This is a genomic window from Bacillus sp. EB V-12, assembly GCF_056158125.1.
Genome location: NZ_JBUXJL010000001.1, coordinates 976,287 through 1,091,629 on the forward strand (window position 1 = coordinate 976,287; position 115,343 = coordinate 1,091,629).

Sequence of the window (115,343 nt, forward strand, 5' to 3'; positions counted from 1 at the left end):
AAAGTCGTTTACGGTATTACAACTGGATTTGGAAAGTTTAGTGATGTGCTTATCCAAAAAGATGATGTAAAGGCACTTCAACATAATTTAATTCAGTCACATGCATGTGGAATTGGTGATCCATTCCCGGAAGAAGTATCGCGCGGAATGTTAATTTTACGAGCGAACACGATGCTTAAAGGAGTATCAGGCGTAAGGCCGCTCGTTGTAAATATGCTTCTTGAGTTTGTAAATCGTAAAATTCATCCAGTCGTTCCGCAACAAGGTTCACTTGGTGCAAGTGGAGATTTAGCACCTTTATCTCATCTTGCGCTCGTATTATTAGGCGAAGGTGAAGTGTTCTATAAAGGGAAACGCGTTCATGCAATGGTTGCTCTTACAGAAGAAGGGCTTGAGCCAATTGAACTTGAAGCGAAAGAAGGTCTTGCGTTAATTAATGGTACGCAGGCGATGACAGCACAAGGAGTTCTTTCTTATATAGAAGCAGAAGCAACGGCGTATCAAGCTGAACTAATTGCTTCGATGACAATTGAAGGGTTACAAGGCATTATTGATGCATTTGATGAAAATGTTCATAAAGCACGTGGTTATAAAGAGCAAGTGGATGTAGCAAGCAGAATTCGTGACATTCTTCATGATAGTAAGTTAACAACAAAACAAGGAGAACTACGTGTACAGGATGCCTATTCACTTCGTTGTATCCCGCAAGTACACGGTGCTTCTTGGCAAGTTTTGAATTATGTGAAAGAAAAATTAGAAATTGAAATGAACGCCGCAACAGATAATCCGCTAATCTTTGATGGCGGGGAAAAAGTAATTTCAGGTGGTAATTTCCATGGTCAACCGATTGCGTTTGCGATGGACTTCTTAAAAGTAGGAATGGCGGAACTTGCAAACATTTCAGAGCGTCGTATTGAGCGTTTAGTAAATCCGCAGTTAAACGATTTACCACCATTTTTAAGTCCAGAACCAGGACTTCAGTCTGGTGCAATGATTATGCAATATGCTGCAGCGTCGCTAGTTTCTGAAAATAAAACGTTAGCACATCCGGCGAGTGTTGATTCAATTCCGTCATCAGCTAACCAAGAAGATCACGTAAGTATGGGAACAATCGCTTCACGTCATGCACACCAAATTATTCAAAATGTAAGACGTGTTCTTTCAATTGAAATGATTTGTGCGATGCAAGCGGCAGAATATCGCGGAATTGAAAACATGAGTACAGTGACGAAGAGCTTCTACCATCAAGGTCGTCAGCAGGTGCCATCTATTAAAAATGACCGTATATTCTCAACGGATATTGAAAATATTGCGCACTGGTTAAAAACGAATTATTCAATAAAAGAAAGATTAGACGTAAACGCAGCACTATAAAATGAGAAAAGGGAGAGATTGAAATGGAAAAAGTACAACAAACAATTCGCGCACCAAGAGGTACAGAGTTACAAACGAAAGGGTGGGTGCAAGAAGCTGCACTTCGTATGTTAATGAACAATTTAGATCCGGAAGTTGCTGAAAAACCAGAAGAATTAGTTGTGTATGGCGGAATTGGCCGTGCAGCTCGTAACTGGGAAAGCTATCAGGCGATTGTAGATTCATTAAAAACGTTAGAAAGCGATGAAACGTTACTTGTTCAATCAGGAAAACCAGTTGCCATTTTTAAATCACATGAAGATGCACCTCGCGTTCTGTTAGCGAACTCAAACTTAGTACCAAAATGGGCAAACTGGGATCACTTCCGAGAACTAGAGAAAAAAGGTCTTATGATGTACGGACAAATGACAGCTGGTAGCTGGATTTACATTGGAACACAAGGGATTCTACAAGGAACATATGAAACATTTGGTGAAGCAGCTCGTCAACATTTCGACGGTTCATTAAAAGGTACATTAACACTTACTGCTGGTTTAGGTGGTATGGGTGGTGCACAACCTCTTGCTGTAACGATGAACGGCGGTGTTGTCATTGCTATTGATGTTGATAAGCGTAGCATCGATCGTCGTATTGAAAAGAGATATTGTGACATATATACAGAATCATTAGAAGAAGCATTAACTGTTGCGAACGAGTATAAAGAGAAGAAAGAACCAATTTCAATTGGCTTGCTAGGAAATGCGGCAGAGATTTTACCAGAACTAGTGAAGCGTGATATTACGCCAGATTTAGTTACAGATCAAACATCTGCTCATGATCCATTAAACGGTTATATTCCAGTAGGTTACACATTAGAAGAAGCAGCGAAACTTCGTGAAAAAGATCCAGAACGTTACGTACAATTATCAAAAGAAAGTATGACAAAACATGTGGAAGCGATGCTTGTGATGCAAGAAAAAGGTGCAATTACATTTGATTATGGAAATAACATTCGCCAAGTTGCTTTCGATGAAGGTTTGAAAAATGCTTTCGATTTCCCAGGATTCGTTCCAGCATTTATTCGTCCATTATTCTGTGAAGGAAAAGGCCCATTCCGCTGGGTAGCACTTTCTGGTGATCCAGAAGATATTTATAAAACAGACGAAGTAATTTTACGTGAGTTCGCTGATAATGAACATTTATGTAACTGGATTCGTATGGCACGTCAACAAGTTGAGTTCCAAGGACTTCCATCACGTATTTGTTGGTTAGGTTACGGTGAGCGTGCGAAATTTGGTCGCATCATTAATGAAATGGTTGCAAATGGTGAATTATCAGCACCGATTGTTATTGGTCGTGACCATTTAGATTGCGGATCAGTAGCATCTCCAAACCGTGAAACAGAAGCGATGAAAGACGGTAGTGATGCAGTAGCTGACTGGCCAATTTTAAATGCATTAATTAATAGTGTAAACGGTGCGAGCTGGGTATCTGTTCACCACGGTGGTGGCGTTGGTATGGGTTATTCACTTCATGCGGGAATGGTTATCGTTGCAGATGGAACAGAAGCAGCAGCAAAACGTATTGAGCGCGTATTAACTTCTGACCCTGGTATGGGTGTTGTTCGTCACGTGGATGCAGGGTATGACTTAGCTGTGGAAACTGCGAAAGAAAAAGGCGTTAATATTCCAATGATGAAATAAGGAGGAGAAAAACATGCTGGACACTTTACTAATAAATATCGGTCAATTGCTAACCATGGATCAAGAAGATGGCTTGTTAAGACGGGAAGCGATGGATACGCTTCCTGTTATCGAAAACGGTGCGGTTGGAATTGAAAATGGTGTAATCACTTTCGTTGGAACAGCAGAAGAAGCAAAAGGACTTCAGGCGAAAGAAGTTATTGATTGTGGCGGGAAAATGGTTTCTCCTGGTCTTGTTGACCCGCATACTCACCTTGTATTTGGTGGATCTCGTGAAAATGAAATTGCACTAAAACTACAAGGAGTTCCGTACTTAGAAATTTTAGAACAAGGCGGAGGTATTCTTTCAACTGTAAATGCAACGAAACAGGCGTCGAAAGAAGAACTTGTTCAAAAAGCGAAATTCCATTTAGACCGTATGCTATCTTTCGGAGTTACAACTGTAGAAGCGAAGAGTGGTTACGGATTAGATGATGAGACAGAATGGAAACAATTAGAGGCAACTGCACAATTACAAAAAGAGCATCCCATCGATTTAGTTTCTACATTTTTAGGTGCTCATGCAGTTCCGAAAGAATATAAAGGTAGATCGAAAGAATTTTTACAATGGATGTTAGACCTACTACCAGAAATGAAGGAGAAGCAATTAGCTGAATTCGTTGATATTTTCTGTGAAACAGGTGTGTTCTCTGTTGAAGAGTCGAAAGAGTTTTTATTAAAAGCGAAAGAGCTTGGCTTTGACGTGAAAATTCATGCAGATGAAATTGATCCTCTTGGTGGTGCGGAAGCAGCGGCTGAAATTGGTGCAGCATCAGCCGACCATTTAGTTGGTGCTTCTGATAAAGGAATTGAAATGCTTGCAAACTCTAATACAGTAGCCACTTTATTACCAGGAACAACTTTCTATTTAAATAAAGAAAGCTTTGCCCGCGGTCGTAAAATGATCGATGAAGGTGTTGCAGTTGCGTTAGCTACAGACTTTAACCCAGGTAGCTGTCCAACTGAAAACATTCAGCTTATTATGAGCATCGCAATGTTGAAGCTGAAAATGACACCAGAAGAAGTTTGGAACGCGGTAACAGTTAACTCTTCTTATGCTATTAACCGAGGCGATGTAGCTGGGAAAATTAGAGTTGGTCGTAAGGCAGATTTAGTTTTATGGGATGCTTACAATTATGCTTACGTACCGTATCATTACGGCGTAAGTCATGTAAATACAGTATGGAAGAATGGTAATATCGCATATACAAGAGGTGAACAATCGTGGAGCACGGCCACTATTTAAAGAAGAATGCAAAGTTTATCGATCGTGAAGTGACGAAATGGAGTGAAATGATTAAAGATTGGGAGGAAGGCGTGGAAATCTTCGGTGCTGCCTTAATTGGAGCACCCCTTTCTAAACCATCTATTAGTCATTCAGGAGCAAGTTTTGCGCCAAAAACGATTCGTGCGATGTTGGATGCATATAGCACATACGCAATTACAGAAGAACATGATATGAAAGAAAGTGTCTTATATGATTGCGGCGATATTACGATGCATGTGACGGATATAAAAGAAAGTCATAACCGAATTGCGAAAACAGTTGGTCATGTAACGAAAGTAAATCCGAACATGATACCAATCGTTCTTGGCGGGGATCACTCAATTAGTTTTCCGAGTATAACAGGATTTGCAAACAGTAAAGGAAAGGTCGGGATTATTCAATTTGATGCCCATCATGATTTACGTAATTTAGATGATGGTGGTCCGTCAAATGGTACTCCGTTCCGTAGTTTACTAGAAAATGATATTATTACAGGAAAACAACTCGTTCAAATCGGAATTCGTAATTTTTCAAATGCACGAGCGTACCATGAATATGCAAAAGAACACGGTGTGACAGTTTATACAATGAAAGATGTACGAGAGCGAGAAATCAAAGATATTATTATAGAAAGTATTGAAGTATTAAGAAAGCAAGGCGTGACCTCTATTTACATTTCTCTTGATATGGATGTACTAGATCAAGCATTCGCACCAGGTTGTCCAGCAATCGGTCCTGGTGGAATGGACAGTGCGACTTTACTGGATGCGATTGAATTTCTTGGTAAAGAACCTCTCGTTCAAGGGATGGATATTGTAGAAATTGATCCAACCCTTGATTTCAGAGATATGACGAGCCGAGTAGCTGCGCAAGTGATTATGAGTTTTCTTTTGGCGAGGGAAACGGTTAGTAAGCAAGTTAGTATATAGACGGAAAAGTAGATCTTTATTTATGCCTTAACAAAAACACATCACTACTTAAATGTAGTGATGTGTTTTTGTATTAAAAGAGAATGAATGTGTGTGGAACCGTTAATGGAATTGCGATTTTTATAGTGTATTGTATAAATTTAATTTCTTGCTTCTGAAGTGTTGACGTGTAAAATAATTTTATGATAAAATAAAAATTTTGCTAAAAAACTAAAAGTATGTTAAGCTTGAGAAGGTTACCATATATGGAGGTGGATTATTTGTTTCAAATTGGCGATAACATTGTTTATCCAATGCAGGGAGCAGGTATAATTAAAGCCATAGAAGAGAAGGAAATCTCAGGAGAAAAACAACAGTATTATGTTATAAAAATGTCGGCTAGTAATATGGAACTAATGATTCCAGCAGGGAGAATATTGAATTCGAATATACGTCCAGTTACGGATATAACCGCATTAGCACACATAATGGATATTTTTCAACATGGGGAATCAGATAGATTACTTACATGGAAACAAAGGTATAAATTGAACACTGATAAAATAAAGACGGGTAAAATGCAAGAAGGTGCTGAAGTTGTGCGTGATTTAATGCGTATACAGAAAGAAAAAGCACTTAATGCAAGCGAAAAGAAGATGTTAGATAACGCATATGAATTTTTGATTAGTGAACTGGGATTAATTGAAGGTATCACAGAAAATCAGATAAAAAGCTTTTGTTAAGGTTCATTACAAATAATGTATTATATCCCAAAAAAGATCTTGAATTTTTTGGGAACATAATTATAGAAAATTTAGCATTTCAAAGACATTCAACTCTTTCAAACCACTTTTAGAGCATTACCTCTATTGTTATTACTACAATCAAATCCATTTTTATTTTTTAATTTCATTTATGAATGTTCGAAGTTTAATTGAATACTTCGATAAAATAGTTACTTGATTTTTGCAATCCTGATTCACACTGGCACGGACGAGGAGCCGTAAGGATGAAAGAGAGGTAGGGCTTTCATTGTTTTAGGTATATAAGTTATTATTTTTAGAAGAATACTGAACCATTTTCACTTCTATTGATAAGGTGTTTTTTTATTAAAGAGATAAACGAATTGACAGCCATATATGGTCAACAAAAAAGGTTTCCTCCTAAGGAAACCTTTTTAATATTATTTATAGCATTTTATTTTTTGGATATTCGAATTTTTTATTGTAAAGTCGTAAAAATTGACGTTACTATCTAAAAGTAAGTATGATGCGATTATAGTAAGATTTTTTAGGGGGAAGAAAAATGACAAGTTCAAGTAATAAAGCAGCGAGTATTTATGAAGGAACAAATGTAAATGCTGGGGGATTTTTTGAAAACGTTGAAGAAACAAAGTTGTTTGATCCAATTCAAGTTGGAGCTTGGTCTCTTCGTAATCGTATAGCGATGGCACCGATGACAAGATGCTTTGCAGATAATGAGACTGGAGTAGTTGGTGCGGATGTAGTGGAGTACTACAGAAAACGTGCTGCAGATGGAATTGGACTAATTATTACAGAAGGAATTGTCATTAGTCCGAGAGCAAAAGGAAACCCAGGAGTACCAGGTATTTATACACAAGAACAAATCGATTCTTGGAAACCTGTTACAGAGGCGGTACATAAAGAAGGCGGGACGATTATTGCTCAAATATGGCATGTTGGGCGTATGAGTCATCATGAAATAATTGGTGGTCAAATGCCACAAGCGCCGTCGGCTATCGCTGCAGAGGGAAATGTTCCACGCTTTCGTAAACCGTTTGATACGCCAGAAGCAATGACGTTAGAAGAAATACAAGAAGTGATCGGGCAATACGCACAAGCTGCGAAAAAAGCGATCGAAGCTGGATTTGATGGAGTAGAAATTCACGGTGCACACGGATATTTAATCGATCAATTTACGTATGAGTTTGCGAATAAGCGAACAGATAAATATGGCGGTGATTTAAAACAAAGGTTAACGTTTATGAAAGAAGTAACGGCGGCTGTAATAGAAGCTGTTGGAGCTAATAAAACACTTCTTCGTTTCTCTGCTTTCAAAGGTGATAATCCTACTTATATGTGGGAAAACCCTGAGTTTGCAATTGAAACGTTCATAAATATGTTTAAAGAGGTTGGGTTAACGATGATCCATCCTTCAACGATGAATTATACCCAAGAGATTGCTGACGGAAAGAATTTTCATCAACTAGTAAGAAAATATTGGGATGGTACGATTGTTGGGGTTGGTAATTTAAATCCGAAAGAGGCCGAAGAAGCGTTGCAAGAAGGAACGATTGATGTAGCGGCATTCGGAAGACCGTTAATTGCTAATCCAGACTTTGTTCATCGAATTAAACACGCTGAAAGTTTAGTTGAATATGACGCGAAAGAGCATCTTGCTACGTTAGTATGAATAAAGATAAAAGGAGAGCACATCTAGTGTTCTCCTTTTATTATGGAATTTCATAGGGGGAAGCGGGATGAGTGAAACGCTACTCGTTATTATTAGTATATTACTATTTTTAATGTTGCTTTTAATCGTCTTTTTTATCATTACATTTTTTATAAAAAAACGAACACACCATTCTATTTTAAAATTACATCCGTACTTAGGAAGAATGCGCTACTTACTGGAAAAGATAGGGCCTGAATTTCGACAATATTGGTTTGATCATGATACGGATGGAAAGCCTTTCTCACGTTATGATTTTCAAAGTGTTATGTTTTTAGCGAAATATCGCTCTGAAATACTTGGTTTTGGATCAAAACGAGATTTTGAAGCTTCTGGATATTATATTGCTAATACATTATTTCCGATATTAACTGAGGAATTAAGTGTGAATCTCACGCAAGAGCGGGAAGGTAAAAAGTACGTGATTCATAAAGAAGGGTTATTTTCAAGAAGAGAAAAATTGACAGCGGATACAACGAATCTTTGGCTGTACGAAGAAGATGATGCAATTATAGTCGGTGAGAACCGTAAATATCCGTGGAAGCTACATGGCATGTTTGGTGCATCTGCGACTTCTTACGGTGCGATTGGAGAAAATTATATTTTAGCGAGTGGTTTTGGAGCAAAAATGGCAGGCGGATCGTGGATTAATACGGGTGAAGGTGGCGTTATTCCAGAACATTTACATACAGGAGCGAATATCGTTGCGCAAATTGGTCCAGGGTTATTTGGATACCGTGATGAAGACGGTAATTTTTCAATGGGAAAATTCATGGAGAAAGCGAAAGAAAGTAATATTAGAGCATTCGAATTGAAATTTGGGCAAGGTGCTAAAATACGTGGTGGTCATTTAGAGGGGCAAAAAGTAAATGAGAAAATTGCTTCTGTTCGCAACGTCCGAAAGGGAGAGACGATTAATTCACCGAATCGATTTTCATTTTTAAAGAATGCAGCGGATACACTTTGTTTTATTCAACAGTTGCAAGAAAACAGCGGTAAACCAGTTGGAATGAAAATTGTAATTGGTCAGCAGGAGCCTTTGGAAGATTTAATAAAAACAATGAAAGAACTAAACATTTACCCAGATTTTATTACAATCGACGGTTCAGAAGGCGGGTCAGGGGCAACGTATAAATCGATGGCAGATTATATGGGACTGCCGCTTATTCCAGCATTACTTACATTTATTGATACAGCAAACCATTATGGTGTTCGTAACAAGTTTAAAGTATTTGCATCGGGTAAATTAATCACACCAGATAAAGTGGCGATTGCTTTAGCGATTGGGGCGGATGCTGTAAGTTCAGCCCGCGGATTTATGATGGCAAGCGGCTGTATTATGGCCCTTCAATGTAATTCTGGCCAATGTCCATCTGGTGTAGCCACGACGAATCCGCATTATCAAAAAGCGTTAGATCCGTATGAGAAGAAGTGGCGAGTCATGAATTATATTATTAGTATGAGATATAGTTTATTTTCATTAGCGGCAGCGGCGGGAGTGAAGAGCCCGCGCCATTTAACTAGAGAGCATATTGTTTTTAAAGACGAGGTGGGGAGAGTAGTTCCTCTTTCGGAATTGTTTCCTATAGTAAATCAAACCTAAAAGTATATTTGATATGTAAGATTTTTTTAAGGAATAATCATATTTTTGGAAAAATTAGGAGTATAATAGGGAAGTATTTTTAAAAATGACTATTTTTAGGGAGAGATTCACTTGCAGCAAGGTTCGTACAGTATTACAATTTTTTTACTCGTCATAGGGCTCGTTATATTTAGACGCATGCGCTCTATGAATCGACCAATTAATAATAAAGGAAGACGACTACTATTGCCATTATTCTTCTTATTACCAGGTTTTTCTTTATACGCAGCACCGATACAACTTGCTGGTTGGCAAATTGGTATAGCTGCTGGGATCGGACTGTTATTGTCAATTCCACTTATTATTTTAAGTGGGTATGAAGTCAGAGAAGATGGTCAAATTTATGCAAAAAAAAGTATCGCTTTTATTGCTACATTTTTAGTTATCGTTCTTTTACGTGCTTATTTTAGAAGACATTTACAAGGTCTAGATCCAAAGTCAATCGGCATTCTTTTCTACACTCTTGCGGTTTGTTATATAGTACCTTGGCGTATTGGATGCTATATGAAATTTCGTAAAGTATATGTAGAGAAAGCAAAATTTGAGACGTCAATAAGCTAAAAGTCATACATTTGTATGGCTTTTAGTTTTTAAAATTTATCGGGTAAAGGAATGAAAATAAGGTGTGAAAAAACACCCTTTAATTTTCAGAATATTATTACTTTAATCTCTTGAAAAATCATTGTAATCCACTGGGATAAAGGCGTTTATAAAGGTTTTCACATGTAATGAAAAGTGCTCGTTCACTTGAAAGAACAAAAAATGTTTGTTAAGGTAGGGAACCATAAGCGAAAACAAGAAAATAGAAAAAGTCATTTTTCGAAATTTTGAATGGCTTATGGACTAAGGGAGAGATTTGGTGAAGATTGAAATTATGGTTTCGCTTGCTATTTATATGGCAGGTATGTTGTATATCGGATATTGGTCTTATAAGAAGACATCCGATTTATCAGATTATATGTTAGGCGGGAGGGGACTCGGCCCAGCAGTTACAGCTTTATCAGCTGGTGCTTCTGACATGAGTGGTTGGATGCTAATGGGATTACCTGGTGCGATGTATGCAACAGGATTATCAAGTGTATGGATTGCGATAGGTTTATTAATAGGTGCGTATGCAAACTATTTAATCATTGCCCCGCGTTTACGAACGTATACAGAAGTGGCAAATGATTCAATTACGATTCCAGACTTTTTAGAGAATCGGTTTAAAGATCGTACGAAAATACTTCGTTTTGTCTCCGCTATCGTCATTTTAGTATTTTTCACATTTTATGCATAGGCTGGTTTAGTTTCAGGTGGACGTTTGTTTGAAAATTCTTTTAACCTTGATTATAAAATTGGTTTATTTGTAACAGTAGGTGTCGTTGTTGCGTATACACTATTTGGTGGCTTTCTAGCCGTAAGTTGGACGGACTTTGTGCAAGGTTGTATTATGTTTATTGCGCTTGTACTAGTGCCAATTGTTGCTTTTACGGATGTCGGTGGTGTAACAGAAACATTTAATACGATTAAGCAAGTCGATGCATCGCATTTAGATATGTTTAAAGGGACCACAATACTTGGTATTATTTCATTTTTAGCATGGGGCCTTGGATATTTTGGTCAACCACATATTATTGTCCGCTTTATGGCAATTACCTCTATTAAAGATTTAAAAACTTCTCGTAGAATCGGTATCGGTTGGATGACGATTTCAATTATAGGTGCAATGCTTACTGGTCTAATTGGTATCGCCTATTATGCTAAAAATAATGCGACATTACAAGACCCAGAAATGGTCTTTGTAACATTCTCAAATATTTTATTCCATCCGTATATTACAGGATTTTTATTATCAGCTATTTTGGCTTCGATTATGAGTAGTATTTCCTCACAATTACTTGTTATTTCAAGTGCAGTAACGGAAGATTTCTATAAAACATTTTTCCATCGTAACGCAAGTGATAAAGAACTTGTATTTATCGGTAGGCTGTCAGTATTAGTTGTAGCGATGATTGCAGTTGTTTTAGCGTATCATCCGAGTGATACAATTTTAACGCTTGTTGGATATGCTTGGGCAGGATTTGGATCAGCATTTGGACCAGCAATTTTATTAAGTTTATATTGGAAGAGAACGAACAAATGGGGCGTTCTTGCTGGGATGATTGTCGGTGCATTAGTTGTTATCACTTGGGTACAAATTCCAAGTTTAAAAGCGACTATGTATGAAATGGTACCGGGATTCTTCTGTAGTTTATTAACTGTTATCGTTGTAAGTTTATTAACGAAAGAACCCGTTAAGGCAGTTCATCGTGAATTTAATGAGATGGAAGCAGTACTGGAAGAAGAAAAGAAATGATTTGCAAAAAGAGTAAACGGTGAATAGCGTTTACTCTTTTTACATGTAAAATGAAAGTAAGGACTTATTGACAATAAAAAATAAGTAACTTATAATAAATCTTAAGTTCGAGATAAATAATGTTCATAATGAAAATTTATTATGGTTATAAATCGAACAAATATTTTTTGTGAATTATCTTGAATTCGAGATAATTCGATAGGTTAGACGCCGATACGTAATTTTGTGATTAATATCTCGAATTCGAGATAAAATTATAATGACGGATTTTACTTTGTAGCATGGACAAAATGAATAATGAATTTAAATGTAAAAGAATTTTTATAATGAAATAAAAAAGGAGTGGAAGAAATGGAAAAGAAAACAACGGGAATCCATCATATTACAGCGATTGTAGGGCATCCACAAGAAAATGTAGACTTTTATGCTGGTGTATTGGGGTTACGTTTAGTGAAACAAACAGTGAATTTTGATGATCCAGGTACGTACCATCTTTATTTTGGAAATGAAGGAGGAAGGCCTGGAACAATTATTACGTTTTTCCCATGGGCAGGTGCTCGTCAAGGTATTATTGGAGATGGTCAAGTAGGAATTACATCTTACGTTGTACCAAAAGGTGCAATGGAGTTTTGGGAAAATAGATTAGAAAAATTCGATGTTTCGTATACAAAAATGACTCGTTTTGGAGAGCAGTATTTAGAATTTGATGATCCGCATGGTTTGCATATAGAATTAGTTGAAAGAGAAAAAGGCGAATTAAATAATTGGAGTTTTGGAGAAGTTACACCAGAAGTAGCAATTAAAGGGTTTGGAGGTGCTGTTCTTTTATCTACACAGCCTCAAAAAACTGCTGAATTGTTAGAACATATTATGGGTCTTGAGAAAATTGGAGAAGAGGGTGAATTTGTTCGATTCCGTTCTTCTGCTGACATTGGAAATATTATTGATTTGAAATTATCAACAATCGGTCGTGGCCAAATGGGCGTTGGCACAGTTCATCATATTGCCTGGAGAGCGAGTGACGATGCTGATCAGCTAGACTGGAAAGAGCATGTGTCGCGTTTTGGATATCACGTAACTCCTGTACAAGATCGAAATTATTTTAATGCGATTTATTTTAGAGAACATGGTGAAATCTTATTTGAAATTGCAACAGATCCTCCTGGTTTCGCTCATGATGAATCGTTAGAGACGATGGGTGAGGAATTAAAGTTACCGGAACAATATGAACAACATAGAAAACAGATTGAACAAACGCTTTTACCATTTGAAGTGAGAAATTTAGATTAAAGTGATTGAAGGGGGAAAAGGATTATGATGAAACATGTTTTTCAAAAAGGAAAAGATACGTCAAAACCAGTGTTGTTATTACTTCATGGCACAGGTGGTAATGAATTAGATTTACTACCACTTGCAGAAATAGTTGATCCGGAAGCGTCGGTATTAAGCGTTAGGGGAAATGTGTTAGAGAATGGGATGCCGCGTTTCTTCCGCCGATTAGCAGAGGGCATTTTTGATGAAGAGGATTTAATTTTCCGTACGAAGGAATTAAATGAATTTTTAGATGAAGCGGCTAAAGAATATAAATTCGATAGAAATAACATTGTAGCTATCGGTTATTCGAATGGGGCAAATATCGCAGCAAGCTTATTATTCCATTACGAAAATGCATTGAAAGGTGCTGTGCTTCATCACCCAATGGTACCAAGAAGAGGAATGCAATTAGCAAATTTAGCAGGGAAATCTGTATTTATTGCTGCTGGGACAAATGACCCAATTTGTTCATCAGCAGAGTCAGAGGAATTGAAGGTACTATTAGAAAATGCAAATGCGAATGTAACAATGCATTGGGAAAATCGAGGGCATCAATTAACGATGGGTGAAGTAGAAAAAGCAAAAGAGTGGTATGACAAAGCATTTTAAAAAAGAAGCATCTGCTAACGATTAGCAGATGCTTCTTTTTTATTTAAGACTGGATTGCAAGGTGAGATGAAGAAAGTGGTAGCTCAATATCAACAATTGTACCTTTATTTAATTCGCTTGAAATGTGTAATTTACCATGATGTTCTTCAATTATTTTGTAACACATCATTAATCCTAGTCCTGTGCCTTTTTCTTTTAAACTATAAAAAGGTTCGCCTAGACGGGAGATACGATCTTCTGGAATGCCACAACCTTCATCGATAATTCGTATTAAGATGAAATTATTCTCTAATGGTTTTGTTTGGATGAAAATATTTCCGCCATTTGGCATTGCTTCTATCGCATTTTTTAATATGTTTATAAACACTTGTTTTAATTGGTTACCGTCACATTGAATATCATATACGTAATCAAAATGATCCATGATGATATGAACGCTATGCATAATTGCAGTCGGTAAAATAAATGTAACTACCTCTTCAATTAAAGTTTGTATGTTACAAGTTTGGATAGATAATACTTGTGGCTTAGACATCGCCATAAATTGACTCGTGATGGATTCCATTTGTGAAATCTCACTTAACATAACATCGATATACCATTTCTGCTCTTCACTTATTTCAGGGAGGAGCAACGTTAGAAAACCTTTTAGAGAAGTGAGTGGATTTCGAATTTCATGGGCAATTCCAGCTGTCAGTTGTCCGACTACTGCGAGCTTCTCTGATTTTCGTAGTAACTTTTCAGTTTCTTTTAGCTCAGTAACATCTCTCCCCATCACGATAAGACCTTTGCGAGAACCATCAGGATGATAAAGCGGAACTTTTGATATACTTAAGATTAGATCGAAATCATCTCTATGTATAATAAATTCCTCACCATGAAGAATTTGTCTTTGTTGCCATGCTAGTTCATCGATTTCTTCACAATGTAAAAAAGCTTCTCGGTATGCTTCATTATATTGAATGAGTTCGCTATCTTTTTTCCCGTGGTAAGGTACATGATGGAAATTGAAGCAAGAAAGTGCGTAGTCATTTGCCTCAAGCCAGCGCCCTTCATGATCTTTAAATATAACAAACGCAGGCATGGAGTTTACTAATGTACGTAATCTCTTCTCACTTTCTTTTAGCATATTCTCAATTCTTTCTGATTTTTCAAGCGGCTTCATAATAGCATATACGCCAGTAAGACGATTTTGAACAAAAATAGGAACTAGTTTTGTCACAACATCTAATAAGAATCCATTTTTATGATAAATAGATAAGATATACTCTTGTTGATTATCCGCTTCAGTATTCTTTATATTTTGTAATACTTGCTCAGAAATATGGGCTTCTAAAATAGAGGTAATATTTTTCTGTTCTAATTCTAAAGAAGTGTAACCTAATATTCTTTCGGCAGAAGGATTTATATGTAGAATAACTCCTTCTAAATTTAATGAAATAATACTATCAGGATTGTGTTCGAACAGAGATGCGTACATTTCTGTTAATGAACGATCTTGTATATGGTTTCGCAAACGTCTAGAAATGTTCGGATGACGTTTTTTTTGAGTTGGTGAATATTTTTTACGACTCATAATAGTTCCTCCGTACAAATAGCATCTAAAAAGATTTGTCTATTCATAACTATAATATAGATGTAATGTGTATTTCTATAAAAAATGGAAGTTATAGAATAAATTTTGTTTTTTTTATTTTTTGCAAGGTGAATGCAGGATGGTAATAAGGGGAGCTTATATTGTTTTATAAACCTTTTGTAAGTTACAGACGGCTGTTTTCCGTATAACATTAGGGTAGAGGAGGGGGAGAGAAAATGAAAAATTATATTCAAGGGATTGATCACGTGCAAGTAGCTGCACCTGTAGGGTGTGAAGAAGAGGCGCGTGATTTTTATGGGAATACGATTGGTATGGAAGAAATTCCAAAGCCAGAAGAGTTGAAAAAACGAGGTGGATGTTGGTTTAAATGCGGAAATCAAGAAATCCATATTGGTGTCGAGCGGAACTTTATACCAGCTAAAAAGGCTCATCCAGCTTTTTATGTGAATGAAATTAATGAATTTAAGCAAACACTTATAGAGCAAGGTGTTAAAGTGATTGATGATTATGCACGGCCAGATGTAATTCGATTTTACGTGTCAGATCCATTTGGAAACCGAATTGAATTTATGCAAAATAAAGACTAGGTGGATTCCCACCTAGTCTTTAACTTCTTCTGAAAAGTCCTAACACTTCTACAGTTTCTGTAATATTAACGAAAGCATTCGGGTCGATTTCAGAAATTGTTAGTTTCATACTTGCTAATTCTTCACGAGAAACGACGGTCATAAGTACACGCTTTTTCTCGCTTGAATAAGCACCTTCGCCATCAAGTAACGTTATTCCACGTACAACAGTTGAAAGAAGTTGTTTTTTCATTTTTTCTGCTTCATTTGTTACAATCATAAGTGTAACTTTACGATGTTTTGTATGAACAGCATCAATTACTTTACCAGTTACATAAATTGAAAGTAAGCTTGTAAGTGCAACATCCCAAGTGAAGAAGAATCCTGCGATTATTACAACGACTGCATTTAAAATAATAAGGAATCCGCCAAGTTTAATGTCTCGCTTGCGGGATAAAAGCATACCGATAATATCAAATCCACCAGTGGATCCATTACAGTTAAAAACAAGACCAATACCAGCTCCGGCGATGACACCCCCGAAGATAGAAGATAACAATGGATCTGTTGCTACGACTTTTACTGGAACGTAGTATAATGCAACAGATAATACAACTACAGAGACAACTGTGTTAAAAATTACTTTTTTTCCAAGACCTATGTACCCTAAAATAAGGATAGGTAAGTTTAATACAAAGTTAATAATGCCTGTGTTTACAGGGGTTACAATCCCTAAAATAATAGCAATTCCGCCAATTCCACTACTTAAAATTTTGTGGGGGATAAGGAAAAGATTAAAGGCAACTGCAATAATAATAGAACCGATAATAACACCAAGGAATCTGACCATTTCTTTCCCGTCCTTCACTGAAAAATTCATATTATTTCAAGATTATATATGATATTGAAAGTTTTGGGTAAAAACAGTTTATTTCGGTAAATTAGATTAATCAAAAGAATTTGAGTATTTTATCATTTGAAAGGGGATACAGTTGTGAAGATAAAAACATATCAACAGAAAAGCCCGTTGAAGCAAGAATGTGAGGATTCTTATTTTTGTAATAAAGAAAAAAAGATTTATGGTGTATGTGACGGTGCAACACCACTTGTCCCGTTTCGTGATGAAAAGGGACATAATGGAGCATACATCGCTTCGCATTTATTTGCAAGTTATTTTACTGCATTACGAGAGAATCATAGTTTACAATTTGCAGTTGCCAAAGCAAATGAAGCATTGCAAAGCAAAATGTTAGAATATGAAGTAGACACGAGAAAAAAAGAGCATTTGTGGTGCACATGTATCGCGGCAGTCCAAATAGTTGGTGAGAAAATTGAATATGCGCAGCTTGGGGACTGTATGATTGTCGCAACTTTTCAAAATGGAACGATGCAAGTATTAACGAAAGACACAGTTGAAGGAATTAGTAAAAGAGCAAAAAAGAAGAGGGAAGAAGATCGTAAAAAAGGGTTATCTGTACCAGAAGAATATGTTTTTCAAGATGTTCGAGAACAGTTAAAATACAATCGTTATCTTGCAAATATGCCAAATGGTTATTCAGTTGCAAATGGAATGAAAGAAGCGATACATTATTTACAACATGGTGAATTACATACAGATGAAGTGAGTGGGATTTTTATTTGTTCAGACGGGTTATTTCACCCAGATTGGTCATTAGAACAAACTGTTGCATATATAAGAAAGAATAGTATAAACGAATATATAGCAATTATTGAAGAGCTAGAAGCGGAAAAGAGAATAAGGCCAGATGATAAAACGATTATTATGATTGATTTTTAAGAGGAGGCAGTTCAAATGGAAATTAAACGTGTCAATCTAACATTTCAAGATGAATTAGTTCCTTTAGAAAAAGTAAATAAACTGATTATTCACCATACAGCTGAAGATGGATGGGACGTGTATAAAACGCATGAATTTCATCAAACTGTAAGGGGGTGGAGCGGAATTGGTTACAACTATTTTATCGAAAAGGATGGAACTGTAGTGGAAGGACGAGGTTTACATATTGGAGCGCACGCGAAAGACCATAACCGCCATACAATTGGAATATGTATGACGGGAAATTTCGATAAATACGATCCAACTCCTGCACAAGTGAATGCATTATATTCTTTATGTAAACTGTTTATGAAGCAATTTGCTATAAAGAAAGAAAATATACTAGGTCATAGGGAGTTAGAAGGAGTTACAAAAAGCTGTCCTGGTAATCGTTTTTCTATGGTAGAGTTAAGGAAGATATTATCTTAAATATAGAGGAGTAACAACGATGATGAATATAAAAATACCAAATGATAAAAAAGAAGAGCTTGTAGCGCAAATTCAGCAATTTTTCATGGAAGAAGATCTAGATGAAATTGGACGTTTCCAAGCAGAGCGTTTAATAGAAGAAATGATTAAATTAGTTGGACCATTTGCATACAATCAAGCAATTGGAGATGCAAGAAAGCTTGTAAGTGAGAAATTAACGAATATGAAAGAAGATTTATACGTGTTAGAGAAGAATGAAGCGAAATAAAAAAAGAGCCGATGGGCTCTTTTTTATTTTTCTTTCTTATGTTCCTTATATTCATGTACTTTTTCTTTCACATTACCAACTGTATCTTTAGCAGTGCCTTTCACCTTATCCCATTTTCCTTCAGCTTGTAATTTCTTATTGTCAGTTACTTTCCCAACAACTTCTTTTACTTCACCTTTTACCTTATCAATGGCACCTTCTACTTTTTCTTTTAAACCATGATCATGTTTAGTCATACATTTCTCCTCCTTGTAGTTTGATTAGAATTCTCTTTTCATATTGCAAGTTGAATGATGTATCTAGTAATATCGTAACAAATCTAGTTTGAATATTCAAATGATTAATAGGCTAGAAAAGGATTTGTCATAAAATGTTTAAAAATGTAACGGAAGGAGAAATAAAGTAAATTATATGTCTTTTGCGGTCCATATTGATTTTGTATAAGCAATTTTCATGTGGGCACGTTCCATGTTATTTTGACTGCCGCTACCGAACCTTGCTTGTCCAACTATTAAAGTACAATTGGATTCAATAGCTGTCTTAATTCGTTTTTGAATTAATGCAGTGTGACAGCCTTTACGCTGAAATTCTGGTAAAGTAGCAGAAGCAGCTAATGATGCGACACCTTTATTTATATACAGGACACCAATACCAGCAGGGATATTTTGAACTTCAGCTATGAAAAAATGCCATCCTGGTTCATTGTAAAGAATTTCATTATTTTGGCGTACGCTATCTTTTGTAAAGGATGGCATATTAAATCCACGTACATATATGTCTGCAAAAATATCAAATTCATTTTCTTTCAGTTTTCGTAATGTAATATTAGAAGGAAGAAGTGATGAACTCTCTCTCGGTATACTATACAAAGCAGTATGGAAGCTAGATTGGTAAAAACCTTTTTGAGATAAGTATTGAAATAGTTCAGTTGTGCCTTGCGCTGGTGTAATTTCAAAACGGCAAGGAATTTGTAGTGATTCATAATAAGAAATAATTGCATCAATCGCATCTGCATTTGTAATACCTTTTACCGTATTAAAAGCAGGACCGGCAATTATTTTTGATGAAAAGGCAGTGGCACTACCGAAATTTTTCATTTGCACTTGCATTGGGTTTCCGCTCATTGTTTGTAGTCTCTCTAATCTAGAAGAGAGCATATCAATTTCTGCATTTTCAATTTCTGTTGCTATATCGAGTGTCATAACAGTAGTCATAAAATTCCTCCGTTAATAAATATATTTCATAGTACATATACGATTTTTGTTTTGAGATTCCTGTTGAAATGTGAGAGAATAAGAGGTTTTTTGGAAGGGAAATGGAAGTGAGCTGTCGAAGGGAGTGGAAACAGATTAAAGGTGGTGCTCTCATGAAACAAAAAACCGTGCAGACATGCTCTAATTGTGGTTCTCAAAACATAGGAGAAGGTGAGTTTGTCGGATATGCACAAATACGGAAAAAGGAAACGATGTTCACATCTTCACCGGTGGATGCTTATATTTGTACAGATTGCGGGAATATCCTTCTATTAAAAGTACGACATTATGAAAAGTTTAAGCAGAAGCCGTTATGATCATTGAGAAATGGTCATATCCAACGTTGTATACGAAACGACTTATGTTAAGGAAAATGAATATGAGTGATAGTTTACATATATATGAGTATGCTACAGATAAAGAGATGATAACTTTTACTGTATGGGATGCTCATCAATCGTTATGTGACACATATAACGATGTAGAAGAAATTGTGGGGCAATATAATGAAGGGCAAGTAGCACCTCTTGGAATTGTATTAAAAGAGGAGAAAAAACTTATAGGCACGTGTGGATTTATAAAATATGATTTGGTCACACATACAGCAGAAATTGCATACGCCTTATCTCGAAAATATTGGGGAAGAGGATTAGCCACGGAGGCTGCATTAGCTTTTTTCTACTATGGTTTTCATGAGTTGCATCTTAATAGTATTGAAGCGGGATGTGATTCAGAAAATGAAGCATCTGAAAAATTAATGAAACGTTTGAATATGGAGTACAAATATACAATTCAGAAGGATATGTTTATTAAAGGTAAGAATCGCGATACAAAAAGATATTGTATATCTAGAGAAGGATATATGAATCAATGAAATATCTTACATTGAAAACTCCTTTAAATGAATCAAGGAGTTTTTTTATTTTGATAACAACAAATCGGAGTTTATCTTTTTGTTCGTGTGTTAGGAGTATGGGAGATATATCGAATTTTAGTAGAAAATAAGGAATACAGTAATCGTTTTATTTTTAAACTGAAAAAGAAAGTAAGAAAAAAGATAGATAGTTTATCGTTCTGAATTATTTCCAAAGAAATAATTCAGAAAATACAGAAAAATGTCGTAATCATTTGCGGAAGTCTGTTATAATAAACGAAAAAATGAAAACGCTTTAAAGGGGGATATAACCAATATGATGATGAATGTACCGCTAACAATTAGTTCTATGATGGAAAGAGCAGAGAAACTGTTTTCGAAGAAAGAAATTGTTTCACGGACGCATGATACAGTTACAACGTTAACGTATAAGCAGTTAGGGGAAAGGACGAGAAGATTCTCCAGTGCGTTGAAAAAGCTTGGAATTAAAGAAGGTGAACGTGTAGGAACATTAGCGTGGAACCATCATCGGCATGTGGAAGCGTATTTTGCTATTCCAGGTATTGCTTCTGTTTTGCACACAATTAACATTCGTTTATCTCCTCAACATATTTCATATATTATTCAGCACGCAGAAGACCGAATTCTACTTATAGATGAAGATCTCGTACCGCTTGTTGAAAATATTCAATCACAATTATCAACTGTACAAGCTTACATTATTATGACTGATAAAGATGAACTCCCAAACACTACGCTGAAGCCTGTATATCATTATGAAAAGCTATTAGAAGAAGGCGATCCAAATTTCCAATTTGTAAAAGATATTGATGAAAATACACCAGCTGGTATGTGTTATACGTCAGCGACTACAGGAAATCCGAAAGGTGTTGTATATACGCATCGTAGTACTGTATTACACTGTATGGCACTCGGTTTAGCGGATACAGCTGCTTTATCGGAAAGTGATGCTGCAATGGCGATTGTACCGATGTTCCATGTGAACGCTTGGGGACTTCCTTTCGCTGCTACTTGGTTTGGGTCAAAACAAGTTCTTCCAGGACCGATGTTTACTTCGAAAATTTTATTAGAGATGATTCAATCAGAAAAAGTGACGTTAGCTGCGGGTGTGCCGACAATTTGGCTCGGCGTATTACAAGAGTTAGAAAATAATAGTTACGATTTATCTAGTATGACGAGAATACTATGCGGAGGTGCAGCTGCGCCGAAAAGTGTTATTAAAGCATTTGAACAGAAACATAATGTTCCGTTCATACATGCATATGGTATGACTGAAACGAGTCCACTCGTAACACTTGCGCGTTTAAAAAGTTATGAAACGGAAGTATCGTATGAAGAGCAACTAGAAATTCGCTCTAAACAAGGATATCTTGTACCTGGTGTCGAGATGAAAGTAGTCGGTACAAATGGTGACGTGAAGTGGGATGGTACTGAGATGGGAGAATTATGTTTACGAGCACCTTGGATCGCTGAAAGCTATTATAACGATGATCGTACTGTCGAAGGTTTTCGCGATGGATGGTTATATACTGGTGATGTTGTCACAGTGGATGAGGAAGGTTGCGTGAAAATTGTTGACCGTACGAAGGATGTTATTAAAAGCGGGGGAGAATGGATTTCTTCGGTCGATCTTGAAAATGCTTTAATGGCACATGATGCTATATTTGAAGCGGCTGTCGTTGCAGTTCCTCACCCTCAGTGGCAAGAGCGACCAATTGCCTGCGTTGTTCAAAAGAAAAATAGTACGGTTACAAAAGAAGAAATATATGAGTTTTTAAAACCACAGTTTGCGAAGTGGTGGTTGCCAGACGATATTGTCTTTATGGAAGAAATACCGAAAACATCTGTTGGGAAGTTTTTAAAACAGGCGCTTCGGAAAGAACTGGAGCATTTGCATAGAGAGAAATAAGTGAACTTCTATTTGTAAACTATAATACATTAACGGTTGACAAAAGAGGGGTGGAAAGATAATATAATTTTTGTGATATGTTATCTAAAAACAATTTTAAGTTTACAAATAGGAGAAGCAAATATGAATACAAAAAATTTAGTTTTCGTCGCTTTATTTAGTTCTATTATGGGAGTGTTAGGGTTAATACCTCCGATTGCTCTTTCTATTACACCAGTTCCAATTACATTGCAATCACTCGGTGTTATGCTTGCGGGTGGGTTGTTAGGATCACGTCTAGGTGCGTTAAGTCAGCTTATTTTCTTACTTATTGTAGGAGTTGGAGCACCATTGCTTGCTGGTGGACGTGGTGGCCTTGGTGTATTTGTTGGACCAAGTGCAGGATATTTACTTGGTTACATCATTGGGGCGTTTGTTATTGGTTATTTAATTGAGCGTTTACGTGAAGTTTCTATTATAAAAGTATTATGTATTAATATAATTGGTGGTATTTTCGTAGTTTATGTATTTGGTATTACTGTACAAGCGTTCTTAATGGATGTTTCTGTATGGGAGATAATGAAAGTGAGTGCTGTGTTTTTACCAGGGGATTGTATAAAAGCAATTATTGCGGCAGTTCTCGTAACAAAATTACATCGTTCATTGAAACATATTATTACGCCCGCTTTAAAGAATGGAAAATATACAAATGCGGGATGATAAAGGGAAGAAACACGTTAATTGCGTGTTTCTTTTTATTATTATTGTAAAGAAAGGACGTCTCATATGGGGATTACAAAAGAATATAAAAAGCATGCCTCTTTACAACCAAATAAAATAGCGATAAAGGAAAATGATAGAGTTTTAACATATAAAGAGTGGTTTGAATCAGTTTGTAAAGTAGCAAGCTGGTTAAATGAAAAAAAATCGAAGAATAAAACGATAGCAATCCTATTAGAAAATCGTATAGAGTTTTTACAACTATTTTCTGGTGCCGCTATAGCCGGGTGGGTTTGTGTTCCGTTAGATATAAAGTGGAAACAAGATGAGCTCAGAGAAAGAATTGAAATTAGTAATCCGGATATGATTGTGACAGAACGATATAAGGTGAATGATCTATTGGATGAAGAAGGAAGAGTAATTGAAATTGATGAGTGGAAAAGAATGATAGAGAAATATCTTCCTACATATTCCACTGTAGAAAGTGTACAACATGCTCCTTTTTATATGGGATTTACATCAGGATCAACAGGAACAGCAAAAGCATTTTTACGTGCACAGCAATCGTGGGTTCATAGTTTTGATTGTAATGTACATGACTTTCATATGAAAAGGGAGGATTCAATTTTAATAGCTGGGACGCTCGTTCATTCTCTTTTCTTATACGGGGCAATAAGTGCATTATATGTAGGACAAACAGTGCACATTATGAGAAAGTTCATTCCGAATCAAGTATTAGATAAGTTAGAAACTGAAAATATATCGGTTATGTATACAGTTCCGACAATGCTTGAATCTTTATATAAAGAAAATAGATTAATAGAAAATAAAATGAAAATTATTTCATCAGGAGCGAAATGGGAAGCTGAAGCGAAAGAAAAAATAAAGAATATATTTCCTTATGCGAAAAGATATGAATTTTATGGTGCATCAGAGTTAAGTTTTGTAACAGCACTAGTCGATGCAGAAAGCGAAAGAAGGCCAAATTCAGTAGGAAAACCTTGTCATAATGTGCAAGTTCGAATATGTAATGAAGTAGGCGAAGAAGTACAAAAAGGTGAAATAGGAACTGTTTATGTGAAAAGTGATCAGTTTTTTATGGGATACATAATAGATGGGGTTTTAACACGGGAGTTGAATGCAGAAGGCTGGATGACAGTGCGAGATGTAGGCTATGAAGATGAAGAAGGCTTCATATATATTGTTGGTAGAGAGAAGAATATGATTTTATTTGGAGGAATCAATATTTATCCAGAAGAAATAGAAAGTGTATTACATGAACACCCAGCTGTTGATGAAATAGTTGTAATTGGTGTGAAAGATAGTTACTGGGGTGAAAAGCCGGTCGCGATCGTAAAAGGAAGTGCTACAAAACAACAATTAAAGAGTTTTTGCTTACAACGATTATCCTCGTTTAAAATACCGAAAGAATGGCATTTTGTAGATGGAATACCTTATACAAATAGTGGGAAAATCGCTCGTATGGAAGCAAAAAGTATGATTGAAAACCGGGAGAAAATATATGAATAGAGCAGTTATTGTAGAGGCGAAAAGAACACCTATTGGTAAGAAGAATGGGATGTTAAAAGAGTATGAAGTTCAGCAATTAACAACGCCGCTTCTTACGTTTTTAAGTAAAGGGATTGAGAGGGAAATAGATGATGTCATATTAGGTAATGTTGTTGGGCCAGGAGGGAATGTTGCGAGACTATCTGCTTTAGAGGCGGGACTTGGCTATCATATTCCTGGTGTAACGATTGATCGGCAATGTGGTGCTGGTTTAGAAGCAATTCGAACTGCGTGTCATCTCATTCAAGGCGGGGCAGGTAAGTGTTATATCGCCGGGGGAGTAGAGAGTACAAGTACGTCACCTTTTCAAAAAAGAGCACGATTTTCACCTGAAACAATTGGTAATCCTGACATGGGAGTAGCGGCTGAATATGTTGCGGAGCGTTATAATATAACGAGAGAAATGCAAGACGAGTATGCTTGTCTTAGTTATAAGCGGACACTGCAAGCGTTAGAAAAAGGATATATACATGATGAAATATTTTCTTTTAATGGATTATTAGATGAATCTATAAAGCCAGAAATGAATTATGAACGAATCATTAAAAGAACAAAGCCCGCATTTTTACAAAATGGAACAGTGACGGCAGGTAATTCATGTGGTGTAAATGATGGGGCATGTGCTGTTCTTGTAATGGAAGAGGGACAAGCCCGAAAGTTAGGGTATAAACCTGTCCTTCGTTTCGTTCGTAGTGCTGTAGTGGGAGTGGATCCTAATCTTCCAGGGACTGGTCCGATATTTGCGGTGAACAAATTATTAAACGAAATGAATGTAAAAGTAGAGGACATCGATTATTTTGAAATAAATGAAGCATTCGCCTCAAAAGTTGTTGCTTGCGCAAAAGAGTTACAAATTCCGTACGAAAAAGTAAATGTAAATGGTGGAGCAATTGCGCTCGGTCATCCGTACGGCGCATCTGGTGCTATGCTTGTAACACGTTTGTTTTATCAGGCACAAAGAGAGTCTATGAAATATGGAATTGCTACATTAGGAATTGGAGGCGGGATAGGGATTGCGCTATTATTTGAGAAAGTAGAAGACTAGCGAGGTAACTAGTTTTCTACTTTTTGAGGAACATAAACATTACTACCAGGTTTCGCTTTCATTTCGTTCCAAGCAGCAATCGCATCAGCTTTTGCTTTCCCTTTATTATTTGGATCTTCGAAAAAGTCACGAGTAAAGCGATTGTATTCAAATTGTGCACCGATAGTTGTTTTGTATGCAGGGTCTTTTTTTCGTTTGTTTTCTTCATGCCAAAAAGCTACCGCGTCTTCATATGTTTTTCCAACATTGTCTTTAAAAAACTTTTGAAGAGCTACTGTAAAGCGGAAGTTTGCTCCGATTTTTTCTTTGAAAAAAGCACGAACCTCTTCGCTACAGCGGTGATTGTTAGTAATAATCGTTTGAAGAGAAAGGTCTTTATAGGATAGGGAAGCTTTACTCACCTTTTGAACAGAGCTGTTTTTTAATATTTTACCAGTAGTTAAATAATGTGAGATACGCTCGGTTATTTCGATCTTAGAGCCACTAGCTGGCAACCTATTCTCACGACAAAATGTTTGGAGTTCTGCTTTTAACCAATAATAGTTTTGGAAATCTTCAAGTTGTATAGACTTTGTTAAAGGTGGACGCATGAATGTAACAACTACTTTCTTCCATAATTTTCTTTAATTATAAAACGTATGTTCTTTTTATGGAAGGGTTAATTTGTAAATATAATGGGAAGAGGAGATTACATATGGAAAATGTAATGCAAGTTCGTGTTACGGGAATTTTAATTGAAGGTGAAAAATTATTGCTAGTAAAGCAAAAAGTTGCTAATAGGAATTGGTCTTTACCTGGAGGAAGAGTGGAGAATGGCGAAACGTTAGAGGAAGCAATGATTCGAGAAATGAGAGAAGAGACAGGGTTAGAAGTTAACATTCAGAAGCTACTCTATGTTTGTGATAAACCAGATGCTCGCCCGTCTTTATTACATATAACGTTTTTGCTTAAAAGGATTGAAGGTGAAATTATGCTACCTTCTAACGAGTTTGATCATAATCCAATTCATGATGTGCAAATGGTGCCGATTAAAGATTTAAGTCATTATGGTTTTTCGGAAACTTTTATCAATCTTATAAGTGAAGGTTTTGTAAATGCAGGGAGTTATCAAGGTTTGAAACAAAATATAGGTCTGTAAATATAGGGGAAGGATAGCCTTTCGCTATCCTTCATAACATGTTTTAAACTGCTGACTGTAAAGAAGAAACAAGCTGATTTAAAAATTCATCTCCACTCATAATTGCTTTCCCGCCACCGCGGGCACTCTTTTTATTTCCGCCACCTTTTCCTTCGATTGTAGGAAGAGCATCTTTTAAAAGAGCATTCATATCGAGCGATACTGATTTTCCGCAAGCGAGAATACATTGTAGTTTGTCATCATTTTCGATGACGAAATACGTAATTGCATGCTCTTGTTGTTCTGTAATAATAGCGGAAAGCTTTGCGATTTCTTGCATAGAACGATTTGTAAATACTTTAGAAATAAGTATGCCGGCATGAATTTTTATAGGTTGTAGAAGTAGTTCATTTGCCTCTGCAAATAATAATTTTTCATTCATTGTTTGTATTGCTTTTTCGTTTTCTTTTTGAGAAGTAAGCAGTTGCGCCACTTTTGCTAGAATATCAGTTTCGCTACTGTTTAATTGTTTAGAAACATTTTTCATAATTTGTTGCTGTTGTCCCATTAATTTAAGTGTACGCCAACCAGCGATAAACGTTAAGCGTATACCACCTTTATTGCGCTCCCATCCTAGTACTTGAATAGGACCAACTTCACCAGTTCGTTTCGGATGCGTTCCACCACAGCCGTTGTAGTCAAAGTTTTCGATCATAACAACGCGTATATTTTCTGTCATAGTCGGTTCTTTACGAAGGGGCAACCTTTTCGCTTCTTCTAAGTTCATCCACTGGATGCGGATTGGATGGTTTTCAAAAACAATTTTGTTTGCAATTTGTATTGCTTTTTCAACCGTTTCTGCATGAAGATTTTCTGTTTCTAAATCAATTGTTACTGTTTCTTTACCAAGATGGAATCCAATTGTAGGCATGTTAAAATGGTCCCAAAAAGCAGCAGATAAAATGTGCTGAGCTGCATGTTGTTGCATATGATCAAAACGGCGCTCCCAATTGATTTTACCTTCTACGTCTTCTGTATGTAATTGTTCTGCAATGTAGTGACGAATTTCTCCGTTTATCTCTTCTACATTGATTACATTGATATCATTTAATGTACCAGTATCATATGGTTGTCCGCCACCTGTCGGATAAAATGCTGTTTCATTCAAAACAACGTATAAGTTACCGTCTTTATCATAATCTTGCTTTATAATTTTAGTAGTAAAGTCTTGCTTATAAGCGTCAGTGTAATATAATTTGTGCTCCAATTTTCTTTCTCCTCTCGCATTAACTAGTTTCATTGTAAAGCAATTGAAATTAGTTTCCTAATATTTCAGAAGAAAGAAACTATTTTTAGAATTTTCTTGCTATAATAAGAAAAAGAAAATGCGGGGGTGGAATGAATATGTTATATGAAAACGGCGTAGATAAACTGCTTAGTTTAAGCAGAAATATTTCTGAATTATATCGAGAATTAAATGAAATGACCCGGATTTTAACGGATTGTAATCGAGAAAGCGTGAAGTTTGATCGGTTATATGTAAAAGAGTTACTTTGGAAGAAAGAAGATGTAATAGAGAAATATGACCAGCTACTTGTACAACTTTGTATTAACGAATGCTTTGATCTAAAAAGTGTCATTACAGGGGAATATAAGTATACATATGAAGAAGTAGAAAACATAGTTTTACAATTTAATGAAAAGTATAATGTCGCAATCTTAATTAAAGATGTGTGTAAAGAATTACAGTTCACATATGGAATTGATATGGACATAACGAGAACAACTCGGGTATCAACAGCTCAAGTATAGAAAAAGGAAAAGAAAGCAGATCCTTTGCTTTCTTTTTTTTTGTGAAAATAGAGAGAGTAGGTTTAACGATGAAGGGGAAGCTACAGCATATTCATCCGCTTGGAATGAGTATTATTTTAGGGACATTGTTTGCTAGGTTTGCAACTTCAATGAGTATCCCTTTTTTAGCGATTTATTTAACGACTGTTAAAGGTGTATCAGCTGGAATGACTGGTGCTATTATCGGAACGAGTGCACTTGTTGGTGTTTTTGCTAGTTTTATCGGAGGGAATTTATCAGATCGATTTGGCCGGAAAACAATTATGCTCTGGTCCATGATCGTTTGGATTTTTGTGTTTATAGGTTTTTCACTTGCGGATCATGTTTTAAGTTTCTTTTTATTAAACGCTTTAAATGGATTATGTAGGTCGTTTTTTGAGCCAACATCAAGAGCATTATTATCAGATTTAACAAAGCCTGAGTATCGGTTACTCGTCTATAACTTACGATACGGTGCAATAAATGTTGGAGTTGCTATTGGACCAATTGTTGGATTACAGATTGGAAGTGCAAAATCAACAATTCCTTTTTTAGTAGCAGCTGGGGTATATATTCTATATACAGCTATATTAGCGTTCCAATTTAAGAAGTATCCAATGGAAAAAAAGAAAGTGAGTACAGAAAAACCTGTTACAATGTTAAATGCAATGCGTATATTGCGAAAAGATATAGTATTTTTAGTTGCTTTAGTCGGTATTATTTTGAGTAATTGCGGTTTTTCACATTTAACGACGACAGTATCTCAATATTTTGCAAATGCACATATATTTGAGGATGGGGTGAAGCTATTCTCATATATGCTCGCTTTAAATGCAATTGTTGTAGTGATTATCCAATACCCTGTTATTCAAATGTGCAAAAAGTATACACCGTTAACATCAATTATGGTTGGGACTTTATTTGTGAGCGGGGGATTATTTGGCTTTGGAATAGTAGAATCTATGCTAGGTGCTGCCGTTTGTACAATTATTTTTACAATTGGAGAAGTCTTAATGTTTTCGATGACGGATGTATTTATTGATGATATTGCTGTTGCGCATCTAAAAGGAACATACTTCGGTGCGATGGGTTTTTCGGGAATTGGAGCAGTAATAGGTCCGTGGTTTGGAGGAGTACTTCTCGATTACTACGGGTACCAAAATGGGTTTGCAGTATTTTCAGCATTAGCTATATTTTCAACTGTGGCATTTCCTGTGCTTTTAGTTACAAAAGGTTTATCGAAAAAAAGATATGATAGAAATTCTAATATAGAAATGCATGCGAAATAACATAAGCCCCAGTAACCAACTGGGGCTTAGTGTGTATTATATTAACTCTTAATTTGAAAAAAGAACTTTCTTTTCATGCTTATCAGCAACTTCATTTTTGGAAATATGAATGGCTAAATATCCATTTTCTAAGCAGGCTAGCATCTTCTTATAAATAATATTATCGGGTAAAGGAATGATCCGCTGTAAAGAAATATTATTATGAAGTATGCAAATGGTTAGGCCTGTCTTCATCTTTTTAATGACTACATTTTGTTCAGTTACATTTGGTACATCTGTTTCCAAAATGTATTCTTGTTCCGTTTCGCAAAGGTCAATATGAATTTGATTTGGGAAACTAAAGTTACTACAAGAGTCAGAACAAAATTGATCCATCCATTCTTCGAAACCATCAACATGAAAAAGACAATCCTTCTTTTTCTTGCCCATGTAAGACACCCTCCGTAAAATCTCAATTCATACTATGTTATGCATGAATGAATTAGGGGTGAAGAATAAATGGAAAAATATAAACATTGTATGTGGAAAAGATAGCTAGTGTGCACTTTTTGTTTTACATATCATGATGCGCATGATGTTTTTGGCGTGAATGGTTACGGTTTTTTACTTTATGAGATCCGCTTAATGGTTCAGGTTGTCCTTTTTTTTCTTTCGCTTCACGATTGTTTTTTCCCATTGTATGTGACACCTCCTCTTCCTCTTTAGAATGAGAGAAGTTTGCAAATTTATACGAGAATGTTTTTAGAAAAAAAGGTAAAGATAATTGGGACTAACTATTACAGAAAGGGGATTATATAATGCCATATCATAAAGATAAACAACAAGCGTTTCAAGCAGCGCAGCAAGGCGTTACACAAGCAGAAAATGCATTTAACAACATTGTGAAAAATGATCCAAACTACGGTCATGATTTAAAAGAATTACGCCAAGAGGTTCAGGAAGCATATGAACAAATTCAAAATGCACTAGAGGTAGCTTCAGAAACACAACGTCCACAACTTGAGCAATATGAAAATAATCTCCAAAATATAATGCGAAATGTAGATCAATTAGAAAAGTAAATGAGGTTGTTGTTTATTCGACAACCTTGCTGCTTTAGTAAACGTTATGCTAAAACAGAAAATTTTTCTATTAGTTTTTTCTTTGCTATGTGCAGTACATATATTTCAAGTGGAAAAAGTGGAAGCGAAAATGTTGCTCAGAAAAGAGTTAGAACCAACTGGTTATGTAACATGGGAAGTACCTAATAATGAAAAAATTATTGCAATTACATTTGATGATGGACCAGATCCAACGTATACACCACAAGTTTTAGATTTATTACGTCAATATAAGGCTGAAGCGACATTTTTTATGATTGGATTTCGAGTTCAGCGCAATCCATATTTAGTGAAACAAGTGTTAAAAGAGGGACATGAAATTGGAAATCATACGATGAATCATTTGTATGCGAGTAATTCATCAGATGAAAAATTAGAAAATGATATTTTAGATGGAAAGAAATTTTTTGAAAAATGGGTGAAAGAACCTTTGTTATTCCGTCCTCCTGGCGGATATATTAACGACGCTGTATTTAAAACAGCGAAAGAAGCTGGTTATCAAACTGTTCTATGGTCGTGGCATCAAGATCCACGTGATTGGGCAAATCCAGGGGTTGAATCCATTGTAAATCATGTAGTGAAAAATGCTAAAAGTGGCGATATTGTATTGTTACATGATGGAGGAAATGATCGTAGTCAAACGGTAGCGGCACTAGCAAAAATTTTACCTGAACTGAAAAAGCAGGGCTATCGATTTGTAACGGTTTCGGAATTACTACGTTATAAACATTAGAAAAAATCCCAAAAGGAAAATAGACCTTTTGGGATTTTTCTTTACTGGTTCTTTTTACGTTTCTTATTATTTTGTCGCTCTGCTGGAGTTAAAGGCTCGTTTGCAAATTCTTCATTGTAACCAGTTCCTTGTCCTTGTGCAGATGCAGCATTCATTCCTGAAATAGTATGATTTGCTTTTCTTTTACCCATTTTATTTCACCTCTATAACATTTTTTGTATGTTGAATGATGAGCAGTTCATAGTATGTACGAACTGTAAGTAAACCGCGGATAGAGCACTTTACTTTATGATAATAGTATTCATAAGGAGCATGAAAGCTATTCAAATTTAGAAACATAAAGAAAACTTATGATAATCTATAAGTTTCTTATTATTTACTTATTTAGAAAGTTGTAATAAGATATTATCGTAAGGTATTGAAAAGTTTGTCTACATTTTATATTCAGACAACTTAGTCACGTTTAACAGGGGGGAAACATAATGGTAAAACATAATCCATTTCAATCACGTGCAACTTTTGAAGTAGATGGAAAAACGTATCATTATTATGATTTGAAAGCGCTTGAAAATGCAGGGGTTGGCAACGTATCTCAATTACCATATTCCGTGAAAGTTTTACTTGAATCAGTACTTCGTCAAGTAGACGGACGTGTAATCACAGAAGAGCATGTTACAAATTTAGCGAAATGGGGAACGAAAGATGTTCAAGATATCGATGTTCCATTTAAACCATCTCGTGTAATTTTACAAGATTTCACTGGTGTTCCAGCTGTTGTTGATTTGGCTTCGCTTCGTAAAGCAATGGCAGACATGGGCGGAGATCCTGACAAAATTAATCCTGAAATTACTGTAGACCTTGTAATTGACCACTCTGTACAGGTTGATAGAGCGGGTACGGCAGACGCGCTTGCATTCAACATGGACTTAGAGTTTAAACGTAATGAAGAACGTTATAAATTTTTAAGCTGGGCACAGAAATCATTTGATAACTACCGTGCGGTTCCACCAGCTACAGGTATTGTACACCAAGTAAACCTTGAATATTTAGCACCAGTTGTTCATGCTGTGAAAAATGCTGAAGGTGACTTAGTTGCATACCCAGATTCATTAGTTGGAACAGACTCACATACAACAATGATTAACGGTATCGGCGTTCTTGGATGGGGCGTTGGTGGTATTGAAGCAGAAGCAGGAATGCTTGGACAGCCTTCATACTTCCCAGTACCTGAAGTAATCGGTGTGAAATTAACTGGTACACTTCCAAGTGGTACTACAGCGACAGACGTTGCATTAAAAGTAACACAAGTATTACGTCAAAAAGGTGTAGTTGGTAAATTTGTTGAGTTCTTCGGTAATGGACTAAAGAGCATGCCTTTAGCTGACCGTGCAACAATTTCAAATATGGCACCAGAATACGGCGCAACTTGTGGATTCTTCCCAATCGATGATATTTCATTAGAATACTTACGTTTAACAGGTAGAGATGAAGAACAAATTCGCGTTGTTGAAGAATACTGTAAAGCGAACGGTTTATTCTATACAGCAGACAGTAAAGATCCAATCTATACTGATCTTGTTGAAATTGATTTAAATACAATTGAATCTAACCTTTCTGGACCGAAACGCCCACAAGATTTAATTCCACTTTCAGATATGAAAGATGCGTTCCATAAAGCTGTTGTAGCACCAGTTGGAACACAAGGACTTGGATTTAATGAGCAAGAGTTCGATAAAGAAGTGAAGGTTACATTAGAAGATAAAGAAGTAACGATGAAAACAGGTGCAATTGCAATCGCAGCAATTACAAGCTGTACAAATACATCAAACCCATACGTATTAATTGGAGCAGGTCTAGTTGCGAAGAAAGCAATTGAAAAAGGACTTGTAGTACCTGAGTATGTAAAAACATCATTAGCACCAGGATCTAAAGTTGTTACAGAGTACTTAGATAAGTCTGGTTTAACAACATATTTAGATCAATTAGGTTTCCAAACAGTTGGTTACGGCTGTACGACTTGTATCGGTAACTCTGGTCCATTAGCGCCAGAATTAGAAGAAGCAATCGCAGCAAACGACTTACTAGTAACATCTGTTTTATCTGGTAACCGTAACTTTGAAGGTCGTATTCATCCACTTGTAAAAGCAAACTACTTAGCATCACCACCACTTGTTGTGGCATATGCACTTGCAGGTACTGTTGATATTGACCTGAAAAATGATGAAATCGGTAAAGATGCAAATGGCAATGCTGTTTACTTCAACGATATTTGGCCATCAGCTAAAGAAATTGAAGATGTAGTTCAAAGCGTTGTTACATCTGAACTGTTCAAGAAAGAATATGCACAAGTATTTAACAGCAATGAGCGTTGGAATGAAATCCAAACTTCAAACGAAGCTTTATATACTTGGGATAATGATTCAACATACATTCAAAACCCACCATTCTTTGAAGGTTTATCTAAAGAACCAGGTGAAGTTGAAACGTTATCAGGCTTACGTGTAGTTGGTAAATTTGGTGACTCTGTAACGACAGACCACATTTCACCAGCAGGTTCAATCGGTAAGCACACACCAGCTGGACGCTACTTATTAGAAAACGGCGTACAACCAGTTGACTTTAACTCTTACGGTTCTCGTCGTGGTAACCATGAAGTTATGATGCGTGGTACATTCGCGAACATCCGTATTAAAAACCAAATTGCACCAGGAACAGAAGGCGGATATACAACATACTGGCCGACTGGTGAAGTAACATCAATCTATGATGCTGCTATGAAATATAAAGAAGATGGCACAGGTCTTCTAGTTGTTGCTGGTAAAGATTATGGTATGGGAAGTTCTCGTGACTGGGCTGCGAAAGGTACTAACTTATTAGGTATTAAAGCAGTAATCGCAGAAAGCTTCGAACGTATTCACCGCAGTAACTTAGTGTTAATGGGTGTATTACCACTTCAATTTAAAGATGGCGAAAGTGCTGAAACGTTAGGTCTTGTTGGTAACGAGTCATTTGAAATTCAAATCGACAAATCAGTTAGACCACGTGATCTTGTAAAAGTAGTTGCAACTGATTTAGATGGCAACGAAAAACAATTTGAAGTAGTAGCTCGTTTCGATAGTGAAGTTGAAATTGATTACTACCGTCACGGTGGTATTCTGCAAATGGTTCTTCGTGAGAAAATTGAAGAATCAAAAGTGTCGAACTAAATAATTGAAATGAACAATAAGGAAGCTAACAATAGTTAGCTTCCTTATTTTATGGAAAGGGATGAAACCATTTGGTTTCATCCCTTTCTTTTTACTATAAAAATGGAGGAAACGTCATGACAGAGTATAAAAGAATATTGTTGCCGTTACGACAAGAGAAAATATTAGTAATAGCAGCTGTATGTAGTGGGATAATTGCTGCCATTTTAAATTTATCACGCCCAATTTTCATGGGATTAATTGTAGACAATCTTATTCAAAGAGAGCTAAAAGGTGCGTATTTATATATAGCTTTGTTTGCGGGTAGTCGCTTTTTAATGTGGGCGAACAATCTTTTATTTGATTATATAAGTTCAAAAGCGAGTCAACGTATATTACAAACGAAACGTATAGAATTATTGCGTCACTATTTCTCATTACCGTTTGAAGAGAGTGAGAAGATTAAGCAAGGAGAGTTAGAAACTTTGGTCGTGTCTGATATTCCGAACTGGGTCAGATTATATGGCTCTATATTAATAGAATATATACACGCTATTGCCCAATTTATTGGAGCTTTCATAGCACTACAACATATAGATATACAGTTTATATTGTGGGTAACTCCGTTTTTATTTTTAAGTACAATTGTTCCAATACTGATGGGAGAAAAGGTAAGAGATATTGCAAGCGTTGCTCAAAAAAATCACTCAAGTGTTGTAGAGATGGTGTCACAGTTTGTAAAGGGGATACAAGATTTGCGGAGTTTACAAAAAGAAAAATGGGCAATTCGCTTATTTAAAAGAGTAACGGCACAATCGTATAAATCGGAAGTAAAGAAGACGATGATGCAACATTGTATTGGAGTAGTTGGAACGGTGATTGAAACAGGAGCATATATCCTTGTTCTCATTATAGGTGCACAAAAAATAATGAGGGGAGAAATAGAAGTTGGTTCACTCATTGCAGTGTTAGCGACAATTGAGATGCTCTTTTTCCCTGTCCGTTATGTGGGCGATTTATTAATAATGACACAAGTTGCAGTCGCTTCGGCAAATAGAACTTTTTGCTTTTTAAATAAACGAGCAGCAGATAACAATGTAGAAAGAGCGATGGGTATCAGGATAACAAATGTTTCATTTCAGGAGAATGACGAAGAGAAATGCAGAATTCGTAATATTGATTTGCAAATTCGTCCTGGTGAACTCGTTATTATTGTGGGAGAAAGCGGTGCAGGAAAAACAACGCTTTTAAAGTTAATAACGGGCTTGTATAAACCATCTAACGGTAGCATTGCTTATTATGGTAATGAAGCTCGTATGACTACAGTTTGGCAAGAACCACGTTTTTTCCGAACGACGGTAACAGAGAATATGTATTTCGGGGAAGAGTGTTTAGAAAATCAGTTAGAAAAAAATAGTGAACTTATAAATGTAACGCCGATTATTAGAGGGTTACCTGAAGGGAGTCAAACTGTGCTACATAAAAGCGGTGAAGAGCTTTCAGGAGGCGAAAGAAAACGTCTCGCATTATTGCGAGCGATTGTATCAAATCCAACTCTTATTATTTTAGATGAACCGACGGCTGGGTTAGATCCAGGCAATCAAGAACTGGTTTGGAATATAATTGAAGGGATAGGGAGAAATGTAACGAGAATTGTGGCAACACATGATGTAGAGAGAGCGATGATAGCAGATTGTGTTGTTGTCATAAAGAATGGGACTATTGTGGAATGTGGGAATCCTAGAGAATTATTAAATTGCAACTCATTGTACAAAGAGTTGCAAACAAAAAGATAAGAGATATGTAATGCCCTTATCTTTATTCCGCTATTTGCCGGGCAGCCCGATTGGTGAGGGCTGATTAAAGTTTCACTTTATTCGTTCTCATTAAGTTGATAAGTATAAGAATTCGGATCACTAGAATTAACTTCTTTGACGAGAGTAAGTTGATTTGTATCTGGATTATATTTGAAAATCTTAATTGTATGTTCGCTACTTAGTAATGGATTATATTCTTGAATAGCGAATGTATTTTCCGCAATTTGTGTCATATTACTGGTGGGAACATTTTCTATGGAATCATGATTTGTAGAAATTTCAACGACTTTTTCACTGTTGAAAAATAAAAGAACGATTACTAAAATAACTAAGCATATTCGTATATAGCGTAGCTCTTTGGTGATAGGGTGTTCTCCCAAAATAATCATCCTTTCTATAACTATTCTATAGTAGTAATGGTAGTCATCGTGAAAAAAGTAATAATGCCGAGGCCTGCCCAAAGGATAAATGAGATTAATGCGATATAGAGACAAATACGTCCAACTTGTTTTTTTTCAGGATCTTTACTAAATAGTGAGATAATCCATGTGATAATTCCGATTGGGGAAAATATAAAACTAAGAATATATAGAAGTATTTTTTCAAATAAATTCATGAGAGCTCCTTTCATTGTAAAATATTATATTTATTTCTAATTATATGATGGAAAGGTAAATATTTCATAATAGTTATAAAAATTCTGATTATTTAGAATGTGAATATTTCCAAGCTTGTCCGTATAAGCTAAAATAAGCTATATAGTATTTTGATGAATGTGTTAAAAGAAGATAATACGTTAGGGTGATATAAAATGTGGCGGAAGCTTACGATTATTGTAGTGTTACTTTGTTTAGCGGGATATGCAGCTTATGAACAGTTTGGTAATAAAGAGCAGGCGGTAAAAGTGAAGCAAGAAAAAAGTGAAGCTGCGATGAAAGAGATTATCGCAAGGAATGGTATTGAAATAGGGAAGAGTGCGCCAGACTTCGAATTAACGAAGTTAGATGGAACGAATGTAAAGCTATCAGATTTAAAAGGAAAGAAAGTGATTTTAAACTTTTGGGCAACGTGGTGTGGACCTTGCCAACAAGAAATGCCTGATATGGAGGCTTTCTATAAAGAACATAAAGAGAACGTAGAAATTTTAGCGGTCAATTATACGCCTTCAGAAAAAGGTGGGGGGGAAGAGAAGGTAAGCAATTTTATTAAAGAAAAAGGAATTACTTTTCCTGTTTTATTGGACAAGAACATTGATGTGACAACAGCGTATAAAGTAATTACGATTCCAACTTCGTATTTTATAGATACAAAAGGTGTCATTCAAGATAAGTTTATTGGGCCGATGACACAAAAAGAGATGGAGAAAAGAGTTGCTAAATTAAAATAATGGTGAAAAGGTAGAGGTGGAGAGTTCCCATTTCTGCCTTTTCTTTTTCAAGTAGTAATCACTTCATGATATGATGTAAGAAATATAACCGTTTATAGATAAAGGAGTGTATGGAGTGGGGAATGTATCCTTACCGTTAGATTATGTTGTAATTGATTTTGAAACAACAGGATTTAACCCTTATAATGATAAAATTATTCAAGTTGCAGCAGTGAAATATCGTAATCATGAATTAGTAGATCAATTTGTTTCATACGTGAATCCAGAGCGGCCAATTCCGGACCGAATAACGAGTTTAACAGGTATTACCAATTATCGCGTTTCAGATGCACCGACGATTGAAGAAGTGTTACCTTTATTTTTAGCATTTTTACATACAAATGTTATTGTGGCTCATAATGCTTCTTTTGATATGCGCTTTTTGAAAAGTAATGTAAATATGCTTGGGTTGCCTGAACCTAAAAATAAAGTAATTGATACTGTATTTTTAGCGAAGAAATACATGAAGCATGCGCCTAATCATAAACTTGAAACGTTAAAACGAATGCTTGGCATTCGTTTAAGCTCTCATAATGCATTTGACGATTGCATTACGTGTGCTGCTGTTTATCAAAAGTGTGCAGCTATTGAAGAAGAAGGGAAACGAAAAGTAAATAAGGTTATGCTTGATGAAACTGCGGTATATGAAGCGGTGAAAGAAATACTTGCATGTAATAAACGGAATGTAGAATGGCTACGTTGTATGAACGTAGGAAGTTATTTAGATATAAAAGCTTTTTATCCAGTTATGAGAGTAAAGGTAAAAGGGCGAAAGAAATATGTATTAACAGAGATATTAGAAGAAGATGTGAAAGAAATATGTACAAGCTTAAAATGTGAACCAGCGTTAAAAAGTGAAGTTGGTAATACGAGAATTATGCTTAATAGCTTAGAGGATGTTATGAGATTAGAAAGTTATATTTTAGAACAGTATGATTTTGTATTACAGGCGCTTCATGATTATAAAGAAAATGAAATGAATGCAGATGAAAAGTTGAAAGAGTATTTAAATATTATGGTATGAAAAACTCCGTGTGCAATATATTGTACACGGAGTTTTTTTAGGAGTACTAAAACATAAAATTTTCTTACAAATCTGATTAAAGAGTTTTTCGTTTGCTTATACTATGTAATAAGAAAGCGAAGGAGAGAGGGTGAACAACATGAGAAGAAGTCGCCGTAAATCGTTTGAAGAACTGGTAAATGAAAATAAACAACAATTATTAAGCGATCGTGATGCAATTGATCGCATTGAAGAGCGCATTGAAAAACGTTATGAAATGAAACTTTTTAAGCAAGCTGAATAATTCTTAACACTAGTACGATACTAGTGTTAAGGAGGCGATAGTAATGGGTAATCCGAAAAAAAATTCAAAAGACTTTGCGCCAAATCATATTGGAACACAATCGAAAAAAGCTGGTGGAAATAAAGGAAAGCAAATGCAAGACCAAACGGGAAAACAACCGATTGTTGATAACGGTTAAAAAGGAGAATGTTATCATTCTTCTTTTTTATGTATAAATTTGAGGAAAGATAGGTAATTTAAGATGGTGTGTATATACAATATTAGGAGGGAAGTACATGCCAAATCCAGATAATCGAAGTGACAACGCTGAAAAGTTACAAGAAATGGTGCAAAATACAGTTGATAACTTTAATGAAGCAAAAGAAACAGCGGAACTTTCTAATGAAAAAGATCGTGCTGCTATTGAAGCAAAAAATCAAAGACGTTTAGAAAGTATTGACTCATTAAAAAGTGAAATCAAAGATGAATCTTAACAAAATGTACAAAAAGGGCTGACTTTTGTCAGCCCTTTTTCGTAATCGTAAAGTTTTCAACAAGTAAACGCCAATTTTGTGGGAATGGTAAACCGATTTTCCAGTAACTAATACCACCTATACCTTGTTCTTTCATTAAATTGAATTTACTTTGAACAGACCGTGAATCTTCAAACCAAACTTCGTGTTGCACGCCGTTTTCATCAAAATAATTAAAATGAGGAGCTTGGGCTGTGAAATCATAACGAATAGGGACATTATATTTACGAGCTAGTGCAACAGCTGCGACAGAGCTAATTGCTTTTGCGGGTGGATTTCCTTGTTTAAATGGAAGCTTCCAATCAAACCCGTATAAATTTTGCCCCATCATAATTTTTTGGGGAGGCATTTGAGATTTTGCATATTGAAGTACTTCTTTCACCGGACCGATAGGAGAAATCGCCATCGGTGGCCCGCCCTGCCATCCCCAGTCATATGTCATAATGACGACGAAATCAACAATTTGCCCTTGCGCTTTATAATCGTGAGCTTCGAAAAATTTTCCCTTTTGATTTGAACTTGTTTTCGGTACGAGAGTTGTGCTCAATGTGTACCCGCTAGGTAAGCGTGTTTTTACATTTCGTAAAAAGCGATTATACGCCTCGCGGTCTTCAGGTGCTACACTCTCGAAATCGAAATGAATGTCTCGCATGCCATATTTTTGAGCTGTTTGCAAAATGTTAGTAATAAATTTGTTTTGAATCGTTGCGTCGCGTAAAATAACCGATGTTAGATCGGCACTGAAATTACCATTTTCAATATTTGTAATAACGAGCATAGGGATTGTTTTACCCTGCGTTGCAATATTAGCGATTTTAGCTGTTTCAGTAGGTTCTTTTAATGTGCCATCTCTTTTTGCCTCAAAACTAAAATAAGCTAAGTATGTTAAAAATGGATTGATGGCACGTGTAGCATTAACTAAACTCTCTTTAATCGGTATAGTGGAAGGCTGTAAATAAGCGATGGATTCTACAGCTCGTTTTGTACCTTTTGGTACGTATAATTGTTGTCCGACATGGAGAATAGATTTTAAAGATAAATTATTAACTTTAGCTAAACTAGCGAGGGGGACATTATATGTTTGAGAGATTCGATATAGGCTGTCACCAGGCTGTACATAATAATTATTCCCTTTCGTATTAACGATAAGTGCCTGACCAACAACGAGCGTTTCAGCTGGATTTAATCCATTGTCTTTTACTATTTCGTCAGGTGTTGATCCATATTTTGATGCCAAGCTATATACGCTATCACCACTACGAACCGTTACAATTTGAATCATATGCTTGCTCCTTTCGGGAAAAGATTCACTATTTTTATTTTATTTTTGATGTCACTGTATTATGATTAAATGTATGCAAGGTAGCAGAAGTGAAAGAAGGCGAATACATATGTTTGTAGCAGAACATGAAGTTGAAATCCGTTATGCGGAAACAGATCAAATGGGTGTTGTTTACCATTCAAACTACTTAGTGTGGCTTGAGTTAGGTCGCACGAAACTTATACAAGATTTAGGTTTTTCATATGTTGAAATGGAGAAAGAAGGAATTATTTCTCCTGTGTTAGATTTACAAATTTCATACCGTAAAGCGATGCGTTACGGAGAAAAAGCAAGCGTAAAAACATGGGTAGATACTGTGAGCCCACTTCGCGTTGTATATGGATATGAAATATATAATGGTGATGGTGAACTGTGTATTACTGCAAGCACAACGAATATTTGTGCGAAAAAAGAAGGGTTCCGCCCTGTATCATTTAAAAAGTTATATCCTGAGTGGTATGCGAAATATGAGGAAATTAAGAAAAAATAAAAAAGCGTGGCAGAAGCCACGTTTTTTTATTTTTCATAATTAAATTGTGGGAAGTCGTCACCTTCGTTAAGTGTAACAGATAAATTATGTCCATCGAAGAACCATTCATCATCGCCTTCAATAAAGAAATTAATACCTTCTTCTTGAATTTGAACAGCAGGATGTGCAGGATCATCTTTACGAATACCTAAAGAAAGTCCTTTTTGCACAGTACTGCAACCACCGTATTGTACGAAAAAGCGTAGTGTTTCATTTGATTGTAAGTTTAATTCAGTTTTATACCATTGTGCTGCTTCTTTTGTTACGGAAAGATTCATGTATAGTTCCTCCAAATTATGTTGCTTTTTCTTTAGTATAAAAAATAACGCAAAAAGACGCTATTAATATGCTTCACGTTTTCTTTTTGCGTTATGTGGGTTACGATCTTATTTTTGCTTTTTTGAAAAGTTTGCTTTTGGTTCAGTTTTATTTATAATTCGTCCGATATTTGCACGGTGTTTATAAATAACCATACCTGCTAATAAACACATCGCAATAATGAAGATTTTATCCCCGCTAACAATGGATGCAATAACAGCAACAACTGCTGTTACCATAGAAGAAAGTGATACGTATCTTGTTGTAAATAAAAGGGTGAAAAATACAACAGCCAATATTGCAAAAACAACTGGTGAATAGCATAATAGCACCCCAGCAGAAGTTGCAACTGCTTTACCACCGCGGAATTTCGCGAAGATTGGATAGACATGTCCAAGAACAGCCGCTAACCCGAACCATAGTGGATGAATATCTAATCCGAAAATCATTGGTAGACTTGTTGCTAATGTCCCTTTTAAAATGTCAGCAATTGTAACGGTAAAACCTGCTTTTTTCCCTAATGTGCGGAATGTGTTTGTTCCGCCTAGATTACCGCTCCCGTGCTCACGAATATCGATTCCGTAGCCGATTTTTCCAACAACTAGTGCAAATGGAATCGAGCCAAGTAAGTAGGCAACGATAAATAAAAGATATGTAGTAACCATAAGTTCAGTCTCCTTTATTCAAATGTGTTGATAAAGGGTAAAAAGAGTTTTTCCCGTATATTGTACCATACATTTGTAAAGAGCACATTTCTTTTTTGTAAATGAAAAATTCATTATTTCGTGAAAAAAATTTCACAGTAATGTTACATTTCTCACAGAAACAGTAAGACTATATGTAGTAACATTTTAATCAAAAGATAACAACATATTGGTGGAGGGTTATAAATGTTACAAAATAATACACGTGGAGAAGAAGAATTAATGAAAGTGTTTGAGACAATAGTCCACGGCAATGAACAAGATTTGATGCAAGAAAATGCAAATGTAGACGGCCGCTCTCCAATGGGCGTAATGGGAACGTTCGCATCTGAGAGTGCAAAATATTATGCTGTTGAGAATTTATTGTCAGATCAAGTGAAAAAAGCGATAAATGAAAATATATTATATCCACATGATTTAGATTTTTATGCAACAGGAACGACGACTTGTTCACAAATTCCGTTAGCGCAAATGCTTGCTAATGGTTTTCATACTGGACATGGACATATGAGACAACCGCAAGACATTAAAAGTGCATTGGCTCTTTCGTCTATTATTTTTCAAGCGAATCAAAATATGCAGCATGGTGGTCAATCGTTTGCACTCTTTGATATTGATTTAGCACCTTATGTACGAAAAACAATTGAGAGACATAAAAAACGATTACAATCATATCCGCTTACGAAAGAACAAATAGAAGAATTTTCATGGAAAGAAACGGAAAATGATACGTATCAAGCGTGTGAGGCTTTCGTTCATAATTCGAATAGTATGCATAGTAGGGGCGGAGGACAAGTACCGTTTATTTCTATTAATTATGGAACAGATACATCGAAAGAAGGAAGAATGTTAATTAAACAACTTTTAAAAGCGACACAAGCTGGACTTGGTAAAGGAGAGACACCGATTTTTCCGATTCAAATTTTCAAGATGAAAAAAGGTGTGAATTTTGAAGAAAGTGATCCGAACTACGATTTATTTGAATTAGCATTAGAGACAACCGCAGAGCGATTATTCCCTAACTTTTCATTTTTAGATGCTCCGTTTAATGCAGTGCATTATGATGGAAGACCAGAAAGTGAAGTATGTTACATGGGATGTCGTACTCGTGTTATGTCTAATATACATGGAGAAGAAACAGCGATTGGTAGAGGGAATTTATCATTTACGTCTATTAATTTAGTGAAATTAGCGTTAATTAGTGGTTCAAAAGAAGCGTTTTTTGAAGCGCTAAACTATTATTTAGATTTAGGAATTAAGCAGTTATTAGAAAGATTTGCGTATCAATGTACGAAGCGAGCAAGAGATTTTCAGTTTTTATATTCACAAGGTGTATGGCGTGGTGGAGAAACGTTGCAGCCTGAAGACTCCGTAGCCTCGATTTTAAAACAAGGGACGTTAAGTATTGGTTTTATCGGTCTTGCGGAATGTTTAGTAGCTTTAACAGGAAAGCATCATGGGGAAGATGAAGAATCATGGAAACTTGGGTATGAAATTATTTCCTTTATGAGAGATAGAATGGATAAAGCGACAGAAGAACATCAACTGAATTTCTCAGTAATTGCAACTCCAGCAGAAGGATTATCAGGGAAGTTTGTGAAAAAAGATAGAAAAGAATTTGGCGTGATTAGCGGTATAACGAACCATAATTACTATACGAATTCATTCCATATTCCAGTTTATTATAACATTCAAGCGATAAATAAAATCCGTTTAGAAGGCCCGTTTCATGCTCTATGTAACGGGGGACATATTACTTATATTGAACTAGACGGAGCAGCAATGCATAACAAAAAGGCATTAAAACAAATTGTACAAGCCATGGCAGAACATGGCGTTGGATACGGTTCAATTAATCATCCTGTTGACCGTTGTAAGTGCTGTAGTTATCACGGGGTTATTGGGAATGAATGTCCAAGTTGCGGGAATGAAGATGAGGCTAATATAGAAAGAATTCGCCGTATAACAGGCTATCTTGTAGGAGATATGTCAAAGTGGAATAGTGCGAAACGTAGTGAAGAGATAGATCGGGTGAAACATAAATGAAAGTGATGAATATTATTCATGATAGTGTAGTAGATGGAGAAGGATTGCGGACAGTCGTGTTTTTTGCGGGCTGTCCGCATCGTTGCGTTGGTTGCCACAATCCGAAATCGTGGAATATTTGCAACGGAACGGAAATGACAGTAGAAGAAATTGTGAAAGAGATTGCAAGTAATCCATTAACTGATGTAACATTTTCAGGTGGAGATCCATTTTTTCAAGCTGCTGAAGTGAAAATGGTAGCAAAAATCGTGAAAGATTTGAAAAAAAACCTATGGATGTATACAGGTTATACGTTAGAAGAGATACAGAGTTCTCAAAATAATGATATGATAGAGTTGTTACATTATGGGGATGTTTTAGTCGATGGAAGGTTTGAAATTGAGGAAAAAGATTTAACACTTCCATTTCGCGGAAGCTCCAATCAACGTATTATTCGATTGAAAGAGTAAAAAGGCGGGATAGATTATATGAACAAAACGGTATTGCTTGTTGAAGATGAAAGAAGATTACGTGAAATTGTTAGTGATTATTTTCGTAATGAAGGCTTTGAAGTAATCGAAGCAGAAGATGGAAAAAAAGCGTTAGAGTTATTTGCAGAGCATGAAATTGATTTAATTATGTTAGATATTATGTTACCGGAAATAGATGGATGGTCTGTTTGTAGAAGAATTAGAAAAGAATCAGCAGTACCAATTATTATGTTGACAGCGCGTTCGGATGAGGATGATACATTGCTAGGTTTCGAATTAGGTGCAGACGAGTATGTAACGAAACCATTTAGCCCGAAAGTATTAGTAGCTCGTGCAAAGACGTTATTGAAACGTGCGGATGGTGCGGTAGGAGTAGCGGAAGAAAATGCTATGTCTTTAGCTGGAATAGAAGTGAATCGTCTATCTAGAACTGTTTTAGTAGATGGAGAAGAAATTATATTGACACATAAAGAATTTGAACTTCTTGTGTATTTAATGGAGAACAAAGGAATTGTGTTATCACGTCAACATTTATTAGACCAGTTATGGGGATATGACTATTACGGTGATGACCGAACGGTTGATACCCATATTAAAAAACTTCGAAATAAGCTAGGAGATAAAGCGAAGCATATCGGTACTGTTATTCGAGTTGGTTATAAATTTGAAGAATAATCTAGAACGATTTGTGTAATTTAGCCTAGGGAAATGGTAATTTTATACTCTCTTTTGAAGGTAAAATGTACAAAAAATACTTTTTTATCTACAATGTTAGATAAGTGTATTTTTTTAATTGGATTTCACGATGAGTTCACAAGAAGGACACAAAACGTGACTATACTGAAAATACGAATTCACCAGAGAGGGGAAATAAAACATGGGATATTACGACGGACCAAATTTAAATGAAGAGCATAGTGAAACGAGAGAAGTGAGAAAATCAGGTAGTAAAAAAGGCTATTTCTTCACAGGTTTAGTGGGAGCTGTAGTCGGAGCGGTTTCGATTAGTTTTGCAGCACCATATATGCCATGGGCTCAAAATAATGGAGCGCCAGTATCATCATTTAGTTCGGATTCAAAAGTAGAAGGTACTGTAGTTCCTGTTGTAAATAAAGCGAAAAATGAAACTGATTTACCTGGTATGATTGAAGGGGCGAAAGATGTTGTTGTAGGTGTTATTAATATGCAACAAAGTGTTGATCCATTTGCAATGCAACCGACAGGTCAAGAACAACAAGCCGGTTCAGGATCAGGTGTTATTTATAAAAAAGCAGGAAATAAAGCATATATTGTAACAAACAACCACGTAGTAGATGGAGCAAATAAACTTGCTGTGAAGCTGAGCGACGGAAAGCAAGTTGATGCGAAATTAGTTGGTAAGGACCCTTGGTTAGACTTAGCGGTTGTTGAAATTGATGGATCTAATGTAAATAAAGTTGCCACTTTAGGTGATTCAAGTAAACTTCGTGCGGGTGAAAAAGCCATTGCAATCGGTAATCCACTTGGATTTGATGGAAGTGTAACGGAAGGTATAATCAGTAGTAAAGAACGCGAAATTCCGGTTGATATTGATGGGGATAAACGACCAGATTGGCAAGCACAAGTTATTCAAACGGATGCAGCGATTAATCCAGGTAATAGTGGTGGTGCATTATTTAACCAAAATGGTGAAATAATTGGGATTAATTCAAGTAAAATTGCACAACAAGAAGTTGAAGGAATTGGATTTGCTATTCCAATTAACATCGCAAAACCAGTTATTGAATCTCTTGAAAAAGATGGAGTAGTAAAACGTCCAGCTCTTGGAGTAGGTGTTGTTTCACTAGAAGATGTGCAAGCTTATGCAGTCAATCAATTGAAAGTACCGAAAGAAGTAACAAACGGCGTTGTATTAGGTAAAATTTACCCAATATCACCAGCTGAAAAAGCTGGTTTAGAGCAATATGATATTGTAGTAGCATTAGATAACCAAAAAGTAGAGAATGCTCTTCAATTCCGTAAATATTTATATGAAAAGAAAAAAGTAGGCGAGAAAGTAGAAGTTACATTCTACCGTAACGGTCAAAAAATGACGAAATCGGCTACTTTAGCAGATAATTCAGCTACAAAGAATCAATAATCGAAATAAAAGAAAGTCTCTTTCATATTGAAAGAGACTTTCTTTATCGGCTATACTAAAGGAATAGGAGGGATTAATTATGACAATTGAAAACCCAACTCGTACGGAAATTGGTGAAGTGTTAAAGAAAAGCAAAACAATTGCGGTTGTTGGATTATCAGATAAGCCAGAACGTACATCGTATATGGTTTCAAAAGCAATGCAAGATGCTGGATACCGCATTATTCCAGTTAATCCAACAGTAGATGAGGTGCTCGGAGAAAAGGCAGTTTCTTCACTAAAGGATATTAAGGAACACGTTGACATTGTAAATGTATTTCGTCGCTCAGAGTTTTTAATGGATGTTGCAAAAGAATTTGTAGAGATTGATGCAGATGTTTTTTGGGCACAATTAGGAGTACAAGATGAGGATACATATAAACTTTTAAAAGAAAAAGACTATACTGTAATAATGGATCGTTGTATTAAAGTAGAACATGCGATGACAAAATAGTATAGATTTAAAGGTAGAAAGATTGATTCAGCCCTCATTATAGATAAGTAGGGCCGATGAACGAGGTGTTCATCATGAGATTTTTTAAAGGCTGTTTTTGGGGATTGTTATTTGTAATCCCATTTTGGATTTTGATCATTTGGATCATAATAAAGGTTTGGAATGTGTAATCTTGGAATACATATCCATTTCTCGTTGACAAACGATTATTTTTCTGAAATAGTAGCCTAGAGGAATCCTTGTGAGAAAACAAGGATTTTTCTATTGAAGATGGTATATAAAAGAGATAAGATAACTTGCCAAAACTATAGTCGAGGCGTTATTCTATAATAGAAACATATGTTCTGATTTTGGATTAGGAAAGGGGCAAGGAGTTTGGCGAAGCATCAGTTCCAATATAATGAAGATGCGATTCAAGTGTTAGAAGGACTTGAAGCCGTTCGAAAACGCCCGGGTATGTATATCGGGAGTACGGATAGCCGTGGATTGCATCATTTAGTATATGAAATAGTAGATAACTCCGTTGACGAAGCGTTAGCGGGATTTGGCGACGAAATTTCAGTCGTAATACATAAAGATAATAGTATTAGCGTTATAGATAAAGGGCGAGGAATGCCTACGGGAATGCATAAACTTGGGAAACCTACACCTGAAGTTATTTTAACTGTACTTCATGCAGGTGGTAAGTTTGGTCAAGGTGGCTATAAAACGAGTGGTGGTTTACACGGTGTTGGGGCATCAGTTGTAAACGCTTTGTCAGAATGGTTAGTAGTAACAATTAAGCGTGATGGTAACATTTATGAACAACGTTTTGAAAATGGTGGCGTTCCTGCAACAACGTTAGAGAAAATCGGGAAAACAAAAGAGTCTGGTACGACAATGCACTTCAAACCAGATACAACGATTTTCAGCACGACAAATTACAATTATGAAACATTATGTGAGAGATTACGTGAATCTGCATTCTTATTAAAAGGAATGAAAATCTCGATAAAAGACGAACGTAATGATTTAGAAGATATATTTCATTATGAAACAGGAATCGAAGCTTTCGTTTCATATTTAAACGAAGAAAAAGATTCAATTCACCCGGTTGTATATTTCACTGGTGAACAAAACGGGATTGAAGCAGAACTAGCATTCCAGTTTAATGATGGTTACTCAGAAAATATTCTTTCGTTTGTAAATAACGTACGTACAAAAGATGGTGGAACACACGAAGCTGGATTTAAAACAGCGATGACGCGTGTGTTTAACGAGTATGCTCGTAAAGTAGCACTATTAAAAGAAAAAGATAAAAACTTAGAAGGTACAGATATTCGTGAAGGTGTAGCGGCTATCGTTTCGGTACGTGTACCAGAAGAAGTGCTTCAGTTTGAAGGGCAAACGAAAGGGAAACTAGGTACAAGTGAAGCGCGTTCTTCAATTGATGCCATTGTATCTGAGCATTTAGCATACTTTTTAGAAGAAAACCCTGATGTAGCTACACTTCTTGTGAGAAAAGCAATTAAAGCAGCACAAGCCCGTGAAGCAGCCCGTAAAGCAAGAGAAGAAGCGCGTAGTGGTAAGAAAAAGAAAAAATCAGAAGGTACGTTAAGCGGGAAATTAACACCTGCACAATCACGTAACCCGCAAAAAAATGAACTGTACCTAGTAGAGGGTGACTCTGCCGGTGGTTCTGCGAAACAAGGACGAGACCGACGTTTCCAGGCCGTATTACCGTTACGTGGTAAAGTAATTAATACAGAAAAAGCAAAGCTTGCTGATATCTTTAAAAATGAAGAGATTAATACAATCATTTATGCGATTGGCGGCGGTGTAGGAAATGAATTTGATGTTGAAGATATTAACTACGATAAAGTTGTAATTATGACCGATGCCGATACGGATGGGGCTCATATTCAAGTATTGTTATTAACGTTCTTCTACAGATATATGAAGCCACTTATCGAAGCTGGTAAAGTATTTATCGCACTTCCTCCTTTATACAAAGTAAGTAAAGGAAAAGGTAAGAGTGAGGTAATTGAATACGCTTGGTCAGATGAGGAATTAGACGGTGTAACGAAAAAAGTTGGAAAAGGCTATATGTTACAACGTTATAAAGGACTTGGTGAAATGAATGCGGATCAATTATGGGAAACAACAATGAATCCTGAAACGCGTACATTAATTCGCGTGAAAATTGATGATGCAGCAAGAGCAGAGCGTCGCGTTACAACATTAATGGGCGATAAAGTAGAACCGCGCCGTAAATGGATTGAACGTAATGTACAGTTTGGTATGCAAGAAGAAGGAAATATTTTAGAAAATGAAATGATTATGGAGACGGAGGTGGAATAACATGCAAGCAGAGAAGTTTCATGACCTCCCGCTTGAAGACGTGTTAGGTGATCGCTTTGCACGTTATAGTAAATATATTATTCAAGATCGTGCACTTCCAGATGCACGTGATGGCTTAAAGCCAGTACAAAGACGTATTTTATATTCTATGTATGTAGAAGGTAATGTACATGATAAAGCGTTTCGTAAATCAGCTAAAACAGTAGGTAATGTTATCGGTAATTATCATCCACATGGAGATTCCTCTGTATATGAAGCAATGGTACGCTTAAGCCAAACTTGGAAAGTACGTAATGTTTTAGTTGAAATGCATGGTAATAACGGTAGTGTTGATGGGGACCCAGCGGCAGCGATGCGTTATACGGAAGCTCGTTTATCACCAATCGCATCTGAATTATTACGTGATCTTGATAAAGAAACAGTTGAATTCGTGTCAAACTTTGATGATACGAGTGAAGAACCAGTTGTATTACCAGCAGCGTTCCCGAATTTATTAGTGAACGGATCTACAGGGATTTCCGCTGGTTATGCAACAGAAATTCCTCCGCATCATCTTGGAGAAGTTATTGATGCTACAATGATGCGTATCGATAAGCCAAATAGTACTGTTGACGATTTATTAACAGTTATGAAAGGACCAGATTTCCCAACAGGCGGTATTATTCAGGGGATTGATGGTATTAAAAAGGCGTATGAAACAGGTAAAGGTAAAATTATTATTCGCGGAAAAGCAGAAGTTGAAACAGTGCGCGGTGGGAAACAACAAATTGTAATCACTGAAATTCCTTACGAAGTGAATAAGGCAAACCTTGTAAAGAAAATGGATGAATTACGTCTAGATAAAAAGTTAGATGGTATTGCTGAAGTGCGTGATGAGACAGATCGTACTGGTTTACGAATTGTTGTTGAATTAAAGAAAGAAGCAAACTCCGAAGGTATTTTAAATTATTTATATAAAAATACAGATTTGCAAATTCCATATAACTTTAATATGGTAGCGATCAATAATCGTCGTCCAACACTTATGACATTACCGAAAATTTTAGATGCTTATATTGGACATCAAAAAGAGGTTATTACGAGACGTTCGCAATATGAATTAAGAAAAGCAGAAAATCGTCAACATATTGTAGAAGGTTTAAAGAAAGCATTATCGATTTTAGACCAAGTAATTGAGACAATTCGAGCTTCAAAAGATAAACGTAACGCGAAAGATAATTTAAGTGCAAAATTTGGCTTTACAGAAGCACAGGCAGAAGCAATTGTTTCCTTGCAATTATATCGCTTAACGAATACAGACATTACGGCGTTACAAGAAGAAGCAGATGAGCTTAATAAGAAAATTATTGAGCTACAGGCAATTTTACAAAGTGAAAAAAGATTACTTCAAGTAATTAAAACAGATTTAAAGAGAGTTAAGAAAACATATAGTGATGATCGACGCGCGATTATTGAAGATCAAATCGAGGAAATTAAAATCGATGTAGAAGTGATGATCCCACAAGAAGATGTCATCGTTACTGTAACGAAAGAAGGATATGTGAAACGTACTGGATGGCGCTCACATAATGCCTCAAACGGCAAAGACTTCGGTATGAAAGAGGGTGACATCTTACTTGAACGATTCGATACGAATACGACAGAGACAGTCCTCTTATTTACGAATAAAGGAAACTATATATATCTGCCAGTATACGAAATGCCAGATATTCGTTGGAAAGATTTAGGTCAGCACGTTGCTAATATCGTTTCACTCGACCGGGATGAAACAATCATTTGGGCAACGGTTGTACCGAACTTTGAGGAAGAAAAACGATTTATCGTATTTGTAACACGAAATGGTATGATAAAGAAAACAGAATTAAATCAATATAAAGTTCAGCGTTATTCAAGGGCATTCGTTGCTGTAAACTTGAAAAAAGATGATGAAGTTGTCGATATATTTGCGACAGATGGAACGAGTGATATTGTTCTTGCTACACACGGTGCATATGCACTTATTTTCCATGAAGATGAAGTAAGTCCAGTCGGTGTAAGAGCTGCTGGTGTTAAAGCAATTAATTTAAAAGAAGATGACTATGTCGCTTCTGGTAAACCGTTAAATGGTGACAAAGATCAACTTATTCTCGTAACACAGCGCGGTGCTGTAAAACGTCTAAAAGCATCAGAAATTGAAAAGTCAACGAGGGCGAAACGCGGTCTTGTTATTTTCAAAGAATTAAAACGTAATCCGTACCGCATTGTCGGTATTGAAATTGTTCGGGACGATGAATTAGTTTACATGAAGACAGAGAAAAACATTGTAGAAGAGATTGATCCGAAAGCGTATCGAAATAAAGACCGGTATAGTAATGGTAGCCTTGTGCTAGATGTTAATGATACTGGTGAAGTAGTAGAAACGTGGACGAAGAAAAGACCAGAATAAAGAGGGCATCTTGCTATGAATAGTAGCAAGATGCTTTTTTCTAGGCAATTTATTATGTAAATAATAATCTTGTTATAATAACTGAATGAAATCGTTCTCATAAAGTGAAACTTTAATCAATGGGGAGTTTCTTCATCCTCACTGATTATTAGTTGAACCAATCGGGCTTTAACAAGCAGTTGATTCCTCACCTAATTCCTTAGCTTTCACTGAATTTTGAGTTAGGAATCTTACTGCCCGTTAAAGCGGGACAAATGGAGGGGCAACATGAAAAAAATAGGTGTAGGGATTGTAGGATTTGGTTTTTCTAGTACGACATTTCATATCCCACTATTACAAACAATAGAAGAATATGATATTCGTGCTGTATTATCCTCAAAAGAAGAGGTAGTAAAAGACACATTACCAAACGCTAATGTTGTTAGTACAATTGATGAATTGGTGAAGCGAGCTGATGTTGACTTAGTTGTTATTACATCACCTAATACAACTCATTTTCCATATGTAAAAGAAGCAATTTTAAAAGGTAAGCATGTTGTTGTAGAAAAACCATTTGTTGTCTCAATTGAAGAAGGGGAAGAGCTTATTTCATTAGCAGAGCAGCATAATGTAATGTTAAGCGTATATCATAATCGTCGTTTTGATAATGATTTCTTAACAATTAAGAAATTGTTAGGAGAAAACAGAGTAGGGAATGTATACGCATATGAATCGAATTTTGATCGTTTCCGTCCACATGTACGTGATCGATGGAGAGAAAAAAATCTACCAGGCTCCGGTATATTATACGATTTAGGATCGCATTTAATTGACCAAGCGTTATCAATATTTGGGAAACCAGATGCGATAAGTGCAGATGTAATAAAACAACGACCAGGTGCAGAGGTGGATGATTATTTCCACATAGTACTTCATTACGGAGTTAAACGTGTCATTTTACGTAGTAGCAGTTATGTGAAAAAAGCTGGACCGCATTTTATAGTGCATGGAGAGAAAGGTTCTATCGTGAAGTACGGTATGGATTCGCAGGAAGAGCAATTAAAAAATGGAATGAAGCCAGGTGATAACGGTTATGGAGTAGACGATGAAGAGAATTTTGCTACTTTAGAAACAGAAGAAAGCTTAGAGCGTATTCCAACAGAAGTCGGTTGTTATGACAATTATTATAAAGGTGTACGAGATAGTATATTAAATGGTGAGGAACTACCTGTAACAGCAAAAGAGGGTTTAGATGTTATTAAACTGATTCAATTAGCGATTGAAAGTAGTGAAAAGGGTAGAGTCATTTCTATAAAATAAAAAAGACACGAAATTCGTGTCTTTTTATTTTTGTGGAACAGAAAGACCATAGAAGAACATCGTAACGATATCTTTTATATGTTTTTCCCGATCTCCTTCAAGAAGTTGTGCTCCAAATTCATCACCTAATTTTGTAAACATTTGAATGTAAAGTAACATCATTTCTTTAGTAAGGTGTGGATTAATTTCGTTTTTGCGCTGAGCTCGTTCTAATATTTCTAAATACCAGGGTAGGATTTTTTCATTTTGATAACTATAAATAAACTTACGGAGTTCTTCGTCCCTTTGCATCATTTGTAGTAACATATCAGGTTGAAATAATCCGCCAGTATTCATTTTTCTTACAATCATTTTTTGCATCATATCATGAAAAGGTAATTTTTCTTCTGCAAGCTCTTTATAATATTGAAATTCAGATATGATAAATTCTTGTATAAGCTCCCTAAATAACGCATCTTTACTTCCGAAATGATTATAAATTGTAACTTGAGAAACGTTTGCTTCTTTTGCGATATGTTCTATTTTCACTTCATTAAATCCACGTTCTGAAAATAATACGAATGCTGCTTCTTTAATGGCACGCTTTTTCTTTTCTTTTACTCTTTCAAAGCCGTTCAATGCAATCACCTCACTTAAAATATACAAGAAAAAATAATGGAAAACAATAATTTTGAAATATGGACTAATAAATATTTCAAAAAGTTGTTGCGAATATGGAAGATGAGGAGTACAATAATTTTGAAATATCAAACATTAAATATTTCAAAAAATGAGGTGGAATTATGATTTCAGTTCAAGATGTCACAAAACAGTTTTCGAACGGAAAAGGTTTGTTTCATATTACATTTGATGTAAAAGAGGGAGAAGTATTTGGTTATTTAGGACCGAATGGTGCCGGGAAATCAACGACGATTCGTAATTTAATGGGATTTATAAAACCGACAACTGGTAAAGCGACAATTTTTGGATTAGATTGTTGGAATGAAGCGGCGAAAATTCAAAGGGAAGTTGGTTACTTACCGGGTGAAATTTCTTTTATTGAAGGAATGAACGGATTAGAGTTTTTAAAATTAATGCAAGGAATGCGTGGATTAAAGGATACGAAAAGACGAGATGAATTGATAGAGCGTCTGCAATTTGATGTGAAAACACCGATTCGCAAAATGTCTAAAGGAATGAAGCAAAAAGTAGGGATAGTCGCTGCATTTATGCACGATCCAGAGGTGTTAATTTTAGATGAACCAACATCTGGACTTGATCCACTTATGCAGCAAGTATTTATAGATTTAATATTAGAGGAAAAGCAAAGAGGAAAAACAATCCTAATGTCATCACATATTTTTACTGAAATTGAGAGAACTTGTGATAGAGTAGCTATTATTAAAGATGGTCGACTCGTAACGGTTGAAAATATTCACGATTTACAAAGTATGAGAAGACAGGTGATAGATGTAACAGTATCATCAGAAGAAGAGATTGAGTCCCTTACAAAGTGTAATTTGCAATTTGAAGCGGTAAAAGGCAGAGAGGCATCTATCATTGTACAAGGAAACTATCAAACTGTTTTACAAACACTTTCAAACTATAATGTAACGGCACTTCAAACGAGAGCGATGGATTTAGAACATTTATTTATGCATTATTACGATAAGAAAGAAGGGATAACGCATGAATAAGCAATTATTTTTAGCTAGTTTGAAAGAAACACAAAAAAATATTTTGAGTTATGCGTCTGGTGCAGCTTTATATCTGTGGTTATTAATTTGGATATTCCCGTCAATGGTATCAGCGAAAGGGCTAAATGAATTAATAGCTGCCATGCCTGATAGCGTGAAAAAAATCGTTGGTATGGAAAGTCCGATTCAAAACGTAATGGATTTTCTAGCGGGCGAATACTATAGTCTATTGTTTATTATCATTTTAACAATTTTTTGCGTAACAGTTGCGACACATTTAATTGCTTGTCATGTAGATAAAGGAGCAATGGCATACTTGCTAGCAACACCTGTATCTAGAGTGCAAATTGCGATTACACAAGCTGCTGTTCTCATATTGGGACTTCTAATTATTGTATCTGTTACGTATGTAGCTGGGTTAGTAGGTGCAGAATGGTTTTTACAAGATAATAACTTAAATAAAGAATTATTTTTGAAGATAAATGTAGTCGGAGGGCTCATATTTTTAGTCGTTAGTGCGTATTCATTTTTCTTTTCTTGTATATGTAATGACGAAAGAAAAGCACTAAGTTATTCAGCGAGTTTAACTATTTTATTTTTCGTATTGGATATGGTAGGGAAGTTAAGTGATAAGTTAGAATGGATGAAAAACCTATCATTATTCACGCTGTTTCGTCCGAAAGAAATTGCTGAAGGATCATATAATATATGGCCGGTAAGTATAGGTTTAACTACTGTAGCACTTTGTATTTTTATCGTAGCGATTGTAGTATTTAGGAAGAGGGATTTACCGTTATAGAGTAGAAAGTCCACTGAGAAAGTGGGCTTTTTTTATTTGTAAATTTAAACTAGTATGTTTATTGCATCCTTATAAAGGATATTTATCTTTTTAGTTACAAAAATATTCAAAAAAGTGAACCTTTTTCTAGGTTCATACGTCTAATATATGTAAAGTTAAATTGGAAGTGATGAAGTGAGGATGAAACAGGAGGAGCAATTGTGAAAGTAATCCCTTTATATAAAATGATTGTAAAAGAAGAAACGGATGTTTCTTTAGCGAAAAAAGGTGATCATGAAGCCTTTATAGCGCTTATACATACAGAAAAAGCGAAGATGTATCGAATAGCAAAGGCGATGTTACGTGATGAGACAAATATAGAGGATGCGATACAGACAACAATTTTAAAAGCCTATGAAAATATAAAAAAATTAAAAAAAGAAGAATTTTTTCAAACTTGGTTAATTCGAATACTAATAAATGAGTGTAACAATATTATTAGAGCGTATAAAAATGTAATTGTGACAGAAGAGAATGATTATATTATGAGTGCGTGTGATCAGTATGAAGATATAGATTTGTGTAATGCGATTCAATCGTTACATGAAGAATTAAGAGCTGTTACGGTGCTTTATTACTATGAAGACATGAATCAAGAGAGTGTAGCAAAGCTGTTAGAAATACCGAAAGGAACAGTGAAATCAAGATTATCACGTGCGAGGGAACAACTACAAAAACGATTAAAGATGGAATAGGGGGTGTAAAGGATGGATAATGAAAAATTATTTGATGAGAAATTAAAAAAGAGAATAAAAGATGAAAATGTTATAGTACCTCCAGAGTTAAATGAAAAGATTAATGGTACGCTACATAATCTTAAGGTAAAAAAGAAGAGTTACAAAATTCATATGATGATAATTAGTGCAGCGGTTTGTATACTTTCAGTGGTATCTATGTCTGAGTTTTCTATACAAAGTTTTGCGCAAAATGGTGGAGTATTTGAATATGTAAAGAAAAAAGCGTTTTCTGATTATGAAAATGAAGAAGAAATAAAATCGAATGTACATTATCCAGATAAAGAAAAGATTCATCAAAAAATGCTAGATTCTATTGATTATTTTAAAAATATTTCAGGACAATTTGAGGAATATTCTAGCTCATCAAGAATTGCTACAACATATAAGTATGCGATTGATACGGAGAAACAAAGAGGTATCTCTTCGAAAGAAGATAAACTAGCCAAAAAACGAACAATTATATATAACGAGGGCAAGAAAAAAGAGTTTGATGATGAGAAGTATACCTATAAAGAGACAAAATGGAACCCGAAAGAAAGAAACAATGAACTATTAAAATTAAATCCTACGGAAAGGTTAGTGAGAAAATCAGATGAGAAAAAGAGATATGATGATGAATATGTAGGGCTAGCTAAATATAGTATTCAATCAGAATTCGCAGATTTATTAATTCGATATAAAGATTGGAATTATAAAGAAACGAAATATCTTGGATTAGATTGCTACAAAATTGAAGGAGTTATAAACATAGAGATGCCTGTTAGCACCTCTGAAGATTTAAGAGGGAAATTCGAAATGGTTGTGGAGAAAAATACAGGGATTATGTTGAAATTTCTTAGTTTTCAAGAAGGCTTGATTCAATATTCAGTTACGACTGAATGGATACAAATAGATAAGGGATTGAAAGAAAGTATGTTTCAAAAGGATAGCGCTAAATATGAAAAAATGAAAAACATATTGGATGAATAGAAACAGGAGGAGAGTAAATGGGGAATCATTCATTTTTAAGAGAAGAGAAAAATAAGCAAAAATATAAAAAGAAAAAGATAATAAGTTTACTACTGGCGGTATTACTATTTGGTGGAATTGGCTATGGAGCCTATGTATATATGAAAACTTCTAGTCTTGTACAAAAATCTAATTTGAATTTAGCACGAGGTGAAAAATCCAATTTACGTGAGAAATCTGTAAAGCCAATTGCAAATCATGTTTCACTTTTAATTATGGGAATTGATGAAAATCAAGAACGACAAAAGGAATATAATGGTGCATTTCATACAGATGCATTATTGTTAGCGACTTTTAATAAAGACGATAAAACAGTGAAATTAACGAGCATACCGCGTGATACATATACATATGTTCCAGTTGAAAAGAAAAAAGATAAAATAACCCATGCATATGGAAGTGGTTTCGTTAAAAATGGTAAAGATGGAGGACCGCAAGCTTCTGTGGAAGCGGTAGAGAAATTGTTACAGGTGCCTGTTGATTACTTTGTGAAATTTAATTTTGGTTCCTTTACTAAAATTGTTGATGGGTTAGATGGTATTGAAGTGGATGTCCCAGTTGAATTTACGGAGCAAAATAGTAAAGATGAACCTGATGCGATTCATTTGAAAAAAGGATTACAAAAATTAAATGGGGAAGAAGCACTTGCACTAGCAAGAACGCGCCATATTGATAGTGATGCAATGAGAGGACAGCGCCAACAACTGGTTATTGAAGCGATTTTAAGTAAATTAAAAAGTGTAGGATCGGTTACGAAGCTAGAAAAAATAGTTGAGGCGGTTGATGGTGATTTTAAAACAAATTTAGTAATGGATGATATTTTATCTTTTTATAAATACGGTTTAAACGGTTCAGTTGAAAAAATACAATTAGCTGGTGATGATTTATACTTACCTAATGGCCCAAACGGGCAACGTGTATATTATTATAATCCTAATAAAAAAGATCTACAGAGTTTGAGTAATACTCTTAGAACACATCTAGGATTAAGTGAAAAACAGATTGAGGAGAATTAAAGCAGATGTAATGTCTGCTTTTTTATTATGTTAAATAGTATGTCTTTTATCCTTAAATGTTATATACTATTTTCGAGTTTAAGATAATAGTGTAACATAAATTATAGTTTAAGTTAAATAACAGGGGGGCTATTACATAGAATATATCATTAGCAATTATTGAAATAGTATGGGAGAAATGAAAATACAGGGGAGTATCAAAAATGAGAATCGTAAAGAATTTAACATTCCAAGTTATTGTGGCTATTATTTGTGGTATTGCAGTAGGGGCAATTTGGCCGAGTGTTGGACAACAAATGAAGCCAATTGGTGAAACATTCATCAATATGATTAAAATGGTTATTGCACCGATTATCTTTTTAACAATTGTGCTAGGTATTGCAAGTATGGGAAGTATGAAAAAGGTAGGCCGTGTTGGTGGGAAGGCACTATTATATTTTGAAATTGTTACAACAGCGGCTTTAATTATTGGTATCATCGTAGCGAATGTTGTACGTCCAGGAGATGGATTAGATCCCTCAAAACTAAAGGGCGGAGATGTTTCACAATATGTTCAAAGCGGACAAGAAATGAAATGGATGGATTTCTTTTTACATATCGTGCCGTCTAACATGTTTGAAGCATTTGCCAAAGGTGATATTTTACAAGTTCTGTTCTTCTCCATTTTATTCGGCGCAGGGTTAACGATGTTAGGGAAAAATGGACAACCGGTTATTGACTTTTTTGAAAGATTATCGAAAGTATTTTTTAACATTTTATCAATTGTAATGAAATTAGCACCGGTTGGAGCATTCGGTGGGATGGCATTTACAATTGGGAAGTATGGTTTAAGCACGCTCATACCACTTGGTAAATTAATGATTTGTGTATATGCGACAATGGCATTATTTGTTTTTATTGTTTTAAATTTTATTTGTAAACTGTACAAATTTAGTTTGTGGAAATATTTAGCGCATATTAAAGAAGAATTACTTATTGTTCTCGGGACATCATCGTCAGAATCAGTACTGCCGCGGATGATGACAAAGATGGAAGACTTCGGGTGTTCGAAGCCGGTAGTAGGTTTAGTCATTCCAACAGGTTACTCTTTTAACTTAGATGGAACAACGATTTATTTATCAATGGCAACTATATTTTTAGCGCAAGTTTTTCACGTCGATCTTTCACTAGGTCAACAATTAACTATAATAGCTATTTTGTTAGTTACATCTAAAGGAGCAGCAGCAGTAACCGGCGGGGGATTCATTGTACTAGCATCTACTCTATCTGCAATGAATGTTATCCCATTAGAAGGTTTAGCGTTATTACTTGGTGTAGATCGTTTCATGTCAGAAGCACGTGCTATCGTTAATTTAATTGGTAACGGTATTGCAACTGTAGTTGTTGCGAAAAGTGAAAATGAATTTGATGATGAGAAGTATACGAGAGTAGTAGAGGAAATGAAAAGAGAGAAAATGGTCGGGTAAAAAGTCAGCTTTGCTGACTTTTTTATTTTTGTAGAAAAGATGTTTTTAGATATATGCATTATTTATTAGCAATAATTAACAAGTATTCAAGTGGTAAATGAGATGAAAGTGATTAAAACAACGAATGTGTATGAATGCGAAATAAGGTTTGAACAAAATATGGAATTTTTATGAATATTACTGTAAAAAAATAATTTTTTAAAAATTTTCAATAATAATACTTTACAAAAATTAAAAAATTAGTAGAATAAGAATTAGTAAGAATCGTCTGATAAATATATAGAGAAAAACAGAATTATCAGAAAATTTTTAATAGCTATCGTTAAGAATTAGGGAGGGTACAAAATGAAAAAGAAACAAATGAAAAAACTAACAGCAGTTGTAGCACCGGTTTTAGCAATGAGCATGGCGTTAACAGCATGTTCTACATCAGGTGGAGATAAGAAGACAAGCACAAATTCTAGCTCTAGTGGAGATAGTAAATCAGGGGAAAAATTAGCAGCAAAACAAGTGTTAAATCGAACAGTAACACAAGAGATTCCGACGATGGACTCTTCAAAATCAACTGATACAGTATCTTCACAAATGCTAGGTAATACGATGGAAGGGTTATATCGTCTTGATAAAGACAATAAGCCGATTCCAGCAGCAGCAGAATCTAGCACGAAAAGTGAAGATGGTAAAAAATATACGTTCAAACTACGCAAAGATGCAAAATGGTCAAATGGAGATCCAGTAACTGCGAAAGATTTCGTATACGCTTGGCAACGTCTATTAGATCCAAAAACAGCTGCTGAGTATGCATTTATCGCATTCCCGATTAAAAATGCAGAAGTAGTAAATAAAGGAGAAAAACCTGTAACTGAATTAGGAGTAAAAGCAGTAGATGATCTTACGCTTGAAGTTGAGTTAGAGCAAGCAGTACCGTACTTCTTAAACTTAGTAGCATTCCCATCATATTATCCATTAAACGAAAAGTTCGTAAAAGAAAAGGGCGAGAAGTTCGGTTTAGAGTCTGATACAACTGTCTATAATGGACCGTTCGTTCTTAAAGATTGGAAGCATGAACAAGGATGGCAATTAAAGAAAAATGATCAATATTGGGATAAAAAGACTGTGAAACTGGAAGAAGTTAACTTTAGTGTTGTTAAAGAGGCTGCGACTTTAGTCAATCTATATGATAGCGGTCAAGTTGACTTTGCTTTATTAAATGGAGAGTTCGTTGATAAATATAGAAGCAAGAAAGATGAATTTGGCACATATTCACAAGTGAGTACGTATTTCATTCGTATGAACCAAAAACGTGATGGACAAGACACGCCATTAAAGAGCAAAAAATTACGTGAAGCAATTGCGCTATCAATTGATAAAAAGAATTTAGCAAATGTAATTTTAAATGATGGATCAAAAGAAGCTGACTTCTTAGTACCAAAAGGGTTAGCAACTGGACCGGACGGTAAAGATTTCCAAGAAACATTTAAAAACGGTTTGAAACCAAATCCTAAAAAAGCTGCTGCAGCTTGGGAAGAAGCGAAAAAAGAACTTGGAAAAGATCAAGTTACGATTGAATTCTTAAACTACGATACTGGTAATGCGAAAAAAGTTGGCGAATATATTAAAGATCAGATTGAGAAAAACCTAAAAGGTGTAACAGTTAATATTAAACTTCAACCATTTAAGCAAAAACTAAAATTAGAAACTGAACAACAATATGATATTTCGTATGGCGGATGGAATCCGGATTATGCAGATCCAATGACGTTCTTAGATATGTTTGAGACTGGACATTCTCATAACCAAATGAGCTTCTCTGACCCTAAATATGATGGCATGGTGAAAAAAGCTGGAACGGAATTAATGAGCGATGCGAAAAAACGTTGGGAAGAGTTAGGAAAAGCTGAAAAAACATTACTTGAAGAAGATGTAGCGATTGTACCTTTATATCAACGTGGAGATTCTTATGTTTTACAACCAAATGTAAAGGGAGTAGTAAAACATAATATCAGTCCAGAATTTAGCTTTAAGTGGGCATATGTGACTGAAAAATAATAGAGTTGAAAAAGCATTTAAAAGTGGCTTAGCTACCTTTAAATGCTTTTTTTGTGAGCTTAAAATACTAATTTTTAGTATGGTTAAATAGAGGAGAATAAGGTGTATAGTATGTACATATAGTAGATGGGGGATAAATCCTACTAAAATAAAAAAGTCAGAATATTTAAAATAAAACTATTTACAAATGCGAAAAAAAGAGTAGAATAACATTAGTTGTAATTTTCTGAAAAAATGAATCTTTAGTAAGGGGTCTCTCAAGGGTTGGTAATGTACATATAATTAGGGAGGGTACAAAAATGAAGAGAAAAAAGATGAAAAAGTTAACGGCAGTTGTGGTACCAGTTTTAGCGATGAGTGTTGCATTGACAGCATGTTCTGGGTCAGGTGGGGAAAAGAAAACGACTACTACATCAAATAGTGGGGAAGAAAAAAAATCTGATATTAAATATGCAGCGAAACAAGTATTAAATCGTACGGAAAACCAAGAAATTCCGACGATGGATACTTCTAAATCTACTGATACATTAGGTGCGCAAATTTTAGGGAACACGATGGAAGGCCTATATCGCCTTGATAAAGATAATAAGCCAATTCCTGCTGCGGCAGAGTCTAGTACGAAAAGTGAAGATGGTAAAAAGTATACGTTTAAACTGCGAAAAGATGCAAAATGGTCAAATGGTGATCCTGTAACAGCGAAAGATTTCGTTTTCGCATGGCAGCGCTTACTTGATAAGAATACTGCGGCAGAATATGCATTTATTGCTTACTATATTAAAAATGCAGAAGCGATTAATAAAGGGGAAAAACCTGTAACTGAATTAGGAGCGAAGGCGGTAGATGATTACACGCTAGAAGTAGAATTAGAAAAACCGGTACCGTATTTCTTAAATTTATTAGCATTCCCATCATACTATCCATTAAATGAAAAATTCGTAAAAGAAAAAGGTGATAAGTACGGTTTAGAAGCAGATACAACTGTGTATAACGGTCCATTCGTTATGTCTTCATGGAAACATGAACAAGGTTGGCAGCTGAAGAAAAATGATAAGTACTGGGATAAAAAGACTGTGAAATTAGAAGAAATTAACTATAGTGTAGTAAAAGAGGTTGCAACGAAAGTAAACTTATATGATACAGGATCAATTGATTTTACATTACTATCAGGAGAGTTTGTAGATAAATATAAATCGAACAAAGAAGAATATGGTGAGTATGCGGAATCAAGTACATTCTTCTTACGTTTAAATCAAAAACGTAGCGGACAAGATACGCCTTTAAAGAGCAAAAAACTACGTGAAGCAATTGCATTATCAGTTGATAAAAAAGGATTGGCAAATGTAATTTTAAATAATGGATCAAAAGCAACAGATCAATTGGTTCCAAAAGGACTTGCGACAGGGCCAGATGGTAAAGATTATCAAGATACATTTAAAAATGGTCTGAAATATAATCCGAAAAAAGGAGCAGCAGCGTGGGAAGAAGCGAAAAAAGAACTTGGAAAAGATCAAGTTACAATTGAATTGCTAAGTTATGATGATGGAACTGCGAAAAAGATTGCTGACTATGTAAAAGATCAAATTGAGAAAAATTTAAAAGGTGTAACGATTAATACAAAAATTCAGCCGTTCAAACAAAAATTAAAATTAGAAACTGCGCAAGATTATGAAATTTCTTATGCAGGTTGGAGTCCAGACTATGCGGATCCAATGACATTTATTGATATGTTTGAATCGAAGAGCCCGTACAACCAAATGAGTTATTCAAATCCAAAATACGATGAAATGGTAGGAAAAGCAGGTAATGAATTAATGAGTGATGCGAAAAAACGCTGGGAAACGTTAGGGAAAGCTGAAAAGTTATTCCTTGAAGAAGATGCAGGGTTAGTTCCTTTATATCAAACAGGAAGATCGTACGTAATGAAACCGAATGTAAAAGGAATTGTGAAACATAACATCAGTCCAGAATATAGCTTTAAGTGGGCGTATGTAACTGAGGATGGCGGAAAAAAATAAAGTGAAAGCATTTCAAAAGTGGCTGAGCTGCTTTTGAAATGCTTTTTAGTATGCATAAGGGAATAAATCTCGTTAGCCTATTGAGAATCGGGTAGGTAATTAGGAAGGTTCTATCGGAGGAAAATAGAGAGGTCAGTAAGTAGTAAGACAGATGAATGATAGTAAGAGACCTCATGCTAATAAGAAAAATATAGAACGTAGTAATAGATTGGAATAAGGGAAGGGATGTTTACATATAGTAGACGGGGGATAATTCATATAGTAGTTAAAACAGCAAGTTACTATAATAAAAAAATAAATATTTAGAAATTTACAAAAATACTTTACAAAATCTAAAAAAACAGTAGAATATTAATTAATAAGAATTTTCTGATAACGAAAGTTAGTAGAGAATTTCTAAATGTTAATATCGTACATATAATTGGGGAGGGTACAAAAAAATGAAGAGAAAAAAGATGAAAAAATTGACAGCGGTCGTAGCACCAGTTTTAGTAATGAGTATGGCATTAACAGCTTGCTCTGGATCAGGAGATAAAGAGAAGGCAAGCACAACACCGAAAAGTGGTGAAAAAGAAGGCGGAAAGTTAGCGGCGAAGCAAGTGCTTAATTTAACAGAGTCTCAAGAGATTCCATCTATGGACTCTGCTAAAGCGACAGACCAAGTATCGTTTCTAGCTTTAAACAACGTAATGGAAGGTTTATATCGACTTGATAAAGATAATAAGGCAGCTCCAGGGGTTGCTGAATCATATAAAAAGAGTGATGATGGTAAAAAGTATACATTTACATTAAATAAAAATGCAAAATGGTCAAATGGAGACCCTGTAACAGCGAAGGATTTCGTGTTTGCTTGGAAACGTGCGGTAGATAAAAATACAGCAGCGGAATATGCATACATTATGTTTGATTTAAAGAACGCAAAAGCAATTAATGATGGGAAAGCACCACTTGATACGTTAGGTGTAAAAGCTGTAGATGATTACACATTAGAGGTAGAATTAGAAAATCCAGTTCCTTACTTTGTAGAATTAACTTCATTCGGAACATTCTATCCGTTAAATGAAAAATTCGTAAAAGAAAAAGGTGAAAAATTTGGTTTAGAAGCAGATACAACGTTATACAACGGACCATTTACATTAACAGACTGGAAACATGAAGAAGGATGGAAATTAAAGAAAAATGCACAATATTGGGATAATAAAACAGTTAAGTTAGATGAAATCAACTTTAACGTAGTAAAAGATAGCGGTACACGTGTAAACTTATATGAAAGTGGACAAATCGATCGTGCGGGACTTACATCTGAAATGGTTGACAAATATAAATCAAATCCAGACTTCTATACACAAAAAACACCATCAACGTTCTTCTTACGTTTAAACCAAAAACGTGGTGGGCAAGATACAGTATTAAAAAACAAAGATTTACGTTTAGCGATTGCAAAGGCATATGATAAAAAAGGCTTAACGAACGTTATTTTAAATGACGGATCTACACCGGCAGATTACTTAGTACCAAAAGAATTTGCGAAGAGTCCAGATGGAAAAGACTTCCGTAAAGATAACGGAGATATTTTAAAAACAGATGTGAAAAAAGCAAAAGAGCATTGGGAAAAAGCGAAAAAAGAACTTGGAAAAGAGCAAGTAACGATTGAGCTATTAAACTACGATAGCGATAATGCGAAAAAAGTAGGGGAGTTCTTAAAAGGAGAACTTGAGAAAAACTTACCAGGGTTAACAGTGAACTTGAAAAATCAACCGTTTAAACAAAAGTTAAAATTAGAATCAGATTTAGATTATGATTTATCTTACGCTGGTTGGGGCCCTGATTACTTAGATCCAATGACATTCATTGATATGTTCGTTACAAATGGTCCTCATAACCAAACTGGATATTCAAATCCAAAATATGATGAAATTGTAGAAAAAGGTAAAGGCGAGCTATTAACGAAAACGAAAGAACGTTGGGATAGCTTACTAAAAGCTGAGAAAATGTTACTTGATGATGCTGTAATTGCACCATTATATCAACGTGGTGATGCTATCGTTCAAAGACAGAAAGTAAAAGGTATTGTTCACCATCCAGTTGGTGGAGACTACAGCTATAAATGGGCATATATTACAGAGGATAAGTAAGATGAGGGGCGTACAATACGCCCCCTTTTTCTATGCACTTTTCTTCCGTCCTCGAATATATAAAATAAAAAAGGGAGAATCCCATGAAACGAAACACATACATCGATTTCCTAGCTTATTACGGAATAGGAAGTGCTCATCCTGGTGGTTTTACGTTAACAAAACAATTGTTAGTACAACTGCCTTTTAAATATGGAGCGAATGTCCTTGAGATAGGTTGCGGTACGGGGAAAACAGCGGCATATATGACAAGGGAATTTGGTTATAAAGTAACAGCGGTTGAAAAGAATGAAATTATGATTCAAAAGGCAAAAGATAGATGGTTGTTTGAAGGGTTAGATATACAATTAATTGAAGGAAATGTAGAGAATTTACCGTGTTTGAATAACTCATTTGAGTTCGTACTTGGAGAATCAATCATCGCTTTTACAGACAAAGAAAGGGTTATCTCGGAGTGTTATCGTGTATTACAGCAGGACGGTAAGCTTGTTGTCATTGAAATGATTATTGATAGGCACATTGATAAGGGTGAGGAAGAAAAAATCGCCCAATTATATGGTATGAAAGAACTGTTAACTGAGAATGAGTGGGTACAATTATTTCAGAAAGCAAATTTTAAAAGAATTACAATTGCGGGTGGTGGCACGATTGCAGAAACAATCTCTGGCTCTGTAGAAGAGCCAGAATGGAATGTATCCTCACATATTCCGAATGAGTTATATGAGGCGTGGGCACAGCATGAAAATGTACGGCTTATGTACCAACACATTTTAGGGCATCGTATTTTTATATGTGAAAAATAAAGAAAAAGAGTTGGCTAAAGGTAGCCAACTCTTTACTATGTTAAATGAAAAATAATGCAGCTAATGTAATTCCGAAGATGAAACCAAATCCGAGTTCAACACCCCAGCCACAACCGCCGCCTCCCCAGCCGCCGCAACCACAACTACTACAACCACGACCACCACATCCGCAGCTGCTGAATCCACCACCGCATCCGAATCCACAACTATCACACCTGCTAAGGCCTCCACAAAGGTCACAACCACCGTTTGCATAAGCGTCGTAGTATCCGAACCCTGAATCAAAAGATGAGCGCTGTTGCACCGGTTCGATCCATACAGAGTTTTGTGTCACATCGATTATTTTACCTAAATGTATACGGCCATCACGGTCTTCAATCCGAACAACTTTTCCGAAATAACGTTGGCATGTATGATAACATTTTTGTCTATGCATATTCTTTCCTCCTTCCGCATTACAGTAATACGATATGTAAGGGGGACAAGTGCGGCTTGTACGAATGCCCTATCTATCATAATTGTTATAGGAAAGGGGAAATATAAGAAGAGGATATATAAGGAGGAAAAGGCATGAAATCTACAGATCAGTTTCAGACATACGAAGTACCATGGGAAGATTTTATTGAAGCGTTACGAGAGGAAATGAAGAAGCAAGTAGGGACAGATATTATTGATACAGTAGTTTGCAATTTAGAAGATGGTTTTGAAGTGTATACATATGTGCAGGGGGATTTAGATTTTGAATATAAGGAAGCGCTTGAGAGAAAATACGGAAGTGATGCGAAGACACCTAATGTGTTAACGATAATGTTATTAGCTAGTATTTATAATACAGGTGAAGAGAATATACGCTTGCATGCGGATCATAAAGAGAATCCGATTGTTGAAGTGTATGTAAAGCAATGAAACACGCTGTGAAAGGCGTGTTTTTTAATTGTATGATAAAATGTTAGAAAATTAAGAAAGAAGGTGATGAGTTGGGAATTAAACATCTTAATTTAACAGTTGCAGATGTAGTAGCTGCAAGAGAGTTTTTAGAAAAGTATTTTGGCTTAACTTGTAGTGGAACAAGGGGGAATGCCTTTGCAGTTATGCGTGATAATGATGGATTTATACTAACGTTAATGAAAGGGAAAGAAGTTCAGTATCCAAAAACATTTCATGTAGGATTTCCACAAGAAAGTGAAGAACAAGTAGACAAGATAAATCGAAGATTGAAGGAAGATGGATTTTTGGTCGAGCCTCCTAAGCATGCCCATGCGTATACGTTTTATATTGAAGCACCTGGTGGATTTACAATAGAAGTGATGTGTTAAGTCAAAAATCAAACTTTTTGTTATGTGTTTTTAAAATAAAAAGTAGGAAAAGTCTGTTTTAAGCGTGGAGCTTAAACAGGCTTTTTTACTTATATAATTGGATAGAGAATGCTAGAAGGAATATTACCAAGTGTATGATCTGTTTACATAATAAGGTTATGGTGGGTTAGTTGTCCTAAAATACAAGTCATATATCTTGTTTCCTCTCATAAATTTAAACATAGGAATTTGTCTACAAAGGTGGCGAAGCCTCATCATGAAAATCCGAATTTGTGCCACGTTCATGTTGTTTCTATTTATATGTTTACCTTTATCAGCTTTTGCAAAAGGAGAGGAGGCAAAGGAAAGGGTCGTTTCACTTGTATATGACGATTCGGGCAGCATGAGAAATAACGATCGCTGGAAATATGCCAATTATGCTTTGCAAAGTTTAGTTGCGCTATTGGATGAAAAAGATAAATTTTCTTACGTTCCAATGAGTAAGCCGAATGATCCATTAAACATTTCGTTAACGAAGGATAAAAGGCAAACAGAAATTGAGGGAATTGGAGCGTGGAAAACGTATTTAAATACTCCATTTAGCGCGGTAGAAACGGCGATGCAATCTATAAAAAAGGAAGCAGATATAGATGGAAAACGTGAATTTTGGCTTATTGTATTAACTGACGGGGCATTTAATGATTTAGAGAAAGATAAGGTTGGCGGAAAAGAACAAATTTTGCAGAAATTAGCCCAGTTTAAGAAAGAAATGGATACAAAAAAGATATCGTTACATCCAGTCTTAATTACGATGGAAGAAGATTTAGGACAACAAGAAAAAGAACAACTAAATACGTTCAAGGAAATATGGAAGAAAGAGATAAATGGTGTTACGATGCCGTCAAGCGGAGAAGATGGCATTGTAAAAAGTGTAAATCAAGTGGCAGCATTAGTTGCAAATCGTGATCCATTCTCCTCTGTTGAATCGATTGTAAAAACGAAAGTAGTGGGGAAAAGAGTAGAGATTACAACACCATTTCCGTTAAAGCGTATGACGCTTGTACGACAATCGCCTTCTCTGCCCGATTATCAGGTCACACAAATTTCTAAACCATTACAATTACAATCTTCTTTTTCCATACATGCACCAGGAGAAGCAAAATTGTTCGGAAATATAGTTCATATAAGTACGGAAAATGAGGAAGTTATTAAACCAGGAACTTATACGATAGAAGTGGATCAGGACATTGAGAAAGAAGGACTACAAGTATTAGTTGAACCAGCGCTTAATTATACGGTTTCTACTTATGACAAAGATGATAGTAGTCAAAAAAATGTAGAGAACATGTACGAAGGTGTTACTGCTGTTATTGAAGCAAAACCTACTGAGTTGCCAGTTCAGTCTTCTTACTTTCAGGCAGAAGTAGAAATAGACGGGAAGCAATATGCGATGAAGTGGGACGATAAAAGACATGTATTTTATTACGAAACGAAGCTTACTAAAGGATTAGTACGCGGGAAAGTTCATATGAACATAAAGGGGTTTTACAGACAGACGAAAGAATTTAAAATCGAAACAACGAAAAAGCCTAAATTATCACTTCAAACTGTCACGAAAGATTATGAAGAAAAAGTAACAAATTTAGAGAATAGTAAACCATTTATTATACAACCACAGTTAGATGATAAGCCGATGACAGAAGAGGCTGTAAAAAAACTATTAAAATCTACTGGTGTCACATCTAAACAATCAATCAACTATGAAATAAAACAGCATGGTAATCAAATTTACATTTATCCTCGACCGCATTACTCCGACACATTCAATTTTACAGATACCGGCACCGTAGAAGCTACCATCGTAGTGCAGGATTCAAAATTACCAAAAGTAAAGAAAGATATAACACTCCATATTCAAAATGCGCCGTTTTATGAAAAGTATGCGCTTATTTTTAAGTTTGTTATTCCTATCACTTTATTACTGTTAATAGTAGGAATAATCGTTTTAGGATGGATTGTCCGTCCAAGATTTCACCGGAAAGCATTATTGTATTACGAATGGGATCAAGAGGTAGCGAAAGATTGGTTATATCAATCTGAGCCAGAGTTACTCAAAAATAAATGGTGGAAACATTATTTTGGTATTCCGTATAGAGCAGAAAGAAAGACTGTGCAATCCGTTACGTTTATAGCAAAGAAAGGATCGAAATCGATATTTGTAGCGAAAGAGTCACAAGTAGTAGGAATGATTATTGATGGGATGTTTATAACAGAGGATGAAGTAGGAATGGAACATAAGACACTATATCCAAATGAACTTTTACTAATTGATAGGGGATATGGTAAAGAGATTTACAAGTACGAATGTGAATAGTAGGTAGGGATAAGAAGGGGATGGAGTATTGATCCTCTTTCCCTTTTTTCAAACAAGCAAGAATAGGAAGGTGGTTCACATGACATTACAAGTTCCAACAATATTAATTGGTTTAGGTGGAATCGGTAGTACTGTGACGCATCAAATATATGAAAAACTGCCTGAAGAGCGCCGGAAAAAGGTAGCAATGCACGTATTTGATACAGATGTGAATACATTAAGTAAATTCGATCATATTCGAAAGTTTAAGACACAAACAAGTTCTAGTAAAACGCCTAGGGAGTATATTGCGGGAGATCCAACGATCCCAGAGTGGTTTCCGATGGATCCGACTATACTTGATAAACCATTAACAGAAGGAGCAGGACAGTTACGCGTCATTTCACGTTTAGCGTTACGTGCTGCGATGAAAGAAGATAAATTGACGTCTTTTTGGCAAGAAATCGAGAAAATTTTTCCGGTTACAAGTGATCAAACGGAATATGGTGTGCGTGTCATTATAGTAACATCACTAGCAGGCGGAACAGGTTCAGGGATGTTTCTGCAAATTGCTTTATATTTACGTGAAATGCTTCGGAAGAAATTACAGCATCATAACATTTTAATACGCGGTGCGTTTTTAATGCCGGATGTTTTAGTAAAGACGAGAACGGTTAGCGCGAAAGAATTTGAAACGGTGCAAGCAAATGGCTATGCATCGTTAAAAGAATTACATGCTATTACGCTCGGGTCTACTGGAGAATTATCAAAACGCGGCGGTGTAACAATTGAATTAGAGTATCGCCCTGATCAAGTAGATGAAGACGGAAGAACGAATCATACAATTAAACAACATCATTTACCGTACAATTATTGTTTCTTATACGATTACGAAAACCTACATGGACACCATTTACACAATTTATCAGACTATATGGAACAGATGGCAAATACAATTTATTTACAGTTATTTAGCCCGATGTCCACAAGTCATTTTGCACAGGAAGACAATCAAATTCAGCAATTAGCAGAATCAAGCGGAAAAGGACGATATTGCGGGGCAGGAACGGCAAAACTCATTTATCCATATGAACATGTGTTAAAATATTGTGCTTTAAAATGGGCTGTGCAAGGTTTAGATGAATCGTGGCTTCATTTAGATCAACTGTTTCAAGAGAAGAAGCAAAGATACGATCAAGATGTAAAACGTGGGATGCAACGTGAAAAGCCGGAGAGAGGTAAAAGTTATTTAGAGGACTTGGAGCATCTTGCTACCCGTCCAGAGCAAGCTCATATTTTCTATAGACAAATGTACAATGAAACACGTGAAGGAGCAGAGGGCGGTAAGCTCGGAGTTGCGAAATCAAAACTGTTTTTAGAAGCTGTAGAAAGTTATGTACAACGAACGGTGCAAAAAGATGAGGAATTAAATCGTCTGCAACATGAGTGTAAAATTTCAGCTACGAAACTGAAAATGATGGAACAAATGAAGGGTGAAGTGGCAAGAGTGGATCATGCGGTGCGTTTATATGCGTATGCGATTCCGAGCCGGGTACATGAACATGTAACGACACTTTTATATGACATGATTGAATCAGACCGCTTTTCACCAAGTGGTTCTGAAGGACAGTCCTATCAATTAAATACATGGTTTTTAAAGAAAACAGATCCCGTTCACCCAGTAGCAGCGCGTTTTATGTTATATGAAATTCGAAAGCAGTTAGTAGAAAAAATGAATCGACTACATGAAAATAATGAACAAAAGCGTAATGTAATTCAAAATTACGATAAAAAATTTAATGTGGGTAATATTGATGGAACGGTAACGGCTGTACGCCGAGTAGAAATTGCTCAACAACAAGGCTGGTTCGGAAAAATGATTAATAATCAGCAACGTTTATTCAAAAGAGAATTTGAAGACATCGTAACGCAATATGTACACAAATTAAATGAATATCGAAAAGAAATGCTATTAGAACTTGTATATCAATCGCTATATCAAGCAGTTAATAAAATGATTCAATATTGGGAAAGATTTTTTGATAATTTACATGAAACACGTGAAAATTTACTGTTTGAAATCCAAAAGCGCAGTAAGGAATTTGAAGGGAAAACAAACCCGACGAATGTATATGTATTAGCTGAGGAACAGCTGCAAGAAAAGATATGGCAAGATATGCAGCAACATTTAAATTTAGGTGTACTACCGAAAGATATATCAGCGGAAATTTATATGAGTTTGTACGGGGAATATTGTCGTGATGCGAAAACAGAAGAGATTCAGTCGAAAAAGGTAGAGGATTTCTACCGAGAACATATACTGAGCTATTGTTATGACGAACTGCAAGTACGCTATCGTGATAAATTAGAACTGAATATTATTGAAGCGTTGCGAAAAGAAGCAGATTATAAGAAACGTGATCGCGATGAATACGTTCGTGAAAAAATTGAAGACCTGTTCCATTTAGCGAGTCCATTCGTTCCGAAAGTTGCTCATCATAGGGAATTACAATATTGGGGTATACATCCTTCTTTAAAGAAAGAGTTGCAAGAGGAATTAATTCAAGAAATGTTTAAAGAAAAAGATACAGTACATGAAGCCTTTTCGCCATTTGAAGTGATCTGTTATCGAGCGCATTACGGCTTATCGCTGCAAGACTTTCCTAAATTATCATCAGGACATATTTCAAATGGATTTATGAATGATAAAGGTGACTATTTCCAATCGTATTATCGCCGTGTAAACAAATTAAATAGTAAAAAATCTAGTTTAACGCCGCATTTAGATAAGTATTGGCACTTACCAGCCTTTATGCCAGATTTAAACGCGACTCAAACAAAATTAGATTATGATAAATGTAATCGTGCATTACTATACGCATATATGTATCGCTGGATTAGTTTAGTTGCTGTTGATGGACAGTTTGTGTATCAATATAACGGTGTAGGACGTAGCTTTTTAATTCAGTCAATGGGGAAAAATATTTCAAGCGAAAGTTATAAATTACACAGAGCGTTGCTTCATAATCCGTTTATTTATGAAAACATCTTGTCACGATTTGAAGAAGAGCAAGAAAAGGCGATGATACAAGGTGGACATTTATATACACATCCGTTCGTATTAGGAGCCCAAGATGTAAGATGGCTTAGAAAAGAACATGTCCACAATCTTTTAGATATGATTTTAATGTATGATCGTGAAGCGAAGTATGATCCGACGTTAGAAGAAACATCAGATGAATTATTAAGACTATTCCTTGATGAAATCGAGTTGTATTTCCAGAACTATTACGGTACAGGTGCCGATATGGTGGCAAAGAAAGAGAAAGAAATGTTTATTAAACAATTGTGGGATCGCTCGCATGCAAAAGGATATGTAGATCCAAATAGCGCTCCGTATAAAAAATGGCAAAATTTATTAGGTGTTCAAGATGAAGAAGAAACGTCAAAAACGAATGTATAATGAATGAAAAGGGAATCCTTAAAAGTGGCAATACAACTTTAGAAAAGAGGGATTCTGATGCCGTTTTTAGGAAGTGTATATCAAATATTTGGGTTATATCCGGAACTTTATTATGGGATGATTTCAGCGGAGCTGCAAGAGGAAGCTCAGAAGGAGCATCTTGGAAATAGTAGTGCAGAAGCTGAAGCGGAAGAATAAAAAAAGTGCAGATGAAAATCTGCACTTTTTTGTTAGTATTAAAATGGTAAAATAACCTCAAATGAATTATTATTTTTAAATAATAATTCATTTGAGGTTATTTTAATTTTTATTGCATTGTATGTAATGAAAATTGTATGAAAATCAATGTAATAAAATGTGTATGAATATTAAGGTGGAAAACAACAATGTTTTTGAGAAAATAATTATGTATAAAAATAACATTTGATACATAATCAACCGATTATTTTTGATTGATTTATTATTGACAATATAATTAATTGTATGATAAATTCAATCAGCATTCTTAATGGTTTTTTGGTACGATTAATATTTTGAAAATTCAATACGGCATAAAGAGATTGATTTTTCTGTTTTTTTGAGGTGGGTTACTAAGTCTATAGGGGAAGTGAACTATGTATATTTTTATTTTTAAAATAGAACAGTAATAAAGAATGTAACAAGTAAGAGATAAACTTGAAAAAGAGGTTTCAAAGAATGAGTCTTTTCATAAAGAAAGCAATGGATGAAGAAAAGAAAAAAGTATTGAATCAAACTTTAGGAGCGATTGATCTAACTCTTTTAGGGATTGGAGCAATTATTGGTACAGGTATTTTCGTATTAACTGGTATTGTAGCAGCGAAACATGCTGGTCCGGCGATTGTATTATCTTTTGTATTAGCGGCAATTATATGTGCATGTGTAGCTTTCTGTTATGCTGAATTTGCATCTACAGTTCCAGTTTCGGGAAGTGTATATTCATATACATATATGACACTAGGTGAGATTTTTGCATTTATAGTTGGCTGGTGTGTTATGCTGGAGTATTTATTAGCGACTTCTGCGGTTGCAGCAGGCTGGTCAGCATATTTTCAGTCATTGCTACTAGGTTTTAATATTCACATTCCTACGATTTTTGCTTCGGCACCAGGAATGGGGAAGGGTGGAATCATTGATTTACCAGCAGTTCTTATTATTTTAGTTGTTACATTTTTATTAAGCCGTGGTGCAAAAGAAAGTGCACGAATAAATAATATAATGGTTATTATTAAACTGGCTGTTATTGTAGGGTTTATTGTTGTAGGGACACAATATGTAAGACCAGAGAATTGGCAACCATTTCTACCGTTTGGTTTTCACGGTGTGGTAGGAGGCGCTGCTACTGTATTTTTTGCTTTTTTAGGATTTGATGCAGTTGCAACAGCCGCAGAAGAAGTGAAGCGTCCACAACGTAATGTGCCAATTGGGCTACTTGTTTCCTTGTTCATTTGTACGGTTCTATATGTAGGTGTTTCATTCGTGTTAACTGGAATGGTTCCGTTTACGGAATTAAATGTTGCTGATCCTGTTGCATATGCGTTGCGCACTGTAGGAGAAGATAGAATTGCTGGGTTGTTATCGGTGGGAGCGATAGCAGGGCTAACAACAGTTCTGTTAGTAGCTATGTTTGCATTTGTTCGTGTATCTTACTCGATGAGTCGAGATGGATTGTTACCAAAAAGGCTTTCAAGTGTCCATAAACGTTTACAAACTCCATTTTTTAATACATGGGTTACAGGTATACTAGCAGCTTTATTAGCGGGATTAGTGGATTTGAATTTATTAGCTAATTTAGTGAATATGGGAACGATAACAGCATTTGTGTTTGTATCTATAGCTGTCATTGTATTAAGAAAGACACATCCTAATATGAAGAGGCCATTCCGTGCTCCTCTAGTACCTTTTTTACCTATCGTTTCGATAGTAAGTTGTATATATTTAGTTTTGAACCTTTCTAAGCTTACTTTAATTAGTTTTGTGGCATGGATTATAATAGGTGTTTTCATATATTTTGTATATGCTAAAAAACATAGTAATGTTAGAAATAGAAATAAAGTATAGTCCATTGAAATAATACTTGTAATGGAAATGAAAACACGCTACTTATTCATATAAGAACAAGTAGCGTGTTTTTTCTATTTAATAATCCCATTTTCTAAAATTTTAATAGTTGGTGCCACTTTCACATTAGCTTTTGAAAAGGCACTCGGCCAATCATCTTCGACTTGTTTCCATTCTTTATATTGAAACGCTCTCGCATAATCACCAAATCCGAATGGATCAAGTTGCTGTTTTTGAATGTTGTGGATTAAATCGTTCAAATCTTTGTTTAGTTGTTTTGTAATAAGAGAAGTTAATTTCTTTCTATCTTTGTCTATATCCATATTGAATGTAAGTTCAGAGACAGCAATTTTTAAATCCATTTTAACATTAAATTTGAAGTGGTTATCGCTATAGTCTGTATGGATATCACGATTCATGCTAAGAACATTTATTGTTACGAAATCGCCGCCATCGGTATCTTTTAAATCACTATTACTTTCAACTGAAGTAGAAGGGATTTTCAATGTAAGCGAAACCGGTGTATTCGCTTTCTTTTGTAACAAAAGAAGAAGGGCGCTTTCATAACGATTTAATGACATTTTATAAATTCCGCGAGAAGTTAATAGCGCGGAACCAGTAACGATAACATCCTTTTTACCTTTTTTTATTTCTGAAATAGCAGGTGTTATACCTTTATTAAACGTTTGCCTGTGAAATTCATGGAATGTCGTAAAAACGGTCCGATTGTACAGTTTGTTCGTGTTAATTAAATCTGTTAAATACTCGGGAAGGGCAGGCTTATCTTTAAAGTTATTATATATAACTGAAGAAATTGGACCGTCTACTGCAACCATGCGCATGTTTCCAGTGTTTTTAGGATCACGATACCAAACATCAAGGTAAGGCATAGCCCCTTCTTGTTTTAAAAAATTTGTGCTAAATAAAATGAGCTGTAACTTTTCTGTAGATACTAAACCGCCACTTGAACTATTAAACGTTGCTTTTGCTTCTCGAGGTGTACGTACTTTCGCTTCATGTGTTTCGTACTTTTTTTCTACGTCTTCATTAAAAATAGGATTTACGTGGTACACAATTAATTTTCCTTTTGCTTTTGCGTCAAAGCCGTAAATTAATGAAATCGATTGTTTTTCTAAGTCGAGGCGATCTCCACAGCCTGTTAAAAAGGTTATGAGAAAGTAAAGTATAGTGAAATGAATAAAGCGCCTCATCTAAACTCTTCTCCTTTTCCAATGCTGATAAAGTGTCATGTATAAGAGAAATACGACTGGGAATAGAAAAACGATAAAATAACTTGCAGTTCCCCAAAATTCTCGCAACGAACTTATTTGGTAAGAGGAAGGGATATAAAAGAATAAGATGAAAATACACCCGAATAATAAAACATAAATAGGTAATGAACTGCTTTTTTTGTTAAGTAATTGATTAATTCCATCTGAAGCAGTGAAAATATAAGGAATACAGGAATCAAAAATAATAAAGAGATAAAATGACAAAAAGATAATTTCAAATCGCTCAAGAAATGAGAAGTGAAATGGTGTAACAAGAGAAAGAGTCGGCCATAAAAACTTTGTTATACCATCTGGACTAAAATAAACAAAAGAGACAAACGTGACTTGAAGATAAATAAATAGCGTAATCAAATTTGCAAGAACAATTCCTTTTTTTGCAGATGATTTATTACTGAGATAAGGATAAAGGACAAATGCAAACTCAAATCCGAGAAACGCAATGATAGTTGATTTTACTGTGTTTAAAACTGGTATCCAGCCTTCTTTAAGAAGAGGAAGAAGATAAATCCAATGCCCATCTTTAAGCGGAATAAACAATAGAAAAGGCATCCATAGTGTGAAAAATACAGTGAAAACAGCATAGCGACTTATAATAAGAACGCCTTTACATGCTAGCATTAACATTGGAATAGATAGTAAAATCATAATTAAAAACATTGGAGTTCTAGGTAAAATCCAAATGTGAATAACGTATAAGAGGGAAAAAATTAAGGAAATAGCTGCAAGGACAGCATATAAAATCCAAAAAATCATTCCTACTCTTCCTAGCCACTCCCCAAGATAACGAGTCAGCACATCGAGTAAAGTATATCCAGGATGATTTTCCATAATTTTCACAATACATAAACTGACTAAAGTAGTGAGAGCACATCCAATAATAATAGACATCCAGCCATCTGTATTTGCCCCTTGTGCAACTTCACGCGGAAGTGTAAGGACACCGAATCCTACTTGAACACCACTAATCGTTAAAATGTATTGAAATAAACTAATCTCCCTCTTTGCACGTTTTGTCACTTATTATCCTCCTTTTCCTCAACATCTCTTTGCCGGTTATCTTGTTTTAATTGTAGAGATAGTGGTCGTTTCTTCATAATTTTCCATGGGAAACGTACAAGGGTATCTTTTAAATCCGAAGCAAATAACGGAGAAAAAGGACTACCATAAGGAACACCGAGAGATTCCATAGAAAGTATATGAATAATAATGATTGCCATCCCAACCATAATTCCAATGACGCCAAATAAAGAGGCGGCTATCATCATTGGGAATCGAAGAAGTCGAATTCCTGCTGACATTTCTAAGTTAGGAATAATGAAGGAGGCAACCGCAGTAATTGATACGACGATAACCATAACGTTACTAACAATCCCAGCTTGAACGGCAGCTTGTCCAATTACAATTCCTCCTACGACGCCGATTGTTTGTCCAACAGGCCCAGGAAGCCGAATCGCTGCTTCTCGGAGCATTTCGAGAACTAATTCCATTAATAAAGCTTCTAATATGGGGGGAAAAGGAATTTTGGCTCGAGATTCTCCAATCGTTAACAACAATTTGAGCGGAATCACTTCATAATGGAAGGAAATCATAGCAATATAAAGAGCAGGAGCAAATATTGCAATAAATAGCCCAGTGAAACGAAGAAGTCGTATAAAAGATGGAATCATGGGTCTGAAGCTGTAATCATCTATCGTCTGAAAAAAGGATGAAAAGGTCATAGGTCCTATTAATACGCCTGGTGAGCGATCTACAACAACGGCAATTCGCCCATCTAGAATATGATGTGCTGTTGTGTCAGGGCGTTCAGTTATTGATAATTGCGGAAAGAGAGTAAAGGAATTATCTTCAACAAACCCCTCTAATTCACCAGTAGTAAGAATCGCATCAACTTTTACTGACTCGATACGGGATGCCATTTCTTTTACGACATTTTCGTTCGCAACATCTGCTAGATAAAGCAAAAAAACCTTTGAAGTAGCTCGTTCACCAACAGTGAATTCCTTCACTTTCAATTCGCGATTTGGAATATATCGACGAATAAGTGCAAGGCTGTCGCTCGCTACTTCATTAAATCCTTCGTGTGAGCTTTTTATGGAGCTCTCTGTTGTAGGTTCTTCAATGCTCCTTTTTGGTGCCGCTTGCGTATCAAGCTCTAAAGTGGATAGTTGTCCGTTTATAAATAAAATACTTTTGCCGTGTAAAAGAGATTGTTCAATGTCTGTCCACTGTTGAACTTTTTTAATATTTCCGATAGAAACAGATGCTTCCCAAAAATCGTCTTCATTCCACTCTTTAAATAAGAGAGGACGAAGAATGTTTACGTTAATAACAGTTTTGTCTACAAGTCCTTCCATATATATAAGTGCAGCTTCCTGTCCGTTTTTTAATGGAAAAGTGCGTGTTATTAATTCTGGAATACCGCTAAACATTTTGGACAAGTGCTTTAAATTAAGGGAAAGGGAAGAAGAGATAGATTTATTTAATGCGTAATCAGCTTGCTCTTGGGTAGAAAAAGATTTTTCACCACGAATCCATTTATTAAAAGACCCCATTTGTTCGCTTACTCCTTGTTATGTTTTATCTCGATTGGTGAGGGCTGATGATCAGTGGGGGATGAAGAAAACCCCCCACTGATTAAAGTTTCACTTTATATGGGTTATTATGGATAGTTACAAGCTGACATATGCGTAGTTTAAATTTTATATTGTATATTTTTAACTTTAACGCTATAATTATAGTGTTAAAGATGGAATCGTGATATGACCTGTTATGACTCTATCGTTTTATTTATGAATAAATGGATTGGTATTTTAGCAAGATGTGCTAATAAACTACTCCACCATGATAATAACGTGCCGAAATGCGGTGCGTATATTTTCGTGGTGGAGTTTTTTTATTCTCAAAAAGGGGGAAAGACCATGAATAACAACATGGTTCATATTACAATTGACGGAAAAAAGTATACAGCGGAGCCCGGTTCAACGATATTGGGTGTTATTAATGAGAACGGGATTGAACATCCGCAAATTTGTTACGTGCCAGAAGTAGATCCTATTCAAACATGTGACACTTGTATTGTAGAAGTTGACGGAAAGTTAATGCGATCTTGTTCGACAGTAGTGATGGAAGGTATGAACATTGAACGTGCTTCTGTTCGCGCAAAAGAAGCACAAACAGAGGCGATGGATCGGTTACTAGAAAATCATTTATTATACTGTACAGTATGTGACAACAACAATGGGAACTGTAAACTGCATAATACAGCAGAATTAATGGAAATTGAACATCAAAAATATCCGTATGAACCGAAAGTAGATGTAAGTGAAGTTGATATGACGCATCCGTTTTATCGCTATGATCCTAATCAATGTATTGCATGCGGTCAATGCGTTGAGGTGTGTCAAAACTTACAAGTAAATGAAACGTTATCGATAGACTGGGAAGCGGAACGCCCACGAGTTATTTGGGATGAAGGAGTAAATATTAATGATTCTTCATGCGTTAGCTGTGGTCAATGTGTAACGATTTGTCCTTGTAACGCTTTAATGGAGAAAACGATGCTCGGTGAAGCTGGATTTATGACGGGATTAAAACCAGATATTCTTGAACCGATGGTAGATTTAATTAAAGAAGTTGAGCCTGGATATAGCGGTATTTTTGCGGTATCAGAAGTGGAAGCGGCCATGCGTGATACTCGTACGAAGAAAACGAAAACAGTATGTACATTTTGTGGTGTAGGTTGTTCGTTTGAAGTGTGGACGAGGGGGCGTAAAATTCTTAAAGTACAGCCATCTTCAGATGCACCAGTTAACGCAATTTCCACTTGTGTAAAAGGGAAATTTGGTTGGGATTTCGTAAATTCTAAAGAACGAATAACAAAACCTTTAATTCGTAAAAATGGAACGTTTGTTGAATCTACATGGGAAGAAGCACTGAATGTAGTTGCAAATAAATTAGGCGCTATTAAAGAAGAGTACGGTAAAGGTTCTATCGGATTCATTTCTTCCTCTAAAATTACAAATGAAGACAATTATGTAATTCAAAAATTAGCTCGACAAGTATTTGGAACGAATAATATTGATAACTGCTCACGTTATTGCCAATCACCAGCAACGGATGGTTTGTTCCGTACAATTGGTATGGGCGGTGATGCCGGAACGATTAAAGATATTGCGCAATCTGGTCTTGTTATTATTGTAGGATGTAATCCGACAGAAGGTCATCCTGTTCTAGCTACACGTATTAAACGTGCACATAAATTACACGGACAAAAGTTAATTGTAGCTGATCTTCGTAAAACCGAAATGGCAGAGCGATCAGATGTCTTTATTAGTCCAAAACAAGGAACAGATCAAGTTTGGTTAATGGCTGTTACGAAATATATGATCGATCAAGGTTGGCATGATCAGGAATTCATTAATGAGAATGTAAACTTCTTTGAAGATTTCAAAGAAAGCCTAGAGGAATATACACTTGAATATGCAGAAGAAGTAACAGGCATTTCAAAAGAAACACTTATTCAAATGGCTGAAATGATTCGTGATGCAGATGGTACATGTATCCTTTGGGGTATGGGGGTAACGCAAAATACAGGTGGTTCTGATACTTCCGCTGCAATTTCAAACTTACTTCTTGCAACAGGGAACTATCGTCGTCCAGGAGCAGGTGCATACCCACTTCGAGGCCACAATAACGTACAAGGTGCTTGTGATATGGGGACTTTACCAGGATGGCTTCCAGGATATCAGCACGTTACTAACGAAATGGAACGTGCGAAATTTGAAACTGCTTACGGAGTGAAAATTGATAGTGAACCAGGTCTTAATAATATCGAAATGCTTCACGCAATTGACGAAGGAAAAATGAAAGCAATGTATCTTGTAGGAGAAGATATGGCTCTTGTAGATTCTAATGCAAATCATGTACATGAAGTGTTATCGAGCCTTGATTTCTTCGTTGTGCAAGATGTTTTCCTTTCTAAAACTGCTCAATATGCAGATGTTGTATTACCAGCAGCGCCATCTCTTGAGAAAGAAGGTACTTTCACAAATACAGAGCGCCGTGTCCAAAGATTATATCAAGTTCTTCCTACGCTAGGAGATGCGAAACCAGACTGGTGGATCGTCCAGGAAGTTGCGAATAAACTAGGTGCAAACTGGAATTATAGCCACCCAAGTGAAATCTTTGCTGAGATGGCAAGTTTATCACCATTGTTCTCGCAAGCGAACTATGAAGTGCTTGAAGGATGGAACAGTTTCCATTGGGGAAGTTTTGATGGAACGAATACACCACTTCTGTTCCAAGACGGATTTAACTTCCCAGATAAAAAAGCTCGTTTTGCGATTGCTGACTGGGTACGTCCAGCTGAATTTCCAGCTGAGTTTGACCTTCACATTAACAACGGTCGTATGCTTGAGCATTTCCATGAAGGGAATATGACAAATAAATCAACAGGTATTCAAACGAAAGTACCTGGTGTTTTCGTTGAAATCTCTCCAGACCTTGCAAAAGAACGTGGCGTAAAAACAGGTTCGTTAGTTCGTCTTGTCTCTCCTTTTGGAGCATTAAAATTACGTGCACTCGTTACAGATCGTGTAAAAGCGAATGAGTTATATTTACCGATGAACTCTACAGATAACGAAACGGCAATTAATTTCTTAACAGGTCCTGCTGTGGATGTACGTACGAATACACCTGCGTATAAACAAACAAAAGTACGTATGGAAGTATTAGAAGTTGATGGCGAAAATCCGATGCCAAAAGCGAACCCACGCAATAAAAAACGTCACCCTCAAGCTGGAATTGAGGTACATCGTAAGTGGGCACGTCCAGGGTATGTGCATTTAACGGATAAGTAGGAGGAGAAAACTATGGCTGCACCTATAAAAATGATTCAAAAACAAGAATTAACTGAGGAAGAAATAAAACAGCAAAAGTTAGATGATTTAAAAGAGCTTCTAACTAATAATGAAGAAGCTCTAAATCAGATGTTTAATATAGTAGGGGAATTAAATGACATTGGAATGCTAGAAGCTGCAAATTCAATGCTAAAAGCGAAAGAACCAATTGCGAAAATTGTTCTAGGTCAAGTAACTCGTGAGCCTGTTACAAATTTAATTAATAATATGATGGGCGCTGCAGGTGCGTTAACTGAACTTGACCCAGAACTTACGAAAAAGCTTATAGGTAGTTTATTAGTCGGGCTAGAAGAAGGTAATGAACATCTAGAAAGTAATAAAAAAGTAGGGGTATTCGATCTTATGAAAGTATTGAAAGACCCAGATATTAACCGTGCTATCGGGTTTGGGCTTCATTTCTTAAAAGGTATGGGGAAAGGGTTAAAAGACGAATAAACTTCATGAAGTGAACCTTTCCGCCCAAATATTTGTAGGAAATAGTTTGGGCGGAAGGCTCATTTTGGTAAAATATATAATAGAGTAAAATGAGGCTTTTGGGAGGTATAATTGTATGTCAAAAAAAGTACATGAATTTAATGATATGATACGAAAACTTCGAAAGGAACTTTTCGGAAAAGGACCAGAACGAATTCATACTGTTTTTGCGGAAAATATGGCTATAGCGACTCTTTATGGAAACTTAACACCTACTGAAAAATTTATTTCAAGTACGATGGACGGTGCGGAAATGGTTCATATGGCTAGAACGAAAATGATTCAAGAAGTGTATGCTGCGAATTCCCGTGAACATTTGGAGGAACTTGTTGGAGCGAAATTAGTGAATTTGTTTTCAGATATGAAAGTAGAAGAAGATATTGCAGTTTCTGTATTTGTTTTTGATAAAAATATAACGTGAGAGAAGGATACTGATCGTGAAACCGATACAGGTAGAAAGAGAAATCTTTCGTTATGAACAAGGAGCATTTAAACATATAGAGGACAGCATTGTAACAGAGTTTCCTGTCACCATTAAAATGAACGGACAGGAGTTTGTTACAATGGTTAGTACTCCAGAATATATAGAAGATATGGTAATAGGCTTCTTGGCGTCTGAAGGAATCATTCGGAAGTATGAAGATATTGATAGTGTATGGGTGCAGGAGAAAGAAGGATTTGTGCATGTAACAACGACAAAAGTAAATCCGTATTATGAACAAATGCAAAATAAACGCTATATTACGTCTTGTTGTGGTATGAGTAGGCAAGGGTTTGTTTTTGCAAATGATGCACTAAGTGCAAAAAAAATGAAGGGTGTCCATGTACAGGTTGCTGCCGATGATTGTTTTCGGTTAATGAAAGAAATGCAGCAATCTGCGGATACGTTTCATCGTACTGGTGGGGTTCATAATGCAGCTTTATGTGATGTTAATGGTATTATTTTAAGCCGAATGGATATTGGTAGGCATAATGCACTAGACAAAATTTACGGTTATTGTTTAAGAAACGATATTTCTATAAAAGATAAAATCATTGTTTTTAGTGGTCGTATTTCTTCGGAAATATTATTGAAAGTTGCAAAAATCGGTTGTGAAATTATACTATCAAAATCAGCTCCAACTGAGTTAGCTTTGCAACTAGCGGAAGATTTAGGTATTACGACAATAGGATTTATTCGTAATCACTCCTTAAATGTATATACCCATCCAGAACGTGTTTTAAATATAAAATAAAAGTGAGGCAATGAAGATGAAATCAGTTACATTAGACAAGTTGCAACGTCCGTTAAAGGATTTACGTATTTCAGTTACTGATCGCTGTAATTTTCGCTGCCGATATTGTATGCCAGAAGAAATATTTGGTCCTGATTACTCGTTTTTGTCTAATGATAAAATTTTATCTTTTGATGAAATTGAAAGGATAACACGTATTTTCGTTTCTTTAGGTGTGAGAAAATTACGGATTACAGGCGGAGAACCGTTACTTCGAAGAGGGCTTCCAAAGCTTATTGAGCGCCTTAATAAAATTGATGGTGTAGAAGATATCGGTTTAACAACCAATGGATCGTTACTTAAAAAGTTTGCTCCTGATTTATATAAGGCGGGACTATCACGTGTAACAGTTAGCTTAGATTCCTTAGAAGAAGAGCGGTTTTTCTATTTAAATGGTAATAGGAGCAAAGTGCAAAGGGTTCTGGAAGGAATACAGGCTGCAGCTGAAGTTGGAATGAAAATTAAAATAAACATGGTCGTTCAAAAGGGAAAAAACCAACAGGACATTTTGCAGATGGCGCAATATTTTAAGGAAAATAAGCATATTCTTCGTTTTATTGAGTATATGGATGTTGGAAATTATAATGGTTGGGATTTAAAAGAGGTCGTCTCTAAACAAGAAATAGTAGATACGATTCATCAAGTTATGCCGTTAGAACGGATAGAAGCAAATTATTCTGGTGAAGTGGCTACTAGGTATCGTTATATAGGAAGCGATGAGGAAATAGGTATTATTTCATCAGTAACAGATTCTTTTTGCTCATCATGTACGAGAGCTCGTATTTCTGCAGAAGGAAAATTATATACTTGCTTATTTGCTTCTAAAGGAAATGATTTAAGAGAATTGCTTCGTTCTGAACATACAGATGAGGACATTACAGATGTAGTACGCGATATATGGAATAATAGGGAAGATCGTTATTCAGATGAACGCTTAAATCATACAAATAAGAAAACAATACCTAAAATTGAAATGTCACATATCGGTGGTTAATATATAAAGCTAGCGTCATAGTGAAAAATGGAAAATTTACAAGAGTTGTGGATTTTCTATTTTATAGTAAAAGTGATGATTGATATCTCTGTAAAAGATGTGCAGAGAAATTAAGCAGCATTCAAAAACCTTTATTTTGAGGAGGTTTTTTGAAGCTGCTTTTTTATTTGGAGAAAATGGAGGAATGGGTAATGGCATTTCATAAGCCGGAACAAATTGCTGAGCTTGTCATTGAGGCCGGTGTTCAAAAAGTAAGACAGACATTGCCAGCGATGCTTATTCTCGGTTTTTTAGGAGGAGCGTTTATTGCGATAGGTTTTTTACTTAACATTCGAGTTTTAGGGAATTTACCTGAGCGCTGGGGAAGTCTAGTGAATGTTTTAGGAGGAGCAGTATTTCCTGTTGGACTCATGCTCGTAGTATTAGCAGGAGGAGAATTAATTACGGGAAATATGATGTCACTGTCTATGGCGCTTTATGCAAAGAAAATTACATTGATAAGTGTACTGAATAACTGGGTTTGGATTACTCTCATGAACTTTATTGGAGCAATTTTCGTTGCGTATTGCTTTGGACATCTTGGCGGATTAACAGAGGGAGAGTATTTAAATAAAACGGTAGCGATAGCGGAAGGGAAGTTACATGAATCATTTGGGAGAACTTTGATTTTAGCAATTGGTTGTAATTGGCTCGTTTGTCTTGCTCTTTGGCTCGCTTACGGGACGAGTGATTTTGTCGGGAAAATCATCGGAATTTGGATTCCAATTATGGCATTTGTAGTGATTGGATTTCAGCAAGTAGTAGCAAATATGTTTGTCATTTCCGCTGTTATTTTTGCTGGTCATCTAACGTGGATGGATCTGGCTAAAAATTTTGTTCCTGTTTTTATCGGAAATGTAATTGGAGGAGCTGGGTTTGTTGGTTTTGCTTACTTTGCTTGTTATCAGAAACAACATTCTAATATGAAATAGAGATCTTGAGAGGAAGGGTATGTAATGGCTGATCGGTATTCACGACAACAGTTGTTCAAACCAATTGGGAGTAAAGGACAAGAAAAAATTCGAAATAAACATGTGTTAATTGTAGGGGCAGGCGCATTAGGAAGTGCAAGTGCCGAAAGTTTCGTACGTGCAGGTGTTGGCAAGTTGACGATTATCGATCGTGACTACGTTGAATGGAGTAATTTACAAAGGCAACAATTGTACTCTGAACAAGATGCGAGAGAGAAAATGCCGAAAGCAATTGCTGCAAAAAATCGGCTAGAACAAATTAATTCGGAAGTACAAATACATGCTTTCGTAATGGATGCAACTTCAGAAAATATGGAAGGTCTATTAAAAAATGTAGATGTAATCATTGATGCAACAGATAATTTTGATATTCGATTTGTAATAAATGATTTATCACAAAAACATAATATTCCGTGGGTATATGGTTCTTGCGTTGGATCATATGGTATGAGTTATATAATTATTCCGCAAGAGACACCGTGTTTACATTGTATGCTGAAAAATATCCCTGTTACAGGTGTGACGTGTGATACTGCTGGGATTATTAGCCCGACTGTTCAAATCGTCGCAGCATATCAAGTGGCAGAAGCGCTCAAAATTTTAGTGGAAGATTTCTCAGCAATTAGAAAAACATTTTTCATGTTTGATATATGGAGTAATCAAAATCATTTTATAAAATTAGGGAAAATAAAAACAGACGCTTGTCTCTCATGCGGTTTGAATCGAACTTATCCTTATTTATCATACGAAAATCAAACGAAAGCAGCTGTTTTATGCGGAAGAAATACAGTTCAAATTAGAACAGTAGACAATAGGAAATACAATTTTGATGATATAGAAAAAGTATTAAAAAAACTGGGAAAAGTAGATCGGAATCCGTATTTACTATCTTGCCAATTCGATGATTACCGCGTGGTTGTTTTTCGAGATGGTCGTGTTTTTATTCATGGTACAAATGATATTTCGAAAGCGAAACAACTATATTATCGCGTATTCGGTTAATAGAGAGGGTGTCAACAATGGAAAGAAGAGTGCCAATTACGGTTGAAGAAGCTGTTCGTAAAGTGATGGGATTTGCTGATAAAGGCTTAAAGGAGCTATTACCAATTGAATTAGCTTATGGACGTATATTAGCGGAGGATTTAGTAGCTGACCATGATGTACCGTCATTTAATCGTTCGCCGTATGACGGATTTGCTATTCGAGCAGAAGATACTAATTTAGCAAGTTATAAAACGCCAATTGTATTTGAAGTAGTGGGTGAAATTGGTGCAGGATCGCTATTCCATGAGAAAGTAGGTCCGTTTCAAGCAGTTCGAATTATGACGGGAGCACAAATTCCGAATGAGTGTGATGCGGTTGTTATGTTAGAGCTGACTCGTCAATATGAGAAGAATGGCAACAATTATATGGAAGTGAAGCGATCATTCAAAACGGGCGACAATATTTCTTTTCAAGGTGAAGATGCTCGTAAAGGAACGGTTCTTGCAAAGAAAGGATCGTACATTAATCCAGGTATTTCAGCTCTTCTTGCTACATTCGGTTATAGTGAAGTGCCAGTTGCGAGAAAGCCTGTAATTGGACTGTTAGCGACTGGGAGTGAATTGCTTGATGTCGATGATTCATTACAGCCAGGGAAAATCCGAAACAGTAATACGTATATGATATTGTCTCAAATTCGAAGAGCGGGCGGCAGAGTAAAATATTTTGGGAAGTTTAGTGATGATTTTAATACGTGTTTTACAGCTGTGAAAGAAGCGCTTGGCCAAGTAGATATGTTAATTACAACGGGCGGTGTATCAGTAGGAGATTATGATTATTTACCAGCTATTTACGAAAAGTTAGGTGCATCTGTTCTTTTTAATAAAGTTGCAATGCGACCAGGAAGTGTTACGACTGTAGCACAATTAAATGGCAAGTTATTATTTGGTTTATCAGGGAATCCATCAGCTTGTTACGTAGGGTTTGAATTATTCGTAAGACCGTGTATTCGGACGTATATGTTTAGTGAAAAAGTACATTTAAAAAGAGAAAAAGCGTTATTAGGAGAAGATTTTCTAAAACCGAATCCATTTACAAGATTTGTACGAGCAAAATTGCAATATGATGAGGGGAAATTAATCGCTTATCCATCAGGGTTTGATAAATCTAGCTCAGTTTCTTCATTGGCAGAATCCAACGCGTTTATCGTATTGCCGGGCGGGACAAGAGGATATAAAAAAGATATGTTTGTCGATGTTCTTTTATTAGAAGATAACGAAGGTAGTGAATGGCCTTGGACATTTCATAAAGTGAGAGGTGGTTTTAATGGGACAAGTGCTATTTGAGATTGTAGATAAACCGATTTTAGTTGAAGAAGTAACGAATAAAGTCGCAAGAAGGGAAGCAGGTGCGATTACAACATTTATTGGTACGGTGAGAGAATTAACAAAAGGAAAACGAACGCTACATTTAGAGTATGAAGCATATAAACCGATGGCAGTAAAACAACTTATGAGAATTGGTGAAGAAATTAGTGAAAGATGGCTGGATGCAAAAGTAGCAATTACGCACCGTGTAGGGCGGCTAGAAATAATGGATATTGCGGTAGTCATTGCAGTTTCATCACCGCATCGTAAAGTAGCTTATGAAGCGAATGAGTACGCGATTGAACGTATAAAACGAATCGTTCCAATTTGGAAAAAAGAATTTTGGGAAGATGGAACGATGTGGGTTGGAGATCAACTTGAAAACACACCTTATCCAGAAGGAAAACCAAAGAAGGAAGAATGAGAAAATGATTACAATTTTACTGTTTGCAAATTTGCGTGAGGAAGTTGGATCGGATCGATTAGTAATTTCAGAAAAGCAAGAAATGACAGTGCAGCAATTAAAAGAATGGCTCAAAGCCAGCTATTGTTTACAATCGCTGGATAAAGTGATGGTGGCTGTTAATGAAGAGTTTGTAATGAATGAAGAGATGATAAAAGCCGGAGATATAGTCGCATTAATCCCACCCGTTAGCGGGGGATAATAAGCTTTTTCACCAGATGAAGTGCCAAGAAAATGTTGTATATAAATTAGAATAAGAGAAGGGATGAGTTCTATGCTTACTCAAGAACAAATAATGAATGCATTAAAACATGTAGAGGATCCAGAGTTACACAAAAGTGTTGTAGAATTAAATATGGTTAGAAATATACAAATGAACGGAACAGAGGTTAAACTTGAAGTAGTACTAACAATCCAAGGTTGTCCGTTAAAAGCAAAAATTCAACAAGATATTGAAGAATCGCTTCACGCAATTGGTGCCTCTAAAGTGGAGGTAACATTTGGTTCTATGACACAAGAAGAACGTGCAGCTTTAACAGAGAAGTTAAAGCGAAATACTAGAACAGAAACTGGTATGCCGAGCATGCTTCGCCCGGATTCAGGAGTACGTTTTATTACTGTAACGAGCGGAAAAGGCGGAGTTGGAAAATCAACGGTGACAATTAATCTTGCAACTGCACTAGCTCGTATGGGCAAAAAAGTGGGGATATTAGATGCAGATATATATGGTTTTAGTATTCCGGCTATGATGGAAACGAATAAGAAACCAACGATGATTGATCAAACGGCAATTCCAGTCATTAGTCACGGTGTTAAAATCATGTCGATGGGATTCTTTACAGAAGGAAATAACCCAGTGATGTGGCGCGGACCGATGCTAAATAAATGGATTCAAAATTTCCTTGCGAATACGCACTGGGGAGAATTAGATTATTTATTACTTGATTTACCACCAGGTACAGGAGATGTTGCGATTGATGTTGCAGCGATGATTCCGCAAGCGAAAGAAATAATTGTTACAACTCCGCACAATATAGCTTCATTCGTTGCTTCAAGAGTTGGTGTAATGGCAAAACATACGAAGCATGAGATTTTAGGTATTGTGGAAAATATGGCTTATTATGAAGAACAAGATGGATCGAAAAATTATCTCTTCGGAAAAGGCGGCGGCGAAATGCTTGCAGAACAATTGCAAACAGAAGTAATTGCCAAAATACCTTTTGCGAAACGTGAAGAAAATAATGGTTCATCTGTATATGATGAAGATTCTCTTGTTGGAGAAGTGTTTACATCGTTAGCTGAGGATATTATTTATAGAGGATAGAGGGGGAAGTTTAGTATGGCATGTAACATTGATCATTCTATTGAAGATGTGATGAATAAGCTTGAAAGTCAAAAGAATTTTTTACCTGAAGGGATCTTTAAAGAGTTAAAGAGTTTTTTGCAAGGTATTCATTCGCAGAAATTATTAAATGATGTTTTTCACCTCCTAAAAAAGTATGATTTAGTCAGTGAGGAAGAACGAGAGACGAGAAACGCACAATTGTTGTACATTTTGAATTAAGTACTCTTTGGCTTTAGAATTTTTTCAGAAGGGGTGAATGTGATGGATATGAAAAAGATGATTGAAACGATAGAAGTAACTAGAGTGACTGACGAGGAATTATCGATTTCGAATTTACATCCAAAGCTTGTGAAGTTGTATAGTCAAAAAGATAGTGCAGAGTACACGAAGCTATTAAAATATATTTTATCATTATCCGTACAGCTGAAGCTGAATCTTGTATTGAAATATTTTGGTGTACGTCCGATTATTGCTGCAGACGAGCGTATGCAATTTCAAGAGATATTTAAATGCTTAGCTAAGAAAGATGAGAATGGGGAATGGTTTCTAAATTTGGTTTCTTTATATGTAGGGCTAATTGTAGTTCTTCATTTTGAGGAGAAAGTGATTGAGAGCAGTTTTTTTGATGATATGGTAGTGGGTGAATGTAATGAAATATAAGATTCTGCTCATAACATTTTTCTATTTAAATGCTTTAATTGCGATTTTAGTTGGTTTTGTAAATATGAAGGTAACTAATTAAGAAAAAGGAATGAACCTAGTTTGATAAAAAGAGTTCTTCAGTTGTTTCCGGTGTTTTTTCGTGTTACCATTAAGCGAATTTTTCATAAGGAGAGAAAGCGATGAAATGGATTTATTTTCTTATTATTAACGTTATAGCTTTTAGCCTTATGGGGCTTGATAAACGAAAAGCAAAGAAGAAACAGTGGAGAACGCCAGAAAGTACGCTGTTTTTATCAGCGGCAGCTGGGGGAGCAGTTGGAGCTTGGATCGGTATGTATATGTTTCATCATAAAACTCATAAAAAGAAATTTGTTTTCGGCATACCGTTACTTGTTGTAATAACGGTATGTTTATTATTCGTTGTATGAGAAATGTCGAAAGAAATGCAGATTGATTATTGGTAAAGTGAGCATGTGAGACCGTATAATGGAGAAAAAATGAGAAGAGGAGAAAAAGGAAGATGGGGAGTCAATCAGCAGAGCAAAAAAAAGGGATACTATATGCGGCTGGTGCTTATACGATGTGGGGAATTCTACCGATTTATTGGAAATGGGTTGAGGAAGTTCCAGCAGATGAAATATTAGCACACCGCATCGTTTGGGCATTTGTTTTTATGTTACTTGTATTAGGTGTTACGAAGAGGTTTCGCCAGTTTATTGGGGAATTTGTGAATCTTTTTAAACGACCTAAATTATTAATGTCATTAACAATAGCTTCAGTCTTGATTAGCGGAAACTGGTTTGTTTACATATGGGCCGTTAATCATAATCATGTTATTGAAGCGAGTCTTGGCTATTATATTAATCCGCTTATTAGTATTTTACTTGGTACAGTCGTTTTAAAGGAAAAGTTAAACTTTTGGCAATATGTTGCAGTTGGTTTAGCAGGAGTAGGGGTTGTCATTTTAACAGTACGTTTCGGATCTATTCCGTGGGTTTCTCTTTCACTTGCCTTTTCATTTGGATTATACGGATTAACGAAAAAACTGTTAAACTATGATGCCACAATTGGACTTACGATGGAAACGATGTTAGTGACGCCGTTTGCAATCATTTATCTTGTTATGACAGGAGCACATGGTTTCGGCTCATTTGGATCTATTTCAATGTTATCAACGTTACTTTTAATAGGAGCAGGTATTGTAACGGCATTACCACTATTTTATTTTGCAAAAGGAGCACAACTTATTCCGCTTTATATGGTGGGATTTTTACAATATATTGCGCCAACAATTAGCTTAATTTTAGGTGTATTTGTATTTGGTGAACATTTCACATCTACACATATGATTGCATTTTTCTGTATATGGGTTGCTTTATTTGTATTCTCGGTAGCGAAGACAAAGTTTTTAGTGCAGAAACAACCGAAATTTATAAAAAATAAATCAGCAAAAGTATCATAATGCGTAGTATTTTCTACGCATTTTTCTTTATACTGATACTATATAGGATTTCCATCATAGCTAGTAGGGAGCTGAGAACGTGGAAACAATTTTACATAATGATCCGCTTATGGCCGCTGTAATTTCATGGTTTTTAGCACAATTAACGAAAGTAGTCTTTAAATTAGTCAAAACGGGTGAATTTGATTTTGCAAAGTTTTTCGCTTCAGGTGGGATGCCGAGTTCTCATGCTTCAACTGTTACAGCACTTGCTACAGGAGTTGGGGTAGTAGAAGGTGTGGAAAGCTCGATGTTTGCGGTTGCTACTATTTTTGCCATTATTGTTATGTATGATGCTTCAGGAGTAAGGCTTGCAGTAAGTAAACAAGCAAAAATATTGAATGAGTTTTTTCACGGTAGACAAACAGAATATAAGAAGTTAAATGAACTTGTTGGGCATACACCGTATGAAGTAGTAGTTGGTGCTTTATTAGGGATTATTGTCGGAGTAGGATATTGTTTATGAGCGGAACATTTTATATGTTCTGCTTTTCTTTGTTTTTATACATATTCAGCTACCTTTTTGAATATCGTTATACGGATTTCGAAAGGGTGGGTGAGTAACTTGTTATTATATGAAAAAGTGCATGAAGAAATAGCGAGAAGAACAACTGCACTTCAAACAATGCAACGGCAAGATGGTACGTGGCAGTTTTGTTTTGAAGGAGCGCCACTAACAGATTGTCATATGATTTTTTTATTAAAATTATTAGGTAGAGATAAAGAGATAGAACCGTTTGTAAAAAGATTAGCATCACTTCAAACAAATGAAGGAACATGGAAATTGTATGAAGATGAAATGGGTGGTAATTTATCTGCTACAATTCAATCTTATGCTGCCTTACTTGCATCGGAAAAATATACAAAAGAAGATGCGAATATGAAGCGAGCGGAAATGTTTATAAATGAGCGCGGTGGGGTAGCGCGTGCTCATTTTATGACGAAGTTTTTATTAGCGATTCATGGAGAATATGAATATCCTTCTCTCTTTCATTTGCCAACACCAATTATGTTTCTGCAGAATGATTCCCCTCTCAGTATTTTTGAACTGAGTAGCTCAGCACGTATTCATTTAATTCCGATGATGTTGTGTTTAAATAAAAGATTTCGAGTAGGGAAAAAGTTATTGCCAAATTTAAATCATATTGCAGGCGGGGGCGGAGAATGGTTTCGGGAGGATCGGTCTCCAGTTTTTCAAACGTTAGTAAGTGACGTGAAGAAAATTATAACGTATCCACTTTCTTTGCATCATAAAGGATATGAGGAAGTAGAACGTTTTATGAAAGAGCGTATTGATGAAAATGGAACATTATATAGTTACGCAACTGCCTCGTTTTATATGATTTATGCTTTACTTGCATTAGGACATTCTATTCACTCACCAATTATTCAAAAAGCTATAACGGGAATCACATCTTATATATGGAAGATGGAGAGAGGGAGCCATTTGCAAAACTCTCCATCAACTATATGGGATACAGCTTTACTCAGTTATGCTTTGCAAGAAGCTCAAGTTCCGAAAGCAAGTAAAGTGATTCAAAATGCATCAGCGTATTTACTAAGAAAACAGCAAACAAAGAAAGTAGATTGGAGTGTACATGCACCGGATCTCTTCCCAGGTGGTTGGGGCTTTTCGGATGTGAATACGACGATTCCAGATATTGATGATACAACTGCTGCGTTAAGAGCATTGGCGCGAAGTAGAGGGAACGAAAATGTAGACACTGCTTGGAAGCGAGCGGTTAATTGGGTTAAAGGATTGCAAAATAATGATGGTGGTTGGGGGGCTTTTGAAAAAGGGGTAACGAGCCGTATATTAGCAAATTTACCAATCGAAAATGCAAGTGATATGATTACAGATCCTTCTACACCAGATATTACAGGAAGAGTATTAGAATTTTTCGGAACGTATACGCAAAATGAATTGCCCGAGAAACAAAAACAAAGTGCGATAAATTGGTTAATGAATGTACAAGAGGAAAATGGATCGTGGTATGGGAAATGGGGAATTTGTTATATATATGGTACGTGGGCAGTGTTGACTGGTTTACGGTCACTAGGAATACCATCTAGCGATCCATCAGTGAAACGAGCAGCTTTATGGCTTGAACATATACAGCATGAAGATGGTGGCTGGGGAGAATCTTGCCAAAGTAGTGTGGAAAAAAGATTTGTTACTTTGCCATTTAGTACACCATCCCAAACAGCATGGGCGTTAGATGCCCTCATTTCTTACTATGATAAAGAAACACCAGTTATTCGAAAAGGTATTTCATATTTGCTCTCCAACTCTTATATAAATGAAAAATATCCTACTGGAACAGGTTTACCAGGTGGGTTTTATATTCGTTATCATAGTTATGCTCATATATATCCGTTGCTTACTTTGGCTCATTATGCAAAAAAATATAGAAAATAAACCGAGAGATGTCTCTCGGTTTATTTTGTTGGGTAGTAGGTCCCTTTTGAAAAGAATAAGGTTGTGATGTACCTTATTTTTCGGTTGATTGGCGCTTTTGACGTGCATCAGCGGCATTTGCACGTGCGTTTGCTTCTAAGTCATTGTGGTCAGCGAGTTCGCGAGAGAACTCAACATCAATGCCATCCGTTGCTTTGCTTTGTTTGAAATTCTTTTTGTTCATTCGACACAATCTCCTTGCGTTTATGCGACGTTGCAAAGTTAGTTTGACACAAATAGACTTTTTTATACAAAGAGGAATTGGAAAGCAAGGAGCCGAAATATACAGTATAAGTAATAGAAATGGGGGATAGGAATGGAGTTTTTAAATGGGAAAACAGCTGTTGTAACAGGAGCTGCACAGGGAATTGGAAAAGAGATTGCAAGGGTTTATGCAAAACTAGGGGCGAAAGTATTAATTAGCGATGTAAATGAAGAGAATCTACAAAAAACGACACGTGAGTTATCAGATGAAGGATATGAAGTGTGCTCATATCGATGTGATGTGAGTAATCAAAATGAAGCAAAGTCGTTAATTGAATATGCGGTTCAAAAATTTGGTACGTTACATATTTTGGTGAATAATGCTGGAATTACAAGAGACGCAATGTTACATAAAATGGAGAAGTCTGCCTGGGAACAAGTATTACAAGTGAATTTAACTGGAGTTTTTTATTGTATGCAACCCGCGCTTCTTTACATGAGACAACAAGGGTATGGACGCATTATTAATATATCTTCAATTAGTAGAGAAGGAAACATAGGTCAAGCAAATTATGCGGCTACAAAGGCAGGAGTTGTAGGATTAACGAAAACAGCAGCGAAAGAAGTTGGAAGTTTCGGTATTACTTGTAATGCGATTTGTCCGGGGTTTATGGATACAGATATGACCAAAACGATACCAGATAAAGTGAAAGAAAAGATGGTTGGCGCTATTCCAGTTGGTAGAATTGGAACGCCAGAAGATATTGCGAACGCAGCAGCCTTTTTAGCATCAGAATACGCATCTTATATTACAGGTGAAGTATTAAATGTGAGCGGAGGACTGCAAGTTTAAAGGAATACATAATGAAAAGAACCTGACCAGGTAGGTCAGGTTCTTTCTCATTAATTTAAGTTAAGCCAAACGCTCTTTACTTCTGTATAGTTATTTAATGCGTAAGATCCCATTTCACGGCCAAGACCAGATTGTTTAAATCCTCCAAATGGAGATGCTGCATCAAAGACGTTATAACAGTTTACCCATACTGTACCTGCACGTACTTTACTTGCAACATAGTGTGCTGTTTTAACATTTTCTGTCCACACACCAGCCGCTAAGCCGAATTGTGATTTATTTGCACGTTCAATTACTTCGTCAATATCGTTAAACGGTATTGCAGAAATAACTGGACCGAAAATTTCTTCTTTTGCGATCGTCATTTCATCATTTACGTCAGCGAATACTGTAGGAGAAACGAAGTAGCCTTGATCGAATGGATTACTTCCTCCGCAAAGTACTTCAGCGCCTTCTTCAATCCCTTTTTCAATGTAGCCCATTACACGTTTTTGTTGTTCTTCGGAAACGAGAGGGCCAATTGTTGTTTCAGGGTTAAGACCGACACCTTGATTTAGTTTTTTAGAATAGAGGACGAGATCAGCCATGACATTATCATACATTTTCTTCGGAACAAATAAGCGTGATCCAGCAGAGCATACTTGTCCTTGGTTAAACATAACACCAGAAAGTGCACCAGGAATCGCGCGAGATAAATCAGCATCTGGCAATATGATATTTGGTGATTTACCGCCTAATTCAAGTGTAACGCGTTTTAATGTTTCGGATGCTTGTCGCATAATTTGTTTACCGACAGGAGTAGAACCGGTAAATGCAATTTTGTCAACGAGTGGATGATTAACGAGAGCTTGTCCAGCCGATTCACCGAATCCAGGTACGATATTAATAACACCTTTCGGGAATCCAGCTTCTTCAATTAATTCAGCTAAGTATAGAGCAGATAGTGGAGTTTGTTCTGCAGGTTTTAAAACGATTGTACATCCTGTAGCAAGCGCTGCTCCCATTTTCCACATTGCCATAAGAAGCGGGAAGTTCCAAGGGATAATTTGACCAACGACACCAACAGCTTCATGGCGTGTATAGTTAAAGTAATCACCGGAAACAGGAATTGTTTGACCAACGATTTTCGTAGCCCAACCAGCGTAATAGCGCATATGCTCAATTGCAAGTGGTATGTCTGCTGCCATTGTTTCACGGATTGGCTTTCCGTTATCTAATGTTTCGAGCTGTGCAAGCTCTTCTTTATGTTCATCCATTAAATCAGCTAACTTGTACATGAGACGGCTTCGCTCAGCAGTGCTCATACGAGACCAAGGACCTTCGTCAAAAGCCATACGAGCTGCGACTACAGCTTTATGAATATCTTCGCGACCAGCTTCAGAAACGACGGCAAGTGTTTCACCAGTTGCTGGGTTAGGTGTTTTAAATGTTTTTCCGGAAGCGCTTTCAATGAAAGATCCATTCACATATAACTTTTTTGTACCTTGAAGAAACTTTTCTACCTTTTCATGAAGATTTACAGCTAGTTGACTCATTGTATAACCCCCTTGAAAATATAATGTAAACGCAGTACGAGACGGCGTTTATTCCGAAATCAAGGATGTGGAAACTAGATGGAAAGCCTCTAATTAAAATCATAATTAAGAAATACTGAAAATTCAAATTTCATTTGTGTTACAATTGTAAAAAATATGTAATGTAAGAGAAGCTTCTATATGATTATAAAAAATCCTGCTTGTTTTTGCTTTCTAGTAGGAAAAACTAGAAGAACAATGGTACAATAATACATCGTGAGAGGAGGGGGAAAAATGAAAGATTATCATGATGATCCACGCTTTCGAATAGCCCATAGAGAAGCGTTAATTGGTCTTGGACTTGCTATTATTAATTTTATAATATGGTACGGATTTGCTTATGGGCTTGGTAGTAAAAATCCGAATGAATATACATATGTATTAGGTTTTCCCGCATGGTTTTTTTATAGCTGTATCGTTGGATTTATCGTTATGGTTATTTTACTTAGTTTAGTTGTTCGTTTTGTATTTCAAGATATTTCACTCGATGAGGAAGAAAAAAGTGAGGAATAATAGATGAATTGGTATGTAATCATTCCAATGATAATTTCGTTTATCGTTGTATTTTTAATTGGTGTATATGCTTCAAAACGTGTGCAAGCAACTGCTCATAATAAATTTTTACAAGAATATTTTCTTGGTGGGCGTGAGCTAGGCGGTTTATTATTAGCGATGACAATGATTGCTACGTACGGTAGTGCAAGTAGCTTTATTGGTGGCCCTGGTATTGCTTACAATATGGGGCTTGGATGGGTACTGTTATCTGCGATTCAAGTTGTAACAGGCTATATCGTTTTAACGGTTATCGGTAAAAAGTTTGCAATTATCGCTAGGAAGATGGAAGCAATTACTCTTATCGATTATTTAAAAGGGAGATACAATAATAAAGCAGTTGTTATACTTTCTGCGTTATGTATTATTATCTTTTTATTTTCAGCGACAGTAGCCCAGTGGGTCGGCGGGGGACGATTAATCGAGTCACTAACGGGTCTATCGTATACAACAGCACTATTTTTATTTACTTTTTCTGTACTTGTGTACGTATTAATTGGTGGATTTCGTGCAGTTGCTCTATCAGATACATTATTAGGAATCATTATGTTAGTTGGAACGACAATCATTTTAATTGCTACTGTCATTGCTGGTGGTGGAATTGAAAAGATTATGCAGGAACTTGTTCAAATTAATCCAAAGTTAATTACACCATTCGGAGCAGATGGCAGTTTAACGAAATCATATGTTACATCATTTTGGATTTTAATTGGAATTGGCGTTGTCGGCTTACCGCAAATTAGCGTGCGTGCCATGTCTTATAAAAATTCAAAAGCGATGCATCAAGCTTTAATAATTGGAACCGTTGTCGTTGGCACAATTATGATCGGTATGCATTTAACTGGTGTATTTGCAAGAGTAGTACTTCCAGGTATAACGGTACCAGATAAAGTAATGCCGCTACTTGCGATGGAAGTGTTACCTCCTTGGTTAGCTGGAGTTTTCTTAGCTGCACCGATGGCAGCGATTATGTCTACAGTAAACTCTTTATTATTACTTGTAAGCTCGTCAATTATTAAAGATATATACGTAAATTACATAAATAAAGATGCAGCAGACAGTACGATAAAAAAAGGAAGTTTATGGATTACTGGTATTGTAGGACTACTCGTTTATGCAGCGGCGATTAAACCCCCAGATTTTTTAATATGGCTAAATTTATTTTCTTTCGGTGGATTAGAAGCAGCATTCATTTGGCCAATCGTATTAGGGTTATATTGGAGGAAAGGAAATGCTACAGGAGCGCTTGCGTCTATTTTAGTTGGGGTAGGCTCATATATGTGTATTCATCTTTTCTATCCAAATCCGTTCGGTATACATACAGTTGTCTTCCCAATTTGTTTTGCGTTTATCGCTTATGTTATTGGAAGTATGAGTGCTGTAAAAAAAACAGTATAGGTTAGCTGAAAAAACGTAGTCCTTAGAAGACTGCGTTTTTTCATATGAATTTGTTCTTTTTTTATTCTGTATATCCACGGTTATTCATAAATTAATAACAACTGAGGGGATGGAGTTGAGGTCGATGAAAAAAGTGTTATTTTTAGGAGACCCAGGAATTGATGACTCTTTAGCAATTATGTATGGATTGTTGCATCCTGATATTGATATTGTTGGTGTAGTAACGGGATATGGAAATGTAACACAAGAAAAGGCGACAAGTAATGCCGCATATTTATTGCAAATGGCAGGACGGGAAGATATACCTGTTATTAATGGTGCGAAAATTCCTTTATCCGGAGATATTACGACGTATTATCCAGAAATTCATGGGACAGACGGTTTAGGGCCAATTAAACCTCCAAAAACTTTTTCACCAAATATAAAGCCTTTTTGTACATTTTTTGATCTTCTTGAAAAATATAAAGGAGAATTAATAATAGTCGATGCTGGTAGATCAACAACATTAGCGACAGCATTTATTTTAGAAAAGCCGATGATGAAGTATGTGAAAGAATATTATATAATGGGCGGTGCTTTCTTAATGCCTGGCAATGTAACACCAGTCGCAGAGGCGAATTTTCATGGTGATCCCATTGCGTCACAATTAGTTATGCAAAATGCCAAAAATGTGACATTAGTGCCACTTAACGTTACATCTGAAGCAATTATTACACCGGAAATGGTAAAATATATTACGAAACACTCTAAAACGAGTTTTAATAAGTTAATCGAGCCGATATTTACGTATTATTATAAAGCATATAAAAAGTTAAACCCGAAAATAACAGGTAGTCCAGTACATGACGTCGTTACAATGATGGTTGCGGCAAATCCATCCATTTTAGATTATGTATATCGTCGTGTCGATGTAGATACAGTTGGAATTGCAAAAGGAGAGAGTATTGCTGATTTTCGGCCTCAACCTGATGCAAAAGCATTAAAAAATTGGGTGCGAATTGGTTGGTCGTTACATTATAAAAAGTTTCTTGAGGATTTTGTGAAATTTATGACGTAGACATAATAGGAGCATACAAGTTAAAATAATGGAGATGGTTATTTAAATGACCATCTCCATTATTTTGTTTTTAAATGATAAATAGAGAAGAGTTACACAATAGGAGAGGAATTTTACTTGAAAAAAACTATAGTATGCGCAGTAATTGTGGGTATTTTTGTTTTGCTAATATCGGGTAACTTTTTAGTGAAAAAAGTGTGGAGTTCAAATAATGATGATGCACAGTATATTGCATCTTTTATTGAAGAACATAAAGATGAAAAAAATAGTGCGCTTCTAGTAAAGAGAAATGATAAAGTTGTTTATTCTGTAAACCCAAATGTTGTATTGCCAGTTGCTAGTACGATGAAATTAATTGTGGCGCTTGAATATACGAAACAAGTTACTGAAGGGAAAATTGATTCTTCTAGTTTCGTGTCGATTAATGATGTGAATCGCTATTATGTGCCGAATACAGATGGTGGTGCACAAGATAGATGGCAAAAGTATTTGGAGAAGACGGGCAAGATAACTGAAGGAGCGGTTTCTTTAGAAGAAGTGGCAAAAGGAATGGTTAAGTTTAGTTCGAATGCAAATGCTGAATACTTAATGGAATTGTTAGGATTAGATAACATCAATCGAAATTTACAAAGTTTATCACTTCCTGCACATCAACCACTATTTCCAATCGTTTCATCTTTGTATATCCCGGGATATTTGCATAAAGAATTACATGTTCCAAAATATAAAATAGAGAAAAAGTTAAAAGAAATGTCTCAAGAGCAATATCGTGAATATGCGATGATTATTCATGAACGCTTAAAGAAGAAGGGACCATTATTACAGAAGGAAATTCCGCTTTATTTAGAGGAACGTTACGACAAAATTTGGTCAGATAGATTACCAGCAGCTTCTGCAAATGATTATATGGTATTACTTCAAAAGGCAAACCATAAAGGTGGCTTGACAGAGGCTGAAGAAAAAGTGTGGGCAAATATCGTTGAAACAGACATGAGTGCCAAGAAATACCGTAAAACATTCAGACATGCGGGGCAAAAGAATGGTTACACACCATGGACGGTTACAAAAGCAGTTTACGCTATGGATAAACGTGGAAACTGTACGGAGATTGTGTTTTTGGCGAATAATTTAAATGAAGACGATAGTGCAGAAATACGGAAACATTTAGCAAACTTACATTTCCAAGTGTTGCAAAGTGATAAGTATGATGCGACTTTTATTAAATAAACTCGGTGCAGAGAGCACCGAGTTTATTTTTATGTACAAGCACTTTTTTTCTATCTCTGGGTATGATGGGTAGTAATACTTAGGTGAGGGGGGAAAAGGTGATGAAACAAAGTAAAGAAGAGTTTATAAAGAGTGAAGGCGCTGATTTCCCTGGGAAAACATATGTGGATTGTGTATTACAACATGTATTTCATTTTCAAAGAAATTACTTATTGAAAGATATGTTTCAAGTGCATAAAGCACATATTACGATGCTGACGGAAGAAAATTTAATGAAAAAGGAAGAAGCTAAAGTTATATTACACGCATTAAAAAAGGTAGAGGGAATTCCAGAAGAGCAATTGCTCTATACAGAGCAGCATGAAGATCTCTTTTTTTTAGTCGAACATTTAATTTCTCAAGAAGCGAAATGCGATTTTGTAAGTAATATGCATATTGGTAGAAGTAGAAATGATATGGGTGTAACGATGTATCGCATGAGTTTAAGGCGGTATATATTACGATTAATGGAACGTTATTTGCTATTGCAAGAAAGTGTACTGCAACTTGCTGATGATCATAAGGAAACGATCATGCCAGCTTATACACATACACAACCGGCACAGCCAACAACATTTGGTCATTATACGTTAGCAATTTATGATACGATGCAAAGAGATTTAGAACGAATGAAAAAAACGTACCAGCTTTTAAATCAGTCTCCAATGGGGGCAGCTGCACTCTCTACAACAAGTTTCCCGATTAAACGAGAACGAGTTGCTCATCTACTTGGATTTACAAATGTAATTGAGAACTCATATGATGCTGTTGCTGGAGCGGATTATTTATTAGAAGTTAGCTCGCTACTTATGGTAATGATGACGAATACGAGTAGATGGATTCATGACTTTTTGTTGTTAGCAACGAAAGAATATGACGGTATTACTGTTGCAAAGCCATATGTACAAATCAGTAGTATTATGCCGCAAAAACGAAATCCGGTTTCAATTGAACACGCTCGTGCAATTACGAGTAGTGCTTTAGGAGAAGCATTTACAGTATTTCAAATGATTCATAATACACCATTTGGTGATATTGTCGATACGGAAGATGACTTGCAGCCATATTTATATAAAGGGATTGAAAAGGCGATTCGTGTTTTTTGTATGATGAATGCAGTGATCCTAACGATGAAAGTAGAAGAAGAAACGTTAAAAAGTCGTTCCTATAAACATGCAATAACGATAACGGATTTCGCTGATGTTTTAACGAAAAATTATGAAATTCCATTTCGGCATGCTCATCATGCAGCAAGTGCTATTGCAAATATGTCATTGGAGCAGAAAAAAGAACTACATGAATTACACTTCAAAGATGTAAATATGTATTTGCAAGAACATTTTAAAATAAATTTATTAGAAAAAGAGTGGAAAGAAATTATATCGCCAGAAGCTTTTATTCAAAAAAGAAATGTATACGGTGGACCGAGTAAAAAAGAAATGAAGCGTATGATTAAAAATCGAAAAGAGTCCTTTCGAAAAGAAGAAGATGTATTTGAAAAGGAAAAACAGAGGATTTTACAAGCTGAAAAGGCCTTGAATACATTAGCTTTGAATATTATTGAATCGTAAAAGAGGGATTTAATGAATTAATCGCCAATACTTAATTAAAATATAAATAGAGAGAAGAGATTGTCGATGATTCAATTACATGTATATGAAGAGATTTTTCATTTTAAAGAAGATGTTACACCATTTCTAGAAAAGAATGAGCAGGAAAACAATCTCATATTAGGTGTATTACAAATGGTTCAAGAACCGATATTTATGGGGATAGCGAAACAAGGAGAAGACATTGCGGTTGTATTTCTGCAAACAGAAGAGAAGAAACAAATCATTGTTGCAACTTCTGAAATTTCGGGAGTAGCTATTGAGGAACTTGCAAAAGAGTTAACGAAAGTATATCCGGATATTCCTGGATTGATCGGTAATAAGAAAATTGTACAGAAATTAGCGGAAGAGATTGCGGTATTAGAAAATAAGAAAATGAATGTTGCAATGGAGCAAGGTGTGTATGAGTTGAACAGAGTAAAGAAGAAGTGTAATGCGAATGGACTTTTTCGAGCGGTAAATAATGATGAATTACCATTAATAGAACAGTGGATATATCAATTTTGTGAAGATGTAAAGCTTCCTACTACGAAAGAAGAAGCAAAACAAACTGCATATACATTAATAACTACAAATCGACTGTTTGGTTTGGAAGTGGATGGGAAACTCGTTTCTGTAGCTGCAAAAACGAGACCAACTAAAAATAATATAACAGTTAATTTTGTATATACGCCGAAAGAAGCAAGGAAAAAGGGATACGCATCTAAGTGTGTAGCGGCACTTAGTCAACGTATGTTAGATGAAGGGTACAAGACGACTACGTTATATACTGATTTAGCGAATCCGACATCGAATAAAATTTATCAAGAAATTGGTTATGAGCAAATTGCGGAGTCTGTGCTTATATTTTTAGAGAAGTAGAACAAAAAGGCGTGCTATTTTAGCACGCCTTTTTGTTATTCATCGATTCTAATAACCTCGCCTTGAGGGAAGTCCTTAGTTTCTAGTAAGTTACGAATAGCTTTCGCAACATATTCAGGTGATAATAGTTTTCCTTCTTCTTTTAATGCAATGAAGCGGTCCAAATTTATGAAATCTTCTTTATTTGTTTCGCGAATTTGTGATTGCATATTTGTATCAACAACGCCAGGTGCAAAAGCGACGATTTTTACTGGATATTCTTTTTCCACTTCTTCAGTTGCTACGCACTGTGTAAACATATTTACACCAGCTTTCGTTGTACAATAAGCGCCCCAGCCAAAGTAAGGATTTTTTCCTGCGCCAGATGAAATGTTAATAACGCGTTTATCTGCTTTCCAGTCTTTCGTATGTTTCATAAACGTAGATGTAAGAATCATAGGTGCAAGTAAATTAATGTGAACGTTCGTAATGAATTGTTCGCTTTCTGCTTTTTCAATTGGTTTCATAGGTGCAACTGTACCCGCATTATTAATTAAATGAATAGAGGATACATTGTCTTTTTTAATAGATGAAATGATCTCTTTAAAGTTAGTTTCTAAGTTATGTACATCTTGAAGATCTAGGGAATGAAAAATGCAATTGCTGTTATATTGCTCTGCAAGTTTTGTAAGCTCTTTATTTTCTCTTCTAGAAATAGAGATGACAGTTGTATTTTTTTCTAATAATTGCGTAGCGATTGCCTCACCTAAACCTTGTGAAGTTCCTGTTATGATAACGTAGCGCATAGTTTTATAAACCCCTCTCATATGTGCGGAATTTTGTTGGACAACGTACATTGTATAGTTTGTCTACATTTTATAGTATAGAGCACTTTTTACTATAATTGAAATGAGATGATTGTGTGCCTTTTATAAATAGGTTTACGACAACAGTACCTGGTGCCGTCACGTTTACTGGGAATACGCTGGGACTTAGCCCTACATCACCTGCACCAGGTAATATTTTTGGTACACTTGCTGTGTTTACGACAGTAAATACAGCATTGCAAGTACCAGGGTTCCCAGCAGGGACAACAGATGAATGGCAATTGAATTCTTCAAGTGCAATTTTAAATCTTCCAGCGGGAAGCAGTGTATTATATGCAGAATTAGTTTGGGCTGGTACTTTCCGGACTGATACGGAAGATGTGTTACCATTTTTAAATGATAACATTACATTTACAACGCCAGCAGGGACGTTTTCTGTTACGCCAGATCCTGCTACCGCGCAGCAAGGTTCAGTAGGAAATCAGTTTTATTATGCTCGCTCTGCCAATGTAACAAATCTTGTTAGTGCAGGTGGAGCAGGCACATATACAACGGGTGCTGTGCCAGCTGCAAGAACTTCAGCCGACCCAACAATCAGTCGTTCAGCTGGATGGACGCTTGAGGTTGTGTATCAAAATGCAAGTTTACCACTTCGAAATTTGTCAGTATATGCAGGTCAAGAAATTATCGATGCTTCATCCCCGCCAGTTGATGCTACAATTTCAGGTTTTGCTACGCCGGCAACAGGAGCTGTTACAGGAAGAGTGCTCGTAACTGCTCAAGAAGGTGATTCTAACATTGTTGGAGATCAACTTCGCTTTGGGCCGAATGCAAATGCTACAGTTGCATTATTCGGACCGAGAAATCCTGCGAATAATTTCTTTCAGTCACAAATTTGTAATGATAGTGGAAATTTAGATACGAGCGGCACGTTTGGAGATTTGAATCAGCCGTTAGGGGTAGCTTTGGCCGTCCGAAGACAAGGGTGGGATATTACGAATGTAGATGCCTCCTCATCTTTAGTAAACAGTCAAACATCAGCAACGGTTCGATTTGTTACAAATGGAGATGGATACGCAGCAGCTGGTTTTGGTGTTCAAATTGATGCAACAGGTCCAATTATTAATCCTGTTAAATCAGTTAATAGAACAGTCGCAGGGGTAGGGGATACCCTCACTTATACGATTACGGTCCCAAATACAGGAACAGGAAGTGCAGAAAACGTTGTATTACGTGATAGTATTCCGAACGGAACGACGTTTGTTGCAGGTAGTGTTACGGTAGGGGGAGTAACACAGCCGAATGCAAACCCTTCTAATGGAATTAATTTAGGTACAATCCCAAATAACACGCAAAGAATTGTTACATTTCAAGTTCGAATAATATCATTCCCGAATCCCAATCCTATTTTAAATCGTGCAATGGTGTCATATCAATTTCGTCCTTTCGTTGGTAGTCCTCCTATTACAAGTACGTCTTCTTCAAACACAGTACAAACGACAGTGAATCAAGCAACGATAAGTATGCAGAAATCTGTAGATTTACAGACGGCAACGCTTAATGATGTATTAACGTACACAGTTAATGTCACAAATAATGGAAATGTCACTGCGAGCAATGTTATTTTTGTTGATAGTATCCCTGCTGGAACAACATTTGTCGCAAATAGCGTTACGGTAAATGGAGTAGCGCGTCCAGGAGCGAATCCAGCAAGTAGTATTAATCTAGGAAGTATTAATGCTTCGCAAACGACTGTAGTGCGCTTTCAAGTTCGAGTAACATCGAACCCTCTTGTCAATCCAATTCCAAACCGTGCAAGTGCAACATTTACCTTTACTCCAGTGCCTGGTCAACAACCAGTTTCAGGGCAAGCGACAAGTAATACTGTAGTTACGACAATTAATATAGCTGATATAACAACGAGAAAAACAGTGGATAAAGCTTTTGCAACGGTTAACGATGTTCTTACGTACACGGTAACAATTCAAAATACAGGAAATGTACTTGCAACGAACGTTATTTTTCAAGATCCAATACCAATTGGAACGACATTTATAGCAAATAGTGTGACTGTGGATGGGGTTTCACAACCTGGGGTAAATCCAGCGACTGGGTTTACAGTAGCAAATATATCTCCCGGCGGAAGTAGGACAGTGACTTTTCAAGTACGAGTGACATCAACGCCATCAGGAGGCACAATTGCGAATCGCGGAAATGTAACTGCTAATTTCGTCGTTATTCCAAATCAGCCACCAATAACGATTAATAGACAAACGAATACAGTTGTGACACAAGTTAATACAGGCGGTTTAAATGTAATAAAAGAAGTGAATACAACGCAAGCGGCAGTAGGAGACACTTTAACATACACAATTGCCGTTCAAAATACAGGAAACGTTCCGTTAACAAATGTATTTTTCCAAGACGCTATTTCTTCCGCTGTTTCATTTGTTGCAAATTCTGTAACAATTAATGGAGTACAGCAAAGTGGACTAAATCCGAATACAGGATTCTCTCTTCCGAATATTCCTGCGGCTCAAACGGTTGTAGTCACATTTGACGTAGTAATTGTACAGAATCCAGAAAATGAAGATATTTTAAATCAAGCAAATGTAACAGCAAGCTTTCAAGTGAATCCGAATGAACCACCAGTAACAATCAATGTACCGAGTAATGTTGTGAATACGACAGTACAATCAGGAAACTTTGAAGTTGTGAAAGCAGTCAATACGGATGTTGCAACAGTAGGGGATATTTTAGTATATACAATAGAAGTCATAAATGCAGGTAGTGTACCAGCTACGAATGTATTTTTCCAAGATTCAATTCCCCAAGGGACATTATTTATTGAAAATAGTGTAGTTGTGAATGGTGTTTTACAAGAAGGGGCAGATCCAGAACTTGGATTCCCATTAAATAATTTGCCTACTGGCGCCAGTGTTATTGTTACATTTGAAGTATTAATTGATGAAATTCCCCAAGGAAATAATGTTGTAAATAATGCGAATGTAACTGGAGATTTCCTTGTAAATCCAACAGAGCCGCCGATTACTGTAACAGTACCAAGTAATACTGTTATGACGATCGTGAATTCTTCAGGGTTAAATGTAATGAAAAGTGTAAGTACTACTGAATCCGGTGTAGGAGATACGTTAACGTATACAGTTCGTATACAAAATAGTGGAACGGTGACAGCGACAAATGTATCATTCCTTGATCCGATTCCAGTTGGAACCACTTTTGTAGCGAATAGTGTAACAATAAACGGGACACCTCAACCAGGTTTAAACCCGACAACTGGATTTCCACTTGCTAATATTCCAGTAGGAGGAATGGTGACGGTCACTTTTCAAGTGACAATCACGAGTGTACCACCAAATAGAGTTCTTCCGAATAATGCGAATGTCACTGCTGATTTCCAAGTAAGTCCTCTCCAGCCACCAATTACAATTGTAACGATTAGTAATATTGTTGTGACGCGAGTGAATGTAGGATCACTTAATGTAATGAAGAGTGTAAATACACTACAAGTCGGTGTAGGAGATACGTTAACGTATACGATTCTTATTCAAAATACAGGAACTGTTCCTGCAACGAATATTGTTTTTCAAGATCCAATTCCGTCTGGTACTGCCTTTGTAGCAAATAGTGTGATGATAAATGGAGTCGTACAGCAAGGCGCGGATCCTATGCTAGGTTTCCCGGTACCAAATATTCCGGTCGGGCAAACGGCTACGATTACGTTTCAAGTTACAGTGACGAGTGTTCCGAGCGGTGGAAATATAAGAAACCAATCGAACGTTACTGCAAGTTTTCTTATAAATCCAGCAAACCCTCCAATAACGACTGTTACAAATAGTAATTTTGTAGTGACGCAAGTAAACACAGCACAGTTAAATATACAAAAATCTTCATCTGTACAACAAGCAGCACTTGGAGAAACTTACACGTATTCTGTTGTTATTCGAAATAACGGTACAGTAACAGCAACGAATGTCTCTTTCCTTGATCCAATTGCTTTAGAAACAACTTTTGTAGCAAATAGTGTAACGATAAATGGAACGCCACAACCTGGATTTGACCCAAATGTTGGTTTCCCGCTTCCTAATATTGCAGCTGGAACATCATTGACAGTAACGTTCCAAGTTACGGTAGTTGCACCGTCTACACGTGGAGCAGTATTAAATACAGCATCTGCTACAGCCACTTTCTTATTAAATCCTTTACAGCCACCTGTAACAACAACGAATTCAAGTAATACAACGGTAGTTACAATACCGTTACCTCCTCCTGGTGAAGTAACTGCAACAAAAACAGTTGATGTTGCAACTGGGGCCGTTGGGGATGTATTAACGTATACTGTGCTCATTTCAAACGTAGGAATTATCCCTGTTACAGATGTGTTCTTCCAAGATGTCATACCAGAAGGAACGACGTTTGTTGACAATAGTGTAACGATAGGTGGAGTGCAGCAACTTGGTTTAAATCCAGAAATAGGATTTACAGTTACGCCATTATTAATCGCTGGTGGAAGTATTGAGGTCACATTCCAAGTGACGATTACAGAAATTCCAGATAATGAAGTCATATTAAATGATGCAGATGTTACATTTACTTCACAACCAAATCCGCAGGAACCACCGATTACGGAAACGATATTAACAAATTTAGTCGTTACGACAATTAATATAGCGTTTATTTTTCCATTGAAACTAGTAGATAAAGAAGTAGCGACGGTAGGAGAAATATTAACGTATGATGTATTGATTTTTAATTTCGGAACAGTGCCAGCGACGAATGTTCAATTTATCGATACTACTTCCGCGGGTGTAGCATTTGTACCAGGAAGTGTGAGCATAAACGGGGTACCAGCACCAGGATTAGATCCTTTCATTGGTTTTACAGTTCCAGATATACCTGTCGATGATTTTGTACTTGTCACATATCAGGAAGTGGTTACAAGCATACCAGAAGGTGGAACGATTGTTAATTTTGTAGACGTTACAGCTACATTTGCTGTAAGTGAAACAGAACCGCCTATTACGGAAACAACGACAAGTAATACGACATTAACAGAAATCAATGAGCCTGGTTTGAATGTTTTAAAATCAGTGAGTCAGCCGGTTGTTGCAGTAGGCGATACAATCACATATACAACAGTAGTTCAAAATACAGGAACAGTGCCAGCAACGAATGTTCAATATAGTGATGTATTACCTTCCTCTATAGCATTCGTGCCGAACAGTGTAACGATAGATGGTGTGTTACAACCTGGATTCAATCCGAATAACGGATTCCCGCTTCCAGATATAAATCCAGGTGAAAGTGTAGAAGTCATCTTCCAAGTAACCGTTGTTAGTGCGCCATCAAACGGAACAATTGCCAATACGGCAAATGTAACTGGAAGTTTTGTATTAGTACCAGGAGAACCACCAGTTATAGTAACAGAGCCGAGCAATACAACACTTACAACTGTAAATAGAGGGCAATTTAATGTTATTAAACAAGTAAATAGGGTTGCTACTCTCGTTGGAGATATATTAACGTATACGGTTCAAATAACAAATACAGGAACAGTAACAGCTAATGCTGTTCAGTTTGTTGATACCATTTCAGCAGGAGCGTCATTTGTACCAAATAGTGTAACGATAAATGGAGCCCCGCAACCAAACTTAAATCCGATTACTGGATTTGGAGTTGGAGATATCCCAGTTGGTGAAACAGTTATAGTGACGTTTCAAGCGACAGTTACAAACATCCCGTCATCAGGAACAATTACGAACGTTGCAAATATAACAGGAAGCTTTACTTTAGTGCCAGGAGAACCACCAGTTGTAGTAACAGAGCCGAGTAATACGACGATAACTAGAGTGAATAGAGGACGATTCAGCGTTATAAAATCTGTAAATAAAGAAGCGACACGATTAGGAGATACGTTAACGTATAGTGTGCAAGTTACAAATACGGGAACGGTAACAGCAACGAATGTTCAGTTTATCGATGTTCCATCACCTAGTTTAGAATTCGTTCCTGGAAGTGTACAAATAAATGGGATTCCGCAAGTAGGTTTAGATCCATTTGTAGGCTTTGCATTGCCTAATCTTGCAGTAGGGGATAGTGTATTAATTACATTTGAAGTAAATGTAATCGCAGTTCCGCCTTCTAGTAGCATTATGAATACAGCAAGAGTAACGGGTGATTTCGAATTGATTCCAGGAGAACCTCCGTCTACAATTACAAATTCAAGTAATACGACGGTTACGCCGGTAAATAGAGGCAGCTTAGATATGCTAAAAGAAGTAGACCATTCAGTTGTTGGTGTAGGAGAAACGGTAACGTATACTGTTCGTATATTAAATACTGGTACTGCTGATGCAATGAATGTTCAATTTATCGATGTGCTATCTCAGGAAGCTGATTTCGTTCCAAATAGTGTAACGATAAATGGGGTTCCGCAACCGGGGGTAAATCCGCAGATTGGATTTACGATACCTGATATACCAGTTGGTGAGACGGCACTTGTAACATATGAAGCTACGATTACAAGTTTTCCGGATGGTGGTACAGTAGTGAACGTTGCTGGGGCGTTAGCAGAATATATTTTAGTACCAGGGGAGCCGCCAGTTACAGTGATGGATACAAGCAATACAGTTATAGTGACGGTAAATACTGCAATCTTATTTGTTGCAAAAGGAGCAAACTTTGAAGTAGCAATGATAGGGGATGTTGTCACTTACGGAATCGCTGTTATAAATGATAGTACAGTTCCTGTGACCAATATTGTGTTAACAGATATCATTGATCCGAATACGCTATTTATAAATGGTACGGTAACGGTAAATGATGTACCTCTTCCATTTGCTAATCCGAATACTGGTATTCCGTTAGGTGATTTTCAGCCAAATGATGCAGCAATTATTAATTTCCAAGTTGTAATAATAGGAGGGCAAGTAAATAATTTAGTTACAAATACTGCTACAGCGAATGGGCTTGCAACTGTAAATCCGAATGAGCCGCCAGTAGTAGTTGAAGGTGATAGTAATACAGTTGTTATCCCGTTTATTCCTCAAAATGTCTCAACGACAGTCGTAAAAACGGCAGATTTACAGGTAGCAACAATTGGAGATGTCATTACGTTTACGACAGTCATCACAAATACGGGTGATACTGTAATGCAAAATATTCGTTTTCAAGATATGTTAGATAGTAGTGTTCGATTTGTTCCTGGAAGTGTAACGGTTGATAATACGCCAGTGCCGAATGTAAGCCCGGCAGTAGGGTTTCTTATCGGAAGTTTAAATCCTGGTGAAGCAAGGACAGTTTCGTTCCAAGTAGCAGTACAGAGCGCGCCAAATGGTTCAGGAAATTATATAAATCAAGCGAGTATTCGTTTTGAACATCAAGTAGGCACAGTATTGCCACCTGTTACACAAATAGTAGAAAGTAACATAGTTGTCATTCCATTTGTTCCAACGATTGAACAAATTTGCGAAACGAATCTTAATTGCTTAGGGAAAATTCCTTTTCAATGTTCTCCGTGTGATCATTTGCAAATAAAGAAAAAATAAATGAAGAAAGAGCATCCTGTAAGAGAAGGATGCTCTTTCTTCATTAATCATGTAGATTCTTTTTCGGGCGAGGTGAAAAATTCGTCGATTTTGTCGGAAAGTAGTAATGGAATAGCTCCTTTTATAACAGAAATGTCCCAGTCCCACCATGCAAGATTCTGTAGTTTGTCAATTGTTTCTTGCGGGAAACGATATCGAATAAATTTTGCTGGATTACCAGCCACAATTGCATATGGAGGGACGTCTTTTGTAACAACACTTTTTGCACCAATAATGGCACCGTTACCAATTGTAACACCAGATAAAATGCAGGATTGATAACCAATCCATACATCATTGCCAACTACGATATCACCTTTTGAAGAAGGGTGACCAGTAATATGTGCTCCTTCATCAAAAAGTGCATTAAATGGATAAGTCGTTATCCAGTCTGCGCGATGTTCACCGCCAAGTATGAAAACGACTTCTTCTGCTAATGAACAAAACTTACCTATTTTCAATTTTGTTTCATCGTTCCAAGAAAAAATGGTTGGCCCTACTTTACTATAAGTATAATCACCAATATCATATTTATTATATTCAGGTTTTTGATTTAAATATAACATGGTTCTTCAGCCTCCTTTCTCAATTAAGTGATACGTATGGAATATTATATGCAAGATGTAGTAATGTGAACTGTATTAATAGGTGAAATGAACAAAAGGGAGTGGGATGTATGCGATACGAAATGGGTTTATATAATAAACCGTTTCAGTCAATTCAATCAGGGGAAAAAGTATATGAAGTACGCCTATACGATAAAAAACGTCAACTAATAAACAAAGACGAT

The 115,343-nt window shown here is 36.0% G+C and carries 106 protein-coding genes and 2 pseudogenes (2 of these 108 cut by a window edge); 85 read left to right on the plus strand and 23 right to left on the minus strand.

Annotation, left to right across the window (positions count from 1 at the left end):
* The 11 genes and pseudogenes from hutH to ACZDYH_RS05195 all read left to right on the plus strand — a co-directional run.
* A protein-coding gene (hutH, locus tag ACZDYH_RS05145; RefSeq protein WP_000631872.1) for a histidine ammonia-lyase crosses the window boundary here: on the plus strand, positions 1-1,374 show its 3' portion. It extends 144 nt beyond the left edge of the window; 1,374 of the gene's 1,518 nt are visible here — the last part of the coding sequence; the start codon falls outside the window, past its left edge; its stop codon occupies positions 1,372-1,374.
* A gap of 23 nt (positions 1,375-1,397) precedes the next feature.
* Positions 1,398-3,056, plus strand: a complete 1,659-nt coding sequence (gene hutU / locus ACZDYH_RS05150; protein WP_434712561.1) for a urocanate hydratase — start codon at positions 1,398-1,400, stop codon at positions 3,054-3,056.
* A 13-nt stretch (positions 3,057-3,069) separates the two neighbouring features.
* Positions 3,070-4,341 carry an imidazolonepropionase gene (gene hutI / locus ACZDYH_RS05155; protein ID WP_434712560.1) on the plus strand — a complete coding sequence of 424 codons (1,272 nt, stop codon included), beginning with the start codon at positions 3,070-3,072 and terminating at the stop codon, positions 4,339-4,341.
* Complete coding sequence (hutG, locus tag ACZDYH_RS05160) at positions 4,320-5,291, plus strand: formimidoylglutamase (protein ID WP_000399834.1); 972 nt, start codon at positions 4,320-4,322, stop codon at positions 5,289-5,291. The genes hutI and hutG overlap by 22 nt, the downstream gene beginning before the upstream one ends.
* 260 nt (positions 5,292-5,551) lie before the next feature.
* On the plus strand, positions 5,552-6,013 hold the full coding sequence (locus tag ACZDYH_RS05165) for a CarD family transcriptional regulator (RefSeq protein WP_170317877.1): 462 nt from the start codon (positions 5,552-5,554) through the stop codon (positions 6,011-6,013).
* A gap of 562 nt (positions 6,014-6,575) precedes the next feature.
* The gene (locus tag ACZDYH_RS05170; protein WP_290101481.1) at positions 6,576-7,703 is read left to right on the plus strand and encodes an alkene reductase; all 1,128 of its coding nucleotides are present in this window, start codon (positions 6,576-6,578) and stop codon (positions 7,701-7,703) included.
* Between the two features lie 67 nt (positions 7,704-7,770).
* Entirely contained in the window at positions 7,771-9,345 is a 1,575-nt protein-coding gene (locus ACZDYH_RS05175; protein WP_006927376.1) for an FMN-binding glutamate synthase family protein, read from the plus strand.
* A 111-nt stretch (positions 9,346-9,456) separates the two neighbouring features.
* Complete coding sequence (locus ACZDYH_RS05180) at positions 9,457-9,945, plus strand: cytochrome c biogenesis protein CcdC (protein ID WP_001183922.1); 489 nt, start codon at positions 9,457-9,459, stop codon at positions 9,943-9,945.
* A 298-nt stretch (positions 9,946-10,243) separates the two neighbouring features.
* Positions 10,244-11,722, plus strand: a pseudogene (putP, locus tag ACZDYH_RS05185) (sodium/proline symporter PutP).
* Positions 11,723-12,073: 351 nt separating this feature from the next.
* The gene (locus ACZDYH_RS05190; protein WP_290101479.1) at positions 12,074-13,012 is read left to right on the plus strand and encodes a ring-cleaving dioxygenase; all 939 of its coding nucleotides are present in this window, start codon (positions 12,074-12,076) and stop codon (positions 13,010-13,012) included.
* 24 nt (positions 13,013-13,036) lie between these two features.
* Positions 13,037-13,645, plus strand: coding sequence for an alpha/beta hydrolase (locus ACZDYH_RS05195; protein WP_000975488.1), 609 nt, complete (start codon positions 13,037-13,039; stop codon positions 13,643-13,645).
* Between the two features lie 43 nt (positions 13,646-13,688).
* On the opposite strand, the gene ACZDYH_RS05200 is transcribed toward ACZDYH_RS05195, so the two are convergent.
* Positions 13,689-15,221: a BA3702 family sensor histidine kinase gene (locus ACZDYH_RS05200; RefSeq protein WP_000087654.1), complete on the minus strand. Its 1,533-nt coding sequence runs from the start codon at positions 15,219-15,221 to the stop codon at positions 13,689-13,691.
* A gap of 236 nt (positions 15,222-15,457) precedes the next feature.
* Here ACZDYH_RS05200 and ACZDYH_RS05205 point away from each other — a divergent pair, with 236 nt between their 5' ends.
* Entirely contained in the window at positions 15,458-15,829 is a 372-nt protein-coding gene (locus tag ACZDYH_RS05205; protein WP_000800771.1) for a VOC family protein, read from the plus strand.
* A 19-nt stretch (positions 15,830-15,848) separates the two neighbouring features.
* Here ACZDYH_RS05205 and ACZDYH_RS05210 read toward each other — a convergent pair whose 3' ends face one another.
* Positions 15,849-16,658 (minus strand): YitT family protein, encoded by an 810-nt coding sequence (locus tag ACZDYH_RS05210; protein WP_000251344.1) that lies wholly within the window; start codon positions 16,656-16,658, stop codon positions 15,849-15,851.
* Positions 16,659-16,784: 126 nt separating this feature from the next.
* On the opposite strand from ACZDYH_RS05210, the gene ACZDYH_RS05215 reads away from it, so the two are divergent.
* From ACZDYH_RS05215 to ACZDYH_RS05225, 3 genes are read left to right on the plus strand one after another with little or no spacing between them, the layout of a single operon-like run.
* Positions 16,785-17,606, plus strand: coding sequence for a protein phosphatase 2C domain-containing protein (locus ACZDYH_RS05215; protein ID WP_002041632.1), 822 nt, complete (start codon positions 16,785-16,787; stop codon positions 17,604-17,606).
* A gap of 15 nt (positions 17,607-17,621) precedes the next feature.
* A complete protein-coding gene (locus tag ACZDYH_RS05220; protein ID WP_000403999.1) occupies positions 17,622-18,074 on the plus strand; it encodes a peptidoglycan recognition protein family protein in 453 nt (150 codons plus the stop codon).
* Positions 18,075-18,093: 19 nt separating this feature from the next.
* On the plus strand, positions 18,094-18,342 hold the full coding sequence (locus ACZDYH_RS05225; RefSeq protein WP_474885813.1) for a DUF2164 domain-containing protein: 249 nt from the start codon (positions 18,094-18,096) through the stop codon (positions 18,340-18,342).
* Positions 18,343-18,365: 23 nt separating this feature from the next.
* On the opposite strand, the gene ACZDYH_RS05230 is transcribed toward ACZDYH_RS05225, so the two are convergent.
* Both ACZDYH_RS05230 and ACZDYH_RS05235 read right to left on the minus strand, forming a co-directional pair.
* Positions 18,366-18,578, minus strand: a complete 213-nt coding sequence (locus ACZDYH_RS05230) for a CsbD family protein (protein ID WP_000160410.1) — start codon at positions 18,576-18,578, stop codon at positions 18,366-18,368.
* A 171-nt stretch (positions 18,579-18,749) separates the two neighbouring features.
* Positions 18,750-19,556, minus strand: a complete 807-nt coding sequence (locus ACZDYH_RS05235) for a GNAT family N-acetyltransferase (protein ID WP_000214346.1) — start codon at positions 19,554-19,556, stop codon at positions 18,750-18,752.
* Positions 19,557-19,708: 152 nt separating this feature from the next.
* Between ACZDYH_RS05235 and ACZDYH_RS05240 the strand changes: the two genes are divergently transcribed.
* The 7 genes and pseudogenes from ACZDYH_RS05240 (at position 19,709) to ACZDYH_RS05270 (ending at position 25,712) form a co-directional block, all read left to right on the plus strand.
* Complete coding sequence (locus ACZDYH_RS05240) at positions 19,709-19,912, plus strand: hypothetical protein (protein WP_000810948.1); 204 nt, start codon at positions 19,709-19,711, stop codon at positions 19,910-19,912.
* On the plus strand, positions 19,909-20,469 hold the full coding sequence (locus tag ACZDYH_RS05245; RefSeq protein WP_434712551.1) for a GNAT family N-acetyltransferase: 561 nt from the start codon (positions 19,909-19,911) through the stop codon (positions 20,467-20,469). Before ACZDYH_RS05240 ends, ACZDYH_RS05245 begins: the two co-directional genes overlap by 4 nt.
* A 63-nt stretch (positions 20,470-20,532) precedes the next feature.
* Positions 20,533-20,673: pseudogene (locus ACZDYH_RS05250) on the plus strand (helix-turn-helix domain-containing protein); the annotation flags it as partial.
* A 112-nt stretch (positions 20,674-20,785) separates the two neighbouring features.
* Entirely contained in the window at positions 20,786-22,399 is a 1,614-nt protein-coding gene (locus tag ACZDYH_RS05255; protein WP_434712549.1) for a long-chain fatty acid--CoA ligase, read from the plus strand.
* Positions 22,400-22,522: 123 nt separating this feature from the next.
* A complete protein-coding gene (locus ACZDYH_RS05260) occupies positions 22,523-23,098 on the plus strand; it encodes a biotin transporter BioY (RefSeq protein ID WP_001093333.1) in 576 nt (191 codons plus the stop codon).
* A gap of 66 nt (positions 23,099-23,164) precedes the next feature.
* Positions 23,165-24,628, plus strand: coding sequence for an acyl-CoA synthetase (locus ACZDYH_RS05265; RefSeq protein WP_290101475.1), 1,464 nt, complete (start codon positions 23,165-23,167; stop codon positions 24,626-24,628).
* The gene (locus ACZDYH_RS05270) at positions 24,621-25,712 is read left to right on the plus strand and encodes an acetyl-CoA C-acyltransferase (protein WP_283746194.1); all 1,092 of its coding nucleotides are present in this window, start codon (positions 24,621-24,623) and stop codon (positions 25,710-25,712) included. The genes ACZDYH_RS05265 and ACZDYH_RS05270 overlap by 8 nt, the downstream gene beginning before the upstream one ends.
* Before the next feature lie 8 nt (positions 25,713-25,720).
* Here the strand turns inward: ACZDYH_RS05270 and ACZDYH_RS05275 are convergent, their stop codons facing one another.
* On the minus strand, positions 25,721-26,302 hold the full coding sequence (locus tag ACZDYH_RS05275) for a DUF6434 domain-containing protein (RefSeq protein ID WP_001247726.1): 582 nt from the start codon (positions 26,300-26,302) through the stop codon (positions 25,721-25,723).
* Positions 26,303-26,406: 104 nt separating this feature from the next.
* Between ACZDYH_RS05275 and ACZDYH_RS05280 the strand changes: the two genes are divergently transcribed.
* Positions 26,407-26,850, plus strand: a complete 444-nt coding sequence (locus tag ACZDYH_RS05280; protein WP_006927347.1) for an NUDIX hydrolase — start codon at positions 26,407-26,409, stop codon at positions 26,848-26,850.
* A 43-nt stretch (positions 26,851-26,893) separates the two neighbouring features.
* Here ACZDYH_RS05280 and ACZDYH_RS05285 read toward each other — a convergent pair whose 3' ends face one another.
* Positions 26,894-28,096, minus strand: a complete 1,203-nt coding sequence (locus tag ACZDYH_RS05285) for an alanyl-tRNA editing protein (protein ID WP_290101471.1) — start codon at positions 28,094-28,096, stop codon at positions 26,894-26,896.
* Positions 28,097-28,233: 137 nt separating this feature from the next.
* On the opposite strand from ACZDYH_RS05285, the gene ACZDYH_RS05290 reads away from it, so the two are divergent.
* Together ACZDYH_RS05290 and ACZDYH_RS05295 are read left to right on the plus strand one after the other, a co-directional pair.
* On the plus strand, positions 28,234-28,641 hold the full coding sequence (locus tag ACZDYH_RS05290) for a hypothetical protein (protein ID WP_000965149.1): 408 nt from the start codon (positions 28,234-28,236) through the stop codon (positions 28,639-28,641).
* A 68-nt stretch (positions 28,642-28,709) separates the two neighbouring features.
* Complete coding sequence (locus tag ACZDYH_RS05295; protein WP_000676812.1) at positions 28,710-29,948, plus strand: MDR family MFS transporter; 1,239 nt, start codon at positions 28,710-28,712, stop codon at positions 29,946-29,948.
* A gap of 48 nt (positions 29,949-29,996) precedes the next feature.
* Here ACZDYH_RS05295 and ACZDYH_RS05300 read toward each other — a convergent pair whose 3' ends face one another.
* Positions 29,997-30,377 (minus strand): Hsp20/alpha crystallin family protein, encoded by a 381-nt coding sequence (locus ACZDYH_RS05300; protein ID WP_000516748.1) that lies wholly within the window; start codon positions 30,375-30,377, stop codon positions 29,997-29,999.
* A 124-nt stretch (positions 30,378-30,501) separates the two neighbouring features.
* Positions 30,502-30,624 (minus strand): small acid-soluble spore protein P, encoded by a 123-nt coding sequence (locus ACZDYH_RS05305; protein ID WP_000517649.1) that lies wholly within the window; start codon positions 30,622-30,624, stop codon positions 30,502-30,504.
* 121 nt (positions 30,625-30,745) lie between these two features.
* Between ACZDYH_RS05305 and ACZDYH_RS05310 the strand changes: the two genes are divergently transcribed.
* Positions 30,746-31,009 carry a hypothetical protein gene (locus ACZDYH_RS05310; RefSeq protein ID WP_001146295.1) on the plus strand — a complete coding sequence of 88 codons (264 nt, stop codon included), beginning with the start codon at positions 30,746-30,748 and terminating at the stop codon, positions 31,007-31,009.
* A gap of 46 nt (positions 31,010-31,055) precedes the next feature.
* On the plus strand, positions 31,056-31,781 hold the full coding sequence (pdaB, locus tag ACZDYH_RS05315) for a polysaccharide deacetylase family sporulation protein PdaB (protein WP_061665781.1): 726 nt from the start codon (positions 31,056-31,058) through the stop codon (positions 31,779-31,781).
* Between the two features lie 41 nt (positions 31,782-31,822).
* Here pdaB and sspO read toward each other — a convergent pair whose 3' ends face one another.
* A complete protein-coding gene (gene sspO / locus ACZDYH_RS05320; protein ID WP_000518057.1) occupies positions 31,823-31,972 on the minus strand; it encodes an acid-soluble spore protein SspO in 150 nt (49 codons plus the stop codon).
* A 291-nt stretch (positions 31,973-32,263) separates the two neighbouring features.
* Here sspO and acnA point away from each other — a divergent pair, with 291 nt between their 5' ends.
* Together acnA and ACZDYH_RS05330 are read left to right on the plus strand one after the other, a co-directional pair.
* On the plus strand, positions 32,264-34,987 hold the full coding sequence (gene acnA, locus ACZDYH_RS05325) for an aconitate hydratase AcnA (RefSeq protein ID WP_000238564.1): 2,724 nt from the start codon (positions 32,264-32,266) through the stop codon (positions 34,985-34,987).
* A gap of 116 nt (positions 34,988-35,103) precedes the next feature.
* Positions 35,104-36,762: an ABC transporter ATP-binding protein gene (locus tag ACZDYH_RS05330; RefSeq protein ID WP_130055514.1), complete on the plus strand. Its 1,659-nt coding sequence runs from the start codon at positions 35,104-35,106 to the stop codon at positions 36,760-36,762.
* Between the two features lie 77 nt (positions 36,763-36,839).
* On the opposite strand, the gene ACZDYH_RS05335 is transcribed toward ACZDYH_RS05330, so the two are convergent.
* Together ACZDYH_RS05335 and ACZDYH_RS05340 are read right to left on the minus strand one after the other, a co-directional pair.
* Positions 36,840-37,172 (minus strand): YmzC family protein, encoded by a 333-nt coding sequence (locus ACZDYH_RS05335; protein WP_074555548.1) that lies wholly within the window; start codon positions 37,170-37,172, stop codon positions 36,840-36,842.
* An 11-nt stretch (positions 37,173-37,183) separates the two neighbouring features.
* Positions 37,184-37,399, minus strand: a complete 216-nt coding sequence (locus ACZDYH_RS05340) for a hypothetical protein (protein ID WP_001047912.1) — start codon at positions 37,397-37,399, stop codon at positions 37,184-37,186.
* 195 nt (positions 37,400-37,594) lie between these two features.
* Here ACZDYH_RS05340 and ACZDYH_RS05345 point away from each other — a divergent pair, with 195 nt between their 5' ends.
* The 5 genes from ACZDYH_RS05345 to tlp all read left to right on the plus strand — a co-directional run bounded on the left by ACZDYH_RS05345 (position 37,595) and on the right by tlp (position 39,989).
* Positions 37,595-38,170, plus strand: a complete 576-nt coding sequence (locus tag ACZDYH_RS05345; protein WP_000269085.1) for a redoxin domain-containing protein — start codon at positions 37,595-37,597, stop codon at positions 38,168-38,170.
* A 115-nt stretch (positions 38,171-38,285) separates the two neighbouring features.
* Positions 38,286-39,233 (plus strand): 3'-5' exonuclease, encoded by a 948-nt coding sequence (locus ACZDYH_RS05350; protein WP_061457590.1) that lies wholly within the window; start codon positions 38,286-38,288, stop codon positions 39,231-39,233.
* 139 nt (positions 39,234-39,372) lie between these two features.
* On the plus strand, positions 39,373-39,516 hold the full coding sequence (locus ACZDYH_RS05355; protein WP_001254699.1) for an FbpB family small basic protein: 144 nt from the start codon (positions 39,373-39,375) through the stop codon (positions 39,514-39,516).
* Between the two features lie 43 nt (positions 39,517-39,559).
* Positions 39,560-39,694: an acid-soluble spore protein SspN gene (gene sspN, locus ACZDYH_RS05360; protein WP_000527987.1), complete on the plus strand. Its 135-nt coding sequence runs from the start codon at positions 39,560-39,562 to the stop codon at positions 39,692-39,694.
* Positions 39,695-39,791: 97 nt separating this feature from the next.
* On the plus strand, positions 39,792-39,989 hold the full coding sequence (tlp, locus tag ACZDYH_RS05365) for a small acid-soluble spore protein Tlp (protein ID WP_001133511.1): 198 nt from the start codon (positions 39,792-39,794) through the stop codon (positions 39,987-39,989).
* Between the two features lie 28 nt (positions 39,990-40,017).
* On the opposite strand, the gene ACZDYH_RS05370 is transcribed toward tlp, so the two are convergent.
* The gene (locus ACZDYH_RS05370; RefSeq protein WP_000614858.1) at positions 40,018-41,310 is read right to left on the minus strand and encodes a glycoside hydrolase family 18 protein; all 1,293 of its coding nucleotides are present in this window, start codon (positions 41,308-41,310) and stop codon (positions 40,018-40,020) included.
* A 109-nt stretch (positions 41,311-41,419) separates the two neighbouring features.
* Here ACZDYH_RS05370 and ACZDYH_RS05375 point away from each other — a divergent pair, with 109 nt between their 5' ends.
* Positions 41,420-41,839: an acyl-CoA thioesterase gene (locus ACZDYH_RS05375; RefSeq protein WP_000495817.1), complete on the plus strand. Its 420-nt coding sequence runs from the start codon at positions 41,420-41,422 to the stop codon at positions 41,837-41,839.
* A gap of 26 nt (positions 41,840-41,865) precedes the next feature.
* Here ACZDYH_RS05375 and ACZDYH_RS05380 read toward each other — a convergent pair whose 3' ends face one another.
* Positions 41,866-42,156 carry a HesB/YadR/YfhF family protein gene (locus ACZDYH_RS05380; protein WP_001054455.1) on the minus strand — a complete coding sequence of 97 codons (291 nt, stop codon included), beginning with the start codon at positions 42,154-42,156 and terminating at the stop codon, positions 41,866-41,868.
* A 108-nt stretch (positions 42,157-42,264) separates the two neighbouring features.
* Positions 42,265-42,861 carry a glycerol-3-phosphate 1-O-acyltransferase PlsY gene (gene plsY / locus ACZDYH_RS05385; protein ID WP_000258974.1) on the minus strand — a complete coding sequence of 199 codons (597 nt, stop codon included), beginning with the start codon at positions 42,859-42,861 and terminating at the stop codon, positions 42,265-42,267.
* A 225-nt stretch (positions 42,862-43,086) separates the two neighbouring features.
* On the opposite strand from plsY, the gene ACZDYH_RS05390 reads away from it, so the two are divergent.
* The 8 genes from ACZDYH_RS05390 to ACZDYH_RS05425 all read left to right on the plus strand — a co-directional run bounded on the left by ACZDYH_RS05390 (position 43,087) and on the right by ACZDYH_RS05425 (position 54,092).
* On the plus strand, positions 43,087-44,946 hold the full coding sequence (locus ACZDYH_RS05390; RefSeq protein WP_046392948.1) for an anaerobic ribonucleoside triphosphate reductase: 1,860 nt from the start codon (positions 43,087-43,089) through the stop codon (positions 44,944-44,946).
* On the plus strand, positions 44,943-45,395 hold the full coding sequence (gene nrdG, locus ACZDYH_RS05395; RefSeq protein WP_000867081.1) for an anaerobic ribonucleoside-triphosphate reductase activating protein: 453 nt from the start codon (positions 44,943-44,945) through the stop codon (positions 45,393-45,395). Before ACZDYH_RS05390 ends, nrdG begins: the two co-directional genes overlap by 4 nt.
* Before the next feature lie 18 nt (positions 45,396-45,413).
* On the plus strand, positions 45,414-46,091 hold the full coding sequence (locus ACZDYH_RS05400) for a response regulator transcription factor (protein ID WP_001044679.1): 678 nt from the start codon (positions 45,414-45,416) through the stop codon (positions 46,089-46,091).
* Between the two features lie 202 nt (positions 46,092-46,293).
* Positions 46,294-47,535 carry a S1C family serine protease gene (locus ACZDYH_RS05405; protein WP_000542646.1) on the plus strand — a complete coding sequence of 414 codons (1,242 nt, stop codon included), beginning with the start codon at positions 46,294-46,296 and terminating at the stop codon, positions 47,533-47,535.
* A 79-nt stretch (positions 47,536-47,614) separates the two neighbouring features.
* Positions 47,615-48,028 (plus strand): CoA-binding protein, encoded by a 414-nt coding sequence (locus tag ACZDYH_RS05410; RefSeq protein WP_000151390.1) that lies wholly within the window; start codon positions 47,615-47,617, stop codon positions 48,026-48,028.
* A 375-nt stretch (positions 48,029-48,403) separates the two neighbouring features.
* The gene (gene parE / locus ACZDYH_RS05415; RefSeq protein WP_001062194.1) at positions 48,404-50,368 is read left to right on the plus strand and encodes a DNA topoisomerase IV subunit B; all 1,965 of its coding nucleotides are present in this window, start codon (positions 48,404-48,406) and stop codon (positions 50,366-50,368) included.
* A 1-nt stretch (position 50,369) separates the two neighbouring features.
* Positions 50,370-52,793, plus strand: coding sequence for a DNA topoisomerase IV subunit A (gene parC, locus ACZDYH_RS05420; protein WP_001147470.1), 2,424 nt, complete (start codon positions 50,370-50,372; stop codon positions 52,791-52,793).
* A 267-nt stretch (positions 52,794-53,060) separates the two neighbouring features.
* Positions 53,061-54,092: an oxidoreductase gene (locus tag ACZDYH_RS05425; RefSeq protein WP_000719746.1), complete on the plus strand. Its 1,032-nt coding sequence runs from the start codon at positions 53,061-53,063 to the stop codon at positions 54,090-54,092.
* Positions 54,093-54,116: 24 nt separating this feature from the next.
* Here ACZDYH_RS05425 and ACZDYH_RS05430 read toward each other — a convergent pair whose 3' ends face one another.
* Complete coding sequence (locus ACZDYH_RS05430; RefSeq protein WP_002024578.1) at positions 54,117-54,719, minus strand: TetR/AcrR family transcriptional regulator; 603 nt, start codon at positions 54,717-54,719, stop codon at positions 54,117-54,119.
* A 155-nt stretch (positions 54,720-54,874) separates the two neighbouring features.
* Here ACZDYH_RS05430 and ACZDYH_RS05435 point away from each other — a divergent pair, with 155 nt between their 5' ends.
* From ACZDYH_RS05435 to ACZDYH_RS05480, 10 genes are all read left to right on the plus strand, one after another.
* Positions 54,875-55,768 (plus strand): ABC transporter ATP-binding protein, encoded by an 894-nt coding sequence (locus tag ACZDYH_RS05435; protein WP_000626576.1) that lies wholly within the window; start codon positions 54,875-54,877, stop codon positions 55,766-55,768.
* Positions 55,761-56,567 carry an ABC transporter permease subunit gene (locus ACZDYH_RS05440; protein WP_001041418.1) on the plus strand — a complete coding sequence of 269 codons (807 nt, stop codon included), beginning with the start codon at positions 55,761-55,763 and terminating at the stop codon, positions 56,565-56,567. Before ACZDYH_RS05435 ends, ACZDYH_RS05440 begins: the two co-directional genes overlap by 8 nt.
* 200 nt (positions 56,568-56,767) lie before the next feature.
* Complete coding sequence (locus ACZDYH_RS05445; protein ID WP_006917575.1) at positions 56,768-57,301, plus strand: sigma-70 family RNA polymerase sigma factor; 534 nt, start codon at positions 56,768-56,770, stop codon at positions 57,299-57,301.
* A 12-nt stretch (positions 57,302-57,313) separates the two neighbouring features.
* Positions 57,314-58,312, plus strand: coding sequence for a hypothetical protein (locus tag ACZDYH_RS05450; RefSeq protein WP_000368242.1), 999 nt, complete (start codon positions 57,314-57,316; stop codon positions 58,310-58,312).
* Positions 58,313-58,329: 17 nt separating this feature from the next.
* Positions 58,330-59,367, plus strand: a complete 1,038-nt coding sequence (locus ACZDYH_RS05455) for an LCP family protein (protein ID WP_000526716.1) — start codon at positions 58,330-58,332, stop codon at positions 59,365-59,367.
* A 203-nt stretch (positions 59,368-59,570) separates the two neighbouring features.
* Positions 59,571-60,833, plus strand: coding sequence for a dicarboxylate/amino acid:cation symporter (locus ACZDYH_RS05460; RefSeq protein WP_001223628.1), 1,263 nt, complete (start codon positions 59,571-59,573; stop codon positions 60,831-60,833).
* Positions 60,834-61,178: 345 nt separating this feature from the next.
* Positions 61,179-62,882, plus strand: coding sequence for a peptide ABC transporter substrate-binding protein (locus tag ACZDYH_RS05465; protein ID WP_000730167.1), 1,704 nt, complete (start codon positions 61,179-61,181; stop codon positions 62,880-62,882).
* Between the two features lie 299 nt (positions 62,883-63,181).
* On the plus strand, positions 63,182-64,897 hold the full coding sequence (locus tag ACZDYH_RS05470; RefSeq protein WP_000823468.1) for a peptide ABC transporter substrate-binding protein: 1,716 nt from the start codon (positions 63,182-63,184) through the stop codon (positions 64,895-64,897).
* A gap of 440 nt (positions 64,898-65,337) precedes the next feature.
* Positions 65,338-67,032, plus strand: coding sequence for a peptide ABC transporter substrate-binding protein (locus ACZDYH_RS05475; RefSeq protein ID WP_000823441.1), 1,695 nt, complete (start codon positions 65,338-65,340; stop codon positions 67,030-67,032).
* Positions 67,033-67,115: 83 nt separating this feature from the next.
* Positions 67,116-67,835, plus strand: a complete 720-nt coding sequence (locus ACZDYH_RS05480) for a class I SAM-dependent methyltransferase (RefSeq protein ID WP_434712537.1) — start codon at positions 67,116-67,118, stop codon at positions 67,833-67,835.
* A 40-nt stretch (positions 67,836-67,875) separates the two neighbouring features.
* Here ACZDYH_RS05480 and ACZDYH_RS05485 read toward each other — a convergent pair whose 3' ends face one another.
* Positions 67,876-68,271, minus strand: a complete 396-nt coding sequence (locus tag ACZDYH_RS05485) for a hypothetical protein (RefSeq protein ID WP_000555006.1) — start codon at positions 68,269-68,271, stop codon at positions 67,876-67,878.
* Positions 68,272-68,405: 134 nt separating this feature from the next.
* On the opposite strand from ACZDYH_RS05485, the gene ACZDYH_RS05490 reads away from it, so the two are divergent.
* From ACZDYH_RS05490 to ACZDYH_RS05515, 6 genes are all read left to right on the plus strand, one after another.
* Entirely contained in the window at positions 68,406-68,741 is a 336-nt protein-coding gene (locus ACZDYH_RS05490; RefSeq protein ID WP_000842887.1) for a hypothetical protein, read from the plus strand.
* A gap of 71 nt (positions 68,742-68,812) precedes the next feature.
* Positions 68,813-69,151 (plus strand): VOC family protein, encoded by a 339-nt coding sequence (locus ACZDYH_RS05495; RefSeq protein ID WP_000511518.1) that lies wholly within the window; start codon positions 68,813-68,815, stop codon positions 69,149-69,151.
* Positions 69,152-69,407: 256 nt separating this feature from the next.
* Complete coding sequence (locus ACZDYH_RS05500) at positions 69,408-71,504, plus strand: vWA domain-containing protein (protein ID WP_459070511.1); 2,097 nt, start codon at positions 69,408-69,410, stop codon at positions 71,502-71,504.
* Between the two features lie 79 nt (positions 71,505-71,583).
* Positions 71,584-74,946: a tubulin-like doman-containing protein gene (locus ACZDYH_RS05505; RefSeq protein ID WP_000175124.1), complete on the plus strand. Its 3,363-nt coding sequence runs from the start codon at positions 71,584-71,586 to the stop codon at positions 74,944-74,946.
* Positions 74,947-75,003: 57 nt separating this feature from the next.
* On the plus strand, positions 75,004-75,144 hold the full coding sequence (locus ACZDYH_RS05510; protein ID WP_001116195.1) for a hypothetical protein: 141 nt from the start codon (positions 75,004-75,006) through the stop codon (positions 75,142-75,144).
* Positions 75,145-75,642: 498 nt separating this feature from the next.
* Positions 75,643-77,025 (plus strand): APC family permease, encoded by a 1,383-nt coding sequence (locus ACZDYH_RS05515; RefSeq protein WP_211477758.1) that lies wholly within the window; start codon positions 75,643-75,645, stop codon positions 77,023-77,025.
* A gap of 74 nt (positions 77,026-77,099) precedes the next feature.
* Here ACZDYH_RS05515 and gerSC read toward each other — a convergent pair whose 3' ends face one another.
* Genes gerSC through ACZDYH_RS05530 form a run of 3 tightly spaced genes read right to left on the minus strand, consistent with a single transcriptional unit; the run spans position 77,100 to position 80,869 of the window.
* Positions 77,100-78,236, minus strand: a complete 1,137-nt coding sequence (gene gerSC, locus ACZDYH_RS05520) for a spore germination protein GerSC (RefSeq protein WP_001252217.1) — start codon at positions 78,234-78,236, stop codon at positions 77,100-77,102.
* Entirely contained in the window at positions 78,237-79,334 is a 1,098-nt protein-coding gene (locus ACZDYH_RS05525; protein ID WP_000166518.1) for an endospore germination permease, read from the minus strand.
* Entirely contained in the window at positions 79,331-80,869 is a 1,539-nt protein-coding gene (locus tag ACZDYH_RS05530) for a spore germination protein (protein WP_000534516.1), read from the minus strand. The genes ACZDYH_RS05525 and ACZDYH_RS05530 overlap by 4 nt, the downstream gene beginning before the upstream one ends.
* A 366-nt stretch (positions 80,870-81,235) precedes the next feature.
* On the opposite strand from ACZDYH_RS05530, the gene fdhF reads away from it, so the two are divergent.
* The 17 genes from fdhF (at position 81,236) to ACZDYH_RS05615 (ending at position 96,726) form a co-directional block, all read left to right on the plus strand.
* On the plus strand, positions 81,236-84,175 hold the full coding sequence (gene fdhF, locus ACZDYH_RS05535) for a formate dehydrogenase subunit alpha (protein ID WP_061113613.1): 2,940 nt from the start codon (positions 81,236-81,238) through the stop codon (positions 84,173-84,175).
* Positions 84,176-84,187: 12 nt separating this feature from the next.
* Complete coding sequence (locus tag ACZDYH_RS05540) at positions 84,188-84,670, plus strand: helical membrane plugin domain-containing protein (RefSeq protein WP_000729897.1); 483 nt, start codon at positions 84,188-84,190, stop codon at positions 84,668-84,670.
* Between the two features lie 115 nt (positions 84,671-84,785).
* Complete coding sequence (locus ACZDYH_RS05545) at positions 84,786-85,130, plus strand: Na-translocating system protein MpsC family protein (protein ID WP_000039582.1); 345 nt, start codon at positions 84,786-84,788, stop codon at positions 85,128-85,130.
* Positions 85,131-85,146: 16 nt separating this feature from the next.
* Positions 85,147-85,944, plus strand: a complete 798-nt coding sequence (fdhD, locus tag ACZDYH_RS05550) for a formate dehydrogenase accessory sulfurtransferase FdhD (RefSeq protein WP_000802688.1) — start codon at positions 85,147-85,149, stop codon at positions 85,942-85,944.
* A gap of 16 nt (positions 85,945-85,960) precedes the next feature.
* On the plus strand, positions 85,961-86,977 hold the full coding sequence (gene moaA / locus ACZDYH_RS05555) for a GTP 3',8-cyclase MoaA (RefSeq protein WP_000844127.1): 1,017 nt from the start codon (positions 85,961-85,963) through the stop codon (positions 86,975-86,977).
* Positions 86,978-87,168: 191 nt separating this feature from the next.
* A complete protein-coding gene (locus ACZDYH_RS05560; protein ID WP_000863998.1) occupies positions 87,169-87,948 on the plus strand; it encodes a formate channel in 780 nt (259 codons plus the stop codon).
* Between the two features lie 24 nt (positions 87,949-87,972).
* Positions 87,973-88,989 carry a molybdopterin-synthase adenylyltransferase MoeB gene (locus ACZDYH_RS05565; protein ID WP_000785260.1) on the plus strand — a complete coding sequence of 339 codons (1,017 nt, stop codon included), beginning with the start codon at positions 87,973-87,975 and terminating at the stop codon, positions 88,987-88,989.
* 17 nt (positions 88,990-89,006) lie between these two features.
* Positions 89,007-90,314, plus strand: a complete 1,308-nt coding sequence (locus tag ACZDYH_RS05570) for a molybdopterin molybdotransferase MoeA (protein WP_434712526.1) — start codon at positions 89,007-89,009, stop codon at positions 90,312-90,314.
* Positions 90,295-90,759, plus strand: coding sequence for a molybdopterin synthase catalytic subunit MoaE (gene moaE / locus ACZDYH_RS05575; protein ID WP_000531881.1), 465 nt, complete (start codon positions 90,295-90,297; stop codon positions 90,757-90,759). Before ACZDYH_RS05570 ends, moaE begins: the two co-directional genes overlap by 20 nt.
* A gap of 4 nt (positions 90,760-90,763) precedes the next feature.
* A complete protein-coding gene (gene moaD / locus ACZDYH_RS05580; RefSeq protein WP_000628500.1) occupies positions 90,764-91,000 on the plus strand; it encodes a molybdopterin converting factor subunit 1 in 237 nt (78 codons plus the stop codon).
* 72 nt (positions 91,001-91,072) lie between these two features.
* On the plus strand, positions 91,073-92,122 hold the full coding sequence (locus ACZDYH_RS05585) for a P-loop NTPase (protein ID WP_000957508.1): 1,050 nt from the start codon (positions 91,073-91,075) through the stop codon (positions 92,120-92,122).
* A 15-nt stretch (positions 92,123-92,137) separates the two neighbouring features.
* Positions 92,138-92,362, plus strand: a complete 225-nt coding sequence (locus tag ACZDYH_RS05590; protein ID WP_000752375.1) for a hypothetical protein — start codon at positions 92,138-92,140, stop codon at positions 92,360-92,362.
* Between the two features lie 42 nt (positions 92,363-92,404).
* Positions 92,405-92,803 carry a hypothetical protein gene (locus tag ACZDYH_RS05595; RefSeq protein WP_044306928.1) on the plus strand — a complete coding sequence of 133 codons (399 nt, stop codon included), beginning with the start codon at positions 92,405-92,407 and terminating at the stop codon, positions 92,801-92,803.
* Positions 92,804-92,985: 182 nt separating this feature from the next.
* Positions 92,986-93,234, plus strand: coding sequence for a DUF1294 domain-containing protein (locus ACZDYH_RS05600; protein ID WP_000871349.1), 249 nt, complete (start codon positions 92,986-92,988; stop codon positions 93,232-93,234).
* A gap of 92 nt (positions 93,235-93,326) precedes the next feature.
* Positions 93,327-94,268 carry an EamA family transporter RarD gene (gene rarD, locus ACZDYH_RS05605; RefSeq protein WP_000535541.1) on the plus strand — a complete coding sequence of 314 codons (942 nt, stop codon included), beginning with the start codon at positions 93,327-93,329 and terminating at the stop codon, positions 94,266-94,268.
* Positions 94,269-94,347: 79 nt separating this feature from the next.
* Positions 94,348-94,773, plus strand: coding sequence for a divergent PAP2 family protein (locus ACZDYH_RS05610; protein WP_000447822.1), 426 nt, complete (start codon positions 94,348-94,350; stop codon positions 94,771-94,773).
* Between the two features lie 99 nt (positions 94,774-94,872).
* Entirely contained in the window at positions 94,873-96,726 is a 1,854-nt protein-coding gene (locus ACZDYH_RS05615) for a terpene cyclase/mutase family protein (protein WP_434712522.1), read from the plus strand.
* A gap of 73 nt (positions 96,727-96,799) precedes the next feature.
* Here the strand turns inward: ACZDYH_RS05615 and ACZDYH_RS05620 are convergent, their stop codons facing one another.
* A complete protein-coding gene (locus tag ACZDYH_RS05620; RefSeq protein ID WP_001035815.1) occupies positions 96,800-96,949 on the minus strand; it encodes a YfhD family protein in 150 nt (49 codons plus the stop codon).
* Between the two features lie 132 nt (positions 96,950-97,081).
* Here ACZDYH_RS05620 and fabG point away from each other — a divergent pair, with 132 nt between their 5' ends.
* Positions 97,082-97,822, plus strand: coding sequence for a 3-oxoacyl-ACP reductase FabG (gene fabG / locus ACZDYH_RS05625; RefSeq protein ID WP_000395038.1), 741 nt, complete (start codon positions 97,082-97,084; stop codon positions 97,820-97,822).
* Between the two features lie 50 nt (positions 97,823-97,872).
* Here the strand turns inward: fabG and dhaS are convergent, their stop codons facing one another.
* Complete coding sequence (dhaS, locus tag ACZDYH_RS05630; RefSeq protein ID WP_000080274.1) at positions 97,873-99,357, minus strand: aldehyde dehydrogenase DhaS; 1,485 nt, start codon at positions 99,355-99,357, stop codon at positions 97,873-97,875.
* A 273-nt stretch (positions 99,358-99,630) separates the two neighbouring features.
* Here dhaS and ACZDYH_RS05635 point away from each other — a divergent pair, with 273 nt between their 5' ends.
* The 6 genes from ACZDYH_RS05635 (at position 99,631) to ACZDYH_RS05660 (ending at position 106,140) form a co-directional block, all read left to right on the plus strand.
* Positions 99,631-99,909 carry a YhdT family protein gene (locus ACZDYH_RS05635; protein WP_000656239.1) on the plus strand — a complete coding sequence of 93 codons (279 nt, stop codon included), beginning with the start codon at positions 99,631-99,633 and terminating at the stop codon, positions 99,907-99,909.
* A gap of 3 nt (positions 99,910-99,912) precedes the next feature.
* A complete protein-coding gene (gene panF / locus ACZDYH_RS05640) occupies positions 99,913-101,346 on the plus strand; it encodes a sodium/pantothenate symporter (protein WP_001104812.1) in 1,434 nt (477 codons plus the stop codon).
* 124 nt (positions 101,347-101,470) lie between these two features.
* Positions 101,471-102,403, plus strand: coding sequence for a nucleoside hydrolase (locus ACZDYH_RS05645; RefSeq protein ID WP_000756457.1), 933 nt, complete (start codon positions 101,471-101,473; stop codon positions 102,401-102,403).
* A gap of 117 nt (positions 102,404-102,520) precedes the next feature.
* A complete protein-coding gene (locus ACZDYH_RS05650) occupies positions 102,521-103,630 on the plus strand; it encodes a serine hydrolase (RefSeq protein WP_000751366.1) in 1,110 nt (369 codons plus the stop codon).
* A gap of 101 nt (positions 103,631-103,731) precedes the next feature.
* Positions 103,732-105,240, plus strand: coding sequence for an argininosuccinate lyase (gene argH / locus ACZDYH_RS05655; RefSeq protein WP_434712517.1), 1,509 nt, complete (start codon positions 103,732-103,734; stop codon positions 105,238-105,240).
* Positions 105,241-105,306: 66 nt separating this feature from the next.
* Positions 105,307-106,140 (plus strand): GNAT family N-acetyltransferase, encoded by an 834-nt coding sequence (locus ACZDYH_RS05660; protein WP_000615373.1) that lies wholly within the window; start codon positions 105,307-105,309, stop codon positions 106,138-106,140.
* Between the two features lie 35 nt (positions 106,141-106,175).
* Here ACZDYH_RS05660 and ACZDYH_RS05665 read toward each other — a convergent pair whose 3' ends face one another.
* Positions 106,176-106,925: a (S)-benzoin forming benzil reductase gene (locus ACZDYH_RS05665; RefSeq protein ID WP_102956668.1), complete on the minus strand. Its 750-nt coding sequence runs from the start codon at positions 106,923-106,925 to the stop codon at positions 106,176-106,178.
* A gap of 116 nt (positions 106,926-107,041) precedes the next feature.
* On the opposite strand from ACZDYH_RS05665, the gene ACZDYH_RS05670 reads away from it, so the two are divergent.
* Positions 107,042-114,514, plus strand: a complete 7,473-nt coding sequence (locus ACZDYH_RS05670; protein WP_174766956.1) for a DUF7507 domain-containing protein — start codon at positions 107,042-107,044, stop codon at positions 114,512-114,514.
* 47 nt (positions 114,515-114,561) lie between these two features.
* Here ACZDYH_RS05670 and ACZDYH_RS05675 read toward each other — a convergent pair whose 3' ends face one another.
* Entirely contained in the window at positions 114,562-115,119 is a 558-nt protein-coding gene (locus ACZDYH_RS05675) for a CatB-related O-acetyltransferase (RefSeq protein WP_174766957.1), read from the minus strand.
* Positions 115,120-115,229: 110 nt separating this feature from the next.
* On the opposite strand from ACZDYH_RS05675, the gene ACZDYH_RS05680 reads away from it, so the two are divergent.
* Positions 115,230-115,343, plus strand: the 5' end (the start) of a protein-coding gene (locus ACZDYH_RS05680; RefSeq protein ID WP_474885848.1) for an ASCH domain-containing protein. It continues 228 nt past the right edge of the window; the window shows 114 of its 342 coding nt (coding positions 1-114); it begins with the start codon at positions 115,230-115,232; the stop codon falls past the right edge of the window.

Bases quoted from the DNA above. Each gene is read 5' to 3' on its own strand.
- hutU (WP_434712561.1), top strand. From the start codon at position 1,398: ATGGAAAAAGTACAACAAACAATTCGCGCACCAAGAGGTACAGAGTTA.
- hutI (WP_434712560.1), top strand. From the start codon at position 3,070: ATGCTGGACACTTTACTAATAAATATCGGTCAATTGCTAACCATGGAT.
- ACZDYH_RS05170 (WP_290101481.1), top strand. From the start codon at position 6,576: ATGACAAGTTCAAGTAATAAAGCAGCGAGTATTTATGAAGGAACAAAT.
- ACZDYH_RS05175 (WP_006927376.1), top strand. From the start codon at position 7,771: ATGAGTGAAACGCTACTCGTTATTATTAGTATATTACTATTTTTAATG.
- ACZDYH_RS05190 (WP_290101479.1), top strand. From the start codon at position 12,074: ATGGAAAAGAAAACAACGGGAATCCATCATATTACAGCGATTGTAGGG.
- ACZDYH_RS05195 (WP_000975488.1), top strand. From the start codon at position 13,037: ATGATGAAACATGTTTTTCAAAAAGGAAAAGATACGTCAAAACCAGTG.
- ACZDYH_RS05200 (WP_000087654.1), bottom strand. From the start codon at position 15,221: ATGAGTCGTAAAAAATATTCACCAACTCAAAAAAAACGTCATCCGAAC.
- ACZDYH_RS05205 (WP_000800771.1), top strand. From the start codon at position 15,458: ATGAAAAATTATATTCAAGGGATTGATCACGTGCAAGTAGCTGCACCT.
- ACZDYH_RS05210 (WP_000251344.1), bottom strand. From the start codon at position 16,658: ATGGTCAGATTCCTTGGTGTTATTATCGGTTCTATTATTATTGCAGTT.
- ACZDYH_RS05220 (WP_000403999.1), top strand. From the start codon at position 17,622: ATGGAAATTAAACGTGTCAATCTAACATTTCAAGATGAATTAGTTCCT.
- ACZDYH_RS05225 (WP_474885813.1), top strand. From the start codon at position 18,094: ATGATGAATATAAAAATACCAAATGATAAAAAAGAAGAGCTTGTAGCG.
- ACZDYH_RS05230 (WP_000160410.1), bottom strand. From the start codon at position 18,578: ATGACTAAACATGATCATGGTTTAAAAGAAAAAGTAGAAGGTGCCATT.
- ACZDYH_RS05235 (WP_000214346.1), bottom strand. From the start codon at position 19,556: ATGACTACTGTTATGACACTCGATATAGCAACAGAAATTGAAAATGCA.
- ACZDYH_RS05240 (WP_000810948.1), top strand. From the start codon at position 19,709: ATGAAACAAAAAACCGTGCAGACATGCTCTAATTGTGGTTCTCAAAAC.
- ACZDYH_RS05245 (WP_434712551.1), top strand. From the start codon at position 19,909: ATGATCATTGAGAAATGGTCATATCCAACGTTGTATACGAAACGACTT.
- ACZDYH_RS05255 (WP_434712549.1), top strand. From the start codon at position 20,786: ATGATGATGAATGTACCGCTAACAATTAGTTCTATGATGGAAAGAGCA.
- ACZDYH_RS05260 (WP_001093333.1), top strand. From the start codon at position 22,523: ATGAATACAAAAAATTTAGTTTTCGTCGCTTTATTTAGTTCTATTATG.
- ACZDYH_RS05265 (WP_290101475.1), top strand. From the start codon at position 23,165: ATGGGGATTACAAAAGAATATAAAAAGCATGCCTCTTTACAACCAAAT.
- ACZDYH_RS05270 (WP_283746194.1), top strand. From the start codon at position 24,621: ATGAATAGAGCAGTTATTGTAGAGGCGAAAAGAACACCTATTGGTAAG.
- ACZDYH_RS05275 (WP_001247726.1), bottom strand. From the start codon at position 26,302: ATGCGTCCACCTTTAACAAAGTCTATACAACTTGAAGATTTCCAAAAC.
- ACZDYH_RS05280 (WP_006927347.1), top strand. From the start codon at position 26,407: ATGGAAAATGTAATGCAAGTTCGTGTTACGGGAATTTTAATTGAAGGT.
- ACZDYH_RS05290 (WP_000965149.1), top strand. From the start codon at position 28,234: ATGTTATATGAAAACGGCGTAGATAAACTGCTTAGTTTAAGCAGAAAT.
- ACZDYH_RS05295 (WP_000676812.1), top strand. From the start codon at position 28,710: ATGAAGGGGAAGCTACAGCATATTCATCCGCTTGGAATGAGTATTATT.
- ACZDYH_RS05300 (WP_000516748.1), bottom strand. From the start codon at position 30,377: ATGGGCAAGAAAAAGAAGGATTGTCTTTTTCATGTTGATGGTTTCGAA.
- ACZDYH_RS05305 (WP_000517649.1), bottom strand. From the start codon at position 30,624: ATGGGAAAAAACAATCGTGAAGCGAAAGAAAAAAAAGGACAACCTGAA.
- ACZDYH_RS05310 (WP_001146295.1), top strand. From the start codon at position 30,746: ATGCCATATCATAAAGATAAACAACAAGCGTTTCAAGCAGCGCAGCAA.
- pdaB (WP_061665781.1), top strand. From the start codon at position 31,056: ATGCTAAAACAGAAAATTTTTCTATTAGTTTTTTCTTTGCTATGTGCA.
- sspO (WP_000518057.1), bottom strand. From the start codon at position 31,972: ATGGGTAAAAGAAAAGCAAATCATACTATTTCAGGAATGAATGCTGCA.
- acnA (WP_000238564.1), top strand. From the start codon at position 32,264: ATGGTAAAACATAATCCATTTCAATCACGTGCAACTTTTGAAGTAGAT.
- ACZDYH_RS05330 (WP_130055514.1), top strand. From the start codon at position 35,104: ATGACAGAGTATAAAAGAATATTGTTGCCGTTACGACAAGAGAAAATA.
- ACZDYH_RS05335 (WP_074555548.1), bottom strand. From the start codon at position 37,172: ATGATTATTTTGGGAGAACACCCTATCACCAAAGAGCTACGCTATATA.
- ACZDYH_RS05340 (WP_001047912.1), bottom strand. From the start codon at position 37,399: ATGAATTTATTTGAAAAAATACTTCTATATATTCTTAGTTTTATATTT.
- ACZDYH_RS05345 (WP_000269085.1), top strand. From the start codon at position 37,595: ATGTGGCGGAAGCTTACGATTATTGTAGTGTTACTTTGTTTAGCGGGA.
- ACZDYH_RS05355 (WP_001254699.1), top strand. From the start codon at position 39,373: ATGAGAAGAAGTCGCCGTAAATCGTTTGAAGAACTGGTAAATGAAAAT.
- sspN (WP_000527987.1), top strand. From the start codon at position 39,560: ATGGGTAATCCGAAAAAAAATTCAAAAGACTTTGCGCCAAATCATATT.
- tlp (WP_001133511.1), top strand. From the start codon at position 39,792: ATGCCAAATCCAGATAATCGAAGTGACAACGCTGAAAAGTTACAAGAA.
- ACZDYH_RS05370 (WP_000614858.1), bottom strand. From the start codon at position 41,310: ATGATTCAAATTGTAACGGTTCGTAGTGGTGATAGCGTATATAGCTTG.
- ACZDYH_RS05375 (WP_000495817.1), top strand. From the start codon at position 41,420: ATGTTTGTAGCAGAACATGAAGTTGAAATCCGTTATGCGGAAACAGAT.
- ACZDYH_RS05380 (WP_001054455.1), bottom strand. From the start codon at position 42,156: ATGAATCTTTCCGTAACAAAAGAAGCAGCACAATGGTATAAAACTGAA.
- plsY (WP_000258974.1), bottom strand. From the start codon at position 42,861: ATGGTTACTACATATCTTTTATTTATCGTTGCCTACTTACTTGGCTCG.
- ACZDYH_RS05390 (WP_046392948.1), top strand. From the start codon at position 43,087: ATGTTACAAAATAATACACGTGGAGAAGAAGAATTAATGAAAGTGTTT.
- nrdG (WP_000867081.1), top strand. From the start codon at position 44,943: ATGAAAGTGATGAATATTATTCATGATAGTGTAGTAGATGGAGAAGGA.
- ACZDYH_RS05400 (WP_001044679.1), top strand. From the start codon at position 45,414: ATGAACAAAACGGTATTGCTTGTTGAAGATGAAAGAAGATTACGTGAA.
- ACZDYH_RS05405 (WP_000542646.1), top strand. From the start codon at position 46,294: ATGGGATATTACGACGGACCAAATTTAAATGAAGAGCATAGTGAAACG.
- ACZDYH_RS05410 (WP_000151390.1), top strand. From the start codon at position 47,615: ATGACAATTGAAAACCCAACTCGTACGGAAATTGGTGAAGTGTTAAAG.
- parC (WP_001147470.1), top strand. From the start codon at position 50,370: ATGCAAGCAGAGAAGTTTCATGACCTCCCGCTTGAAGACGTGTTAGGT.
- ACZDYH_RS05425 (WP_000719746.1), top strand. From the start codon at position 53,061: ATGAAAAAAATAGGTGTAGGGATTGTAGGATTTGGTTTTTCTAGTACG.
- ACZDYH_RS05435 (WP_000626576.1), top strand. From the start codon at position 54,875: ATGATTTCAGTTCAAGATGTCACAAAACAGTTTTCGAACGGAAAAGGT.
- ACZDYH_RS05440 (WP_001041418.1), top strand. From the start codon at position 55,761: ATGAATAAGCAATTATTTTTAGCTAGTTTGAAAGAAACACAAAAAAAT.
- ACZDYH_RS05450 (WP_000368242.1), top strand. From the start codon at position 57,314: ATGGATAATGAAAAATTATTTGATGAGAAATTAAAAAAGAGAATAAAA.
- ACZDYH_RS05455 (WP_000526716.1), top strand. From the start codon at position 58,330: ATGGGGAATCATTCATTTTTAAGAGAAGAGAAAAATAAGCAAAAATAT.
- ACZDYH_RS05460 (WP_001223628.1), top strand. From the start codon at position 59,571: ATGAGAATCGTAAAGAATTTAACATTCCAAGTTATTGTGGCTATTATT.
- ACZDYH_RS05465 (WP_000730167.1), top strand. From the start codon at position 61,179: ATGAAAAAGAAACAAATGAAAAAACTAACAGCAGTTGTAGCACCGGTT.
- ACZDYH_RS05470 (WP_000823468.1), top strand. From the start codon at position 63,182: ATGAAGAGAAAAAAGATGAAAAAGTTAACGGCAGTTGTGGTACCAGTT.
- ACZDYH_RS05475 (WP_000823441.1), top strand. From the start codon at position 65,338: ATGAAGAGAAAAAAGATGAAAAAATTGACAGCGGTCGTAGCACCAGTT.
- ACZDYH_RS05480 (WP_434712537.1), top strand. From the start codon at position 67,116: ATGAAACGAAACACATACATCGATTTCCTAGCTTATTACGGAATAGGA.
- ACZDYH_RS05485 (WP_000555006.1), bottom strand. From the start codon at position 68,271: ATGCATAGACAAAAATGTTATCATACATGCCAACGTTATTTCGGAAAA.
- ACZDYH_RS05490 (WP_000842887.1), top strand. From the start codon at position 68,406: ATGAAATCTACAGATCAGTTTCAGACATACGAAGTACCATGGGAAGAT.
- ACZDYH_RS05500 (WP_459070511.1), top strand. From the start codon at position 69,408: ATGAAAATCCGAATTTGTGCCACGTTCATGTTGTTTCTATTTATATGT.
- ACZDYH_RS05505 (WP_000175124.1), top strand. From the start codon at position 71,584: ATGACATTACAAGTTCCAACAATATTAATTGGTTTAGGTGGAATCGGT.
- ACZDYH_RS05510 (WP_001116195.1), top strand. From the start codon at position 75,004: ATGCCGTTTTTAGGAAGTGTATATCAAATATTTGGGTTATATCCGGAA.
- ACZDYH_RS05515 (WP_211477758.1), top strand. From the start codon at position 75,643: ATGAGTCTTTTCATAAAGAAAGCAATGGATGAAGAAAAGAAAAAAGTA.
- gerSC (WP_001252217.1), bottom strand. From the start codon at position 78,236: ATGAGGCGCTTTATTCATTTCACTATACTTTACTTTCTCATAACCTTT.
- ACZDYH_RS05530 (WP_000534516.1), bottom strand. From the start codon at position 80,869: ATGGGGTCTTTTAATAAATGGATTCGTGGTGAAAAATCTTTTTCTACC.
- fdhF (WP_061113613.1), top strand. From the start codon at position 81,236: ATGAATAACAACATGGTTCATATTACAATTGACGGAAAAAAGTATACA.
- ACZDYH_RS05540 (WP_000729897.1), top strand. From the start codon at position 84,188: ATGGCTGCACCTATAAAAATGATTCAAAAACAAGAATTAACTGAGGAA.
- ACZDYH_RS05545 (WP_000039582.1), top strand. From the start codon at position 84,786: ATGTCAAAAAAAGTACATGAATTTAATGATATGATACGAAAACTTCGA.
- moaA (WP_000844127.1), top strand. From the start codon at position 85,961: ATGAAATCAGTTACATTAGACAAGTTGCAACGTCCGTTAAAGGATTTA.
- ACZDYH_RS05560 (WP_000863998.1), top strand. From the start codon at position 87,169: ATGGCATTTCATAAGCCGGAACAAATTGCTGAGCTTGTCATTGAGGCC.
- ACZDYH_RS05565 (WP_000785260.1), top strand. From the start codon at position 87,973: ATGGCTGATCGGTATTCACGACAACAGTTGTTCAAACCAATTGGGAGT.
- ACZDYH_RS05570 (WP_434712526.1), top strand. From the start codon at position 89,007: ATGGAAAGAAGAGTGCCAATTACGGTTGAAGAAGCTGTTCGTAAAGTG.
- moaE (WP_000531881.1), top strand. From the start codon at position 90,295: ATGGGACAAGTGCTATTTGAGATTGTAGATAAACCGATTTTAGTTGAA.
- moaD (WP_000628500.1), top strand. From the start codon at position 90,764: ATGATTACAATTTTACTGTTTGCAAATTTGCGTGAGGAAGTTGGATCG.
- ACZDYH_RS05585 (WP_000957508.1), top strand. From the start codon at position 91,073: ATGCTTACTCAAGAACAAATAATGAATGCATTAAAACATGTAGAGGAT.
- ACZDYH_RS05590 (WP_000752375.1), top strand. From the start codon at position 92,138: ATGGCATGTAACATTGATCATTCTATTGAAGATGTGATGAATAAGCTT.
- ACZDYH_RS05595 (WP_044306928.1), top strand. From the start codon at position 92,405: ATGGATATGAAAAAGATGATTGAAACGATAGAAGTAACTAGAGTGACT.
- ACZDYH_RS05600 (WP_000871349.1), top strand. From the start codon at position 92,986: ATGAAATGGATTTATTTTCTTATTATTAACGTTATAGCTTTTAGCCTT.
- rarD (WP_000535541.1), top strand. From the start codon at position 93,327: ATGGGGAGTCAATCAGCAGAGCAAAAAAAAGGGATACTATATGCGGCT.
- ACZDYH_RS05620 (WP_001035815.1), bottom strand. From the start codon at position 96,949: ATGAACAAAAAGAATTTCAAACAAAGCAAAGCAACGGATGGCATTGAT.
- fabG (WP_000395038.1), top strand. From the start codon at position 97,082: ATGGAGTTTTTAAATGGGAAAACAGCTGTTGTAACAGGAGCTGCACAG.
- dhaS (WP_000080274.1), bottom strand. From the start codon at position 99,357: ATGAGTCAACTAGCTGTAAATCTTCATGAAAAGGTAGAAAAGTTTCTT.
- ACZDYH_RS05635 (WP_000656239.1), top strand. From the start codon at position 99,631: ATGAAAGATTATCATGATGATCCACGCTTTCGAATAGCCCATAGAGAA.
- panF (WP_001104812.1), top strand. From the start codon at position 99,913: ATGAATTGGTATGTAATCATTCCAATGATAATTTCGTTTATCGTTGTA.
- ACZDYH_RS05645 (WP_000756457.1), top strand. From the start codon at position 101,471: ATGAAAAAAGTGTTATTTTTAGGAGACCCAGGAATTGATGACTCTTTA.
- argH (WP_434712517.1), top strand. From the start codon at position 103,732: ATGAAACAAAGTAAAGAAGAGTTTATAAAGAGTGAAGGCGCTGATTTC.
- ACZDYH_RS05660 (WP_000615373.1), top strand. From the start codon at position 105,307: ATGATTCAATTACATGTATATGAAGAGATTTTTCATTTTAAAGAAGAT.
- ACZDYH_RS05665 (WP_102956668.1), bottom strand. From the start codon at position 106,925: ATGCGCTACGTTATCATAACAGGAACTTCACAAGGTTTAGGTGAGGCA.
- ACZDYH_RS05675 (WP_174766957.1), bottom strand. From the start codon at position 115,119: ATGTTATATTTAAATCAAAAACCTGAATATAATAAATATGATATTGGT.